General features: G+C 62.2%; 113 protein-coding genes and 1 tRNA gene (1 of these 114 running past the window's edge). 75 read left to right on the top strand and 39 right to left on the bottom strand.

Annotated features, from left to right (window positions below):
• The 5 genes from JQ574_RS22750 to JQ574_RS22730 form a co-directional block, all read left to right on the top strand.
• Positions 1-427 carry the 3' portion of a hypothetical protein gene (locus JQ574_RS22750; RefSeq protein ID WP_212383903.1) on the top strand. It extends 50 nt beyond the left edge of the window, so only the last 427 of its 477 coding nucleotides appear in the window; its start codon lies off the left edge, out of view; its stop codon occupies positions 425-427.
• Positions 424-2,013, top strand: coding sequence for a hypothetical protein (locus tag JQ574_RS22745; protein WP_212383901.1), 1,590 nt, complete (start codon positions 424-426; stop codon positions 2,011-2,013). Before JQ574_RS22750 ends, JQ574_RS22745 begins: the two co-directional genes overlap by 4 nt.
• A complete protein-coding gene (locus JQ574_RS22740) occupies positions 2,006-2,788 on the top strand; it encodes a hypothetical protein (protein ID WP_212383899.1) in 783 nt (260 codons plus the stop codon). The genes JQ574_RS22745 and JQ574_RS22740 overlap by 8 nt, the downstream gene beginning before the upstream one ends.
• A gap of 1 nt (position 2,789) precedes the next feature.
• A complete protein-coding gene (locus JQ574_RS22735) occupies positions 2,790-4,094 on the top strand; it encodes a hypothetical protein (RefSeq protein ID WP_212383897.1) in 1,305 nt (434 codons plus the stop codon).
• 222 nt (positions 4,095-4,316) lie between these two features.
• A complete protein-coding gene (locus JQ574_RS22730; RefSeq protein WP_249119522.1) occupies positions 4,317-5,441 on the top strand; it encodes a phage tail protein in 1,125 nt (374 codons plus the stop codon).
• On the opposite strand, the gene JQ574_RS22725 is transcribed toward JQ574_RS22730, so the two are convergent.
• Positions 5,425-6,138: a class I SAM-dependent methyltransferase gene (locus JQ574_RS22725; RefSeq protein WP_212383895.1), complete on the bottom strand. Its 714-nt coding sequence runs from the start codon at positions 6,136-6,138 to the stop codon at positions 5,425-5,427. The genes JQ574_RS22730 and JQ574_RS22725 overlap by 17 nt on opposite strands.
• A gap of 366 nt (positions 6,139-6,504) precedes the next feature.
• Here JQ574_RS22725 and JQ574_RS22720 point away from each other — a divergent pair, with 366 nt between their 5' ends.
• From JQ574_RS22720 to JQ574_RS22675, 10 genes are all read left to right on the top strand, one after another.
• A complete protein-coding gene (locus tag JQ574_RS22720; RefSeq protein WP_212383893.1) occupies positions 6,505-7,266 on the top strand; it encodes a TIGR02594 family protein in 762 nt (253 codons plus the stop codon).
• Between the two features lie 125 nt (positions 7,267-7,391).
• On the top strand, positions 7,392-7,679 hold the full coding sequence (locus JQ574_RS22715; RefSeq protein WP_212383891.1) for a hypothetical protein: 288 nt from the start codon (positions 7,392-7,394) through the stop codon (positions 7,677-7,679).
• On the top strand, positions 7,676-7,903 hold the full coding sequence (locus JQ574_RS22710) for a hypothetical protein (RefSeq protein WP_212383889.1): 228 nt from the start codon (positions 7,676-7,678) through the stop codon (positions 7,901-7,903). Before JQ574_RS22715 ends, JQ574_RS22710 begins: the two co-directional genes overlap by 4 nt.
• A gap of 4 nt (positions 7,904-7,907) precedes the next feature.
• Entirely contained in the window at positions 7,908-8,063 is a 156-nt protein-coding gene (locus JQ574_RS22705; protein WP_212383887.1) for a hypothetical protein, read from the top strand.
• A 114-nt stretch (positions 8,064-8,177) separates the two neighbouring features.
• A complete protein-coding gene (locus tag JQ574_RS22700; RefSeq protein WP_212383885.1) occupies positions 8,178-8,420 on the top strand; it encodes a hypothetical protein in 243 nt (80 codons plus the stop codon).
• Complete coding sequence (locus JQ574_RS22695) at positions 8,417-8,593, top strand: hypothetical protein (RefSeq protein ID WP_212383883.1); 177 nt, start codon at positions 8,417-8,419, stop codon at positions 8,591-8,593. The genes JQ574_RS22700 and JQ574_RS22695 overlap by 4 nt, the downstream gene beginning before the upstream one ends.
• 19 nt (positions 8,594-8,612) lie before the next feature.
• Positions 8,613-8,951: a septal ring lytic transglycosylase RlpA family protein gene (locus JQ574_RS22690; RefSeq protein ID WP_212383881.1), complete on the top strand. Its 339-nt coding sequence runs from the start codon at positions 8,613-8,615 to the stop codon at positions 8,949-8,951.
• Complete coding sequence (locus JQ574_RS22685; RefSeq protein WP_212383879.1) at positions 8,951-9,130, top strand: hypothetical protein; 180 nt, start codon at positions 8,951-8,953, stop codon at positions 9,128-9,130. The genes JQ574_RS22690 and JQ574_RS22685 overlap by 1 nt, the downstream gene beginning before the upstream one ends.
• Positions 9,127-9,357 (top strand): hypothetical protein, encoded by a 231-nt coding sequence (locus JQ574_RS22680; protein WP_212383877.1) that lies wholly within the window; start codon positions 9,127-9,129, stop codon positions 9,355-9,357. The genes JQ574_RS22685 and JQ574_RS22680 overlap by 4 nt, the downstream gene beginning before the upstream one ends.
• A 57-nt stretch (positions 9,358-9,414) precedes the next feature.
• Positions 9,415-9,660, top strand: a complete 246-nt coding sequence (locus JQ574_RS22675; protein WP_212383875.1) for a hypothetical protein — start codon at positions 9,415-9,417, stop codon at positions 9,658-9,660.
• Positions 9,661-9,672: 12 nt separating this feature from the next.
• Here the strand turns inward: JQ574_RS22675 and JQ574_RS22670 are convergent, their stop codons facing one another.
• The 3 genes from JQ574_RS22670 to JQ574_RS22660 all read right to left on the bottom strand — a co-directional run bounded on the left by JQ574_RS22670 (position 9,673) and on the right by JQ574_RS22660 (position 10,953).
• The gene (locus JQ574_RS22670) at positions 9,673-9,870 is read right to left on the bottom strand and encodes a hypothetical protein (RefSeq protein ID WP_212383874.1); all 198 of its coding nucleotides are present in this window, start codon (positions 9,868-9,870) and stop codon (positions 9,673-9,675) included.
• A complete protein-coding gene (locus tag JQ574_RS22665) occupies positions 9,867-10,463 on the bottom strand; it encodes a DNA ligase (protein WP_212383872.1) in 597 nt (198 codons plus the stop codon). Before JQ574_RS22665 ends, JQ574_RS22670 begins: the two co-directional genes overlap by 4 nt.
• A 145-nt stretch (positions 10,464-10,608) precedes the next feature.
• Positions 10,609-10,953 (bottom strand): hypothetical protein, encoded by a 345-nt coding sequence (locus JQ574_RS22660; RefSeq protein ID WP_212383870.1) that lies wholly within the window; start codon positions 10,951-10,953, stop codon positions 10,609-10,611.
• Between the two features lie 216 nt (positions 10,954-11,169).
• Between JQ574_RS22660 and JQ574_RS22655 the strand changes: the two genes are divergently transcribed.
• Positions 11,170-11,370: a hypothetical protein gene (locus tag JQ574_RS22655; protein ID WP_212296149.1), complete on the top strand. Its 201-nt coding sequence runs from the start codon at positions 11,170-11,172 to the stop codon at positions 11,368-11,370.
• Entirely contained in the window at positions 11,367-11,573 is a 207-nt protein-coding gene (locus tag JQ574_RS22650; RefSeq protein ID WP_249119521.1) for a hypothetical protein, read from the top strand. The genes JQ574_RS22655 and JQ574_RS22650 overlap by 4 nt, the downstream gene beginning before the upstream one ends.
• 183 nt (positions 11,574-11,756) lie before the next feature.
• Here JQ574_RS22650 and JQ574_RS22645 read toward each other — a convergent pair whose 3' ends face one another.
• Genes JQ574_RS22645 through JQ574_RS22635 form a run of 3 tightly spaced genes read right to left on the bottom strand, consistent with a single transcriptional unit; the run spans position 11,757 to position 13,146 of the window.
• The gene (locus JQ574_RS22645; protein ID WP_212383868.1) at positions 11,757-12,020 is read right to left on the bottom strand and encodes a hypothetical protein; all 264 of its coding nucleotides are present in this window, start codon (positions 12,018-12,020) and stop codon (positions 11,757-11,759) included.
• Positions 12,017-12,469, bottom strand: a complete 453-nt coding sequence (locus JQ574_RS22640) for a hypothetical protein (RefSeq protein ID WP_212383866.1) — start codon at positions 12,467-12,469, stop codon at positions 12,017-12,019. Before JQ574_RS22640 ends, JQ574_RS22645 begins: the two co-directional genes overlap by 4 nt.
• Entirely contained in the window at positions 12,466-13,146 is a 681-nt protein-coding gene (locus tag JQ574_RS22635) for a hypothetical protein (RefSeq protein ID WP_212383863.1), read from the bottom strand. The genes JQ574_RS22640 and JQ574_RS22635 overlap by 4 nt, the downstream gene beginning before the upstream one ends.
• 430 nt (positions 13,147-13,576) lie before the next feature.
• Between JQ574_RS22635 and JQ574_RS22630 the strand changes: the two genes are divergently transcribed.
• Both JQ574_RS22630 and JQ574_RS22625 read left to right on the top strand, forming a co-directional pair.
• The gene (locus tag JQ574_RS22630) at positions 13,577-13,774 is read left to right on the top strand and encodes a hypothetical protein (protein WP_212383861.1); all 198 of its coding nucleotides are present in this window, start codon (positions 13,577-13,579) and stop codon (positions 13,772-13,774) included.
• Positions 13,775-13,848: 74 nt separating this feature from the next.
• Complete coding sequence (locus tag JQ574_RS22625; protein ID WP_212383859.1) at positions 13,849-14,484, top strand: hypothetical protein; 636 nt, start codon at positions 13,849-13,851, stop codon at positions 14,482-14,484.
• A 408-nt stretch (positions 14,485-14,892) separates the two neighbouring features.
• On the opposite strand, the gene JQ574_RS22620 is transcribed toward JQ574_RS22625, so the two are convergent.
• Positions 14,893-15,093: a hypothetical protein gene (locus JQ574_RS22620; RefSeq protein ID WP_212208116.1), complete on the bottom strand. Its 201-nt coding sequence runs from the start codon at positions 15,091-15,093 to the stop codon at positions 14,893-14,895.
• Between the two features lie 834 nt (positions 15,094-15,927).
• On the opposite strand from JQ574_RS22620, the gene JQ574_RS22615 reads away from it, so the two are divergent.
• From JQ574_RS22615 to JQ574_RS22495, 25 genes are all read left to right on the top strand, one after another.
• Entirely contained in the window at positions 15,928-16,293 is a 366-nt protein-coding gene (locus JQ574_RS22615; protein ID WP_192733458.1) for an NADH-quinone oxidoreductase subunit A, read from the top strand.
• Positions 16,284-16,880 (top strand): NADH-quinone oxidoreductase subunit B family protein, encoded by a 597-nt coding sequence (locus JQ574_RS22610; RefSeq protein WP_212383857.1) that lies wholly within the window; start codon positions 16,284-16,286, stop codon positions 16,878-16,880. The genes JQ574_RS22615 and JQ574_RS22610 overlap by 10 nt, the downstream gene beginning before the upstream one ends.
• 12 nt (positions 16,881-16,892) lie before the next feature.
• Positions 16,893-17,504 carry an NADH-quinone oxidoreductase subunit C gene (locus JQ574_RS22605; protein WP_212208115.1) on the top strand — a complete coding sequence of 204 codons (612 nt, stop codon included), beginning with the start codon at positions 16,893-16,895 and terminating at the stop codon, positions 17,502-17,504.
• Between the two features lie 2 nt (positions 17,505-17,506).
• Complete coding sequence (locus tag JQ574_RS22600) at positions 17,507-18,697, top strand: NADH-quinone oxidoreductase subunit D (RefSeq protein ID WP_192733455.1); 1,191 nt, start codon at positions 17,507-17,509, stop codon at positions 18,695-18,697.
• Positions 18,697-19,665: an FkbM family methyltransferase gene (locus JQ574_RS22595; protein ID WP_212208114.1), complete on the top strand. Its 969-nt coding sequence runs from the start codon at positions 18,697-18,699 to the stop codon at positions 19,663-19,665. The genes JQ574_RS22600 and JQ574_RS22595 overlap by 1 nt, the downstream gene beginning before the upstream one ends.
• Positions 19,666-19,668: 3 nt before the next feature.
• A complete protein-coding gene (gene nuoE, locus JQ574_RS22590) occupies positions 19,669-20,280 on the top strand; it encodes an NADH-quinone oxidoreductase subunit NuoE (protein ID WP_212208113.1) in 612 nt (203 codons plus the stop codon).
• The gene (locus tag JQ574_RS22585) at positions 20,277-20,492 is read left to right on the top strand and encodes a hypothetical protein (protein ID WP_212208112.1); all 216 of its coding nucleotides are present in this window, start codon (positions 20,277-20,279) and stop codon (positions 20,490-20,492) included. Before nuoE ends, JQ574_RS22585 begins: the two co-directional genes overlap by 4 nt.
• Positions 20,493-20,510: 18 nt before the next feature.
• Positions 20,511-21,836 (top strand): NADH-quinone oxidoreductase subunit NuoF, encoded by a 1,326-nt coding sequence (gene nuoF, locus JQ574_RS22580; protein ID WP_212001216.1) that lies wholly within the window; start codon positions 20,511-20,513, stop codon positions 21,834-21,836.
• Positions 21,837-21,845: 9 nt separating this feature from the next.
• The gene (locus JQ574_RS22575) at positions 21,846-22,055 is read left to right on the top strand and encodes a hypothetical protein (RefSeq protein ID WP_212293775.1); all 210 of its coding nucleotides are present in this window, start codon (positions 21,846-21,848) and stop codon (positions 22,053-22,055) included.
• A 13-nt stretch (positions 22,056-22,068) separates the two neighbouring features.
• A complete protein-coding gene (locus tag JQ574_RS22570) occupies positions 22,069-22,557 on the top strand; it encodes a hypothetical protein (RefSeq protein WP_212208110.1) in 489 nt (162 codons plus the stop codon).
• Between the two features lie 7 nt (positions 22,558-22,564).
• Positions 22,565-24,640, top strand: a complete 2,076-nt coding sequence (gene nuoG, locus JQ574_RS22565; RefSeq protein WP_212208109.1) for an NADH-quinone oxidoreductase subunit NuoG — start codon at positions 22,565-22,567, stop codon at positions 24,638-24,640.
• A gap of 10 nt (positions 24,641-24,650) precedes the next feature.
• Complete coding sequence (gene nuoH / locus JQ574_RS22560; protein WP_212208108.1) at positions 24,651-25,691, top strand: NADH-quinone oxidoreductase subunit NuoH; 1,041 nt, start codon at positions 24,651-24,653, stop codon at positions 25,689-25,691.
• A gap of 7 nt (positions 25,692-25,698) precedes the next feature.
• Positions 25,699-26,193, top strand: coding sequence for an NADH-quinone oxidoreductase subunit NuoI (nuoI, locus tag JQ574_RS22555; protein WP_192733447.1), 495 nt, complete (start codon positions 25,699-25,701; stop codon positions 26,191-26,193).
• A gap of 9 nt (positions 26,194-26,202) precedes the next feature.
• The gene (locus tag JQ574_RS22550; RefSeq protein ID WP_192733446.1) at positions 26,203-26,841 is read left to right on the top strand and encodes an NADH-quinone oxidoreductase subunit J; all 639 of its coding nucleotides are present in this window, start codon (positions 26,203-26,205) and stop codon (positions 26,839-26,841) included.
• The gene (gene nuoK / locus JQ574_RS22545; RefSeq protein WP_028162793.1) at positions 26,838-27,146 is read left to right on the top strand and encodes an NADH-quinone oxidoreductase subunit NuoK; all 309 of its coding nucleotides are present in this window, start codon (positions 26,838-26,840) and stop codon (positions 27,144-27,146) included. Before JQ574_RS22550 ends, nuoK begins: the two co-directional genes overlap by 4 nt.
• 8 nt (positions 27,147-27,154) lie before the next feature.
• A complete protein-coding gene (nuoL, locus tag JQ574_RS22540) occupies positions 27,155-29,236 on the top strand; it encodes an NADH-quinone oxidoreductase subunit L (protein ID WP_212383855.1) in 2,082 nt (693 codons plus the stop codon).
• Positions 29,236-30,744, top strand: a complete 1,509-nt coding sequence (locus JQ574_RS22535; protein ID WP_212208106.1) for an NADH-quinone oxidoreductase subunit M — start codon at positions 29,236-29,238, stop codon at positions 30,742-30,744. Before nuoL ends, JQ574_RS22535 begins: the two co-directional genes overlap by 1 nt.
• A 10-nt stretch (positions 30,745-30,754) precedes the next feature.
• On the top strand, positions 30,755-32,194 hold the full coding sequence (gene nuoN / locus JQ574_RS22530; protein ID WP_212208105.1) for an NADH-quinone oxidoreductase subunit NuoN: 1,440 nt from the start codon (positions 30,755-30,757) through the stop codon (positions 32,192-32,194).
• Between the two features lie 61 nt (positions 32,195-32,255).
• Complete coding sequence (locus tag JQ574_RS22525; RefSeq protein ID WP_212208104.1) at positions 32,256-33,068, top strand: biotin--[acetyl-CoA-carboxylase] ligase; 813 nt, start codon at positions 32,256-32,258, stop codon at positions 33,066-33,068.
• Positions 33,068-34,738 carry a ribonuclease J gene (locus tag JQ574_RS22520; RefSeq protein WP_212208103.1) on the top strand — a complete coding sequence of 557 codons (1,671 nt, stop codon included), beginning with the start codon at positions 33,068-33,070 and terminating at the stop codon, positions 34,736-34,738. Before JQ574_RS22525 ends, JQ574_RS22520 begins: the two co-directional genes overlap by 1 nt.
• A gap of 40 nt (positions 34,739-34,778) precedes the next feature.
• Positions 34,779-35,183, top strand: coding sequence for a methylmalonyl-CoA epimerase (mce, locus tag JQ574_RS22515; protein ID WP_212208102.1), 405 nt, complete (start codon positions 34,779-34,781; stop codon positions 35,181-35,183).
• A gap of 6 nt (positions 35,184-35,189) precedes the next feature.
• Positions 35,190-35,465, top strand: coding sequence for a DUF1467 family protein (locus JQ574_RS22510; RefSeq protein ID WP_212208101.1), 276 nt, complete (start codon positions 35,190-35,192; stop codon positions 35,463-35,465).
• Positions 35,466-35,537: 72 nt separating this feature from the next.
• On the top strand, positions 35,538-35,885 hold the full coding sequence (locus JQ574_RS22505; RefSeq protein WP_212208100.1) for a hypothetical protein: 348 nt from the start codon (positions 35,538-35,540) through the stop codon (positions 35,883-35,885).
• Positions 35,886-35,924: 39 nt separating this feature from the next.
• Positions 35,925-37,235: an S-methyl-5-thioribose kinase gene (mtnK, locus tag JQ574_RS22500; RefSeq protein ID WP_212208099.1), complete on the top strand. Its 1,311-nt coding sequence runs from the start codon at positions 35,925-35,927 to the stop codon at positions 37,233-37,235.
• A 169-nt stretch (positions 37,236-37,404) separates the two neighbouring features.
• Positions 37,405-38,367 carry a dienelactone hydrolase family protein gene (locus tag JQ574_RS22495; RefSeq protein ID WP_212208098.1) on the top strand — a complete coding sequence of 321 codons (963 nt, stop codon included), beginning with the start codon at positions 37,405-37,407 and terminating at the stop codon, positions 38,365-38,367.
• 156 nt (positions 38,368-38,523) lie between these two features.
• Here the strand turns inward: JQ574_RS22495 and JQ574_RS22490 are convergent, their stop codons facing one another.
• The 4 genes from JQ574_RS22490 to JQ574_RS22475 all read right to left on the bottom strand — a co-directional run bounded on the left by JQ574_RS22490 (position 38,524) and on the right by JQ574_RS22475 (position 42,657).
• Positions 38,524-39,555: an ABC transporter permease gene (locus JQ574_RS22490; RefSeq protein ID WP_212208097.1), complete on the bottom strand. Its 1,032-nt coding sequence runs from the start codon at positions 39,553-39,555 to the stop codon at positions 38,524-38,526.
• Between the two features lie 12 nt (positions 39,556-39,567).
• A complete protein-coding gene (locus JQ574_RS22485) occupies positions 39,568-41,070 on the bottom strand; it encodes a sugar ABC transporter ATP-binding protein (protein ID WP_212208096.1) in 1,503 nt (500 codons plus the stop codon).
• A 6-nt stretch (positions 41,071-41,076) separates the two neighbouring features.
• Entirely contained in the window at positions 41,077-42,096 is a 1,020-nt protein-coding gene (locus JQ574_RS22480) for a sugar ABC transporter substrate-binding protein (RefSeq protein WP_212208095.1), read from the bottom strand.
• Between the two features lie 156 nt (positions 42,097-42,252).
• Positions 42,253-42,657 carry a globin gene (locus tag JQ574_RS22475; protein ID WP_212208094.1) on the bottom strand — a complete coding sequence of 135 codons (405 nt, stop codon included), beginning with the start codon at positions 42,655-42,657 and terminating at the stop codon, positions 42,253-42,255.
• Between the two features lie 500 nt (positions 42,658-43,157).
• On the opposite strand from JQ574_RS22475, the gene JQ574_RS22470 reads away from it, so the two are divergent.
• The 12 genes from JQ574_RS22470 (at position 43,158) to JQ574_RS22415 (ending at position 57,921) form a co-directional block, all read left to right on the top strand.
• Positions 43,158-43,532 carry a DUF2946 domain-containing protein gene (locus tag JQ574_RS22470; RefSeq protein WP_212208093.1) on the top strand — a complete coding sequence of 125 codons (375 nt, stop codon included), beginning with the start codon at positions 43,158-43,160 and terminating at the stop codon, positions 43,530-43,532.
• A gap of 93 nt (positions 43,533-43,625) precedes the next feature.
• Positions 43,626-45,821 (top strand): TonB-dependent receptor, encoded by a 2,196-nt coding sequence (locus JQ574_RS22465; protein WP_212208092.1) that lies wholly within the window; start codon positions 43,626-43,628, stop codon positions 45,819-45,821.
• 94 nt (positions 45,822-45,915) lie between these two features.
• The gene (locus tag JQ574_RS22460; RefSeq protein ID WP_212208091.1) at positions 45,916-46,419 is read left to right on the top strand and encodes a copper chaperone PCu(A)C; all 504 of its coding nucleotides are present in this window, start codon (positions 45,916-45,918) and stop codon (positions 46,417-46,419) included.
• 95 nt (positions 46,420-46,514) lie between these two features.
• Positions 46,515-47,039, top strand: coding sequence for a YcnI family protein (locus JQ574_RS22455; RefSeq protein ID WP_212208090.1), 525 nt, complete (start codon positions 46,515-46,517; stop codon positions 47,037-47,039).
• A 5-nt stretch (positions 47,040-47,044) separates the two neighbouring features.
• Positions 47,045-48,604, top strand: a complete 1,560-nt coding sequence (locus JQ574_RS22450) for a CopD family protein (RefSeq protein ID WP_212208089.1) — start codon at positions 47,045-47,047, stop codon at positions 48,602-48,604.
• Between the two features lie 798 nt (positions 48,605-49,402).
• Complete coding sequence (locus tag JQ574_RS22445; RefSeq protein ID WP_212213295.1) at positions 49,403-50,557, top strand: iron-containing alcohol dehydrogenase; 1,155 nt, start codon at positions 49,403-49,405, stop codon at positions 50,555-50,557.
• 14 nt (positions 50,558-50,571) lie between these two features.
• Positions 50,572-52,134 (top strand): AMP-binding protein, encoded by a 1,563-nt coding sequence (locus JQ574_RS22440; protein WP_212213297.1) that lies wholly within the window; start codon positions 50,572-50,574, stop codon positions 52,132-52,134.
• Positions 52,135-52,431: 297 nt separating this feature from the next.
• Positions 52,432-54,027: an ABC transporter substrate-binding protein gene (locus JQ574_RS22435; protein WP_212213299.1), complete on the top strand. Its 1,596-nt coding sequence runs from the start codon at positions 52,432-52,434 to the stop codon at positions 54,025-54,027.
• 39 nt (positions 54,028-54,066) lie between these two features.
• On the top strand, positions 54,067-55,014 hold the full coding sequence (locus JQ574_RS22430; RefSeq protein ID WP_212000847.1) for an ABC transporter permease: 948 nt from the start codon (positions 54,067-54,069) through the stop codon (positions 55,012-55,014).
• Positions 55,015-55,025: 11 nt separating this feature from the next.
• On the top strand, positions 55,026-55,919 hold the full coding sequence (locus tag JQ574_RS22425) for an ABC transporter permease (protein ID WP_212213301.1): 894 nt from the start codon (positions 55,026-55,028) through the stop codon (positions 55,917-55,919).
• Positions 55,919-56,932, top strand: a complete 1,014-nt coding sequence (locus tag JQ574_RS22420; protein WP_212213303.1) for an ABC transporter ATP-binding protein — start codon at positions 55,919-55,921, stop codon at positions 56,930-56,932. Before JQ574_RS22425 ends, JQ574_RS22420 begins: the two co-directional genes overlap by 1 nt.
• Positions 56,929-57,921 (top strand): ABC transporter ATP-binding protein, encoded by a 993-nt coding sequence (locus JQ574_RS22415; protein ID WP_212213305.1) that lies wholly within the window; start codon positions 56,929-56,931, stop codon positions 57,919-57,921. The genes JQ574_RS22420 and JQ574_RS22415 overlap by 4 nt, the downstream gene beginning before the upstream one ends.
• 177 nt (positions 57,922-58,098) lie before the next feature.
• On the opposite strand, the gene JQ574_RS22410 is transcribed toward JQ574_RS22415, so the two are convergent.
• The 9 genes from JQ574_RS22410 to JQ574_RS22370 form a co-directional block, all read right to left on the bottom strand.
• The gene (locus JQ574_RS22410; RefSeq protein WP_212213308.1) at positions 58,099-58,476 is read right to left on the bottom strand and encodes a hypothetical protein; all 378 of its coding nucleotides are present in this window, start codon (positions 58,474-58,476) and stop codon (positions 58,099-58,101) included.
• A gap of 77 nt (positions 58,477-58,553) precedes the next feature.
• Entirely contained in the window at positions 58,554-60,515 is a 1,962-nt protein-coding gene (locus tag JQ574_RS22405; RefSeq protein WP_212213310.1) for an acetyl-CoA carboxylase biotin carboxylase subunit, read from the bottom strand.
• A 5-nt stretch (positions 60,516-60,520) separates the two neighbouring features.
• The gene (locus JQ574_RS22400) at positions 60,521-62,137 is read right to left on the bottom strand and encodes an acyl-CoA carboxylase subunit beta (protein ID WP_212213313.1); all 1,617 of its coding nucleotides are present in this window, start codon (positions 62,135-62,137) and stop codon (positions 60,521-60,523) included.
• A gap of 94 nt (positions 62,138-62,231) precedes the next feature.
• Entirely contained in the window at positions 62,232-63,098 is an 867-nt protein-coding gene (locus JQ574_RS22395) for a 3-keto-5-aminohexanoate cleavage protein (protein ID WP_212213316.1), read from the bottom strand.
• Between the two features lie 121 nt (positions 63,099-63,219).
• Entirely contained in the window at positions 63,220-64,041 is an 822-nt protein-coding gene (locus JQ574_RS22390) for an AraC family transcriptional regulator (protein WP_212213319.1), read from the bottom strand.
• Between the two features lie 193 nt (positions 64,042-64,234).
• Positions 64,235-64,891, bottom strand: coding sequence for a glutathione S-transferase family protein (locus JQ574_RS22385; protein WP_212294901.1), 657 nt, complete (start codon positions 64,889-64,891; stop codon positions 64,235-64,237).
• An 80-nt stretch (positions 64,892-64,971) separates the two neighbouring features.
• Positions 64,972-66,183, bottom strand: coding sequence for an acyl-CoA dehydrogenase family protein (locus JQ574_RS22380; protein ID WP_212213325.1), 1,212 nt, complete (start codon positions 66,181-66,183; stop codon positions 64,972-64,974).
• Positions 66,184-66,217: 34 nt separating this feature from the next.
• Positions 66,218-67,372, bottom strand: coding sequence for an acyl-CoA dehydrogenase family protein (locus JQ574_RS22375; protein ID WP_212213328.1), 1,155 nt, complete (start codon positions 67,370-67,372; stop codon positions 66,218-66,220).
• 138 nt (positions 67,373-67,510) lie between these two features.
• Positions 67,511-68,665 (bottom strand): acyl-CoA dehydrogenase family protein, encoded by a 1,155-nt coding sequence (locus JQ574_RS22370; protein ID WP_212213331.1) that lies wholly within the window; start codon positions 68,663-68,665, stop codon positions 67,511-67,513.
• 173 nt (positions 68,666-68,838) lie between these two features.
• Here JQ574_RS22370 and JQ574_RS22365 point away from each other — a divergent pair, with 173 nt between their 5' ends.
• Positions 68,839-70,047 carry an ABC transporter substrate-binding protein gene (locus JQ574_RS22365; RefSeq protein ID WP_212383853.1) on the top strand — a complete coding sequence of 403 codons (1,209 nt, stop codon included), beginning with the start codon at positions 68,839-68,841 and terminating at the stop codon, positions 70,045-70,047.
• A gap of 88 nt (positions 70,048-70,135) precedes the next feature.
• Entirely contained in the window at positions 70,136-71,683 is a 1,548-nt protein-coding gene (locus JQ574_RS22360) for a long-chain fatty acid--CoA ligase (protein WP_212213337.1), read from the top strand.
• A gap of 110 nt (positions 71,684-71,793) precedes the next feature.
• Here JQ574_RS22360 and JQ574_RS22355 read toward each other — a convergent pair whose 3' ends face one another.
• Positions 71,794-72,003 carry a cold-shock protein gene (locus tag JQ574_RS22355; protein ID WP_192735591.1) on the bottom strand — a complete coding sequence of 70 codons (210 nt, stop codon included), beginning with the start codon at positions 72,001-72,003 and terminating at the stop codon, positions 71,794-71,796.
• A gap of 203 nt (positions 72,004-72,206) precedes the next feature.
• Positions 72,207-72,971, bottom strand: coding sequence for a helix-turn-helix transcriptional regulator (locus JQ574_RS22350; protein ID WP_212213340.1), 765 nt, complete (start codon positions 72,969-72,971; stop codon positions 72,207-72,209).
• A 189-nt stretch (positions 72,972-73,160) separates the two neighbouring features.
• Between JQ574_RS22350 and JQ574_RS22345 the strand changes: the two genes are divergently transcribed.
• From JQ574_RS22345 to JQ574_RS22335, 3 genes are all read left to right on the top strand, one after another.
• Positions 73,161-75,431 carry a marine proteobacterial sortase target protein gene (locus JQ574_RS22345; RefSeq protein WP_212213343.1) on the top strand — a complete coding sequence of 757 codons (2,271 nt, stop codon included), beginning with the start codon at positions 73,161-73,163 and terminating at the stop codon, positions 75,429-75,431.
• A 214-nt stretch (positions 75,432-75,645) separates the two neighbouring features.
• Complete coding sequence (locus JQ574_RS22340) at positions 75,646-76,215, top strand: class GN sortase (protein WP_212383851.1); 570 nt, start codon at positions 75,646-75,648, stop codon at positions 76,213-76,215.
• A 199-nt stretch (positions 76,216-76,414) separates the two neighbouring features.
• On the top strand, positions 76,415-78,637 hold the full coding sequence (locus JQ574_RS22335) for an acetate--CoA ligase family protein (RefSeq protein ID WP_212213349.1): 2,223 nt from the start codon (positions 76,415-76,417) through the stop codon (positions 78,635-78,637).
• Positions 78,638-78,736: 99 nt separating this feature from the next.
• Here JQ574_RS22335 and JQ574_RS22330 read toward each other — a convergent pair whose 3' ends face one another.
• Entirely contained in the window at positions 78,737-79,498 is a 762-nt protein-coding gene (locus JQ574_RS22330; RefSeq protein WP_212213352.1) for a trypsin-like serine protease, read from the bottom strand.
• 113 nt (positions 79,499-79,611) lie between these two features.
• Here JQ574_RS22330 and JQ574_RS22325 point away from each other — a divergent pair, with 113 nt between their 5' ends.
• The 9 genes from JQ574_RS22325 (at position 79,612) to recQ (ending at position 89,047) form a co-directional block, all read left to right on the top strand.
• The gene (locus JQ574_RS22325) at positions 79,612-80,244 is read left to right on the top strand and encodes an HAD-IA family hydrolase (protein WP_212213355.1); all 633 of its coding nucleotides are present in this window, start codon (positions 79,612-79,614) and stop codon (positions 80,242-80,244) included.
• Between the two features lie 125 nt (positions 80,245-80,369).
• Positions 80,370-80,831 carry a hypothetical protein gene (locus JQ574_RS22320; protein ID WP_212213358.1) on the top strand — a complete coding sequence of 154 codons (462 nt, stop codon included), beginning with the start codon at positions 80,370-80,372 and terminating at the stop codon, positions 80,829-80,831.
• A gap of 157 nt (positions 80,832-80,988) precedes the next feature.
• The gene (locus JQ574_RS22315) at positions 80,989-81,723 is read left to right on the top strand and encodes a toll/interleukin-1 receptor domain-containing protein (protein ID WP_212213361.1); all 735 of its coding nucleotides are present in this window, start codon (positions 80,989-80,991) and stop codon (positions 81,721-81,723) included.
• Positions 81,690-82,061 (top strand): hypothetical protein, encoded by a 372-nt coding sequence (locus tag JQ574_RS22310; RefSeq protein ID WP_212213364.1) that lies wholly within the window; start codon positions 81,690-81,692, stop codon positions 82,059-82,061. Before JQ574_RS22315 ends, JQ574_RS22310 begins: the two co-directional genes overlap by 34 nt.
• Before the next feature lie 70 nt (positions 82,062-82,131).
• On the top strand, positions 82,132-82,989 hold the full coding sequence (locus tag JQ574_RS22305; RefSeq protein WP_212383849.1) for a hypothetical protein: 858 nt from the start codon (positions 82,132-82,134) through the stop codon (positions 82,987-82,989).
• Positions 82,990-82,993: 4 nt separating this feature from the next.
• Positions 82,994-84,646, top strand: a complete 1,653-nt coding sequence (locus JQ574_RS22300) for a CBASS cGAMP-activated phospholipase (protein ID WP_212383847.1) — start codon at positions 82,994-82,996, stop codon at positions 84,644-84,646.
• A gap of 121 nt (positions 84,647-84,767) precedes the next feature.
• Positions 84,768-85,718, top strand: coding sequence for a MoxR family ATPase (locus tag JQ574_RS22295; protein WP_192735597.1), 951 nt, complete (start codon positions 84,768-84,770; stop codon positions 85,716-85,718).
• 5 nt (positions 85,719-85,723) lie between these two features.
• Positions 85,724-87,103 carry a VWA domain-containing protein gene (locus JQ574_RS22290; protein WP_212213373.1) on the top strand — a complete coding sequence of 460 codons (1,380 nt, stop codon included), beginning with the start codon at positions 85,724-85,726 and terminating at the stop codon, positions 87,101-87,103.
• A gap of 81 nt (positions 87,104-87,184) precedes the next feature.
• A complete protein-coding gene (gene recQ, locus JQ574_RS22285; RefSeq protein WP_212213376.1) occupies positions 87,185-89,047 on the top strand; it encodes a DNA helicase RecQ in 1,863 nt (620 codons plus the stop codon).
• A gap of 15 nt (positions 89,048-89,062) precedes the next feature.
• Here recQ and JQ574_RS22280 read toward each other — a convergent pair whose 3' ends face one another.
• Positions 89,063-90,076, bottom strand: a complete 1,014-nt coding sequence (locus JQ574_RS22280; RefSeq protein ID WP_212213379.1) for a 1-aminocyclopropane-1-carboxylate deaminase — start codon at positions 90,074-90,076, stop codon at positions 89,063-89,065.
• Between the two features lie 145 nt (positions 90,077-90,221).
• On the opposite strand from JQ574_RS22280, the gene JQ574_RS22275 reads away from it, so the two are divergent.
• A complete protein-coding gene (locus tag JQ574_RS22275) occupies positions 90,222-90,698 on the top strand; it encodes an Lrp/AsnC family transcriptional regulator (RefSeq protein ID WP_212213382.1) in 477 nt (158 codons plus the stop codon).
• Positions 90,699-90,721: 23 nt separating this feature from the next.
• On the opposite strand, the gene JQ574_RS22270 is transcribed toward JQ574_RS22275, so the two are convergent.
• The 3 genes from JQ574_RS22270 to JQ574_RS22260 form a co-directional block, all read right to left on the bottom strand.
• Complete coding sequence (locus JQ574_RS22270) at positions 90,722-91,990, bottom strand: S1C family serine protease (RefSeq protein WP_212213384.1); 1,269 nt, start codon at positions 91,988-91,990, stop codon at positions 90,722-90,724.
• Between the two features lie 191 nt (positions 91,991-92,181).
• A complete protein-coding gene (locus tag JQ574_RS22265; protein WP_212213388.1) occupies positions 92,182-93,225 on the bottom strand; it encodes a tripartite tricarboxylate transporter substrate-binding protein in 1,044 nt (347 codons plus the stop codon).
• A gap of 106 nt (positions 93,226-93,331) precedes the next feature.
• On the bottom strand, positions 93,332-94,594 hold the full coding sequence (locus JQ574_RS22260; protein ID WP_212213390.1) for an MFS transporter: 1,263 nt from the start codon (positions 94,592-94,594) through the stop codon (positions 93,332-93,334).
• A 191-nt stretch (positions 94,595-94,785) separates the two neighbouring features.
• Between JQ574_RS22260 and JQ574_RS22255 the strand changes: the two genes are divergently transcribed.
• Positions 94,786-95,808 (top strand): MBL fold metallo-hydrolase, encoded by a 1,023-nt coding sequence (locus tag JQ574_RS22255; RefSeq protein ID WP_212213394.1) that lies wholly within the window; start codon positions 94,786-94,788, stop codon positions 95,806-95,808.
• A gap of 81 nt (positions 95,809-95,889) precedes the next feature.
• Positions 95,890-97,203 (top strand): MFS transporter, encoded by a 1,314-nt coding sequence (locus tag JQ574_RS22250; protein WP_212213397.1) that lies wholly within the window; start codon positions 95,890-95,892, stop codon positions 97,201-97,203.
• Positions 97,204-97,545: 342 nt separating this feature from the next.
• Here JQ574_RS22250 and JQ574_RS22245 read toward each other — a convergent pair whose 3' ends face one another.
• From JQ574_RS22245 to psrA, 7 genes are all read right to left on the bottom strand, one after another.
• Complete coding sequence (locus JQ574_RS22245; RefSeq protein ID WP_212213400.1) at positions 97,546-99,120, bottom strand: alkaline phosphatase; 1,575 nt, start codon at positions 99,118-99,120, stop codon at positions 97,546-97,548.
• Between the two features lie 19 nt (positions 99,121-99,139).
• On the bottom strand, positions 99,140-100,591 hold the full coding sequence (gene phnY, locus JQ574_RS22240; protein ID WP_212213403.1) for a phosphonoacetaldehyde dehydrogenase: 1,452 nt from the start codon (positions 100,589-100,591) through the stop codon (positions 99,140-99,142).
• 11 nt (positions 100,592-100,602) lie between these two features.
• On the bottom strand, positions 100,603-101,847 hold the full coding sequence (gene phnA / locus JQ574_RS22235; protein ID WP_212213406.1) for a phosphonoacetate hydrolase: 1,245 nt from the start codon (positions 101,845-101,847) through the stop codon (positions 100,603-100,605).
• A gap of 117 nt (positions 101,848-101,964) precedes the next feature.
• Positions 101,965-102,762 carry a phosphonate ABC transporter, permease protein PhnE gene (gene phnE / locus JQ574_RS22230; RefSeq protein ID WP_212213409.1) on the bottom strand — a complete coding sequence of 266 codons (798 nt, stop codon included), beginning with the start codon at positions 102,760-102,762 and terminating at the stop codon, positions 101,965-101,967.
• 14 nt (positions 102,763-102,776) lie between these two features.
• Complete coding sequence (gene phnC / locus JQ574_RS22225) at positions 102,777-103,598, bottom strand: phosphonate ABC transporter ATP-binding protein (protein ID WP_212213412.1); 822 nt, start codon at positions 103,596-103,598, stop codon at positions 102,777-102,779.
• Positions 103,599-103,649: 51 nt separating this feature from the next.
• Positions 103,650-104,525, bottom strand: a complete 876-nt coding sequence (phnD, locus tag JQ574_RS22220) for a phosphonate ABC transporter substrate-binding protein (RefSeq protein ID WP_212213415.1) — start codon at positions 104,523-104,525, stop codon at positions 103,650-103,652.
• An 82-nt stretch (positions 104,526-104,607) separates the two neighbouring features.
• Complete coding sequence (gene psrA / locus JQ574_RS22215) at positions 104,608-105,699, bottom strand: iron-containing alcohol dehydrogenase PsrA (RefSeq protein ID WP_212213418.1); 1,092 nt, start codon at positions 105,697-105,699, stop codon at positions 104,608-104,610.
• A 134-nt stretch (positions 105,700-105,833) separates the two neighbouring features.
• On the opposite strand from psrA, the gene JQ574_RS22210 reads away from it, so the two are divergent.
• Positions 105,834-106,712: a LysR substrate-binding domain-containing protein gene (locus tag JQ574_RS22210; RefSeq protein WP_212213421.1), complete on the top strand. Its 879-nt coding sequence runs from the start codon at positions 105,834-105,836 to the stop codon at positions 106,710-106,712.
• 192 nt (positions 106,713-106,904) lie between these two features.
• On the opposite strand, the gene JQ574_RS22205 is transcribed toward JQ574_RS22210, so the two are convergent.
• A tRNA-Ser gene (locus JQ574_RS22205) sits at positions 106,905-106,994 on the bottom strand.
• Positions 106,995-107,188: 194 nt separating this feature from the next.
• Between JQ574_RS22205 and JQ574_RS22200 the strand changes: the two genes are divergently transcribed.
• Positions 107,189-107,533 (top strand): hypothetical protein, encoded by a 345-nt coding sequence (locus JQ574_RS22200; protein WP_212213424.1) that lies wholly within the window; start codon positions 107,189-107,191, stop codon positions 107,531-107,533.
• A 67-nt stretch (positions 107,534-107,600) separates the two neighbouring features.
• Here JQ574_RS22200 and JQ574_RS22195 read toward each other — a convergent pair whose 3' ends face one another.
• The 3 genes from JQ574_RS22195 to JQ574_RS22185 all read right to left on the bottom strand — a co-directional run bounded on the left by JQ574_RS22195 (position 107,601) and on the right by JQ574_RS22185 (position 111,610).
• Entirely contained in the window at positions 107,601-109,064 is a 1,464-nt protein-coding gene (locus tag JQ574_RS22195; protein ID WP_212213426.1) for a trehalose-6-phosphate synthase, read from the bottom strand.
• A 209-nt stretch (positions 109,065-109,273) separates the two neighbouring features.
• Complete coding sequence (otsB, locus tag JQ574_RS22190; RefSeq protein WP_212213439.1) at positions 109,274-110,110, bottom strand: trehalose-phosphatase; 837 nt, start codon at positions 110,108-110,110, stop codon at positions 109,274-109,276.
• A gap of 6 nt (positions 110,111-110,116) precedes the next feature.
• Positions 110,117-111,610 (bottom strand): MFS transporter, encoded by a 1,494-nt coding sequence (locus JQ574_RS22185; protein WP_212294998.1) that lies wholly within the window; start codon positions 111,608-111,610, stop codon positions 110,117-110,119.
• Positions 111,611-112,163 lie beyond the last annotated feature (553 nt).

Genomic DNA, 112,163 nt, shown 5'->3' with positions numbered 1-112,163 from the left:
TCGGTCGGGGGTCGGGAAGGCGCTCGGTGCCGCATCGGGTTCATCGACGGTCTCCGGCAAGGCGGCGCTCGCCACCAACGCGTCATCGACCGGCGTAGGGGTCGCCACGGGCAAGGCCGCGCGAGCAGCCAAGGCGTCATCGACGGGTCTGACGACGGTCGCGGGCAAGGCCGCGCGTGCAGCCAAGGCGTCATCGACGGGTCTGGGCACGGTCACAGGCAAGGCAGCGCGCGCCGCCAAGGCCACGGCCGCGGGGACCTCGACAGTGCTCGGCCTGCGTGCCGGTGCGGCTACGGCGCGCGCATCGGGTCTAGGTTCTGCTCAGGGTGTCGGGTCCACGGGATGGGACCGGATGCTTGAGGCCTCGCAGGTTCCGATCGCCTATTTCGCAGAAATAGAACCTTGGGTTTTGACGGATAGGTCATGATGTATTCCGCGGTTCCCGAATGTGCGGTGCCGTACTCGGCCGATGGCCGGGACGTGCGCTGTTATTTCGATCTTATCATGGATCTGGAAGCGTCCCTGACGCTGAAGATCTACGTCTCGACGGGATCTGGCTATGCCACGCTGCCGACCGACGCTTTGCCGAACCAGCCGTTCCGCGGCGTGCTGAAGAGCTTTACGTTCCAGCGGTCGATCATGCAGGGCGATATCGGCCAGTTCACTACCGGCACCGGCCGGCTGGTCATAGACAACGCCGATGCCACGTATGATTTCCTGCCGCTCTCCTATGCAATCGACGGCCGCCCGATCACGCTGAAGGTCGGCAGGCGGGATGCTTCCTATGATGAGGCTTTCACCCTGGCCCGCGTCACCGCGACAGGCTGGAACATCGATACCGACGCGATTACCATCGACCTGGTCGACTTCTCCTACAAGCTCGAGGTGCCGCTGCAGCCGAACGTCTACGGCGGTACCGGTGGCGCAGACGGTACCGCGGACCTGACCGGCAAGCGCAAGCCGCTGTGTCTGGGTAAACCGCGCAATGTCACAGCGGTTCTGGTGGTGCCCAGCCTTCTGATCTATCAGGTGCACGACGGGTCCATCCAGGCGATCGATGCCGTCTATGACAAGGGCGCGGCGGTCACCGCGGGCAGCGACTATCCGACGTACGCGGCACTGGCGGCTGCCGGCATCACGGCCGGCCAATACGGGACCTGCAAGGCGCTGGGGCTTTTCAAGCTTGGCATCGCCGCTAACGGCCAGATCACAGCGGACGTGCAGGGCGAGAATTCGGCGGGATTCATCGAAACAACTGCCGACATCGTGGAATGGGCACTGATCAATCGTACGGTGTTGACGGCAGCCGATCTCGATGCCGCGTCATTTACGGCCGTGAATTCGGCGCAGCCGGCGCCAATCGATTACTTCGTGTCCCCGGATGACAATCTCACGGTCGCAGCCTTCATCCAGAACATCATGAGCGGCATCGGCGGGTGGGGTGGTCACAAGCTGGATGGTACGTTTGAAGTCCGTATCTTCGGCGCGCCCACAGGCACGCCTGTGGCGCGATTCAACCGAGGCGATATGCTTGGTGGGGACATCAAGCGCGAACCGTTGCCTTCCGCGTACCAGCCGCCGCGCTACCGCTGGCGCGTGCCGTACCAGCGCAACTGGACGGTACAGACCTCCGACCTTGCGGGCGGTGTCACGGCCGCGCGGCGGGCGTTCCTTGCGGAGCAGGTCCGGTTGGCTGAAGCGACGTCCGCCACGATCCAGACCGACCATCCCTTCGCGCAGGACCGCGATCCCGTGCAGTCGTATTTCCGGAGCCAGAGCGATGCCGCCACGGAAGCTGCGCGGTTGATCGATCTGTTCAAGACCACACGAGCAATCTATCGGGCAACGGTGCCACGCAAGGCATTGCGGCGCGATGTCGGCGACGAGATCGAGATCACCCATCCGCGCTTCGACCTCAGCCAGGGTCGCGCCATGATCCTCGTCGAGACGGCTGTGAACGTCGTGGTCGCAGATGGCGTGATCGACAGCGTCGAGGTCGCCGCCTATGGCTAACGCGGCACTCGTAATCGACAACCAGGCTGACGGCGCGACGGTCGGGGCTTCCAGCCAGGTGCTGGTGATGCCGGCGTCGAACCTTCTGACGCCGCACCCTTCGGAACGCTGGCGCAGCCTTAATTCGGCAGCTTATTTCGTACTCGACAAGGGGGCCGTGATCTCGGCCGATACGGTCGGTGTGTTCGGCCTGACCTGCGGGACTAATGCGACGATCAGGTTGCGGCTGAACTCGATCGACGTCACGGGGGCTGCCGGTGACATCCTCGATACCGGCACGTTGTCGTCGGGCGATCCTTCGTTTGACGTCGAATATGGGTCGCTGGTCCATCGGCCGCCGGCGCCGGACGCCTGGCGCTACTGCCGCGTCGACATCGATGATCCCGATGCCGACTTCGTCGAAGCAGGATGCATCGTCGACGGCTTGAGCGAAAGCTTTGCCTACAATTTCGCGCCGGGCAGCTCAGTCCAGCACATCGACCGCTCCCGGGTGGCGCCGACATCGTCGGGCATGACGCTGATTTGGGATGACAATTATTTCCGGCGCGTCGACCTGAATTTCCAGTGGGTGAACGAGGCCCAGCGCTATGGCCTGGTCGAACGCATGGACCGCGTCTGTGGGCGCCGCCGCAACGTGCTGCTGATGACGGATACCGAGAGCACGAACCTGCCGCGCGCGTCGATCTATGGCCTGGTCACCGATATCACGCCGGTGACGTTTGGCGCGATCTTCGACCTGTTCGGCAAGCAGCTTCGCATCGACGAGAGGATCTGAGATGGCCTTCGTTCCTCCGCGCGACCGCGTGCTCGAGCATTCCACTTCGAATAGCCAGACCGTGTTCACGGTGACGGGCGCCGTCGATACATCGTTCAATGCGTTCTCGGCATTCATGAGCGTCGGGGATACGACGATCGGCGGCGTCGTCGAGCCTGGCGTCGCGTTCCGATCGGGAATCCTGACCTACAGCGCGACCAACGAGATCACGGTCACGACCACCAAGGAGAATAAAGGCACGTTCTCGTCCGGTGGCACGAAGGAAGTTTTCATGGGCCAGCCGGCGTTGTCGACGCTGCTGGTCGACGGGGCGCAGGCGCTCTCGGCGGCGCGGCGGGCGCAGGTTCGGGCCAATCTCGGCGCCGCTATAGATGAATTACAGAATGTATCATTTGCGGTCACAGCTTCGGCGGGTGCGTTAACGATCGCGCTCAAGGACGCGGACGGCAACGACCCGACGGCGACGACGCCGATCGCGCTTTCATTCCGCAATTCGTCTTTGACAGCCTCACCGAATACCCCCACGACGTTGGAAATACCGGTCGGGGTTTCTGTTGTCGTTCCTTCCACGTCGACTTGCGGCTTTATCAGTGCGACCGCGGGGCGGCTCTGGATTACGGGATGGAATGACGGCGGCACGTTCCGCCTCGGCGTTTTCAACGCCTCCACGACGACCCGCATTTTTTCGCTCAATGAGCACGGCATCGGCTCAAGTCTGCAGGCCGTCGCGGCAGGAAACAGCGCAGGACAGCACTATACCTCCGGTGCTGCCGTTACGAATAAGGCGTTCCGAATACTCGGCTACGTCGATTGGAATTCGAGCGGCGTTGCTACGGCCGGCACTTGGACAACGACAAACCTAAATAGCATCGTCACGTTCGGCCCCGGCATCAAGAAGCCCGGGGACGTGGTGCAGGCTGCTTTCGTCATCAGCAATGGCGGTGCCAGTGGCTCTACGAGCTTTGTGGATGTGCCGGGCACTTCGATTTCGTTCACGCCAACAAACGCTGCCAACATCATGAAGGTGGAGGCGGCCTTTAACGCACAGATCACCAACAGCGCTGGCAACAATATGCAGGGCACTTTCCAAATGTTGCGAAATTCCACGCCAATCCATGCCCTTGGTGTCGGGGCTTTCAATTCCACTGGTGGAACGGGTTACTTCGGCGCTGGCGCTTATCACGCTTGGGACAAGGCCAACTCAATTTCGGCTTTAACTTATAAGTCTCAACAGGCGACGAACGTGGGCGGCATCAATGTGGTAACGGCAAATTACAACGCGTCTGTTGAAGAATTGATGGGTTGAGCGGGTGGTGATCAAGCAAGCGGATGCCGGTATCCTCAATCCGATGTCTGGACCAACGCATCGTCTCCAGGGCTGCGGGGGAAGCTGCGGCGCAAAGGTTTCAATACCCGCACGGTCGGACACCGAGTTGACCGGGGAGAACAATTACGGTCGACCTGCAGGGCATTCTTGCGGGAAGCCTTTGACTTGATCGTCCACCATCACCATCAGAGATTTTGACACATGGCATTCAAACGCCCGAAGGCGCGCATCCTCGAGCGCACCATCACGGCCGGCAACGGCCCTTATGCGCTCGCGGGCGCGGTTGATGGTTCCTACAATGCATTCTCCGCCTTCATGTCGGTGGGGGACACCACGTTCATATCTGTGGTTGAGCCGGGTGTTGCGTTCTGGACCGGCATCGGGACCTACAGCGCTACCAACGAAATGACTTTGACGACGGTCGAGGAAACCAAGGGCACTTTCGGTGCCGGCACCAAGGAGATCATGTCCGGCACGCTGGCGGCGCGATCGGCAGTTCCGGACGATATTTCCGGCGCGATCGTTACCGGCGGGTCGTCGACCGCTTACACGGTGGCGAGTTACCGGGTCTATGACACCCTGGCGCGTCTGAACGGGAACATCATTGCCTTTGCGCCGCATGCGACCTCAGGCGCTGCGCCGACACTCAATGTCGACGGTCTCGGCGCCAAGCCGCTGCGCGCCGCGCCCGGCACCGACTTCCTGCCGGGCGTCCTGATCCAGGGAACGCCGTATCTTGCGCTCTACAACCATTCCGACCAGGTGTTTTACTTGCACGGCATGTTCGGCAACCCCTACAATGTGCCTCTGGCGTCTGGCATGGATTTCTGGGGACCGACAGCGCCGAACAGCGCATTCGCGTTCCCGATCGGGCAGGATCTGGATCGAACGATCTATGCAGCCTTGTTTGCCTTGATCGGCACCAACTATGGAAGCTCCAGTGGATCGACGTTCAAGCTTCCGGACAAGCGGGGGCGAACTTCTGTTGCGGCCGATGCCGGTATTGGACGTATTACTGGGGCAGTTTTCACTACCCTTGGCGCGGGCGGGACGGGCGGTTCTGAGTTAATCACGCTCTCGGCAGCTCAGATGCCGGCACACACCCATGCCAACACGCTGAATGATCCGGGCCATACGCATTCAGAGCGCTCCAACGATGGTGGGCAAGCCTTGGGCAATCTCAATCCAGGAGGCAATGCTTCGTCAACGACGACTGGTTCGTCGTTCACGGGCATCACCATCACCAATGCCAGCGCAGGAGGCGGAGCAGCCCATAATAACGTGCAGCCGAGCATCGTCTGCAACTACATCATGCGGGTTCTTTAGGTATCCACGGCTGCTTGCCGCCGTCTTTCGCTATGGCAAAGGCAAATTCGTTGCACTGGCTGGGCGCGGTTGCAGCGATTAGCCTTGAAAGAGGCTCGATCAAAAGTCCAACGGCGCGTAACCATCGATTGCCGCTCGCCGTGAACCTAGCGACAGGAATGCGGAGATCGTGAAAGAACTTTATGTTGGGAACGCGCGACGGGTCAAAGCTGACAATCGTCTTCAGCACCTCTCGTTCGGTCCATCGGTAGATGAAATTCGGAACACCAGTATCGGCCACGCCTCCTCTGCCGTCGACTGTGCTGGTGATTTCGTAGTCCATCGTTAGGCCGAGCCGGACAGCAACCCGCATGGCAAGATTATCGCGGGCCTCAAAGGCAACGGCGCACTTTCGGCACACCCGGTACATCTCAAGCAGGGCGCGGTGTGGCGAATAGCAGTGATGCAGCCCGGCGTGAACGATCACAACGTCAAACGATCCGTCCTCATAGGCAAGGTTTTCAGCGTCCTGCCGATGGTTCGCCATCCCGTTGTCAAGGTTGGTGATGGTGTAGTCCGTAAATCCGATCTTCCTCATTACCCGTTCGTCCAACGGGCCGCCGCAGACCACCAAAACACTATCGGAAACTGAGACGGTTCCGGCGGCCATCAGCCGTTCCAGAACGTCAACGTAAAACCCGGTCACAACATCTCTCATTTGCGCTTCCTACCACCACAACCCCACGGCGAAAACCCCTGAAATCGGAGAAATTGCCATGTCGTGGCGGCTTGCGCTCGCGGGGCTCCCGGAAGTCCGATCACACCCCGACGCTCACAAGAACACGAGAGCGTTCTAATCGCCTGGCGTCACGGCTACGCCGGCCAGAGGAGCAGAATCATAACCCAGCCAACCGTCCACAAGCCCACGACACCCACTAGAGCCCAATAAGACCACGGGTTTCGTTCCATCCAAGCTTCGATTTTCGAGCTTTCCTGGTCCGGAATCGGCATGCGGTTCTCCTGAAGCCGCGCTTCCTACCACCACAACCCCACAGCGAAAACCCTGAAAACGGAGAATATCCCCATGACCATTGCTGCTCTTGTAGCGGCCGGTCCGTTGCGCCTCGGCGCTATCGGGCCCGCCGTAACCGCCGTCCAGCTTGCCCTCCGCAATGACGGCCGCGATATCCAGGCTGATGGTGAGTTCGGTCCCGTCACGCAGACGGCTCTGAAGGCGTTCGAGGCGGCCCACGGCCTGAAGCCTGACGGGATTGTCGACGGCCCGACCGCCGCGGCCTTGGATAAGATCGCCCCGCCAACGTCCGTGATGAAGGTCGCGCCGTGGCTCGCCACCATGCGGGCCCTGACTGGTCTCAAGGAGGCGCCGGGCAGCAAGGACAACCCATTCATCATCGAAATGGCACATGAAATCGTGCGTCGATATCCGGACTTGAAGGGCAACGTCGGTTGGTACAATCACGACAGCATCCCGTGGTGCGGCCTGCAGCTGGCCTACGTCATGGCCGTGAACGGCATCAAGCCGAGCAAGGCGCCGTTGTCGTCGCTGGACTGGGCATCGTGGGGCCAGAAGCTTTCGGTTCCGACGCCTGGCGCGGTGCTGATCTATACCCGCACCGGCGGGGGTCACATCACGCTCTATGAAAGCGAGGATGCGAACTGGATCTATTGCCGCGGCGGAAACCAGTCCGACGGACTGAACGTCACCAAGATTCCGAAATCCCGGAAAATTCATGCCATCCGCTGGCCCGCCGGGGTCTCGCTGCCAACTGCGGGTCGCAAGTTCGGCGCCACCGGCAACGCTGTGAAGGCCGGCAGCGAGGCGTGAGCAATTTGCTTGGCCCGATCCTGGCGCTTTCTTTCGCCTGCGCGGTGATCGCTCTCACCTTCATCGCCTGAATTCCCGCCGCGCGACGGCATCGCGCAATCAAACCATCACTGGAGAACTGAAGCATGAATTGGGAACAGATCAGCAGCATCCTTCGCCACATCCTGACCTTTGGCGGGGGATTCATCGTGGCCAAGGGCTGGATCAGCGCTGATGCGCTGCCCGGCATCGTCGGCGCCATGATCACGATCGGCGGCGTCATCTGGGGTATGTTCAACAAGACCGAGAGCTCGATCGTCGCGTCGGCGGCGGCGCTGCCTGGCACGACTGTCGTCACGACCCCCGCGCTGGCGGCGGCGGTTACATCGCCGGATGCCGTGTCTTCGGCTGAAGTGAAGGTCGTCGCAAAATGATGTCCTGGATATCGCTCGCGCTCACGCTGCTCAGGATAACCAACCAGATCATGACGTGGGCGCGCGAGCGCGAGTTGATATCCGAGGGCTACGACAAGGCGATTGCGGAGGTTTCGCAATCCATCCTCATCAAGACGACCGCCGGCAAGGCGATCATGGAGAAGGTCAATGCGATGTCTGATGAAGAGGTCGATGCTGGTTTGCGCGGCCTTGAGCCTGAGTAGCTGCATGCATACCACGCCGCCGGTCGATTCCTTCTGCCAGATTTACAACCCGGTCGTGGTCCAGAAGGGCGATGGCTCGATCGCGGCAACGTCAGGCGTGAAGAAGCGCATCCTGGCGAACGAACTGACCTACCGGGATCAGTGCAAGAAAACCAAATGAAGCGGGCCGCGCCTTCGGTGCAACGTCGGCGCAGCCCTGACCCTCGACCGTTTCGTGGACGATCTCAGGCTGGGAATGATCCTGGCGTTCAAAGGTAGCTGGGAGATTAACGGTATGACCGAAGAGGTGCTGAAGCTCGGAACGGCCGGCATTATCTGCGCGGTGCTGCTCTGGGTGATCTATCGGTCGGAGCAGCGGGAAAAGCAGAAGGACGGCCGGATCCAGCTGCTGGAAAACCAGCTGACCGAAAGTTACGATGAACGGATTGCTGCGGCTGATCGCATGGCGGAAGCCATCCACAGCACGCGCGGCGCGCTTGTAGCCCTGACGAACGAACTAAGGGCCGGTCGCAAATGAATTCGATCCTCAACAACATCCGCCGCATCTTTACAGACGACGGCCGAAACGATCGGGATTTTACCGATCAGGAAAGCCGGCTGCAGACAGCCCGCGCCGCGCTTCTTGTCGAGGCGGACGAACTGAAGCGCGCGGCGGAATCTCTCGCCGATATCATCAAGGCGCGCGCCTAACCATAGAAGGTATCACCCCATGATCCGAACCGCACTTTACGCGGTGCTGGCGCTTGTCGCGCTCGCATCCGCTGCATTCTCCGAAACCTGCACCGCCAGCCAGTACGGCATCGGCGACGGCTACCACGGCCGCCGCACGGCCTCCGGCGAGCGGTTCAACACCCACGCCATGACAGCCGCGCATCGGACCCGCGCCTTCGGCTCGCTTGTGATGGTGACGAACTTGCGGAATGGCCGCAGTGTTTCGGTGCGCATCACCGATCGAGGGCCGTTCGTGAGAGGGCGCTGCATCGACCTGTCGAACGCCGCGGCGCGTGCGATCGGCATGGGCGGACTTGCCCGGGTCACCGTGCAGTGATGGAGGCGCGTAAGCTGGCGCTGACGTTGCTGGTGATGCTGGCGATCGGACTTTCGGCCTGGGCGGTCGAAACCCTGGTCGACCGCTACTGGGCGCGCATGGGCCTCGCCGGCCGTTTCCTCATCATGCTGGGGCTGGCGCTGGGTTTCGGCTTTGCTGCCATTGCCTTGGCGGCATGAAGGACGATCCGGAGCGCAAACTGCAGCGGGACGTGCTGCTGATGGTCGCCGGCGCGATGCTGTGCGGCGTCCTGTCGGTGCTGGGCTTTCTGCGCCTGTACGGCGTGATCGAGCCGAACACGATCGCCGCGACGCATCCCGCGGCACAGGCCAGAATCAGCAAAAGGACGATCTCGATCATGCCGCAGAGCCATGCGCGTTTGGCCGCGCGCAGCAAGACGGGATGACTACGGGGTTTGAAATCCGCGCCGGGCGGTTTCCCGGCAACAAAGGAGAAGACGAAAATGTCCAAAATCACCATGAGAGCCAAGATGCAGGTCAGCAAGGTCGAGCGGTTCAACGGCTCTGACAGGATCACCTGCAACGCCGTCGCGGCCAAGAGCTATCCGGAGGACGGGTCGGACGAAGACAACACCTATGCGAAGTTCAGCCCGTCAGGTGAGCTTTCCCTCACGATCGCGAACCCGGCGCTGTTGGGTGTGATCGAGGCGGGGCAGAAGTTCTACCTGGATTTCACGCCTGCCGAATAGCCGGTTGCGGCTCTACTTTTCTGGCCCGCCATCGGTCTCCGGTGGCGGGTTTTTCGCGTCTGCGGTCACAACGGGATATTCGAACGCGACACCTTCCGGATCATTATCGCGGAACCATGCATCGGCCGCGTCCGCGTTGGCGAACACCTTCAGATGGTCGGGGTCGCCAACGGCTTTATTCGTGTCGACGTAGATCCAGACTGTCTTCATCCGAACGTGTCCATCACGCGCGAAAAAGCCGGATGCTGCCGGTTCTTTACCTTTCGCCACTCACAGATCCGTGGCCGGTACTTCCGCAGGAGGTGCTTTGAGACCAGGCCTTCAAGCTTCATGCGGCACGAGGCGAGAAACAGGTGCGGCCCGATCTCACCGCGCTGGAAGGGCGCGACGAAGATGCCCTCCGGCCGGCCCTTCAGCAGTTTCCCCAGCCGGGCCTTGCGTTCAAACAGCGGCAGGTCCCTCAGGTCGTCGCCGCCTTCCGCGACCAGGTCGAACGCGTAAAGCTGCGCTTCCTCATTGTGCCGGTTGGAATGCAGCGCGTTGAAATCGGAGATGCCCTGGACGTCCAGCACGCAAATCTCGCCATCGATGGTGAAGCGTTGCTGGCGCATCTTCAGCGCCGTCTCGACGATCCATGGAAACCTCCATGTCCAGTCGAGGCCGCTCTTCGACAGCAGCTTGACGTCACGGCCGTCGCGGTCGATGCGCCCGCGGTAGCCGTCGTATTTGACTTCGTGAATCCAGTCGGGGCCGGTGGGAACTGCCTTGGCCGAAACCGGCTTGCAATACTCAAATTTACGCATGGTCGGAAGATAGGTGCTCGTTGGCCGAAAATAACATAGGAACAGGCGGGAGCGGCTGCCGTTGGAATCCAGTGTCCTGAGTGACATCGGACACATACCTACGGCGGCCCCAGTGGCGTCCCCTGCTGGGGTCGCTGCTTTGGTCCTAAACCTGAAGCGGGAGCGGCAGCTGTACGCCGATCTTGCGGCCGAGCTGGCCTTCGATGAAATCCTGCAGGCCTTCGGACACGTCTCGGCCCTCGGCGCTGATCCGGCGCTCGAGCTCGCGGGCGATGTCTTCGGAGGCGTCGCGCGACCAGCCTTCGGATGGATTGAAGGCGACCACCCGCAGCACGGTGCCATACTCGCCGGCGAGCAGGTCGCGGATCAGGGTCGAATAGTCGACGCCTTCATCAGTCTCGCGGAAGGCCGCGCCGCTACTGAAATCTTCGAGAACGATATAAAAATCCCGGTCCAAACGGTCGTTTGGAATGATCGACGGCGAACTCATACGCAACTCCACACGCCCCGATCCCAAGATAGGGCAGGTTGTTGAGATTGCGAATCGAGGACTTGGTTCCGCTTTCCGCGCCGCAGCATATCAAATGTTATGGCACCCCACCGGGGTTCGTGCGTTAATGATTTATCACAGCCCGGTTCGTGGCATTCATCTGTGATGAGAACGCCCATCACGCGCTCCCGCCCCCTCTAATGGAAGGAGCGCGCCATGGGTACACGGCGACGTGTCAAACATCTTTTATCTCTTAACGAGCGTCTTGAGCAGGAAGCCGCGCGACTGCGCGCTCAGGCTGAACAACTGCCCTATGGTCCGGTGCGCGATAAGCTCATGCGCAAGGCTCGCCAGCTGGAAACCGCAACGCACGTCGATGAATGGATTTCTTCGCCCGGCCTGCAGGCCCCACTTTGAGCGAGAAATCGCCTCCGATCCTGATCCATGTCGAGAACCCAACATTCTCAGGCAAGGGAAGCATAATCATCCTTGAGCTAGCGGATGAGGCTGCTGCTTTAAGGGTCGCGCGAAAAATCGCTGACGAAACCGGGCGCGGCGTGACAGTGCGCCATGCCGATATGGGCTTGATAGGGACCATATCCGCCGCCAAAACCCACTAGGAAGAAAAATCGCCATGACCGAAGGACAACGTTTCAAACAAGTCGATCCGCTAGATCACAGCCTTCTGAAGGAGGCTGAACGTCGCTGGAGGAAGGCTCGGAGGGTGCTGGTGGAGCGCGACACGCTTGCTAGCGAGGTGCGACTTGCAGAGGCGGCGGCGTCTAACAAGAAGGTTGCGATGTCTAAGCGAATAGATCAGAGCCGGCCTGAGTAAGCTTCACGAATGTCCCGCTCTCGTGCAGCACCAGCCAGCCCTTGTCGATCGCATATTTGAGGCAAGCGCTGTATTGCGCCGGCGTGGCCTTGTCGCCGAACAGGAAGGGGCCGTTGATCTTCTCGATATAGATGCGGTTGTCCTGGATGGGCTCGAAGGCCTGTGCGTGCTCCATCAGGCGGCGGGCTGCTTTCTCCGGGTCGGAGTAGGGGCTTTCGCTGGTGAATTTCATGGGGAGGCCTGTTCTTCTTCAGCCAAGTGAGCCGCGTAGATGTGACGGTCCATGGTGCTGATGTCGATCGTCGCGCCGCAGTAGCATGTCGATCGGCCATCGGTTGACTGTGTGGGCAGTTTGAAGCCGGTTTCCCACATTTTCTGTTTCCAGCGGTTCCAGGCGCGCTGCTGGCGGTAGCTGGCAAAATCCTCTTCGGTGCATCTAGGCTGTATGGTTTGCCACGCGCGATCGAACGCGAGCCGGGCGTGTTCAAAATCCACAGCCGTACCGGCGTCAGCAAGCCCGCGTTGGGACGCTGGATGAAAGCCGCAGTACCAGCCCCACTGGTCGACAGTGCCCGGCACGCCGGCGCGCTTGCCGATCCTGCCGACCTGGACATCGCCATAGAAGACTTGCCAGTGATCGTCGCGGCGGTCGCGATCGCGGCGGCGGGTGAGGGAAGTCATCGCCGTTTCGCCTTTGCCGGCTCCGGATCCGGCCGGGCGTAAGTGAGACCGATAATGTGCGCCCGTTGTCGGCGACTGTAATGGCGGCCTTCGCTGCATGGCAGGCAATAGAGCGCAGCCTCAAGTTTCCAGATCGGCGTTTCGGCCGGATGCGTCAGGCCGCGGAGCGGGACCAAGGAGACATGTTCGCAGCGATTGCACTTCGCTTCCAGCAGGTCGTAACCGCCATTGATGGCCTTGCCGATCGTCGGCTCGGCTTGCGGATCGCCGGGGGAGGGCATCGCCGGTCCGCCGGCCCACATGATCGCGTTCCAGGCTTCGCATTCCAGCCGGTCGGCCTCGCGGATTTTGGCTTCCGCCGCGCTGCGGATCAGGACGGACTCCCGGTACTGACTGTTGTGCAGCCCGTGCGCCTGGCGGATGCCTTTCGCCTGCGCCTTACGGTCGCCGCCGGACAGCGGAATATTGATGATGCGGGGGGACATGGCGTCATTAAACGCCGCTCGCGGCAGTGCTGCAAACGCCGCTAGCTGTTGTGGTGTATGGTTCGGTCGGCCGCTACATCGCGGTTCAAACCAGATAGACGGGGCGGCAAATCCGCTCAACTCGGACGGTAAACGACGTGGCTTTAAAATCGGGCTGAAGACGTCGCCTCGGTGCACGTGGGCAAGCTTCACAGTATTGAGGGCTGGGGATGAACCTTCCCTGCTCGGGGCGGGACTAAAGGTATGGTCACAATGCCACACCTCTCAAAAAAGAGCGATTTTGGGAACAAATCCTCCAAATTAAGCTTGATTTTAGGTGGGCTGGTCCCACAGGCGCATTGCTTAGTTCCCCCAAAAAGGAGATATTAACGTAGATTCTATTCCTTGGTTTCGGATCACAGATTCGATAAAAGTCAAGGGTATGGGTCATTGAATGGGGCAATGCGATACTATATCGTGGTGACCAGAGAGAAGCGGCCCGGATCGGGGAACCGGTCGGGTTGCATGCTCGTGTTTTAACGAATGAGTTACCGAAGTTTCATGCGGCATTCATTCGTTAGGCCACAATGTAGGTCTAACCTACCGAGAATCACTCGGTATTTGGAGCAAAGAGGAGCACGCAATGAGCAAAACGAGTTGCGATGATCTCGCTAACCGCTTCGAAAAGATGGCTGCCGACGGCCTCTTGGATGTGAAGTTCTATGTGGCTGGCCGCGAGCTTGTCACTGAGCAGGTTTGCCGTGAAGTTAATCGCCTTTATGAGGCGCTTGAACGCGGTGAATCCGCGGAACTTGACTTCAAGGATAGTCATAAGTCATAATTTCGTTATCGATCAGCGAGTCGCACACGGCCCTAGCGTCCTGCTAGGGCCGTTATTTTTTGGCAGTAATCATAATGCTCGTGTCACAGGAGAAGTTGAGATCCACCTACCGTAAGGTGAAACAGATCAAGGAGCATATGAAGGCATATAGCCTTGCTCCTGACCGCGCCAAGCTGTCCGTGGAGGACTTGCAATGGTGCATTTCAGATTTTTATGGTGTCACCATCGAAAAAATCGAGGTGGATTTTGAAGGCGATACTCTTCGTGGGTTAATCGAGCGGTACGAAAGTAGCGCGCGTATTCTCGTGCGCGCTGGCCAGGGCGAAGAGTGGATGCGGTTCACTACCGTTAAAGAGCTCTGTCACATTCTCATCGATGAGCGGGAAGATTGGTCTCCGGCCGGTCATGATACGATCGACAGCATGCTTCTCGAAGACTTCCTGGATGAGCACGAGACGGAAGAGACCGCTAAGGCGCGTAAGCTGGCAGCCGCTTCGGCCCAGTCGGAAAAACTCGCTGTAATCGCCGCCACGGAGCTCATGTACCCGCATGAGTACCGGGAAGCGGACGTTCGCTCCATTGCTGAGGGAAAGACGACTCTCAAGGCAATCGCGCTGCATTTCCATGTGCCGGTTTACGTGGTGGGAAGCGCCCATCACCCCGGCCGCATGGAATTGGCCCGAAAGGGTTGGCAGCTGGCTAACTCGTAGCCTAAATCCCCTATGCGGCTGTCCTATTAGGATAGCACCCAAATCGAGACTGTCTTGAGAGGTTGTCTAGGGGTCTTTTGCTGGCCCGCCGCCGTTCTTGGCCATCGCGGATCGGCAAAATGATGTGACACTTTCGGCGATTGTGCGCGGGGTCGCCGCGTCCCGAAGTGTCACACTCTGTTAGAGAGGCTCAGGATTTTTCGCCCTGTCACGGCGGAGGCCGCGGGTTCGAGTCCCGTCTCTCGCGCCATTTTTCATGGCTTAACGACAAATCCCCAATCGTCGGACTGGAACTCGGTTGCGCTCAAACGCGGCCCGATAGTTCCAGCGTGCGGCAGAAGTGGCTGCGCAGCCAACAAAAAAGCCGCCCGAAGGCGGCCGTCTTGCCGGTGCTGAGAACAAAATCCCTTAGCGGACCGTCGAGGTCTGCGAGCTGGTGATGACCACCGGCTTGCCCGCCTTCACGACCTGGGTCTGGGCTGTCTGGGTGTATTCCGAATTGGTGCGCGCCGAGATGCCGAAAGCTGCCACCGCGATACCAGCCACGAGCGCCACAACCACGATCTTCAGGTGGGTCGAACGGTCTGCCGAGTGAATTGAGTGGTTCATGTGATGCCTCCGAGGCGTCTATGCGCCATCTGATGGCAAGAGATGTACGCCTCGTCTGTTTCGGGACGGTTTCGTGGATTCCGTGAAATGGTTTCGTCCGGCGGGTTTTTGGGGCGGTCTTGCGCCTTTTCGGCGTCCTTAGGCGGTTCCCTGTTGGCGCGGCGAAGGCATAATCCAGCCAGGCCGAGATGAAACATAAGCAATAACAATAGGATAAGACGAGGTCGGCTGCTTACCCGTTTGTTTGATGTCCGCGCGTATCGACACCGGACGAGATGAACAGCAGCGCGCCTACACGTGACCTCGGCCGGCAGAAGCGAATAGCGCGCGGCGCCTGCGCCATGGTCGTTCTTTAGTTCGTCCGTTGATCATGCCGGACGCGAGCGGGCCGACGCCCCTGGCCAAAGCAGGTTGCGGTGAATCAGGATGATCGCGGACGCCGGCGCTCGCATGCTCGGCTTGGCGACGTGTGTGCGATCGCAAAAATCGGCCCGAGACGGAAGCCGGCGCCACGGTTTTGAAATCCTGCGTCAGCATGCACATCGCGAACACCGGAGCGGCGCGCCCGGACATCCTGTTGGTTGATCGGCACACCAATTGCGCGCCGCATGAGCAGGGTTCGCATGGATGGATTGCGCGTGGAGCACGGCGCGAAACGCAGGCCGGGGTGGCGACGGCAACGCCCTGCTTTCCTGAGTTGTCCACGGCGTGGGAGCGCCGGTTAGACCACAAAATAGCTTGTCTTGCGCCCTCTGTTGCGCTGCGCTAAGCCTCAAGAATAATTCCAATCAGCGAATCTGCGGCTGTCCGAAACCGCAGGAAAAGGTCCCGCCGATGAACGGCATCCTGCAGAATTACCTTCCACTTATAGTGTTTGTCGGGGTGGCAAGCCTGATCGGTCTGGCGCTGTTGATTGCCCCGTTCCTCGTCGCGTTCCAGCAGCCGGATCCGGAAAAGCTTTCCGCCTATGAATGCGGATTCAACGCTTTCGATGACGCCCGCATGAAGTTCGACGTCCGCTTCTATCTGGTGGCGATCCTTTTCATCATCTTCGACCTCGAGGTGGCGTTCCTGTTTCCGTGGGCGGTGGCTTTCGGCAAGCTCGGCGCCACCGGCTTCTGGTCGATGATGGTGTTCCTCGCCGTCCTCACGGTCGGCTTTGCCTACGAATGGAAGAAAGGCGCGCTCGAATGGGATTGAGCCCCACCGCCGTATCGCACAGGTCTTCGCCGGTGATCGCGCCGGCCGCGACCGGCATTATCGATCCCTCTACCGGCAAGCCGGTCGGCGCCAATGACCCGTACTTCCTCGAGGTCAATCACGAGCTTTCGGACAAGGGCTTCTTCGTCGCCGCGACCGACGATCTCATCACCTGGGCGCGCACCGGCTCGCTGATGTGGATGACGTTCGGTCTCGCCTGCTGCGCCGTCGAGATGATGCAGGTGTCGATGCCGCGTTACGACGTCGAGCGCTTCGGCTTTGCGCCGCGCGCTTCGCCGCGGCAGTCCGACGTCATGATCGTTGCGGGTACGCTGACCAACAAAATGGCGCCGGCGCTGCGCAAGGTCTACGACCAGATGCCGGAGCCCCGCTACGTGATCTCGATGGGGTCGTGCGCCAATGGCGGCGGCTATTATCACTATTCCTACTCGGTCGTGCGCGGCTGCGACCGGATCGTGCCGATCGACATCTACGTGCCCGGCTGCCCGCCGACGGCGGAAGCGTTGCTCTACGGCGTGCTGCTGCTGCAGAAGAAGATCCGGCGCATCGGCACCATCGAACGCTAAGGTTTCAGGTCAATGGATGACGGCAAGCTCGACGCCTTGGGGCAGACGATTGTTAGCGCGCTTCCGGGTGCGGTCAGCGGCCATGCGGTCGCGTACAACGAACTCACGATCACGATCGATGCGACCAAAATCGTCGAGGTCGTCAAATTCCTGCGCGACGATCCCGCCTGCCGTTTCGTCAGCATCATCGACGTCACGGCGGTGGATTATCCCGGCCGCGAAAAGCGCTTCGACGTGATCTATCACTTCCTGTCGCCTGTGCTGAACCGTCGCCTCCGCGTGCGCGCCGAGGCCGACGAGACCACGCAGGTGCCCTCGATCATCGACGTGTTTCCCGGCGCCGACTGGTTCGAGCGCGAATGCTACGATCTCTATGGCGTGATCTTCACCGGCCATCCCGACATGCGCCGCCTGCTGACCGATTACGGCTTCGACGGCCATCCGCTGCGCAAGGATTTCCCGCTCACCGGCTTCGTCGAGGTGCGCTACGACGACCAGGAGAAGCGGGTGCTGTACGAACCCGTCCGTCTCAACCAGGAATTCCGCAAGTTCGATTTCCTCTCGCCATGGGAAGGCGCCGATTATCCGCTGCCCGGCGACGAGAAGGCGGAGCCGAAGGCCTGACCATGAACGAACAGAATCTTCGCAATTTCACGATCAATTTCGGACCGCAGCATCCGGCAGCGCACGGTGTGCTGCGTTTGGTGCTGGAGCTTGATGGCGAAGTCGTCGCCCGCGTCGATCCGCACATCGGGCTCTTGCATCGCGGCACCGAAAAGCTGATCGAGCAGAAGACGTACTTGCAGGCGATCCCGTATTTCGACCGGCTCGATTACGTCGCGCCGATGAACCAGGAGCATGCGTTCTGCCTCGCAGCGGAAAAGCTGCTTGGCATCACGGTGCCGCGCCGCGGGCAATTGATCCGCGTGCTCTATAGCGAGATCGGCCGCATCCTGTCGCATCTGCTCAACGTCACCACGCAGGCGATGGACGTCGGCGCGCTGACCCCGCCGCTGTGGGGTTTTGAAGAGCGCGAAAAGCTGATGGTGTTTTACGAGCGCGCCTCCGGCTCGCGCATGCATGCGGCTTACTTCCGCCTCGGCGGCGTGCATCAGGATTTGCCACCAAAACTGATCGACGACATCGACGCCTGGTGCGATCCGTTCCTGCAGGTCGTCGCCGACCTCGAAACGCTGCTCACCGGCAACCGCATCTTCAAGCAGCGCAACGTCGATATCGGCGTGGTGCCGCTGAAGGAAGCCTGGGAGTGGGGTTTCTCCGGCGTGATGGTGCGCGGCTCCGGCGCGGCCTGGGATCTGCGCAAGGCGCAGCCTTACGAATGCTATGCCGAGATGGATTTCGACATTCCGATCGGCAAGAACGGCGACTGCTACGACCGCTACTGCATCCGCATGGAAGAGATGCGCCAGTCGGTGCGCATCATGAAGCAGTGCATCGCCAAGCTGCGGGCGCCGGACGGGCAGGGGCCTGTCGTCGTCGAGGACAACAAGATCGCGCCGCCGCGTCGTGGCGAGATGAAGCGCTCGATGGAGGCGCTGATCCATCACTTCAAGCTCTATACCGAGGGCGTTCGCGTGCCGGCCGGCGAAGTCTACGCCGCGGTCGAGGCGCCGAAGGGCGAGTTCGGCGTCTACCTGGTCGCCGACGGCAGCAACAAGCCCTACAAGTGCAAGATCCGCGCGCCGGGGTTTGCCCATCTGCAGGCGATGGACCACATCTGCAAGGGCCATCTGCTCGCCGACGTCTCGGCCATCCTCGGTTCGCTCGACATCGTGTTCGGAGAGGTCGATCGGTGATGGCGCAGCCGCCAATCCAGTTTGACCGGGCTTCGGGTGCGCTTGACGGCGCCAACCCGTGGGAGCGGCTGGCTGCGGTTGCGCTGACGCTGGGATCGAAAATATCGTCGAACTTTTCGCATCGCGGCTACAATATGTGCGCCAATCTGCTGCGCAGGACGTTGCCCGCGCGCGACATCGACGTCAGGCTGAATGCGGACGCGACGTTCGCATTCCCCTATGGCGACGGCTACTGGAGCAAACTGCTCAACCGCACGTTCGCCTATGAGGACGAACTCGAATTGCTGTTCAAGCATTCCGCCGACGTCGACTACACGCTGCTCGATTGCGGCGCCAATTACGGCTACTGGTCGGTGTTGGTCTCGAGCAAGCCGTTCGGTTCGCACAAGGCGATCGCGATCGAGCCGTCGGGGCAGAATTTTCCAAAACTTGCCAACAACGCGAGGCTCAACGGCAACCGCTTTGACGTGATGAAATGCGCGATCGGCGCGGCGCGCGGCACCGCGCGATTGAGCGGCACCAAGCATGAAGCCTTCAGCATCGCCGGCGACCAGACCGGCGGCGAGGAAGTGCCGGTCATTGCGCTCGACAATCTGCTCGACGACGGCAAGGTCACGGCCGGCGGAAAATTCCTGATCAAGCTCGACGTCGAAGGCGTCGAGATCGAGGCGATGAAGGGCGGCAAGCGGTTGCTGGAAAGCGACAGCGTGATCCTGTGCGAGGAGCACGGTAACGATCCCCAGCATACCGTCTCGCGCTACATCCTCGACCAGACCCCGCTGAAGCTGATCGTCTACGATCCGCGCAGCAATCGCCTTGAAACCGTGACCGACCTTTCCATCCTCGATCGCATCAAGGTTTCAACCCACGTCGGCTACAACGTGTTCGGCACCGCAAGCGCATTCTGGCTCGACCGGATCAACGCGCTCAATGCGAAAGCCGCAGCCCCGCGCGCAATGAGAGACTGAACGATGTCCGTCCGCCGCCTCGCACCAAAGGAACTGCAGCCCGCGAGCTTTACGTTCTCCGAGGAGAACCTCGCCTGGGCGAAAAAGCAGATCGAAAAATATCCGCCCGGACGGCAGGCGTCCGCGGTAATCGCGATCCTGTGGCGCGTGCAGGAGCAGCATGAGGGCTGGGTTTCGGAAGCCGCGATCCGCGCGGTCGCCGATCTCCTGGATATGCCCTACATCCGCGTGCTTGAGGTCGCGACGTTCTACACCATGTTCCAGCTGCAGCCGGTCGGCAAGAAAGCCCATGTCCAGGTCTGCGGCACCACGCCGTGCCGTCTGCGCGGCGCCGAAGACATCATCAAGGTGTGCCAGAGCCGCATCCATCACGACCCCTTCCATCTGTCGAAGGACGGCAATTTCAGCTGGGAAGAGGTCGAGTGCCTGGGCGCCTGCGTCAACGCGCCGATGGTGCTGATCTGGAAGGATACCTACGAGGACCTGAACAAGGAAAACTTCGGCAAGGTGCTGGACGGCTTTGCCTCCGGCAATCCGCCGAAGCCTGGACCGCAGATCGACCGTCAGTTCTCGGCGCCGGTAGGCGGTCCGACGACGCTGAAGGAAACCACATGACGCGCGGTCGCACTTTGCGAACGGGCGGGCCGGGGAGGGCCGCTGCGATGAAAACCTGGCAGTTGATGACCCTTCACGCCCTGGCCGCGGCCACGTTCATTTTTCTGCTGCAGCGCTACGCGCTGGGCGCCTCGCTTGATTCCGCTTTGTTGTGGGCGCTGACCTTCGGCGGATGCGCCGCGGGGCTCGCTTACTCTCAGTCAAAACGTTGATCCCGGAAAGTTCTGGTCATGCTCGACGACAAGGATCGCATCTTCAAGAATCTCTACGGCCTGCACGATTGGGGCCTTGAGGGTGCACGCCGCCGCGGCGCCTGGGATGGCACCAAATCGATCATCGACAAGGGCCGCGACTGGATCATCAACGAGATGAAGGCCTCCGGCCTGCGCGGGCGCGGCGGGGCGGGATTTCCGACCGGGCTGAAATGGTCGTTCATGCCCAAGGAATCCACCGACGGCCGGCCGAGCTATCTCGTCGTCAATGCCGACGAGTCCGAGCCCGGCACCTGCAAGGACCGCGAGATCATGCGGCACGATCCGCATCTCCTGGTCGAGGGCTGTTTGCTCGCAAGTTTCGCGATGAACGCGCATGCCTGCTACATCTATGTGCGCGGCGAATTCATCCGGGAGCGCGAACATCTGCAGGCCGCGATCGACCAGGCCTATGACGCCAAGCTGGTCGGTAAGGACAACCTCAATGGCTGGCCGTTCGACATCTATGTCGCGCACGGCGCCGGCGCCTATATCTGCGGCGAAGAGACCGCGCTCCTGGAAAGCCTCGAGGGCAAGAAGGGCCAGCCGCGGCTGAAGCCGCCATTCCCGGCCAATGTCGGTCTCTATGGCTGCCCGACCACCGTCAACAACGTCGAGTCGATTGCGGTCGCGCCCGATATCCTGCGCCGTGGCGCGGCATGGTTCGCCGCGATCGGCCGGCCCAATAACGTCGGCACCAAGCTGTTTTGCGTCTCCGGCCATGTCGAGCGGCCCTGCAACGTCGAAGAGGCGATGGGGATTCCGTTCCGCGAACTGATCGAGCGCCATTGCGGCGGCATTCGCGGCGGCTGGGACAATCTCAAGGCTGTGATCCCCGGCGGCTCGTCGGTGCGCATGGTGCCGGCCGAACAGATCATCGATACGCCGATGGATTTCGATAGCCTCGGCAAGCTGCGCTCCGGCCTCGGCACCGCCGCTGTGATCGTGATGGACAAGTCGACCGATTTGATCCGGGCGATCGCGCGCATCTCCTATTTCTACAAGCATGAGAGCTGCGGCCAGTGCACGCCGTGCCGCGAAGGCACGGGGTGGATGTGGCGGGTGCTGACGCGCATGGCCGACGGCCGCGCCCACAAGCGCGAAATCGATATGCTGCTGGAGGTGACCAAGCAGGTCGAAGGCCACACCATCTGCGCGCTGGGCGACGCCGCGGCGTGGCCGATCCAGGGCCTGATCGCGCATTTCCGTCACGAGATCGAAGAGCGTATCGATCAGTATTCGCACAAGGCCGACATCGACGATATCGGCGTGCGCGACCCCGTCAACATGGTCGCGGCGGAGTGAGAGGCAGCAATGGCAAAAGAACCTGACAGCATCGTCCTTGCGATTTTGCGCAAGATCGATCAACGCACGGAACGGATGGCAGAGGACCTTCAGGACATCAAGGTTCGCGTTACCTCTGTCGAGGAAGGGCTGGCGGGGGTCAACCGAAGGCTGGATCGCCTCGAAAATCGCGTCGAGCGAATTGAACAACGTCTCGAACTATCTGACGCAGCGCACTGAGATCGTGGGACCAATGTCGCAACCGAGCTTCTGGTGGCAGAGATACGGAACGCTGGCGCAGATGGCGCAGGCGACCGTGGCGCTGCTCGGCTTTGTTGCGATCCTGTTCCAGATCAACGAGATCCGCACCGGCAACCGCGCGACCAGCGCGCGGCAGGCGTTTCTGGGCTACACCGATCTGGCGTTCAAGAATCCGAAATTCGCGCAGCCGGACTACGAGAAGATCAAGGCCGGCGGCCGCGACGAGCAGGTCCAGTACGAGAGTTTTGTCACTTACTTCCTCTACGCCTGCGAGGAAGCGCTCGGCGCGTTCGCGGGAAAGCGCGAGTGGCTGGCTTCCTGCGATTACGACCTGAAACCGCATCTGCCGTTCCTGTGCGATAAGAACGCGGCGCAGCCGGCCTATCTCGCCACCTATGGCGCCGAGACCCAGCAATGGATCAAGGCGTCGCTGAAGACATCAAACGTTACACCACCCGACTGCAAGCTCGGAAAGACTTGAGAGCGCAATGACCAAACTCATCGTCGATGGCAAAGAGATCGATGTCCCCGCGGAATACACGCTGCTGCAGGCGTGTGAGGCCGCGGGCGCCGAAATTCCGCGCTTCTGCTACCACGAGCGGCTGTCGATCGCCGGCAATTGCCGGATGTGCCTCGTCGAGGTGAAGGGCGGCCCGAAGCCGGTGGCCAGCTGCGCCTGGGCCGTGCGCGATTGCCGTCCGGGTCCGAAGGGCGAGCCGCCGGAAATCTCGACGCGTTCGCCGATGGTGAAGAAGGCGCGCGAAGGCGTGATGGAATTCCTGCTGATCAACCATCCGCTGGATTGCCCGATCTGCGATCAGGGCGGCGAGTGCGATTTGCAGGACCAGGCGATGGGCTACGGCGTCGACACTTCGCGCTTTGCCGAGAACAAGCGCGCGGTTGAAGACAAATATCTCGGCGCGCTGGTCAAGACCTCGATGAACCGCTGCATCCAGTGCACGCGCTGCGTCCGCTTCTCCGCCGAAGTCTGCGGCGCGCCGGAAATGGGCGCGACCGGCCGCGGCGAAGACATGGAAATCACGACCTATCTGGAATCGGCGCTGACTTCGGAGTTGCAGGGCAACCTCGTCGACATCTGCCCGGTCGGCGCGCTGACCTCGAAGCCGTATGCCTTTGCGGCACGGCCCTGGGAGCTCGGCAAGACCCAGTCGGTCGACGTGATGGACGGCGTCGGCTCGGCGATCCGGGTCGATACCCGCGGCCGCGAGGTGATGCGGATCCTGCCGCGCATCAACGAGGCGGTGAACGAGGAATGGATTTCCGACAAGACCCGTCACATCGTCGACGGCCTGCGGACCCAGCGGCTCGACCGGCCCTATATCCGCCAGAACGGCCAGCTCCGCGCCGCATCTTGGTCGGAGGCGTTTGCGGCGATCGCCGCCAAGACCGGCCGGATTGACGGCAAGCGGATCGGTGCGATCGCCGGCGACCTTGCGGCGGTCGAAGAAATGTTCGCGCTGAAGGAGCTGCTGGCCAAGTGCGGTTCAAGCAATCTCGCGGTGCAGGGCGGCGACGCCTTCGATCCCAACGCAGGCCGCGCGTCCTATATCTTCAACCCGACCATTGCCGGGATCGAGCAGGCCGACGCGCTGCTGATCGTGGGATCGAACCCGCGCAAGGAAGCCGCCGTCCTCAACGCCCGCATCCGCAAGCGCTGGCGCACGGGCAGGCTCAAGGTCGGCGTGATCGGCGCCAAGGCCGACCTGACCTATGATTACGATTATCTCGGCGCCGGCACGGATTCGCTCGGTGATCTCGCGGCCGGCAAGCATTCATTCGCCGAGGTGCTCAAGGGCGCCAAGAACCCGATCGTGCTGGTTGGCGCCGGTTCGCTGGCGCGTCATGACGGCGCGGCGGTGCTGGCGCTCGCTGCCAAACTCGCGGTCGACGTCGGCGCACTCAAGGACGGCTGGAACGGTTTTGGCGTGCTGCAGGACACGGCGTCGCGTGCGGGCGCGCTCGATATCGGTTTTGCGGCCGGCAAGGGCAGCCTGAATCTCGCGCAAATGACCACCTTCGGCACGCTCGACGTGCTGTTCCTGCTCGGCGCCGATGACGTCAAGGTGCCGGATGGAACCTTCGTGGTCTATATCGGCACCCATGGCGACCGCGGCGCGCATCGCGCTGACGTCATTTTGCCGGGCGCGGCCTATACCGAAAAATCCGGCATCTACGTCAACACCGAGGGCAGGGCGCAGATTGCCAACCGCGCCGCGTTCCCGCCGGGCGAGGCGCGCGAGGACTGGGCGATCGTGCGTGCGCTGTCGGATGTGCTGGGCAAGAAGCTGCCCTATGACTCGCTTCAGGCGTTGCGGCAGGAGCTCTTCAAGGCCGTGCCGCATCTGATCCGGATCGAGCAGATCGAGCCCGGTAAGCCGGAAGAGGTGAAGGCGCTGGCCGGCAAGGGCGGCAGCGTCGACAAGACGCCGTTCAAGACGTCGGTCGAGGATTTCTACCTCACCAACCCGATCGCGCGCGCGTCGGCGGTGATGGCGGAATGTTCCCGCCTAGCGTCCGGGCAAATGCTGACAGCAGCGGAGTGAGCGTGACCTGATGGCTGAATTCTTCGCAAGCTCGTTCTGGACCGGTTTCCTCTGGCCGCTGATCATCATGGTCGCGCAGAGCCTGCTGCTGCTGGTCGTGCTGCTGATCGCGATCGCCTACATCCTGCTTGCCGACCGCAAGATCTGGGCGGCGGTGCAGATCCGCCGTGGTCCCAACGTCGTCGGCCCGTGGGGCCTGCTGCAATCCTTCGCCGATCTTTTGAAGTTCGTGCTGAAGGAGCCGGTTATTCCCTCCGGCTCCAACAAGGGCGTGTTCCTGCTGGCGCCGCTGGTCAGCTGCGTGCTGGCGCTGGCGGCCTGGGCCGTGATCCCGATGGATTTCGGCTGGGTGATATCAGACATCAATGTCGGCGTGCTCTACATCTTTGCGATCTCGTCGCTGTCGATCTACGGCATCATCATGGCCGGCTGGTCGTCGAACTCGAAATACCCGTTCCTCGCCGCGCTGCGTTCGGCGGCGCAGATGGTGTCCTACGAAGTCTCGATCGGCTTCGTCATCATCACGGTGCTGTTGTGCGTCGGCTCGCTGAACCTGACCGACGTGGTGCAGGCGCAGAACACCAGGTTCGGGCTGCTCGGCTGGTACTGGCTGCCGCTGTTTCCGATGTTCGTGATCTTCTACGTCTCGGCGCTGGCCGAAACCAACCGGCCGCCGTTCGACCTCGTCGAAGCCGAGTCGGAGCTGGTCGCGGGCTTCATGACCGAGTACGGCTCGACACCGTATTTGCTGTTCATGCTCGGCGAATACGTCGCGATCACCACGATGTGCGCGCTGGCGACGATCCTGTTCCTGGGCGGCTGGCTGCCGCCGGTGCCCTACGCACCGTTCACCTGGGTGCCCGGGATCATCTGGTTCGCGCTGAAAGTGTTCTTCATGTTCTTCATGTTCGCGATGGCGAAGGCGATCGTGCCGCGCTACCGCTACGATCAACTGATGCGGCTCGGCTGGAAGGTGTTCCTGCCGCTGTCGCTGGCGATGGTGGTGATCGTCGCCGGGGTCCTGCAATTCGCAGGGCTTGCGCCGAAATGAGGTCGCTATGAGTGTCAATATCAACGCAACAGCCCGCTCGCTTCTCCTGACCGAGTTCGTATCGGCGTTCTTCCTCGCCATGCGCTACTTCTTCAAGCCGAAGCCGACGCTGAACTATCCGTTCGAGAAGGGCCCGATCTCGCCGCGCTTCCGCGGCGAGCATGCGCTGCGCCGCTATCCCAACGGCGAGGAGCGCTGCATCGCCTGCAAGCTGTGCGAGGCGATCTGCCCGGCGCAGGCCATCACCATCGAGGCCGGCCCGCGCCGCAACGACGGCACCCGCCGCACCGTGCGCTACGACATCGACATGGTGAAATGCATCTATTGCGGCCTGTGCCAGGAAGCCTGCCCGGTCGATGCCATCGTCGAGGGACCGAATTTCGAATTCGCGACCGAGACCCGCGAGGAACTGTATTATGACAAGGCGAAATTGCTCGCCAATGGCGACCGTTGGGAGCGTGAGATTGCAAAATCGATCGAACTCGACGCGCCGTACCGGTGAGGTGAGGGCATGATCCTTCCCGCGCTGTTCTTTTATCTGTTTGCCGGCATCTGCGTGGCGTCGGCGGTGATGGTGATTGTCTCGCGCAATCCCGTCCACTCCGTGCTGTATCTGATCCTGGCCTTCGTCAACGCCTCGGGCCTGTTCATCCTGATGGGCGCCGAATTCCTCGGCATGATGCTGATCGTGGTCTATGTCGGCGCGGTCGCGGTGCTGTTCCTGTTCGTGATCATGATGCTCGACGTCGACTTCGTCGAACTGCGCGAAGGCTTCATGCAATATCTGCCGATCGGGCTCGTGATCGGCGGCATCTTCGTGTTCGAGCTGCTGCTTGTCGTCGGCGGCTGGGCGATCAATCCGTCCGTGACCAAGAACATCACGGCGGCGATCCCGGCCAATATCAGCAACACCGAGGCGCTCGGCCTCGTGCTCTATACGAAGTACATCCATTACTTCCAGCTCGCCGGCATGGTGCTGCTGGTCGCCATGATCGGCGCCATCGTGCTGACGCTGCGCCACAAGGTCAGCGTCAAGCGGCAGGACATCAACGTGCAGAACGCGCGGACACCGGAGCTCGCGATGAGCGTGCGCAAGGTGGCCGCGGGGCAGGGCCTGCAGGACGCGGACGCGGCGGAGTGGGTGAAATGACGATCGGGCTCGGACACTACCTCTCGGTCGGCGCCATCCTGTTCACGCTTGGGATCCTCGGCATCTTCCTCAACCGCAAGAACATCATCGTCATCCTGATGTCGATCGAGCTGATCCTGCTTTCGGTCAACATCAATTTGGTGGCGTTCTCGACCTTCCTCGGCGACATCGTCGGCCAGGTGTTTGCGCTGCTGGTGCTGACGGTCGCCGCAGCCGAGGCCGCGATCGGTCTTGCGGTGCTGGTGGTGTATTTCCGCAACCGCGGTTCGATTGCGGTTGAAGACGTTAATTTGATGAAGGGCTAGGCGCAGCTATGATTCAGGCAATCGTCTTTCTGCCGCTGCTGGGCGCCATTCTGGCCGGCCTGATCGCGCTGTGCGGGGCGCATGCGCGCAACCCGAGCGGGGATACGGTCGAGCATCATGATGACGGGCATCATGGGCACGACGCGCACGCGCATGCGTCAGCCGCCCATGACGACCATGGCCACGATGACCACGGCCATGACGACCACCACGTGGCGGAACCGCCGGCCGCCGGCTCGCGCGCGGCCGAACTGATCACGACCGGCCTGCTGATGATTTCGGCCGGCCTGTCCTGGGTCACGCTGGTCGATGTCGGCTTCATGCACCATGACGCCCGCATTGCCTTGTTCCCCTGGATCAATTCCGGCGATCTGCAGGTCGCGTGGTCGCTGCGCGTCGATACGCTGACCGCGGTCATGCTGGTCGTGGTCAACACCGTCTCGGCGCTCGTGCACCTCTATTCCATCGGCTACATGGACGAGGATCCGCACCGGCCGCGCTTCTTTGCCTATCTGTCGCTGTTCACCTTCGCGATGCTGATGCTGGTGACCTCGGACAATCTGGTGCAGATGTTCTTCGGCTGGGAAGGCGTTGGTCTCGCCAGCTATCTGCTGATCGGCTTCTGGTACCAGAAGCCGTCGGCCAATGCGGCGGCGATCAAGGCCTTCGTGGTCAACCGCGTCGGCGATTTCGGTTTTGCGCTCGGCATCTTCGCCGTGTTCATGCTGCTCAAGTCCACCGATTTCGAAACCATCTTCGCGGGCGCGCCGGGGCTCGCCGGCAAGACCATCGACGTGTTCGGCTGGCAGGCCGACGCGCTGACGCTGACGTGTCTCTTGCTGTTCATGGGCGCGATGGGCAAATCCGCCCAGTTCCTGCTGCACACCTGGTTGCCGGACGCCATGGAAGGCCCGACGCCGGTCTCGGCGCTGATCCATGCCGCGACCATGGTCACCGCCGGCGTGTTCATGGTGGCGCGCCTGTCGCCGCTGTTCGAGCTGGCGCCGAATGCGCAGGCCGTGGTGATGTTCTTCGGCGCCACCACCGCCTTCTTTGCGGCGACGATCGGCCTCGTGCAGAACGACATCAAGCGCATCGTCGCTTACTCGACCTGTTCGCAGCTCGGCTACATGTTCGTGGCGATGGGGGCAGGGGCCTACTCGGTCGGCATCTTCCATCTGTTCACGCACGCCTTCTTCAAGGCGCTGCTGTTCTTAGGCTCAGGCTCGGTGATCTACGCGATGCATCACGAGCAGGACATCCGCAACATGGGTGGGCTGAAGGACCGGATTCCCTTCACCTATATCGTGATGGTGATAGGTACGCTGGCATTGACCGGATTCCCGCTCACCGCCGGCTATTTCTCCAAGGATGCGATCATCGAATCTGCCTACGTCTCGCACAATCCGTTCGCGATGTACGGCTTCCTGATGACGGTGGTCGCAGCCGGCCTGACTTCGTTCTATTCCTGGCGTCTGATCTTCAAGACCTTCCACGGCGAGCCGCACGACCAGGCGCATTATGAGGCCGCCCACGAGGCGCCGCTGTGGATGCTGGTCCCGATCGGCGTCCTCGCCGCCGGCTCGATCCTGGCCGGCTTCCCGTTCAAGGAGTTGTTCGCGGGCCATGGCGTGGCCGAGTTCTTCCGTGAATCGCTGAAGATGCACCCCAACATCATCGAAGAAATGCACCACATCCCGGCGTGGATCGCGTACCTGCCGACCGTGATGATGGTGGTGGGCGCCTACATCTCCTACGTCTTCTATATTCGCCGGCCCTATCTGCCGGTCGAACTCGCCAGCCAGCACCCGATGCTCTACCAGTTCCTGCTCAACAAATGGTACTTCGACGAGCTCTATGACCTGATCTTCGTTCGCCCGGCCAAGTGGATCGGCCACTTCCTGTGGAAGAAGGGCGATGGCTATGTCATCGACGGCTTCGGCCCCGACGGCATTTCCGCAAGGGTGCTCGACGTCACCCGCAACGTCGTGAAGATCCAAACCGGCTACCTCTATCACTACGCGTTCGCGATGCTGATCGGGGTTGCCGGACTAATCACCTGGTTCATGTTCGGCTTGGGAGGCCAGTGATGACAACCTGGCCCATCCTCTCGGTCGTCACCTTCCTGCCGCTGTTCGGCGCGCTGGTGATCTACATCAGCCGCGGCGACGACGAGGCGGCGAGAAGCAACTCGCGCTGGATCGCGCTGTGGACCACGCTGGTCACCTTTGCAGTCTCGCTGATCCTGGTCTGGCGCTTCGATGCGACCAATCCGGACTTCCAGTTCATCGAAAAGGCGTCGTGGCTGGCGAGCGGCATCACCTACCACATGGGTGTCGACGGCATTTCACTGCCGTTCGTGATCCTGACCACCGCCTTGATGCCGCTCTGCATCATCGCGAGCTGGAAATCGGTGACGATGCGGGTGCGCGAATACATGATGGCGTTCCTGCTGCTGGAAACGCTGATGATCGGCACCTTCTCGGCGCTCGACCTCGTGCTGTTCTACCTGTTCTTCGAGGGTGGCCTGATTCCGATGTTCCTGATCATCGGCGTCTGGGGCGGCCCGCGCCGGGTCTACGCGTCCTTCAAGTTCTTCCTCTACACGCTGCTCGGCTCGGTCTTGATGCTGCTCGCCATCATGGCGCTGTACTGGAACGCCGGCACGACGGACATCCCGACGCTGATGAACACCGCGGTGCCGCGCAGTCTGCAGACGTGGGCGTGGCTGGCGTTCTTTGCATCGTTCGCGGTCAAGATGCCGATGTGGCCGGTGCACACCTGGTTGCCGGACGCGCACGTCGAGGCGCCGACCGCGGGCTCGGTGATCCTGGCTGCGATCCTGTTGAAGATGGGTGGCTACGGCTTCCTGCGCTTCTCGCTGCCGATGTTCCCGCTGGCGTCGCATGATTTCGCCTGGATCATCTTCACGCTGTCGGCGATCGCGATCATCTACACCTCACTGGTGGCCTTGATGCAGGAAGACATCAAGAAGCTGATCGCCTATTCGTCGGTGGCGCATATGGGCTTCGTCACCATGGGCATCTTCGCCGGTACCACGCAGGGCGTGGCCGGCGGCGTGTTCCAGATGATCTCGCACGGCATCGTCTCCGGCGCGCTGTTCCTGTGCGTCGGCATCGTCTACGACCGCATGCATACCCGCGAAATCGCCGCCTACGGGGGGCTGGTGAACCGGATGCCGCTCTACGCGCTGGTGTTCATGGTCTTCACCATGGCTAATGTCGGGTTGCCCGGCACCAGCGGCTTCGTAGGCGAATTCATGACGCTGCTCGGCACCTTCAAGGTCTCGATCCCGACCGCGACCTTTGCCACGCTCGGCGTGATCCTGTCGGCGGGCTACGCGCTCTGGCTCTATCGCAAGGTGGTGTTCGGCACACTCACAAAACCAGCGCTCGCGAGCATCAAGGACCTCACGTTCCGCGAAGGCCTGATGCTGTTCCCGCTGGTGTTCCTCACCATCCTGTTCGGCGTCTATCCGAAACCGGTGCTCGACATGTCGGCGGCCTCGGTTCAGCAACTCGTCAACAATTACAACACCGCCGTGACTGCCGTGAAGGCAGCCGCGTTGATCAATTAAGGCCGCCACCATGAGCTTCCAGAGTGCAGGTTATCAGTTGCTGCCGGTGTTGCCGGAGCTGGTGCTGGCCGCGGGTGCCATGGCGCTGCTGATGCTCGGCGCCTATCGTGGCGGCGAGGGGACGACCCGGCTCGTCACCACCCTTGCGATATGCCTGCTGGTGGTGACCGGCGCGCTGGAGCTGATGTTGCCGGCCGGCAAGCTCACGACCTTCGGCGGCAGCTTCATTGTCGACGACTTCGCGCGGTTCCTGAAGATTCTGGCGCTGATCGGCTCGGGCGCAACCCTGATCCTGTCGGCCGAATTCCTCTCCGACCCGTCGCGGCGGACCTTTGAATTTTCGATCCTGGTGCTGCTCTCGAGCCTCGGCATGATGGTGCTGATCTCGGCCGGCGACCTGATCATGCTCTATCTCGGGCTGGAATTGATGTCGCTGGCGCTCTACGTGGTCGCCGCCAGCAATCGCGACAACGCCAAGTCCACCGAAGCCGGCCTGAAGTATTTTGTGCTCGGCGCGCTGTCTTCGGGCATGCTGCTGTACGGCGCCTCGCTGATCTACGGCTTTACCGGCACCGTCAGCTTCGCCGGCATCGCGGCGGCTGCGAAGACCGGCAATATCGGGCTCGTGTTCGGCCTGGTGTTCCTGCTCGCTGGCCTCTGCTTCAAAGTCTCGGCCGTGCCGTTCCACATGTGGACGCCCGACGTCTACGAGGGCGCGCCGACGCCGGTAACCGCGTTCTTTGCCTCCGCGCCGAAGGTCGCGGCCTTGGCGGTGTTTACGCGGGTGGCGCTGACGGCATTCCCGGGCATCGTCTCGCAGTGGCAGCAGATCATCGTGTTCGTGGCGATCGCCTCGATGGTGCTGGGCTCGTTCGCCGCCATCGGGCAGAAGAACATCAAGCGCCTGATGGCCTATTCCTCGATCGGCCACATGGGTTTTGCGCTGGTCGGGCTCGCGTCCGGCACCGTCGAGGGCGCGCAGGGCGTGCTGGTCTATATCGCGATCTATGTCGCGATGACGCTCGGCACCTTCTCGGTCATCCTGACCATGAAGCGCAACGGCCAGCCGATGGAGCAGATCAGCGACTTTGCCGGCCTGTCGCGCACCAATCCGCTGCTCGCCTTCGTCTTTGCGATGCTGCTGTTCTCGCTGGCTGGCATTCCGCCGCTCGCGGGCTTCTTCGCCAAATGGTACGTGTTCGTTGCCGCGATCAAGGCAGGCCTGTTCACGCTCGCTGTGGTCGGCGTGCTCGCCAGCGTCGTGGGCGCGTTCTACTATCTCAGCATCATCAAGGTGATGTATTTCGACGAGCCGGAGGGCCAGCTCGATCCGATGCGCACCGAATTGCGTGCGGTGCTGGCGATCACCGGCGTCTTCACCATCTTCTTCTTCGTCTATCCGGGGCTGCTGGTCAGCGTCGCCGCGGCCGCGGCGAAGTCGCTGTTTTAGCGCGCATGATCCCGAAAAGTGGAAACCGGTTTTCGGAGAAGATCATGCGCAGAAATTTGAAATGACCTTCGCGCTCGGTCCCCGGGCTATATCGGCGGGTTACCGTCTCGCCGCCTTTGACCAGGTCGGTTCGACCAATACCGAGGCCATGGCGCACGCCCGCGAGGGCGAGCGCGGCTCGATGTGGTTTGCCACCACGGAACAGACGGCCGGAAAGGGACGGCGCCAGCGCGCCTGGATCGCGCCGCGCGGCAACCTCGCCAGCAGCGTTCTCGAAGTCATCGACGTCCCGCCCGCGACCGCCGCGACATTGGGCTTTGCCGCCGGGCTCGCGATTGCAAGCGCCCTGCAGCAGGTGAGCATCGAAGCCAATCTGCGAAGGGCCGGCTCTGACCCGTTGAAATTCCAGCTGAAATGGCCGAACGACGTGCTCGTTGAGAAGCAGAAGCTGGTCGGTATTTCACTCGAAGCCGAAGCTGTCGCCGGCAACCGGCTGGCTGTCGTGGTCGGGATCGGTACCAATGTGGTCGCAGCCCCCACGGGCACGCCGACGCCGGCCATCTCGCTGGCGGCGCTCGGTGTCCATGTCGGCGCCGAGGAGCTGTTCGCCGTGCTGTCGGACGCCTGGGTCGAGTTCCGCGGCATCTGGGACAATGGTCGCGGCTTTGCCGAAATCCGCCGGCTGTGGCTGGCGCGCGCTGCCGGCCTCGGCGAGCCGGTCGCCATCCAGACCGGAACTGCGACTATCGCAGGCACGTTCGACACGATAGATGAAAGCGGCTGCCTGATCGTCCGGACCGCAGAAGGCAAACACCTCCCGATCGCCGCGGGCGAGGTTTATTTTGGCTCGGCGGCCTCCGTGGGAGCTGCCTGATGGCTAGACCAGATGAACTGACCTTTGCGCCGCTCGGCGGCGTCGGGGAGATCGGCATGAACCTGTCGATCTACGGGCTCGGCAACCGCCACGAGCGGTCCTGGCTTGCGGTCGATCTCGGCGTCTCCTTTGGCGACGAGGAGCATCTGCCGGGCATCGACCTGATCATGCCCGACATCCGCTTCCTGGAGAAGGAACGCAAGAACCTGATGGGGCTGGTGCTGACGCACGCCCATGAGGACCATTTCGGGGCCATCATCGACCTCTGGCCGAAGCTGCAGTGCAAGATCTACGCGACCAAGTTCAGCGCGGCCCTGTTCGAGGCCAAACTGGCGGCCGAGCGTAATCCGCCGAAAATCCCGGTCACGGTGGTGCCTTCAGGGGGACGTGTCCATCTCGGCCCGTTCAACGTCGAATTCATCCCGGTTGCGCATTCGATTCCGGAATCGCACGCGCTGGCGATCCACACTTCGGTCGGCACCGTGCTGCACACCGGCGACTGGAAGATCGATCCGACGCCCATCATCGGCCTGCCGACCGACGAGCGGCGCCTGCGCGAACTGGGCGACGAGGGCGTGCTGGCGCTGGTCGGCGATTCCACCAATGCGGTGCGGGACGGGCGCTCGCCTTCGGAAACCGAGGTCGCCGCCACCATTACGAAATTGGTAAAGGCCGCCAAGGGCCGGGTCGCCGTCACCACCTTCGCCTCCAACGTCGCGCGCCTGAAGGCGGTCGCGGACGCCGCCAAGGCCGCCGACCGCGAAGTGGTCGTGGTCGGCCGCGCCATGGAACGGGTGGTGCAGGTCGCGCGTGAAACCGGTTATCTCGACGGCGTCCAGAGTTTCCGCGGCGCTGATCTCTACGGCCATTTCCCGCCGGACAAGGTGCTGGCGCTGTGCACGGGAAGCCAGGGCGAGCCGCGCGCGGCGCTGGCGCGCATCGCCAATGACGACCATCCGCAGGTGACCCTGAACAAGGGCGACTGCGTGATCTTCTCCTCGCGCACCATTCCCGGCAACGAAAAGGCGGTCGGCAGCATCATCAACGGCCTGGTCACGCAGGGCATCGAGGTCATCACCGACCGCACCGATCTGGTCCATGTCTCCGGCCATCCGCGCCGCGACGAGCTCCGAGACATGATCTCCTGGGTGCGTCCGCAGCTCTTGATCCCCGTGCATGGCGAAGCCCTGCATCTGGCGGAGCATGCCAAGCTGGCGCGCACCGCGGGCGTTCCGAAAGTGTTGATTTGCCGCAACGGCGACCTGGTCCAGCTCGGCCCCGGCGACCCCGGCATCATCGACCAACTGCCTTCGGGCCGTATTTACAAGGACGGCACCATCCTGGAGGATTCCAAGTCGCGCGCCGTGGTGGAGCGGCGGCGGATGGGATTTGCCGGCTGCGCCTTCGTGGCGATCGCGATGACCGACAAGGGCGAGCTGGCCGACGATCCCGAGGTCGATCTGGTCGGCATCCCCGAGAAGAATACGGCCGGCGAGCCCCTCGACGACATCGTGTTCGATGTGGTGGTATCGACGGTGGAAGGCCTGCCGCGGGCGCGGCGGCGCGATGCGGACGCGACAGCGGAATCGGTGCGCCGCGCGGTACGCGCCGTGCTGAACGAACATTGGGGCAAGAAGCCGATCTGCCTCGTGCATGTGCTGACGATCTAGCGCGTGTTCCGCGGAATTGGATACTAGAGGAGGAGCAACGATGCTGGGCCGGCTCAATCATGTCGCGATCGCGGTCAGGGACGCCGAGAAGGCGGCCAAAATCTATGGCGGCGCGTTCGGCGCTGAAATCTCCGGCGCGGTGCCGCTGCCGGAGCATGGCGTCATCACCGTGTTCGTGACGCTGCCCAACACCAAGATCGAGTTCATCCAGCCGCTCGGCGACGCCTCACCGATCGCCAAATTCGTCGAGCGCAACGCCGACGGTGGCATCCATCACATCTGCTACGACGTGCCCGATATCATTGCGGCGCGCGACAAGCTGATCAGCGAGGGGGCGCGCGTGCTCGGTGACGGCGTGCCGAAGATCGGCGCCCATGGCAAGCCGGTGCTGTTTTTCCATCCGAAGGATTTTTCCGGCGCGCTCGTCGAAATCGAACAGGCCTGAACCCTCATGGTCTACAACATCTCGACGATGTTCGCGATCTACTTCGTATTGTGGTGGATCGTGCTGTTCGTGACGCTGCCATTCGGCGTGCGCAGCCAGCACGAGGACGGCGAGGGCGCCCCCGGCACCGACCCCGGCGCGCCGGTTTTGGCGCGGATGGGCCGCAAGCTGATCTGGACCACGATCATATCGGCGGTCATTTTTGCGATCGCGATGTGGGCCTATTATCAGGGATTCCTTAATATCGAGCGGCTGGCCAAGCTGATGGGGACGCCGTTCTAGGGGCAATTTGAGTACCTCAATGCATACAGGCGGCGCGGCGAAGCCAAGCGTTAGCGTGCCGGGAGAACATGAATGAGTTTCCAACGCATCATGATCGCGCTGGTGATCCTGCTCGCCGCCGGCCTTGGCGGGTCGTTCTACATGAACTGGAAGACGCTGAACCAGCTTCGAACGGTGAAAGCCTTCGTCGAGCAGGCGGTCTTTCCCGACGCCGTCGTGGCCTGCGAGAAAGCACAGAGCTCGACGCCGTTCAAATGGACCGGCGGCAAACAGACCGCGGCGATCGGCCTGAATGCGGTCAAGCTCAACAAGGACACGATCATCGCGAGCTACACGCTCGTCGCCGACAGCGTCTACTGCGACTACGATCCGATCAAGAAAAAGGCTGACATCGGTTCCAACTTCCTCGAGCGGGACTGAAGCCGAACTTCACGCGCCAGCAACCGGAGGCGACGACCGATGACCGCACAAGGGCGAGTGTTGGATATCCCCCGGCCGGACCAATACCGAATTCTGCGGGAAGCCGATCTGCGCGACTACCTTGCGCAGCTTCCCACGATCGCAAGCCAGCTTGGCGGTGTGCCGGCAGCGTGGTCGATCAGCGAGGTCGGCGACGGCAACCTCAACCTCGTCTTCATCGTGCGCGGCGGGGCTGGCAGCATCGCCGTCAAGCAGGCGCTGCCCTATGTGCGGCTGGTCGGCGAGAGCTGGCCGCTGCCGCTGTCGCGCTCGCACTACGAACATCTGGCGCTCACCCATCAGGCCCGGCTGGCGCCCGCCCTGGTGCCGGCGGTGCTCCACCACGATGCGGCGCTTGCCCTGATCGCGATGGAGTTTCTCGAGCCGCATATCATCATGCGCAAGGGGCTGGTGGCCGGAACCAGTTATCCGCGGTTCGTCGAAGACATCACGAATTTTCTGGCGCGAACGCTGTTCTTCAGCTCCGATCTTGCGGTCCCCGCCGCGGAGAAGAAGGAGGGCATTGCCGCCTTTGCCGGCAATCATGCGCTGTGCAAGATCACCGAGGATCTGATCTTCACCGATCCCTACCGCGTCGCCGAACAGAACCGCTGGACACAGCCCTGGCTGGATGCGACCGCGGCGCGCTTTCGCGGCGACCTCGATCTTCATGTCGCGATCTCCAGGCTCAAGCTGAAGTTCATGGCCTCGCCGGAAGCGCTGATTCACGGCGACCTCCATACCGGCTCGATCATGGTGACCGAGCGCGAGACGAAGGTGATCGATCCCGAATTCGCGTTCTATGGGCCGATGGGATTCGATATCGGCGCCGTCATCGCAAATCTCCTCATGGGCTATCTGGCCTCCAGCGGCCACGAAACCTCGCCCGGCGATCGGCGCGCCTTCGAAGCGTGGCTGCTGCAGACGGTCGAGGGCGTATGGGCGGAATTTGCGCGAAAATTCGTCGGGTTGTGGCGCACCGAAGCGAAGGGCGATGCCTATCCGGCATCGCTGTTTGCCGGCGCGGATGGTGCTGTTCGCCTCGAGGCCGAACGGCAGGCCTACATGGCGCGATTGTTCGGCGACACCGTCGGGTTTGCCGCGGCAAAGATCATCCGCCGCATCCTCGGTCTCGCGCACAATATCGATTTCGAGCTGATCGAGGAGCCGAAGCTTCGCGCCGTCTGCGAAGCGCGAAGCCTGCGCCTGGCGCGGGCGATGATGGTGGATGCTGCGAAATATCCCACCATCGGGTCGATAACAAAGACAGCACAGCTGCTGCGCGACTGGCAGCCCGATTTCGGTGGGTGAGGGCAAGCGGCCGGCTAGGGCGTGATCTACTACCGCTTTCGGCGGATTGCGGACTTGGCCGGACTTGCTGCTGGCTCGACCCGGTCGCGAATGATCCAAAGCGGACATCCTCTCCTGCCTGAAGCGGGTTCATATCAAAGATGTGCACATTGACTAAGGAGAAGACGGAATGTTGGCCTCAAGACATTGGATGTTAGTAATTTGCATAACAATGTTGAATATTGCTTTGACATATCCTGCATTTGCCAAATCAGCGATCTTAGAGCAGTTGAAGTTCGACACTAATCCTGCGCCGGATGTTGCGCCGGTAAAGATCACAGCAACCTTGTATCTGCCGCAATCCGATAAGTCGGTAGCGGCAATGGTGATCATAAATAGTTCCGGTGGCGTTCTTGACCAGATCGAAGGTCACTATGCGCGCAGCATTTCGCAAAACGGCATTGCCGCGCTGGTCGTCGACAGCTTCAGGCCGCGCAAGGTTTTGAACACCAACGAGAACCAAGAGCTCGTTAATTCGTGGGTGATGGAAAATGATGCCTTTGCGGCACTGGCTGAGTTAAAGAAAGATAAGCGCATCGATCCAACTCGGATCGGCATCATGGGCGTATCGAAAGGAGGGTTGGTGGCACAAAATTCTGCCATGATGGTTCGTCGGGAATTGCGTCGGACTGGCAGCTTAGCGTTCGCGCTGCACGTTCCGATTGTTCCTGATTGTGTAGGTCAATTTCGGAACGCCGCGACGACGGGGCGACCGATCTTTTACATGGTTGCTGAGCTTGACGATCTAACTCCTGCAAAACCTTGCGTCGAGTACGCAGATCGAATGAAGGCTGCAGGAAACTCAAGAGTGTCGATAAAAATTTATCCCGGCCAACATCATGCTTGGGAACTCAGTGGTCCGGTCATTCACATGAAAAAGAGCGAGAACTATTCAGCTTGCGCAGCGATGATCGAAGACAACGGTGATCGGACGATGAAGGCGAATAACAAATCTATCGGCGGATGGAACGTTGGGAAATGGATGAAGCAGAATTGCATCACGCGCGGTGCTCACGTGGGCGGGGGCACCGAGAAGCAGAAGAAACAAGCGACCGATGATCTGATAGCGTTTCTCAAACAGAACGGCTTCTGAGAGGTGATCAAGTAGCGGTAGCGATGTTCAATCCACTTGGCACTTAGCGGACATGACGGTCCGCGCAGACGATGTCGACCCATCGACGCCATACGGACTTCAGCAACAAGTCCGCCGTCGGCAGATTTATGGGTTCACGGCCCGGAAACGCCGCCGTCATTCAACCGACCGTTCCCGCAGCTTCTGCGCATACACATTGATCACCAGCGCCGCGAGCAGGATCAGGCCGCGGATCAGGATCTTCAGAAAACTGTCGATGTTGACGTGGTCGAGGCCGTTGTTGAGGACGCCGAGCACGAACAGGCCGACGACGGTGTTGCCGATGCCGCCGCGGCCGCCGAACAGGCTGGTGCCGCCGACCACGACGGCGGCGATCGAATCGAGCAGGTAGGTGTCGAACTCGTTCTGCTGCGCGCTGCCGAAATGGGCGACGCCGAGCATGCCGCCGATGCCCGAGCAGACCGCCGCGATCACCATCACGCTGCCGAGGATGAGCTTGACGTTGAGCCCGGAATATTCCGCCGCCTCGCGGTTGCCGCCGACCATGTAGACGTAGCGGCCGAAGCGCGTGTAGGTCAGCACCAGATGGCCGCCGAGCAGCATCAGCGCGGCCACGATCACGATCCATGGGATGCCGCCGATCGACCCCGATCCGAGCGTCGTGATCACGTCGGGCACCTTGTAGGCGATCTGGCCGCGCACCAGCAGCGCGGAAATGCCCGCGGCGATCTGCATCATCGCCAGCGTCATGATGAAGGAGGGAATGCCGATCACGGTGAGCCCGAACGCATTGACGACACCGAGCAGGGCACAGAGCGCGAGCGCCAGCATCACCGCCGCCCAACCGGGCATCGGGACGTTGGCGATGTTCACGTAGGATTCCTGCAGGGTGAAATAGGCGACCGCGATGCCGGTGACGTTGGCGATACTGGCGATCGACAGGTCGATCTCGGCGCACAGGATCACGAAGGTAAGGCCGACGGCGATGATGCCGGTCACCGAAACCTGGGTCAGGATATTGCCGAAATTGTCGAGCGTCGCAAACGATGGACTGGCGGCGGCAAAAAAGCCGGTCAGGCAGATCAGCGTCAGGAACGGCGCGATGTTGCGCATCTGCGAGCGCAGGAACCTGCCGACGCTGTGCGGCCGCTTGCGATCCGCCGGGACTGTCGCGCCTTCACTTGCCATTCAAGTTTCTCCTCAAGCCGCTTGCAGCAGGCGGTCCTTGCTGACCATCTCATGAGCGAATTCGCGCACCACCGCGCCGCGCTTGAGGACGATGATGCGGTCGGCCAGCGACAGCACCGTCTCCGGTTCGGTCGAAAGCACGATCACGGCCAGTCCCTTGGCGCGCAGTTCCCTGATGATGTTGATGACGTCGTTCTTGGCGCCGACGTCCATGCCCCGCGTCGGCTCGCACAGCACGAGCAGGCGCGGTGGATAGCTCAGCCATTTCGCCAGCGCCACCTTCTGCTGGTTGCCGCCGGACAGCATGCCGAGTTCGAGGTCGACGGCCGCGGGCCTGATCTGCAATTGCTCGACCTGCCGCGCGGCGATCGACCGCTCGCGTGCCGGCTTGAGCAGCAGCGCGGAAATCCGGCCCAGCACGCTGATCGAGATGTTCTTGTAGACCGGCTCCTGGTGGAACAGCATGGCGCGGCGGCTTTCGGGGACGAAGGCGACGCCGGCGCGCCGCGCCGCCGCCGTGCTGGCGAAGGTCTTGGGTTCGCCGCCTACGATCAACGTGCCGCGGTCGGGCTTGATCTTGCCGAACAGGATCCGCGCCAGCTCGAGCTGCCCGCAGCCCATGAAGCCGTAGATGCCCAAAACTTCACCGCCGCGGGCCTCGAACGAGACGTCCTGCAGGCTGCGGGCGAGCGTGAGTTCGTCCGCCTTCAGCACCGCCGGACGATCGGTCGGCGGCGGCAGCATGATGTCGTCGGTATAGGTCTCGCCCAGCGCCTCGCTGCCCTTGCCGATCATGGCCTCGATCAGCGCGGCCTTGCTGGTCGCGGCGGATTCCGTCTCGGCGACTTTCCGTCCGTTGCGGAACACCGTCACGGTGTCAGAGACGCGCAAAATGTCCTCGATGAAATGAGAGATGAAGACGATGGCGCAACCCTCGTCGCGCAGCCGCCGCAGCGTCGCAAACAGCCGCTCGACCTCGGGCGGCGAGAGGGCGGAGGTCGGCTCGTCGAGAATGACGATGCGGGCGCCCGAGAACAGGACGCGGGCGATCTCGATCAACTGCTGCATGCCGATCGGCAGATCGCCGAGCCGCGACATTGGATCGACGTCGATGCCGAATTTGGCGAGTTGCTCGCCGGCCTCGCGCGCCATGCGCCGCCACTGCACGAGGCCGAAGCGGTTGGTCGGCTGGGTGCCGAGAAAAACATTTTCGGCCACCGACAGATCGGGGGCGACGCTCAGCTCCTGATGGACCATGGCGATGCCGGCGGCATGCGCGTCGCGGGTCGAGCGGAAACGGGTGTCCTTCCCATCCAGTGCAAAGCGGCCGGAGAACTCCGCATGCACGCCGGCGATGATCTTCATCAGCGTGCTTTTTCCCGCGCCGTTTTCGCCGACGAGACCGTGGATCTCGCCGGCGAACAACGCAAAATCAACACCCCGAAGCGCCTCGACGCCGCCGAAGGCTTTGGTGATGCCTCGCAGTTCGAGGAGGGGTGAGCGTTGCGGCGTCATCAGACTTCAGATCAGGAAATGATTCTCCATCCACTGCATGCCCGCCGCGTTGGCCTTGGTCACGACCGGGCCGTCCGTTATCACGTGCTTGGGAATACCCTGACCGCTCTTCTCGCCCCCGGTCACCGCGGCGACGCCGGCGACGATGGCGCCGCCATGGATACGGCACGAGGGATTGCGGACGGTTGCGAACATCCGGCCTTCGCTGACCGCCTGGATCGCCGGCGGCATGGCGTCGACGCCGCCAATCAGGATGTTGGTGCGGTTGCGCGCCTTCATGATGTTGTAGGCGGCGAGCGCCATGTCGTCATTGTGGAAGAAGGCGGCGTCGATCTGCGGGTATTTTGTCAGGTAGGTCTCCCATAGGCGCGCCGTCTTTGACACGTCCCAATCCGCCGGCTGGGTGTCGAGCACCTCGATATTCGGGAATTGCTTCACGACGGAGGTAAAACCCTTGGCGCGGCCTTGCGCGCCGGTGTGGCCGAGGGCGCCCTGGGTCATGATGATCTTGCCCTTGCCGCCCATGGCGTTGCAGAGCGCCTGCGTCACCGAAGCGCCCATGAATTCATTGTCGGGGGCGAGGAAGGAGTGGACGCTGATCTGGTCGAGCGGCGCGATCAGCGTGTCCATGTCGATGACCGGGGTGCCGGCGCTGATCATCTTCTGCACCGGCTGGGTCAGGGTGCCGATGCCGAACGCCTGGATGGCGACGAAATCCCATTTCTGCGACGCCATGTTGTCGATCGCGGCGCGCTGCTTGACGGCGTCGAGCTGGCCGTCGAACCAGGTGACCTCGACGTTGAACAGCTTGCCCCACCATTCCGCGGCCTGCTTGCCCTGCGCGCACCAGGTGGCCTGCAGGCCGGCGTTGGAGAACGCGGCCTTCAGCGGTTTTTCGGAACGTGCGGCCTGCGCGAGCGCCGGGCTTAACCCCAAACCGCCGAACAGCGCGCTCGCTGCGCCGGCGAACGCCGCCGACTGAAGAAGGTCACGCCTGGTCGTAGAGGATTTGTCCGTCCCTGACATTGCTTGCTCCCTCGCTTTCATTTTTATGACCGAGGGCGTTACACGCACCGCGGATGCCCACAGTGTCTCACACTCGCCGCGCACGCGCCACCCGTTCGCTGATCACGTCATTGCTGAGGGTGCGGAATCGATCAAGCAAGTTGAACGGAAGCGGTCCTAGCTTGTGCGCTGCAAGACCAACTGCTCGATCTCGTCGAGCAATTTCCGCCATGCAGCATCGATCTCAGGCGACCAGTCCTGATCGAGGATTTCGCGCAGGGTCTCGGCGATCACACCGAAGAATGCGATGAACAGGTCGCGCGGCGTGCCGTAGGCGTCGTGCGAGGAAATCTCGCACTCGATCATGCGGAAATGGCCGGTGCGGGGACCTGCGAAATCCAGGATCGCATCGATCGTCAGCGCCAGCATCGAGCCCTTGACGAGTTCGCTGCCCTCGGTCCGGAACATCGTGTGTGTTTCGGGATGTTCGCTGTGCAGGCGCGCATACACCAATGGCGTCAGGTCCGCGCAGCGGCTGGCTGCGATCTCAAAGCTTCGCAGAATCGGATTGGGCGCGATCATGAGGGCGTACGCGGTTCGGAGATTCTTCGAACGACTTTAAAGAGGGCGATCATCGAAAAAAAAGAGCAGGGCACGGAGCCCTGCTCAAAAATTGTGTCGACCCTTTTACCTCGAAAATTTGGGTTTGATCTTGATTGACGAGGCGACGCTGCTTGTGCGCGTCAGGGCTCCTCCCGAGACTTGGACCACCAGACTTCAACCTTTCGGCCAGCCTGAGCCAGCACGTGTAGACTATCTTTTTCCCCTTGTCACCATTTTCAGCAACGATTGTTCAAAATTCTATCAATCTGCGAAATGATTGGAATTTCACCACTATTCCTTGTGGCGGAGGGGCAGTACCCGCGGCGGGTCACGGGCGCGGAGGGCCGGAATCGCCGCCTCAATCGGCTGGAACGCATCGGAAACGCCGGTATTTGCGCAACACAAGCGGATAAACCGCAAAACCCGATCTCGACTTCGAACGCTCCCGGTGATTAGTTCTCGTTCCGGATGGGTTTGCGATGCGCGCGCGGCTGAAAAATTTCCTACCCATAGTCCTGATCGCCCTGATGGTGCAGATTTTCGCACCGATCGGCGCGTGCTGGGCGGCCAGCATCGCGGCCTCCGACCCGCTTGCCGCGGCCGTGATCTGTCATGGCAATGCAGACGTCCCCACCGGACAGAGCGACCAGACCGGGCATCGCGCGCACGATGGCTGCTGTTCGGTCTGCAGCGTGCTTCACACCGGTGCGCCGGTCGACGCGCCGCAAACCACCAACGCCATCGTCATCGAACGCCAGCACGCGCGCGTGGTCTGGGTCGAATTCACAACGGACCGCTTCGGTTCCCGCGCCGGCTCGCACGCGCAAGCGCGCGCGCCACCTTCTATTTCCTGACCTTTCGAACATCCGAACGATCGGTGCGGCTTCGGCTGCGCTGATCGCTGCAGTTCATTAACCGGCCGCTAGAGCCGGCGTCAGGAATACCACATGTTTCGCTATCATTTGCCCGCGCGCGCGCTTGCTTGCGCCGCCGTCTTTGCATCCGTTCCGGCGGGTGCTCAAACCAATACGCAAAGTTCGCTTCCGCCCGTCACCGTGGATGCCCCAACGCCGCAGCGGACAGTTTCAGCCCGTGCTCCGCAGCGCAGTGCGGCGCGCACGGCGCGTGCGTCTCGCGTCCGACATCCGTCCCCGGTTGCGCCGCCGGTTGCAAGCGAACCGGCGAGGGGACCGGCGCTGACGGTCCTTACGGTGCAACAGGCGATCCGCGATATTCAGCAGACCCCGGGCGGCGTGGCGCTCGTTCCGGCCGAGGCCTACCGGAATTCGACCGTCGCCAATACGATCAAGGATGTTCTCGATTACGTCCCCGGCGTCTTCGCGCAGCCCAAATGGGGTGACGATACCAGGCTCTCGATTCGCGGTTCCGGCCTGTCGCGCAACTTCCATCTGCGCGGCGTCCAGCTCTACATGGACGGGATCCCGATCAACACCGCTGACGGCTATGGCGATTTTCAGGAAATCGATCCGACCGCCTACAAATATGTCGAAGTCTTCAAAGGCGGCAACGCGTTGCGGTTTGGCGCGAACTCGCTGGGCGGGGCCATCAATTTCGTCACGCCCACCGGGCGCGACCCGTTCGTGAACGGCGTCAGTGTCGATGGCGGTGCTTTCGGGTTTCGCCGGCTGCAGGCCAACGCGGGCGGCGCCAACGGGCCCTGGGACGGTTTCGTGACTGCATCGACCCAGGCGGCGGACGGCTTTCGCGATCACAGCAACGGCAGTGCCACGCGCGTCAGCGGCAATGTGGGCTACCAGTTCTCACCCGATTTCGAGACACGGTTCTATGTGAACGCCAATCAGGTCCGGCAGCGCATCCCCGGCACCGTTACCAAGGCATCGGCACTCACGTCACCCGAGACGGCGGCACCCAACAACATCCTGATGGACCAGCAGCGCAACATCGATACGGTGCGGCTGGCGAACAAGACCACCATCCGGTTCGAGGACACGATCGTTGATTTCGGCGTGTTCGGCGTCGACCGCCATTTGATGCATCCGATCTTCCAATGGCTGGACTATCGCTACAAGGATTACGGCGGCTTTGCCCGCGTCACCGACGATCGCAACATCGGCGGCTACCGCAACGTTCTCGTGGCCGGCGTCAATGTCATCAACGGCAGCATCGACAACCAGCAATTTGCCAATATCGCCGGACAGAAGGGAGCGCTGCTGTCCTCGTCGGTCGACAAATCCCAGAACACCTCGGTCTATATCCAGGACTCGTTTTACTTCCTGCCGAACGTCGCGGCCGTCGCCGGTACGCAGTTCCTGTACGCCACGCGCGATCGTCGCGACCGTTTCTTAAACGATGGAGATCAGTCGGGCCGGACGGAATTCAATCTGTGGAGCCCCAAAGCCGGCCTGCTGTGGGACATCGATCCGACCTGGCAGGCCTACGCCAACATCTCGCGCAGCGCCGAAGTGCCGAGCTTCGGCGAAAGCGCGAATGTACCGGGCGTCGCGGTCATCCCATTCACCAGCATCCGGCCGCAACGCGCGACCACCTATGAAATCGGCACCCGCGGGCGGCGCCCAGATTTGACCTGGGAACTGACCGGCTATCGCGCCGACATCAAGGACGAACTGCTGTGCCTCTACAGCGCGTTTGGCAATTGTAACGTGACCAACGCCAATCGGACCTACCATCAGGGAATTGAAGCCGGCTTGGGCGCAGCTGTCGTCAAGGGGCTGTTCGTCCCGGGTAGCGCGCCAGACAAGGTCTGGGTGAACCTTGCCTACACTTTCAACGATTTCCGCTTCGACAACGATCCCGTCTTCGGAAACAACCAGTTGCCCGGCGCGCCGCGTCATTACCTGCGGGCCGAACTGCTCTACAAGCATCCGACGGGAATCTATGTCGGCCCCAACGTCGAGTGGGTACCGGAATCCTACTACGTGGACAGCGCCAATACGCTAAAGACGTCGGCCTATGCGATCGTCGGGTTGAAGGCGGGCGTCGACAATGGCGGCACCTATTCGATGTATATCGAGGCGCGGAACATCGCCAACAAGGCCTACATCAGTTCGGCCAGCATCACCGACCGGGCCAATCCGAACCTGCCGTTATTCGAGCCCGGCACTGGCCGTGCCGTGTACGCGGGCGTAAAAGCGCGGTGGTGATTGATTGCGACTCCCGGCGCGCGCACCTTGCGCCGGGGGAATTCGAGACGCCGTTTGCGGGCGCGAGCCGCAAAAGAAAACCAAGGAAAATCCGATGAATTCTTTCTCTCGTACCGTTGCCTGCGTCGCTTTCGTGGCCGCGCTTTTCACCGCTCCCTTGCACGCCCAAGAGGCCAAGGTTGGCGATCTCGTGATCACGCAAGCCTGGAGCCGCGCCACACCGGGCGGTGCCAAGATCGCGGGTGGATACCTCACCATCGAGAACAAGGGGCAGGCGCCTGATCGGCTGATCAAGGGCGCGGCCGATATCTCCGGCAAGATCGAGGTCCACGAGATGGCGATGAACAACGGCGTGATGACGATGCGCTCGCTCGACAAGGGGCTCGCCATCGAACCCGGCAAGACCGTAAAACTCGCGCCGGGCGGCTATCATCTGATGCTGATGGATCTCAAGGGCCCGCTCAAGCAGGGCGACAAGGTGCCGGTAACGCTCGAGTTCGAAAAGGCGGGCAAGGTGACGCTATCGCTCGACGTGCAGGGCGTCGGCGCCCAGGCGCCAGCGCATGATCATTCGGGTCATTCCGGCATGAAGAAGTAATGGCGATGGAAAGCGTTCGCCGTTCAGAGCCAGGCTGCTCGCGCCTGATGCGGCGGGCGTCCGATTCAATTTAGCATGAATATTTGAGGCCAAAAATGTCGAAGCCAGGTCTACTAGTCGCCGTCGCAGCCCTCTGCGCCGCGTCTTCCGCCAACGCGCACGTGACGTTGGAGAAGCGCGAGGCGGCCGTCGGCAGTTATTACAAGGCGGTATTCGCCGTGCCACATGGTTGCGCGGGATCGGCCACCGTCAAAATCCGGGTGCAAATCCCCGAAGGCGTGATCAGCGTCAAGCCGATGCCGAAGACTGGCTGGACTCTCGAGACGACAAAGGGAAAATACGCCGCCGAATACGAATATCACGGCAGCAAATTCTCCGAAGGCGTCAAGGAAGTGTCCTGGAGCGGGGGCAAACTTGCCGACGACAATTACGACGAATTCGTCATGGCAACCTTCCTCACCGGCGGCCTGAAGCCGAACACGACGCTGTATTTTCCGGTGGTGCAGGAATGCGAGAAGGGGGTTAGCCGCTGGATCGATATTCCGAAGGCCGGGGCCGGGTCGCATAGTCATGACGGCTCGTCACCGGCACCGGGCCTCAAGCTGATTTCGAGGCCGTAAATTCGATGTTACGCGCCATCGCAGCCGTCGCGGCACTGCTGGTGGCGCTCTGTCTTGCAACGGAAGCGTTTGCGCATGCGTCGCTGGTGGCTGCCGAACCTGCCGATGGCAGCGTCGTGGCCGAGGCGCCAAAGACCGTGCAATTGCAGTTCAACGAAAGCGTCACACCCGCTGTCGTCAACCTGATCGATGCTGGGGGCAAGACGCGCGCCGTCACGGTTCGCGCGGTCGACCAATCCGTCGTGATCGTGTTGCCTGATGATCTGCCGCGCGGGACGCAGGTCGTCAGCTATCGCGTGGTTTCCCAGGACGGGCATCCCGTCGCGGGATCGCTGGTGTTTTCGATCGGCGTCGTGACGGCCAGCGCTGCCAGGTCGAATGGCGGCCCGGTTACGATCCTGATCTGGCTGGCCCGCATCGGGGTTTATGTCGGCTTGTTCGCAGGCGTCGGCGGCGCGTTCTTTGCCGTATGGATCGGGCAGGGCGGTGCGCGGGTGATCACGGGCGCGCTTGCCGTCGGTGTCGCGAGCGCCGTCGCCTCGCTTGGCCTGCAGGGTCTCGACTTGCTCGATCGTCCGCTCGGCGGGCTGGCGACAGCAGCGCCATGGACCAGCGCGCTCGGAACCAGCCTCGGGCCGTCGCTGCTGATTGCGATCGCGTCGATGGTCATCGCCTGGTTTGCGTGGCGCAGCCCGACCGGGATGACCGCCCGGGTATTGACTGTTCTTGCGCTGGCAGGCGCCGGGCTGTCGCTGGCAACGAGCGGGCACGCCGCAACGGCGTCTCCGAAATCGCTGACGGCGCCGGCGATGTTCATCCATGGCGTTGCCATCGCCTTTTGGGTCGGCGCACTCGCGCCCCTTGCGGTGCTGGCGCGCCAATCAACGGCCGCGATGGTGCCGGTGCTGCAACGGTTCTCGCGCCTGGCCGTGCCGGTCGTCGGTTTTCTGGTGTTGAGCGGACTGGGTCTGGCAATCGTCCAGCTTGAGAGTTTTCGTGCGCTGATCGACACCCGCTACGGCATTATCCTGCTGGTCAAATTGATACTGGTCACGGTCCTGCTTGGGCTAGCCGCGCTGAACCGGTACCGCCTGACACCAGCCGTGGCGGCCGATCCGCAGAAAGGGCGGTCATTGATCGGCTCGATCCTGATCGAATGCGTCGTGGTGGTGGGTATTCTCGCCGTCGTCGCTGGCTGGCGTTTCACGCCGCCGCCGCGTGTGCTGGCGGCCGCCGCGCAGGCGCCGCTGGCGATCCATATCCACACCGAGACGGCGATGGCTCAGGTGTCGATTTCGCCGGGCAAAGTGGGTTCGGATGATTTTGTCCTGCAATTGCTGACCGGCGACTTCGCCGCGCTATCGGCCAAGGAGGCGACGCTGACGCTGAGCCTGCCGGAGCGCGGTATCGAACCATTCGGGCGTGAGGCGACGCGCGGGCCGGATGGGTCCTGGCACGTGCGCGGCGTGCCGTTGCCGCTCGCCGGCCGCTGGCACATGCGGATCGACGCGCTGGTAACCGATTTCGAGAAAATCACGCTGGAAGGCGACTTCGACGTGCGGTGACGGAGTATGCTGCGTCGCCTCGCCCGCAAGTGCAATCTCGCCGCCAGCATGCGACAAAACAACCCGACGGGCAAATCAGTTCCGGTTTTCGGAAATCATGTCAAGTCCAAAAATTCCGAAAATCAAAAATATTTCTCTTTCCTTCGACCCCAAATCACCGGTTCATTCTTGGCCATCCCGTCCCACTCAGAGGGGCGTCGGCCGTCGTCACGACGAGGGGCGGGTTGCGGTGGACGCAACAGTTGCGATTGACGGTCGCGGCTGATGCGCACGGCGAAAGCGTGTGGTCCTGGCGCCCGTAACGGCGTCAAGTCTTTCGGGAGCCAACGCTTCCGAGGGGCGACAGTGGCAATAGAGGCCGTCTCACCGGGGAGAGCGCGTCATAAGCCGTAAAGCCACTGCGCAGGGAATGTCGGATGTTCTCCGCTGCCCTGTATGCTCGTGTGCAGCATTCTTAGCACAATCGCACACGAGACCGCGGGTGCAGCGCGCATCCGGCATTCCCTGCGCCCTCTGAATTTCGGGGGCGAAAGTAACCTGCAAACCTCGGGCGCAATGCGTCGCGAGAATGCGAAAGCGTGTTTTGAATGATGGTGCAACAACAGTACCGCCGTCGTCCCGGGCTTTGGAGATCTGCGGCAACAACAACCGCCGCGGCGTATGGGTCCCGGCTCAAGGCCGGGACGACGATGCGAGACAGCACCACCTCCCCACCCGCATCATCTTCGGGCATGACGTCCGGAATTTCCTCCGCTAACCTCCCTGCCAACAAAACCAAAATGTCCGGGGAGGACAAGCGTGCATAGAGGGCGTGTGGTATTCGGCGCCATGGATGAGGTCGTGTTCGGACGGCCGGCATCCGAGGTGATCGTCGAGCAGATGGCCCGGCTCGGTGCGGTCAGGGCGTTCCTGATGGTCAGCGGCACGCTCAACCGCGAGACCGACGTGATCAGGAACATTCGCGACATGCTGGGGCCGCGCTGCGTCGGGACGTTCGACGCGATGCCCGCCCATACGCCGCGGGCGGCCGTGATAGCGGCCACCGAACAGGCTCGTGTCGCCAAGGCCGACCTCATCGTCACCATCGGCGGCGGCTCGATCACCGACGGCGCCAAGGCGGTGCAGCTCTGCCTCGCCAATGACATTACGACCGTCGAAGGCATCGACAAAATAAGGGCCGTTGCCGGAGCGCCGCCGCCGATGAACCCGCCGGCGGTGCGGCAGATCAGCGTGCCGACGACGATCGCCGGCGGCGAATTCACCGCCAACGCCGGCGTTACCAACGAGCGGACCAAGGTCAAGGAAGCGCTGCGCCATCGGCTGGTGATGCCGCGCGCCGTGATCCTCGATCCCGCGATCGGCCTGCACACGCCGGAATGGCTGTGGCTGTCGACCGGGATTCGCGCCGTCGACCACTGCGTCGAGGGCATTTGCGCGCGCGAAGCGCATCCCTATGCCGACGCGCAGGCGCTGAAGGGGCTTGCGCTGCTGGCGCAGGCGCTGCCGCGGGTGAAGGCCAATGGCCGCGATCTCGACGCGCGGATGGATTGCCAGATCGGCACCTGGCTCTCGACCGGCCCGCTGGCCGCGGGCGTGCCGATGGGCGCCAGCCACGGCATCGGCTATGTGCTCGGCGCCGAATTCGGCGTGCCGCACGGCCATACGTCGTGCGTGATGCTGCCGAGCGTGATGCGCTGGAACATATCTGTGAATGCCGAGCGCCAGGCGCTGGTATCAGCCGCGATGGGGTATCCGGGCAAGGACGCCAGCGAAGTGCTCGATAATTTCATTCGCGGGCTCGGAATGCCGCGCAGCCTGCGCGAGGTCAAAGTCGGACCCGAGCATTTCGACCGCATCGCACAGCAGGCGATGGCGACACCCTGGGTGCCCCGCAATCCGCGCAAGATCGAAGGGCCGGCACAGGTCCGCGAAATTCTCGAACTGGCAGCCTAGGAGAACGAGACGGAATGTACACCGGCAAGCATGTAAAACTTCGCCCCCTGCAGCCCGCCTTCATCATGGCCGGCACCGGCGAGACCGTCACCTATCGCGAACTCGACGCGCGCTCCAACCGGCTGGCGCATCTGTTCCGGCAGCGTGGCCTGAAGCGGCTCGACCACTATTCGATCTTCATGGAGAACAACAGCCGCTATCTCGAAGCCTGCGGCGCCGGCGAACGCTCGGGCCTCTATTACACCTGCGTGAACTCCTACCTCACCGCGAGCGAGCTTGCCTACATCCTGACCAACAGCCAGTCGCGCATCCTGATCACCTCTCGGGAAAAACTCGATGTCGCGCGCGAGGCGTTGCAGGAATGCCCGCAGGTGGAGCTTTGTATCGTCGCCGATGGCCAAGGAGAAAATTGGCACGAAAGCGACCGCATCGTCGGCCTGCAGCAAGTGACGGCTGGATTGCCGCACACGCCGATCGCGGATGAATGCGTCGGCACCGCAATGCTCTATTCCTCCGGCACCACCGGCCGGCCAAAGGGAATTCTGCGCCCGCTGCCGGAACTGCCGGCCGATCAGAATTTGCCGCTGTTCGATTTCCTGGTGAAGATCTGGCAATACCGCGAGGGCATGATCTATCTGTCGCCGGCGCCGCTCTACCACTCGGCGCCGCAGGCCGCCGTCAACCTGACGATCAAGATGGGCGGCACCGCCATCATCATGGAACGGTTCGATCCCGAACATTATCTCTCGCTGGTCCCGAAATGGGGCATCACGCACACCCAGCTGGTGCCGACGATGTTCTCGCGCATGCTCAAGCTGCCCGAGGAGGCGCGCAACCGATACGATCTGTCGTCGCTCGAGATCGCGATCCATGCCGCAGCGCCCTGTCCGGCGGCGGTCAAGGACGACATCATCAAATGGTGGGGGCCGATCATCCACGAATATTACGGCGCCACCGAAGGGCTCGGCTTTACCTCCTGCAACAGCGAGGAGTGGCTGGCCCATCGCGGCACCGTGGGTAAGGTGCTGCTCGGCGATCTGCATATTCTCGACGAGAACATGCAGGCCGTTCCCGTCGGCACGCCGGGCACGGTGTGGTTCAAGACCGCCACCCCGTTCGAATATTTTTGCGATCCGGCCAAGACAAAGGAAGCTCGCTCGGCGGACGGCAGCATGAGCACGGTGGGCGATGTCGGCTACGTCGACAATGACGGCTTCCTCTATCTCACCGACCGCGCGACGTTCATGATCATCTCCGGCGGCGTCAACATCTACCCGCAGGAATGCGAGAATTTGCTGATCACTCATCCCAAGATCGCGGACGCCGCGGTGTTCGGCGTGCCCAATCCGGATCTGGGCGAGGAAGTAAAGGCGGTGGTGCAGCCGATGCCCGGCGTTTCGCCGGGGCCGGATCTCGCGGAGGAACTGATCGCGTTCTGCAGCCAGTCGCTGTCGCGCCAAAAAGTGCCGCGCTCGATCGATTTCGAGAAAGAGCTGCCGCGGCTGCCCACCGGCAAACTCTACAAGCGCCTGCTGCGCGACCGCTACTGGGGCAACAAGACCTCGCGGATCGTGTGAGCGGCGCTGATCGGCAAACGCGGGGCCGCGTTGATGCGAAATATGAGGGAATGTGACGGCACGAATGCTCGGGTGAGGCATTATGGCGCGATTATCTTGTGTGCGTCGCAACGACGGCGGCAATTGCTGACCCATTTCCGTGCAAATCGCCGCAAAAATCGGGTCAGTTCCACCACACGGACTATTAGTTCGAATTGCCAACATCCGCCCGGACTTGGCCGGTTGCCCGGCAGGATGGTCATGCTATCGTCGGTGGTAATCGGCCATTGAGACCGAACATTCCCGGGAGGGGACACCATGCGGAGCGTGCGAACGCTTGCCGTCGCGGCGTTGTTATTGCTGCCGGCCTACCATGTTGCATCGGCAGGCGAGCCCAAGCAGGGCGGCATTCTCAAGGTCTATCACCGCGACAGCCCGGCCAGCGCCTCGATCCACGAGGAAGCGACCTATTCGGTCAACATTCCCTTCATGCCGGTTTTCAACAACCTCGTGATCTACAAGCAGGACGTCCCGCAGAACTCCATGGAATCGATCGTCCCGGATCTTGCGGAAAGCTGGGCCTGGAGCGGCGACAAGAAGAAGCTCACCTTCAAGCTGCGGCAGGGCGTCAAGTGGCACGACGGCAAGCCGTTCACCGCCGCGGACGTCAAATGCACCTTCGACATGCTGATGGGCAAGTCGCAGCAGAAGTTCCGCAAGAACCCGCGAAAATCCTGGTACGACGAGGTCGTTGACGTCACCACGTCAGGCGATTTCGAGGCGTCGTTCAACCTGAAACGGCCGCAGCCGGCGCTGCTGGCGCTGCTCGCCTCCGGCTATACACCGGTCTATCCCTGCCACGTCTCGGCCGGCGACATGCGTACCAAGCCGACCGGCACCGGTCCGTTCAAGTTCGTCGAGTTCAAGGCCAACGAATCGATCAAGCTGACGCGCAACCCGGATTACTGGAAGAAGGGCCTGCCGTATCTCGACGGCATGGAATTCACCATCATCACCAACCGGTCGACCGCCATTCTCGGCTTTATTTCCGGCCAGTTCGACATGACGTTCCCGACCGAAGTGTCGATCCCGCTGCTCAAGGACGTCAAGAAGCAGTCGCCGAACGCCGTGTGCGTCGTCGAGCCGATCAACGTCTCGACCAACATCATCGTCAACTCGTCCTCGCCGCCGTTTGACAGCCTGGATATCCGCCGCGCGATGGCGCTGGCGATCGACCGCAAGGCGTTCATCTCGATCCTGTTCGAGGGACAGGCGGATATCGGCGGCACCATGCTTCCCGCCCCGGGCGGGTTGTGGGCAATGCCGAAAGAGATGCTGGAGACGATCCCGGGCTACGGCCCCGACATCAACGCCAACCGGGAAGAAGCGCGCAAGCTGATGCAGAAGGCGGGCTTTGGGCCGGACAAGCGGCTCGCGGTCAAGGTCGCAACGCGCAATATTCCGATCTATCGCGACCCCGCCATCATCCTGATCGATCAGCTCAAGAGCATCTATATCGACGGCGAGCTTGACGTGGTCGAGACGGCGAACTGGTTCTCGAAAGTCGCGCGCAAGGATTATGCGCTCGGCCTCAATCTGACCGGCAATGCGGTCGACGATCCCGACCAGTCGTTCTACGAGAACTATTCCTGCGGCTCGGAGCGCAACTACACCAACTACTGCAACAAGGACATCGAAAAGCTGTTCGGCGAGCAATCCCAGGAAACCGACGTCGCCAAGCGCAAGAAAATCGTCTGGGAGATCGACAAGAAGCTGCAGGAAGACGTCGCCCGCCCGATCATCTACCACGGCCGCTCGGGTTCGTGCTGGCAGCCCTACGTCAAGGGCATCACCATCATGGTGAACAGCTCCTATAACGGCTATCGTTACGAGGATGTATGGATGGACAAGTAGCGTCCGCCATAACGTCGGCCGGCCAGGGAGAATAGCCAGGTGTTTGCTTATATCGTGCGACGCCTCGCGTTGATGTTCGTGACCCTGATCGGGATCTCGATCATCATCTTCGTGCTGCTGCGCGTCGTTCCCGGCAATATCGTCGACATCCTGTTCGACGCAGCCGGCTTTGTCGATCCCGCCGACAAGGCCAATCTGGAAAAGGAACTCGGTCTCAGCGACCCGATCGTGGTGCAGTATTTCCGCTGGATCGGCGGGTTGCTGCACGGCGATCTCGGCTATTCCTATGTGTCGGAAAAACCGGCGCTGCAGGAGATCCTGCCGCGAATTCCGATCACGGCGCGGCTGGCGGGCCTGGCACTGCTGTTCTCCGCAGCGATCGGCATTCCCCTCGGCGTCATCAGCGCCGTTCACCAGGGCACAAGGCTTGATTATGCCTTGCGTATCGTCAGCCTGAGCGGGCTGTCGCTGCCCTCGTTCTGGCTCGGGCTGCTGATCCTGATGGCGTCGGTTTCGATGTTCGGAACCATGCCGATCTTCAACCCCAATCCGAAAACCTGGACCGAAGCGATCGCCATCTACGCCGTGCCGGCGATGGCGGTCGGCTTTCGCAGCGCCGCGCTGACGATGCGTATCACGCGCTCCTCGATGCTGGAAATCCTGCGCCAGGATTTCATCCGCACCGCGCGCGCCAAGGGCGCCTCGGAGAATTCGGTCAATTACCGCCATGCGCTGAAGAACGCCATCCTGCCCGTCATCACCGTGATCGGCATCGAGGCCGCTTTCCTGATCGGCGGGCTGATCGTCACCGAAACCGTGTTCAATATCCCGGGCATCGCCCGCTTCCTGGTCGAGGCGCTGCGCTGGCGCGACTACCCGATCGTGCAGAACCTCGTGATGCTGATCGCGGTCGTCGTGGTGTTCGCCAACTTCACCGTCGACTTGCTGTATGCCGCGATCGATCCGCGCATCCGCTACGGAGATTAGGAGATTCAGGTTTGGCTGTAGTCAATTACGATAGCGAACTGAAACGCGCCGGCGCCCATTCGACGCATGGCTGGCGCCGGCTGACGTTTCTCGCGCAACGCTACATGCTCGGCACCATCGGCCTCTTCATCATGATAATGTTCGTCTGGGTGGCGATATCGGCCGACTTGATCTGCCGCTTCAGTCCGCTCAGCGTCGATTCCACGCACCGGCTGGCGGCGCCCGATGCCGTGCATTGGCTGGGCACCGATTCATTCGGCCGCGATGTCTGGAGCCGGATCGTCCATGGCGCCCGGATTTCGCTCGCCGTCGGCATCGGCGCCACGCTGCTGGGCTCGACGCTCGGCGTCATCGTCGGCCTCGTCTCCGGCTATCTCTCGGGCTGGGTCGATTTGCTGTTCCAACGCGTGACCGACATATTGCAGGCCCTGCCGCTGCTGGTGCTGGCGCTGGTCATGACAGCGGCTCTGGGGCCGTCGCTGCCGAACGTCATCATCGCGATCGCGATCCCGCTGATTCCGACGGTGGCCCGCGTCATCCGCGCCAACACGCTGGCCTTGCGCGAACTGCCGTTCGTCGAGGCCGCCAAGTCGATCGGCATGAGCGAAACGCGCATCGCTATCCGCCACGTGCTGCCCAACACGCTGGCGCCGCTGATCGTGCTGGCGACCGCGCAGCTCGGTTCCACCATTCTCACCGAAGCCTCGCTGTCGTTTCTCGGCCTCGGCATTCCCGAGCCCTATCCGTCATGGGGCCGCATGCTGTCGGAATCGGCGGCGGAATATGTCCGCACCGCGCCGTGGCTGGTGATCTTCCCCGGCGTCGCGATCAGCCTTGCGGTGTTCGGCACCAATCTGTTCGGCGACGCACTGCGCGATATCCTCGACCCGAGGCAGCGCGGCTGATGACGCTGGCACGAGCGGATGAGACGGTTCTCGATGTGAAGAACCTGCAGACGGTGTTCTTCACCAATTCGGGCCTGTTCCGGGCGGTCGATGACGTCTCTTTCCACGTCCGCCGCGGCGAGACGCTGGCGATCGTCGGCGAATCCGGCTGCGGCAAGAGCGTCAGCGCGCTGTCGATCATGCGGCTGGTGCCGGACCCGCCGGGCCGGATCGTCGGCGGCTCGGTGACGCTCGAAGGCACTGACCTGCTCGGCATCGACGAAGCGGACATGCGCAAGATCCGCGGCAACCGGATGTCGATGATCTTCCAGGAGCCGATGACCTCGCTCAATCCAGTGATGCGGATCGGCGACCAGATCACCGAGGTGGTGCGCCTGCACCAGGACATGACGGCGAAGGAAGCATGGGCGAAAGCGGTCGAGATGCTGCGCCTCGTCCGCATTCCCGAGCCGGAGCGGCGAGCGCAGGAATATCCGCACCAGCTTTCCGGCGGCATGCGCCAGCGCGCGATGATCGCGATGGCGCTGGCGTGCCGGCCGGCGCTGCTGATCGCGGACGAGCCGACCACCGCGCTCGACGTCACGATCCAGGCGCAAATCCTCGCGCTGATCGTCGATCTGCAAAAGACGCTCGGCACCGGACTGATCCTGATCACCCACGATCTCGGCGTGGTCGCCCAGACCGCGCAGCGCGTGATCGTGATGTATGCCGGCAAGAAGGTCGAGGAGGCCACTGTCGAGGCGCTGTTCGAGAATCCACGGCATCCCTACACCCGCGGCCTGATGGCCTCGATGCCGGCGGTGATTTCGCTTGGCGCGAAAGAGGATGTCAGGTTGAACGAAATTCCCGGCATGGTGCCGTCGCTGACCAATTTGCCGCCGGGCTGCGCCTTTGCGCCGCGCTGTCCGTTCGCAATCGACCGCTGCCGCGCAGAATATCCGCCGCTCAAGGATTTCGGCGATAATCATTTTTCGGCGTGCTGGCGCGCGGCGGAAATGGTGGCCGCGATATGACCGACAGAGCGCCCCTCTTGGAGGTTACCGACCTCGTCAAACATTACCCGGTGCGCGGCGGCATCCTGCGCCGGCGCATCGGCACCGTGCATTCGGTCGACGGCGTCAGCTTCTCGGTCGGCAAGGGCGAGACGCTGGGGCTGGTCGGCGAGTCCGGCTGCGGCAAGTCGACGGTGGCGCGCAGCGTGTTGCGGCTGGTGGAACCGACCAGCGGCGCCATCAAGCTTAATGGCACTGATATCACCAACCTCAGCAAGACAGATCTGCGCCCGCATCGGCGCTCGATGCAGATCGTATTCCAGGATCCGTTCGCTTCGCTCAATCCGCGCATGACTGCCGGCGACATCGTCGGCGAGCCGCTCGGCGTCCACGGCCTCGCCACCGGCGCCAAGCAGCAGGAACGCGTCGCCGAACTGTTCGCCCAGGTCGGCCTGCGCGCGGACCAGATGAAGAACTATCCGCATCAGTTCTCCGGCGGCCAGCGGCAGCGCATCTGCATCGCGCGAGCGTTATCATTGGGGCCGAGCCTGATCGTCTGCGACGAGCCGGTGTCCGCGCTCGACGTCTCGATCCAGGCGCAGGTGATCAATCTGTTGATCGACCTGCAGCGCAAGAACAATTTTTCCTATTTGTTCATCGCTCATGACCTCGCCGTGGTCGCCCATATCAGCCACCGCGTCGCCGTGATGTATCTCGGGCGCATCGTCGAGATCGCCGACAAGACCGAGTTGTTCGCCAACCCGCGCCATCCCTATACGCAGGCGCTGCTGGCCTCGGTGCCGGTCGCCAATCCCAAGGCGAAGAAGCTCGCGCCCATGATCGACGGCGACGTGCCAAGCCCGATCAACCCGCCGTCGGGCTGCGCCTTCCACACCCGCTGTCGCTACGTCATGGACCGCTGCAAGGTCGAACGGCCGTCGCTGCTTGATGCCGGCGCGCGGCATGAGGTGGCGTGCTGGCTCAATGAGGGCACGGGGCGGGCGGAGTAGAATCTATCGTCGTCCGTACGAAGGCCCCTCTGCCGTCATTGCGAGCGAAGCGAAGCAATCCACGTCTCCGCTCGGAAACGATGGATTGCTTCGTAGCTTTCGCTCCCTTGCACAAGCGCTTCGCGTTTGTTGCAGGCAATGACGCGGCTAGAGAGTTACGTGGCCGCCACATCTCAGCTAATTCAACTTGCTCGATTGCGTTTCAGGGCGGGCGTTGAGCTGCGCCTGCAGCTGAGTAATCAGCTTCTGCGTGTCCTCCTTCGAGAACATGTAGTGGAGCCAGCCGAATCGGGGATCCCGGATATGAAGAACGGTATTGCCCTGCATCAGCTCGGGCTCGGTGCGCCAAGCCGGATACGGCACAGCCTCGCACTTCTGGCCGGTCTGGTAAGTCGAGGGAGTTTCCGGCTTCATCCGGGCTCGAAACTCTCCAAGGTCCTGCATCATCCGGCCGGCACCGTCGGCATCCATTTTTATTGCAACTGGCGGGGTGGAAGGGAACGTGATCGTTACCGTCTTGAAGTCGTCGTCCAGTTTCCAGCTTACGCCGCTCATTAGCGTCTCCAATGCGTGACGATTTTGGGCAGCTTACGCTTGAAGCGCGGAAAATGCTCCACTATTGGAAGGTAAAATCAGGCCACCGCCTCGATCTCCACCACGATCTTCCCCGTCGTCACCTGCTCGCCCTCGGCGACATCGATGGCCGCGACTGTGCCCGCAACACCTGCCGTATGCACATGCTCCATCTTCATCGCTTCCAGCGTCATGACAGGCTGGCCGGCCGTGACCTGCTCGCCCGGCTTGACCAGCACGGCGACAACGCGGCCGTTCATCGCCGCCCTCACCTTGCCGTCGCCGCCGCTGGCCGCGGCTGACACCGGCGCGGCCAGCGTCAAATCGCGGACCGCAATCGTGGCGCCGCGGTGCAGGAAATAGAGCCGATCCCGGTCACGCAGGAATTTGACGGACTCCGCAAGACCGTCGCGGCTGAAGCGGATGGTGTCGCCGTCGACGGCGTGAACTTCGATTCGATAGAGCGTGTTGTTGAGCCCGCGATAGCTGCCGTCACGCTCGCGCACGATCTCGATCTCATGGACCGCGCCGCCGATCTCGACACGAACGGGAACCGGGAACGCCGCCGCCAGCGAACGTCCGGGCTTCCACTTCGGCGCCGAGGGATCGGTGACATACAACAGCAACGCCGCAAGCTCGGCATCCGAAGCTGCATCCTTGCGCGGCGCCAGCAATTCATCGCGGTGGCTGCCGATGAACGCCGTGGTCGCCTCGCCCGCGGCAAAACCGGGATGGCGCAGGCATGAAATCAGAAAGCCCTGATTGGTGGTGACGCCGAATGCAGCCACCTGCTCCAGACCGACGATCAGCTTGCCCCGGGCTTCATCGCGGGTGGCGCCATGGCTGATGATCTTCGTGATCATCGAATCGTAGAACGGCGGAATCTCGGAACCGGATTGCAGCGCATGTTCGACCCGGATACCGTCCGGCATCTGCCACAACGCCATCGTGCCGGATTGCGGCATGAAATCGTGGCCGGCATCTTCCGAACACAGCCGCACCTCGATGGCATGGCCGGAGAATTTGATGTCTTCCTGCACCAGCCCGAGCGGCTCGCCGCTGGCGACGCGCAGTTGCAGTTCGACCAGATCGAGGCCCGTGATCGCTTCGGTGACGGGATGCTCGACCTGCAGCCGCGTGTTCATTTCCATGAAATAGAACTCGCCGCTGCCATCGAGCAGGAATTCCAGTGTGCCGGCGCCCTCATAGCCGATCGCCTTGACGGCTGACACTGCAACCGCGCCCATCCGCGCCCGCAGCTTCGGCGACACCGCCGGCGACGGCGCCTCCTCGATCAGCTTCTGGTGCCGCCGCTGCACCGAGCAATCGCGCTCGCCGAGATGGACGGCATTGCGGTAACGATCGCCGAACACCTGGATTTCGATATGGCGGGGATTGACGATGGCGCGTTCCAAAATGACCGTGGGATCGCCGAACGCGCCCTGCGCCTCCGACCGTGCGCTGCGCAGTGCATCCGGAAATGCCGCGGCGTCGGCCACGAGCCGCATGCCGCGCCCGCCGCCGCCCGCCACCGCCTTGATCATCACGGGAAAGCCGATCTTATTGGCTTCCGCCAGCATCACGGCGTCGCTCTGATCGGCGCCCTGATAGCCGGGCACGCAGGGCACGCCGGCCTTTTCCATGATCTCCTTGGCGCCGGCCTTGTTGCCCATCGCCCGGATCGCTTCCGGCGATGGCCCAATGAACACCAGCCCAGCGTCGCGGCAGGCTTGCACAAAATCTTCGTTTTCGGCGAGGAAGCCGTAGCCAGGATGCACCGCCGTGGCGCCGCTGGCTTTGGCCGCCGCAATGATCGCCTCAATGCGCAAATAGGATTGCGCCGGCAGCGCCTCACCGATCCGCACGGCTTGATCCGCTTCGCGGACATGCAGCGCGTCGCGGTCGGCATCCGAATAGACCGCAACCACGCCATAGCCGAGGCGGCGCGCGGTGCGCATGATGCGCAGCGCGATCTCGCCGCGGTTGGCGATCAGGATTTTGAAGAAAGGCGTCGGCTTCATGACAGTCATGGCCGCGCGACCGAGAATTGCATGCGCTGGGGTTGCCGCGCCTCCGCCTCGCGACAGATCGCCAGCACCTCGGACAAGATGCTGCGGGTATCGCGCGGATCGATCACGCCGTCATCGAGCACTCGTGCCGAGGTCGAGAACACGTCCATCTGGCCGTCGAACACGCCTGTTATCTGCGCCTTCATCGCCTCCAGCTTTTCCTTCTCGATCGGCTTGCCACGCCGCGCAGCCGCCGCTTCGGTGACGATCGCCATCGTCTCCGCCGCCTGCTCGCCGCCCATCACGGCGGTCTTGGCGTTGGGCCAGGAGAAGCAGAAGCGCGGATGGAAGCCGCGCCCGCACATGCCGTAATTGCCGGCGCCGAACGAGGCGCCGCAATAGATGGTGATCTGCGGCACGGTGGCCGAGGTCACCGCCTGGATCATCTTGGAGCCGTGCTTGATCATGCCGGCTTCTTCGTAAGCCTTGCCTACCATGTAGCCGGTGGTGTTGTTCATATACAAAAGCGGCGTGCGCGACTGGCAGCAGGCCTGGATGAAATGCGTCGCCTTGTTGGCGCCGGGCACGTCGAGGGGACCGTTATTGGTGATGATGCCGATCGCCTGCCCCTCGATGCGGGCGTGGCCGCAGATGGTGGCGGGGCCGTAACTGCTGCCGAATTCGGTGAAATCGGAATCGTCGATGAAGCGCGCGATCGCCTGACGCATGTCGACCGGACGCTTGTGGTCCATCGGCATGATGCCAAGCAATTCCTCCGCGTCATAGCGGGGCGGCCGATACGAGGTTTCAGCCGGTTTTGGCCGGTCCCACTGCATGTTGGTCATGATGTCGCGCGCGATGCGCAGCGCGTCGCGGTCGTCCTCGGCGAGATAATCGCCGAGGCCGGAAATCGAGGTGTGCATCTCGGCACCGCCAAGCTCTTCCTCGGTCGCGATCTCGCCCGTCGCGGCCTTGAGCAGCGGCGGTCCGGCGAGGAAGGCGCGGGTGCGGCCGCGCACCATCACGATGTAGTCGGAGAGCCCGGTCTGATAAGCACCGCCCGCGGTAGACGAACCATGCGTCACCGTGACGACCGGCAAGCCCGCCGCCGACAGCCTGGCCAGGTTGCGAAAGATATTGCCGCCACGGATAAAATCCTCAACGCGGTAGCGCAGTAGATTGGCGCCGGCGCTTTCGACCAGTTGCACGTAGGGCAGCTTGTTCTCCAGCGCCAGTTCCTGCACGCGCAAGGTCTTGTCGAGGCCGTAAGGCTGCAACGCGCCGGCGTCGATGCCGGAATCATTGGCGCTGACCATGCAGCGGATGCCGGCGACGAACCCGATGCCGGCGATCGCCCCGCCGCCCGGGATGCTCTTGTCGGCATCCGGCACGTCGAACATGTAGCCCGCCAGCGTCATCAGTTCGATGAAGGGCGAGCCGGGATCGAGCACCAGCGCGACGCGCTCGCGCGGCAGCAATTGCCCGCGCTTGTGAAAGCGATCCTTGGCGGCGGCGGAGGCGGCGCGCGTCCGCTCCTCAAGCCCGCGCATGCGTGCGATCAGCGCCAGCATGCCGTCGCGGTTGGCCTTGTAGGCGGCGCTGCTCGGGGCGATGGTCGATTCGATGATGGCCATGAATGTTCCTGGTCGTCATTCCGGGGCGTCCGAAGGACGAACCCGGAATCTCGAGGTTCCGGGTTCGATGCTTCGCATCGCCCCGGAACGACAATTAATGCCTCGTCCCAAATATCTGCCGTGTCTCAGCGGGGCTGGCGATCTCTCTGCCAGCGCGGCGGGCGCAGGCGGCGATAGCTTCGATCAATTGGCCGTTGGAGGTCACCTTGGTGCCGTCGGCGAGATAGAACATGTCCTCCAGCCCGGTGCGCAGGTGACCGCCGAGATCGGCGCAGCGCTGGTGCAGCGGCCAGATTTCGGCGCGGCCGATCGCGGTGACCTGCCAGTGTGCTTCCGGCAATTTGAGCTTGAGCAGGATCGGCAGCAGATCCGGATCGGCCGGCATGCCGGACGCGACGCCCATCACGAAATTATACTCCAGCGGCCCTGAATACATGCCGGTCTGCCGGTACATGCCGACACAACGCACGATGCCGACATCGAAGCATTCGAACTCCGGAATCGTGCCCGCGACCTTCATCACGTCGAGATAGTCCTGCACCTTCTCGACCGCGTTATCGAACATCATCGGCGGCCAGGCCCAGGTGTTGTCGGATTTCACCTTGAGGTAGTTCAGCGAACCGGCGTTGCAGGCCGCGATCTCCGGCTTGGTCTCGCGCACGCAATCGAGCGCGCCGCCATAGTTCGGACCCGAGGTGCCGGTGGTGTGGTTGATGATGACACCGGGACAGGCCTCGCGCACCGCCTGCTGAATCTCTTTGCTAACGCTGACGTCCCATGACGGCAGATGGCCCTTGCCCGGCTCCTGCTGACGCAGATGGATGTGCATGATGCTGGCGCCGGCGTTGAAGGCAGCCTTGGCCTCGCGCGCCATCTGTTCGGGCGTCACAGGCACGTTGTGCTGTTTCGGGTCGGTCAGCACGCCGTTCAGCGCACAGGTAATGACAGCCTTGTCGCTCATGAATCAGCCTTTGGATCAGCCTTCGGAAATGGGCGAAAATCGCCCTTGTTTTGCGCATGATCTTTTCGGAAAACCGCTTCACACTTTTCCGGATCATGCGCTGGCGATCATGCGGCCCGCGTCAGCCCGCTTCTTGCGTCCACCCGCTATTGGCGCCGCCGGTGCGATTGCTGCGGTAGATCGTCAGGTCGCGCGAGCCGGAAAAGATCGCGCGCGGCTTCAAGCCGTAGAAGCGGCGGATCGAGTGGCTGAAATGCGTGGAGTCGGGATAGCCGATATCCTGCGCGAGATGCGCGAGGTTGATGTCCTGGTTGGCGAAGTGCAGCAAATGCCGCGCCCGCTTCCAGGCGCGGAACGAGCGGAACGAGATTCCGGTCTCTTCCTTGAACAGATGCAGGAAGCGCGACGGCGAGAGGCCTGCCTCCGCGGCGCAGCTTGCGGCCGTCACCGGTTCGCCGCAGAATTTTCCGATCTGCACAATCGCGCGGGCCACGCGTGGATCGAGCACGCGTTGCGGCAAGGCTTCGCCAAGGCACAGAAAGTCGAACTCGGCGCTGGAGAAATCGTCGCCCGCATGATGCTCGCGCAAGGCGAGATAGGCGGCGCGAATGCGGTCGGCAAAGGCTTTGCCTTCAGGCCCCGACAGCCGCGCGGCAAGGTCTTCGAGCACGCCGGGACAAACGCTTTCCGGCTCGATCACGACGCTCAGCACCGAACGATAGTCGCTGGCGATGGTATGCCCTGTGTTCGGCAGCACCGCGACCATGTCGGCATGGCTCTCACGGCCATCTGATGTGGTGAGCCACAACCCGCCTTCGATCGCGACATAGATGTTGAACGCACCCGAGCAGCGTTCCCGCGGCCGGCCGAGCAGGCCCGCGTAAAACACGCGCTCCGGAGTGATCAGCATCAGATGGCCCGATTTGCGGCCGATGTCGTCCATGGTGCATCCTCCTCGCGCGGCTCTTGGGCCGCTGCGATGGGGCAACCATAGCGGAAATTGGGGGGCTGTCACGGACACAAACGACGTCATTCCGGGGCGCGAAGCGAACCTCAGATGCGCAATTGCGCATCGGGGAATCTCGAGATTCCGGGTCTGGTGCTCGCGCACCATCCCGGAATGACTGCGTTTCTAATCAGCCCCGAACCCGCGGCGCCACATTCTGCTCGACGCCAGCCTTCTGTTCCGCGGCCACCGCCCGCTTATAACCGTCACGGGCCTGCAACCGCGCCCAATAGGCTGCGACATTGGGCCCGAAATCCTTGGCCAGCCCGATATTTCCGGCCAACCGCAACGCATAACCGTTGGCGATATCGGCGGCGGTAAAGCGGTCCGCGCAGAGCGTTTCTGACTTGCCGGTGGCGGCTTCCACGGCCCGCAGCCGCCCGAGGAACCATTTTGCATAATCCCCCGCCACCTGCGGATTGCGGCGCTCCTCCGGCTCGAGCTGGCTGTATCTCAGCACCAGCGTTTGCGGAAAGGTCAGCGTGGCGTCAGAAAAATACATCCAGTTCAGGAATGCGCCATAGGCCGGCTCGTCGGGCCCGACGATCAGCGGCGTCGGGCCATATCTGGTGCCGATGTAGTGGCAGATGCCGGACGATTCCGTCATTTTCGTATCGCCATCGACCATGAAGGGAATGGTGCCGAGCGGATTGATCGCTAGATATTCCTTGGCGAACACCCGCGGCGGAAACGGCAGCATCTTGAGCTCATAGGGCAGCCCGAGCTCTTCCAGCATCCAGAGCGGGCGGAACGAGCGCGCTCCGTCGCAGTGATAAAGCGTGATCATCAGGCGTTTCCCCTCAATTTCGATTCAGGCCAGTTTGGGGCGCCGAAGCGGCGCCCGCAATATCATCTTGGCGCCGCGCCTCAGGCATTGCTGTGCTTGCGCAGTTCGAGGCGGGCAATCTGGTTGCGATGAACCTCGTCCGGACCGTCGGCGAGGCGGAGCAGGCGCGCCGTAGCATAGGCCGCAGCCAGGCCGAAATCGTTGCTGGTGCCGCCGCCGCCATGGGCCTGAATGGCCCAATCGATCACCTGGCACGCCATGTTGGGCACCGCGACCTTGATCATCGCGATTTCCGCCTTGGCCGCCCGGTTGCCGACAGTGTCCATCATATGCGCCGCGTTGAGCGTAAGGAGCCGCGACTGCTCGATCATGATGCGCGATTCCGCGATTCGCTCCTGCGTGACGGTCTGCTCCGAAACCGGCTTGCCGAACGCAACCCGGCTTCTGGTCCGCACGCACATCTTTTCCAGCGTCCGTTCGGCGAGCCCGATCAACCGCATGCAGTGGTGGATACGGCCAGGACCGAGACGACCCTGCGCGATTTCGAAGCCGCGGCCCTCACCAAGCAGCATGTTGGTGGCGGGCACGCGGACATTCTCGAACACCACTTCCGAGGCCCTGTCAGGCACGCCATAGAACCCGAACACCGGGATCGACCGCAGCACCTTGACGCCTGGCGTGTCCATCGGCACCAGGATCATCGACTGCTGGCGATGGCGATCCGGATTATCGCGATCGGTCTTGCCCATGAAGATGCAGATCTTGCAGCGCGGGTCGGTCGCGTTGGTGGTGTACCATTTGCGGCCGTTGATGACGTAATCATCGCCGTCGCGCCGGATGGAGCTCTCGATATTGGTGGCGTCGCTGGAGGCGACCGCAGGTTCGGTCATGGCAAAGCAGGAGCGGATTTCGCCAGCCAGCAGCGGCTTGAGCCAGCGCTCCTGATGCTCGCGCGTGCCGTAGCGCGCCAGCACTTCCATGTTGCCGGTGTCGGGCGCCGAACAGTTGAAGACTTCGGGCGCGAGATGCGAGCGCCCCATGACTTCGCACAGCGGCGCGTATTCGAGGTTGGTCAGACCGGCGCCGTGTTCGCTCTCGGGCAGGAACAGGTTCCAGAGACCGGCCTCCCGCGCCTTCGGCTTCAACTCCTCGACAACCGGGAAAACCTTCCAGGCTCCCAGCTCTTCCGCCTCTTTGTAGAAGCGCTCTTCATTCGGATAGACGTGGCGATCCATGAAGGACTGAAGGCGGTGCTTCAGCTCGGTGACCTTCTGGCTCTCCTGATAGAGCATTTCGATATCCGTTCATGGTTCGGTAAGTTGAATTCTACTTCGCTCCCGGCAGCGTGCCCATCATCTTGCACAAGACCGTCAGCATCACTTCATCGGCGCCGCCGCCGATCGAGGTCAAGCGGCTGTCGCGATAGGCGCGGCTGACGTGTGTTTCGTTCATAAAGCCCATGCCGCCCCAGAATTGCAAACAGGCATCGGTGAGTTCGCGTCCCAGCCGTCCGGCCTTGAGCTTTGCCATGGTCGCAAGACGCGTGACGTCCTCGCCCGCGATCAGCGCCTCGGCAGCGCGGTAGATCAGCGCCCGCAACAGCTCGACCTCGGTCTGCATTTCCGCAAGCTTGAAATGAACCACCTGGTTGTCGAGGAGGGTCTTGCCGAACGCTTTTCGGTTGCGGGTATATTCGATCGTCTCGGCGATAATGTACTCATGCGCCTTCAGGCACGCCGCGGCGCCCCACAGCCGCTCTTCCTGGAACTGCACCATCTGGTAGGTAAAGCCCTTACCCTCCTCACCGATCCGGTTGCGCTTCGGCACCCGCACATTATCGAAGAAAATCTGCGCGGTGTCGGACGAGCGCATGCCCATTTTGTCGAGTTTTCGCGCGACCTCGACACCCTTGGTTTTCATGGGCACGCAGATCAGCGACTTGTTGCGATGCACCTGCCCATCGCTGGTATTGGCGAGCAGGCAAATCCAGTCCGCCTTTACGCCATTGGTGATCCACATCTTGCCGCCATTGATGACGTAATCGTCGCCATCCGACCGGGCATTGGTCTTGATCGAAGCGACATCGGAGCCGGCGCCCGGCTCGGACACGCCGATGCAGGCCACCGCATCGCCCGCGATCGCGGGCGCCAAAAATTCACGACGCACTTCATCGGAACCGAACCGAGCCAGCGCCGGGGTGGCCATGTCAGTCTGGACCCCGATCGCCATCGGCACGCCGCCGCAATGGATGGCGCCGAGCTCTTCGGCCATCATCAGCGCGTAGCTGTAATCGAGCCCCTGCCCGCCAAACTCCACGGGCTTGTTGAGCCCGAGAAAGCCGAGATTGCCGAGCTTCTTGAACAACTCATGTGAGGGAAATTGTCCGGCCTCCTCCCATTCGTCGACGAAGGGATTGATCTCGGCGGCGATGAATTTTTGCAGGATACGGCGGGGTTCGTCGTGGTCGGCGGTGAAGAGCATTTTGTCAGTCTATCCCTCGTCATTCCGGGATGCGCCACTTGGCGCAGGCCCGGAATCCATACTCACGATCGTGGTTATGGATTCCGGGCTCGCTCGCTTCGCGCCCGCCCCGGAATGACGGAAGTGCGAGCGTATCTCTCACAATCCCATCTGCCTCGACGCCAGATCCTTCATGATCTCCTCCGTGCCGCCGCCGATGGCATTGACCTTCACCTCGCGATAGATGCGCTCGACCTTGATGCCGCGCATGAAGCCGGCGCCGCCGAAGATCTGCACGGCTTCAGAGGCGCAGAACGCCATGGTCTGGGTCGCCTGGTTCTTCATCATGCAGATCTCGGCGACCGGGCTTTCGCCCTGTCCGAGCCGCCATGCCAGCATCTCCAGCATCGCTTGCGAGGCCGCGACTTTTTGCGCCATGTCGACCAGCTTGTGGCGGATCACCTGGTGCTGCGCGATCGGTTTGCCAAAGGTGTGGCGCTCCCTGGCGTAGGCAATTGCCTCCTCGACGCAGACGCGCGCATAGGCCGTACAGCTCGCCGCCATGCCCATCCGTTCGCTGTTAAAATTATGCATGATCAGCCTGAAGCCCTGACCTTCCTCGCCGAGCAGGTTTTCGACCGGCACACGGCATTCGTCGAAATGCAGCGTCGCTGTATCCGACGCCCACCAGCCCATCTTCTTGAGCTTGGTGCGCGACAGCCCCGGCGTATCGCCCTCGATCAGCAGCAGGCTGACGCCGCCCGCGCCCTCACCGCCGGTGCGCACGGCGACCGTGAGATAATCGGCCCGCATGCCGGAGGTGATAAACGTCTTCTCGCCGCTGACGACGTAATGATCGCCGTCGCGGCGCGCCTTGGTGCGCAGATTGGCGACGTCGGAGCCGCCGCTCGGTTCGGTGATCGCAAGCGCCGATATCTTCTTGCCGGACAGCACCTCCGGCAGCACCCGCGCCTTGATTTCGGCGCGGGCGGCACGCGCGATCGGCGGCGCGCCGATGGTGTGGCTCATCAGGCTGGAGGAGACACCGCCCGCGCCGGCACGCGCGAGTTCCTGCGAGGCCACGATTTTCAGGAACTGGTCGGCGGCGACGCCGCCATATTCCTCGGGAAAGCCCAGGCCCAGCAAGCCGATCTCGGCGGCCTTGGCGTACAGCTCACGCGGAAACTCGCCGGCTTCGTCCCATTCATGGGCATAGGGCTCGATCTCACGCGTCACAAAGCGTCGCATCACGTCGCGAAACGCGTCGTGATCCGCGTTGTAAAACGGGCTGTTCGCCTTTGTCCGCTCCAGCATGCTGTCCTCCCGACGGAATCACGATGCCCTGAATCGGCCTGCGTAAACTTGCGTTGAGCGGCTGGCGGGCGCCAGCGCCAGCAACTCAACGCAAGACCGGTTCCCCGGCCATGCCCTAGCCTTCTGCAAAAAAGCAATAACACAAAATCGGCAAAACGCCGGGGAGATGAAGCATGATCCGATGGAGCCAATCTGTCCCGGCCATTTTCCTGGCGCTGTCCCTCGCCGCATCGTCAGCTGCCTTCGCGCAACAGCCCGGCATCACCGCTACCGAAATCAAGTTCGGCAACATCATGCCGTATAGCGGCCCGGCCTCGGCGCTCAGCGTCGTCGGCAAGGCCTTTGCCGGCTATTTCGACATGGTCAACGAGAAGGGGGGCGTCAACGGGCGCAAGCTCAACATGGTCTCGCTTGACGACGGCTTCTCGCCGCCGAAGACGGTCGAGGCGACGCGGCGGCTGGTCGAAAGCGACAACGTCGCCTTCATGTTCGGCACCATGGGCACCGCGCCGAGTTCGGCGACCGCAAAGTACCTCAACAGCGCCAAGGTGCCGCACCTGTTCCTGATCTCATCCGCGTCGAAATGGAACGATCCGGTCAACCAGCCCTGGCTGATGGCGCTGCCCTGGGCACCGAATTACGTCGAGGAAGCCGGCATCGACGTGCGCTATGCGCGCGCCAAAAATCCCAATGCACGCTTTGCGATCCTTTACCAGAACGACGACGCCGGGAAGGATTATTTGCGCGGCGTGAAAGAGGCGCTTGGGGCCGACGCCGACAAGGCGATCGCGCTGGCATCGAGCTTCGAAGTCGCCGATCCCAGCGTGGATTCGCAGATCCTCACCCTTGCCAATACCAAGGCCGACGTTTTCCTGATCTACAGCGTGACGCCGCGCGCCTGCGCGCAGGCGATCCGCAAAGCCTATGAGACCGGCTGGCGTCCGATGCGCTTCATCTCCTCGGGCTGCGCCAACAAGGAAACCGTGATGGTGCCGGCGGGCTTGGAGGCCGCGAGCGGCATCATGTCGGTCGGATCGCTAAAGCCCTATGCGGCCGACTCCAAAGATCCTGACCTGATCGCCTACCGCGAATTCATGAAGGCGCGGGTGCCGAAAGTCGATCCGGCGAATTTCGCCGCCGGATATGGCTACATGGTCGCCCAAGCGCTGGTGGTGGTGCTGGAGCAGTGCAAGAACGATCTGAGCCGCGAGAACATCATGGCGCAGGCCGCCAACCTCAGGGATGTGCAACTGCCGCTCTTGATGCCGGGCGTCAAGCTCAACACCTCACCGAAAGACTATCGCCCCATCAAGGACGGCTACATGGTCGAATTTCGCGACAACCAGTTCAACGTGATCAGCGAATTGCTGCGGGGTTCGTGAAGTGGCTCGCTCCCTCGCCCTCAGAGTCTGACTCAATCGCACACGAGACCGCGGGTGCAACGCGCACGCGCGACGTCAGGAGGAAGCCTTGTCCGTCCGCTATTACGACTGGATCGCCCATTTCGGCCGCCGCACGCCGGATAAGATCGCGGCGATCGACCTCACCAGCCAGCGCCGGCTTTCCTATGCGGAGTTTGATACGCGGATCTCGCTGCTCGCCACCCATCTGCGCGACAAACTCAAGATCGCGCGCGGCGACCGGGTCGCGGTGCTGGCGCTGAACACATCAGATACGCTGGAGGTGCAGTTCGCCTGCTTCCGGATCGGCGCCGTGTTCCTGCCGCTCAACACCCGCCTCACCGTTCCCGAGCTGCAGTTCATTGTCGGCGACGCCTCGCCAAAGGTCATGATCCACGACACCGATCTTGCCGAGGTCGCGCTATCGGTCGCCAAACTCTGCAACGTTTCATCGGCATTGCTGCTTGGTCCGGGTGGCTCCTATGAAGCGGCGATCGCCGCGTCAAAGCCGCTCGATCGCGCGGAGATGGTCACGCTCGATGACATCTCGACCATCATGTACACCTCGGGCACTACGGGCCAGCCGAAGGGCGCGATCATCACCCACGGCATGACGTTCTGGAATTGCGTCAATCTCGGCGGTCCCGCGTACATCTCGCCGTCGTCGGTGCTGCTCACGGTGCTGCCGCTGTTCCACACCGGCGGGCTGAATTGCTACACCAATCCCGTGCTCCACGCCGGCGGCACCGTGCTGATCATGCGCGCGTTCGATCCTGGGCTTGCGCTGCAATTGATCAGCGATCCCTCCCAAGGCATCAACCAGTTCTTCGGCGTGCCCGCGATCTACCAGTTCATGTCGCAGCATCCGTCGTTTGCTGCAGCCGATTTCAGCCGGCTCGTGATCGGCGGTGTCGGTGGCGCGCCGATGCCGGTGCCGCTGCTGAAAATATGGGAAGCCCGCGGCGTCGCCTTGCAGCAGGGGTACGGCATGACCGAGACCAGCCCCGCGGTGCTGACGCTCGACAAGGAGGACGCCGCGCGCAAGGCCGGCTCCTCCGGCAAGCCGGTGCTGCATACGGAAGTGCGGATCGTTCGCCCTGATGGGACGGACGCCGATGTCGGCGAGCTCGGTGAACTCTGGGTCAAGGGACCGAACGTCACGCCCGGCTACTGGAACAGGCCGGATGCCAATCAATCATCCTTCACCGACGGCTGGCTGCACACCGGTGATGCCACGCGCGTCGATGAAGAGGGCTTCTACTACATCGTCGATCGCTGGAAGGACATGTACATTTCCGGCGGCGAGAACGTCTATCCGGCCGAGGTCGAGAGCGTGCTGCATCAATTGACGGCCATCGCCGAAGCCGCCGTGATCGGCATCCCGAACGAGCAATGGGGCGAAGTCGGCATGGCGATCGTGGCCGTGAAGCCCGGCCATACGCTTTCGGCCGACGACATCCACGCGCACTGCCAGGCCAATCTGGCGCGGTTCAAATGCCCGCGGCTGATCGAGTTCGTCGACGCCCTGCCGCGCAACGCGACGGGAAAGATTCACAAGCCGACGCTGCGAAAGAATTTCAGCGTTTCGAAGCCGACCGACAAAGCCATTGCCTCGTGATGATGTGCTGGCAACAAAAAGCCCGCCGATTTGCACCGGCGGGCTTCTGTATCAGAGGCTAATTAGAGGATCCCAGTACATCCGTGGTAATCCGTAATCAGCAACCTTTGTTAGTCGACGCGAAGGTTCTCAGCGCTGGTCTTGCCGCGCATCGGGTCCTTCTTCGCTTCGAACGAGATCTTCTGACCTTCGTTGAGCGAGCTCAGGCCTGCGCGTTCGACAGCCGAGATGTGAACGAACACGTCCGTTCCACCATCGTCGGGCTGAATGAAGCCAAAACCCTTGGTCGCGTTAAACCACTTAACTGTTCCGGTAGCCATGTAACTATCTCCAAGATGCGCAAATGCGCTTTGCTCACACGACCTCCGCGTGAGCTTGATCCGATTTCAACGATGTCTTGGGGATGGGCCGGTGTCGGCGTAGTCAACAAGGCAAACGACAATTCGAATAAGCGGGATATAGGCCCTTTGCGCGGGAATTACAAGGGACGATAGCGCGTCAAGAAACGCGTCAAAAACAGGCTCTAACCGGGCAGAAACATGGCAAACGGCTCATCGATCGTCCGCCGCAGACGTTCGCGATACAGCGCATAATTGGCATTATCGGACGATATGCGCCCAAAACTCGGGTTTGCGACCATCTTGATCGGCACATACGCGATCGGAGCCGCAATCGGCGTCAGCATGGAGCCGCGCCCCGCCAGCAGCGTGGTGATGATGCCGTACATTTCACCGGAAATCGCCACGCGCGCCACCGTGATCAGACGATGCTGACCGTTCCGGTTGGTGACGAGATAGATGTGGCCGGACTGGTTCGGCACCGCGACTTCGCCGAACTGGGTGTACAAGGCATCCTGCCGCTCGCCTTCGTGGAACACGAGCGACGAGGCCGCATCACTCCAGACAATCTCGGTGAGGTAGGCGAAGATCGCGTCCTTGTCGCCGAACGACGGCCGTATCGTGACATAAGCGCCTTCGATCCACGCCACCGCGCGGCGCGAATAGGCGCCCAATCCATCTGGCGCGATGTCGCCATTGACCGGCGCGGCCGGCGCCGGCGCATCCACCGTCTTGCGCAGGGATACGCCGAGCGCCTGTTCGAGCCGGACCGTGGTCGCGAGTGTGAATGGACGGCGGCCGCCGAGCACCTTTTCCAGCGTCGAAAGACTGAGTTTTGCGAGTTCGGCCAACGATTGCCGGGAGATGCGGCGGCGGGCGATCTCTTCCCGAATGGTATCGGCGATCTGCCGGCGTTGTTCGGCGGAAAGCTGCTTGTCCGGCGTCGGCATCGTCACCCCTGTTCGGCCTGTTTGGGCAGTCTACCAGACGCACAATCCATCACAAACCCGCACAAAGCCGCCCCTGCCGTGGCGCACTGCGCTGGCGTCAGGCTGAACAATGCCGATCATTCCGCTCGCGCCCGTCAGCGCGTTACCGGAGATTTCCTGCACGACGAACACGTCGCACGGGAGAAGGAAATGACGATCTGCGGTGAAATCCAGCCTGACAGGCGTACGCGTCTGTCGCGCAAAATGCGCGTAATACTGTTCTTCGCTTTTGAAGGCGCCGCCGCACTCCTGATCGGATTTGCGGCCTTATTTTTGAGCTTTGAACCGGCCTGGTCGGCGGAGCGCGCGCAGACCACTTTCCTCAAGCCGGGCGATGTCCGTTCCGGTTCGCTTCTGCTGAAGACCGAGGACGGCTACACCGACGCCTCGCGGCTCGGCATCGATGTCGATATCACCGTGTCCGGCCCCACGGTCCGCGCCCGCGTCACGCAGATTTTTCGCAACCCGACGCAACACTGGGTCGAGGCGGTTTACGTCTATCCGCTGCCCTCCGGCGGCGCCGTCGATACGCTGAAGATGGTGGTCGGCGACCGCGTCATCGTCGGCGACATCAAGGAGCGGCAACAGGCCCGCATCATCTATGAGCAAGCGGCACGTAACGGACAGAAGGCGGCGCTGACCGAACAGGAACGGCCGAATATCTTCACCAATTCGGTCGCCAATATCGGTCCCGGCGAAACCGTGCTGGTGCAGATCGAGTATCAGGAGCAGGTAGCACAGAGCGGCAATGAATTCTCGCTGCGGCTGCCGATGGTGATCGGGCCGCGCTACAATCCCGCACCCGTGGTGCAGAGCGTCGACTTCCGCCCCGGCGGCGGCTGGGGCGCCAGCAAATCCGATCCGGTGCCGGACCGCGACCGCATCTCTCCGCAGGTGCTCGATCCCGCGACCAACGCGCCGGTCAATCCGACAAGTATCACGGTTCGCCTGCAGGCCGGATTCCCGATCGGCGAGATCAAGAGCCATCATCACACCATCAAGACCGAAAGCCCCGACGGCAGCACGTTCATCATCAAGCTCGCCGAAGGCGTGGTGCCGGCGGATCGCGACTTTGAACTCACCTGGAAGCCTGCCGCGGAGAAGGCGCCGTCGGTCGGCCTGTTTCGCGAACATGTCGGCGGCAGCGATTATCTGCTTGCCTTCGTGACGCCGCCTTCGGTCGAACAGAACGACAGGAAGCCACTGCCGCGCGAGGTGATCTTCGTGATCGACAATTCCGGCTCGATGGGCGGCGTCTCGATCATCCAGGCCAAGGCCAGCCTCACTTACGCGCTCGGCCGCCTGCAGCCTGCCGACCGCTTCAACGTGATCCGCTTCGATCACACCATGGAGATGCTGTTCCCGGCCTCGGTGCCGGCCGACCGCGAGCGTGTCGGTCAAGCGACCTCGTTCGTCGGCGCGCTGCAGGCCAATGGGGGCACCGAAATGGTGCCGGCGATGCGCGCCGCGCTCAGCGACAGCGTTGGCGATTCCAATTATGTCCGCCAGGTCGTGTTCCTGACCGACGGCGCGATCGGCAATGAGCAGCAATTGTTCGAGACCATCAACGCGCTGCGTGGCCGCTCGCGCATCTTCATGGTCGGCATCGGCTCGGCCCCGAACACCCATCTGATGACGCGTGCCGCCGAACTCGGCCGCGGCGCCTTCACCCATATCGGCTCGGTGGAACAGGTCGAGGAGCGCATGCGTGGGCTGTTCTCGAAACTGGAGAATCCGGCGGTGAACAACCTCACCGCCAAATTCTCCGACGCCACCGCCGACATCACCCCATCGCCGATCCCGGACCTCTACCGCGATGAGCCGCTGATTCTTGCCGCCAAACTCGACAAGCTCGCCGGCTCGGTCGAGATCAAGGGCCGGATCGGTGACCGTCCGTGGGTGGTGACGCTTCCGCTGGCGAGCGCGGCCGAGGGCAAGGGCCTGTCGAAACTATGGGCGCGGCGCAAGATTGCCGATGCCGAAGTTGCGCGCACCACACGGCAGGAGAGCCCGGAGGATGCCGACAAGACCATCCTCGCGCTCGCACTCGATCATCAACTGGTGACGCGGCTGACCAGCCTCGTCGCGGTCGACAAGACGCCGAGCCGTCCCGAAGGCGAACCGCTGAAAGTTTCGGAACTGCCGATCAACCTGCCGGCCGGGTGGGATTTCGCCAAAGTGTTCGGTGAACGCCCGCGACTGCCGGTCACGCCGATGGAACGTCGCGCCGAGGCCGGCGAGGCCAGGGTTCAGGTCGCGGCGTTGAAACGCGCGGCCCCTGCGGTCACGGCAGCGCCGAACACGGTCCAGCTCCCGAAGACCGCGACCGATGCCGAACTGAGAATGATCCTGGGTGTGATCTTCCTCATATTCAGTCTTGTCCTGTTCGCGTTCAATCGGCGCCAGGCGTTGATCCCCTGACGCCCCCTTGACGGAGGAGGCCCCCCGAGCTCCTCCCGAATGCGCGCGCGGCCCTCCGTCCCCCAGGGTCGCGCGCGCGACTTTTTTTCGAACCGTCATTGCGAGCGCAGCGAAGCAATCCACCGCGCGGCAAAGAAAGTATGGATTGCTTCGCGGAGCCTGTCATCGGGCGCATCCGCGCGACCCGGTGGCTCGCAATGACGGGAGGTTCCAAATGTGTCGCTTCATCCTCCCTCTCCTCCTCGCCGTCGCCGGCCTCATCCTGCTCGGCCAAGGAGGCTACATCTACGCCAAGGCGACGCTCGCGCAGATCCTACTGGAGCGCGCGTTCACCGAATCCATCGCCACCGGCCGCGAGACAAGGCCGTGGTCATGGGCGGATACCTGGCCGGTGGCCCGCATCGAAATAAAGCGGATCCATGCCAGCACCATCGTGCTGGCCGGGAGCAGCGGCCAGGCGCTCGCGTTCGGCCCGGGCCATGTCGAGAACACACCCGATGCGGGCGAGCGCGGCGTCGCCGTCTACTCCGCGCACCGAGATACGCATTTCCGCTTCCTGCAAAATGTCGCCATCGGCGACGAGATCGACGTCACGCGCCGCGACGGCAAGAAATTCCGATATCGCGCGGATTCGACCTCGATCGTGCGTTTCGATGCTTCGGGCATCGATCCGCTGCGCGACGGATATGGACTGGTGCTGTCGACCTGCTGGCCGTTCGAAGCGCTGACGCCAGGGCCGGATCGCTATCTCCTGCACGCCACCTTGATCGGGCCTGTTCCCTGAGTTCATCCGCCCGTCAATCCCGGGGCGACGATGAATACTCCGCCTGCCGGGATATCGTGCGCTGCGCAAAGGGCGCTATCGGGCCAACGCGTGTTGCCACCCTCCTCAAGTCTCAATAAAAAGAATGAAAACGCATGGCCGAAGCGATCGCACGAGATCGCCGTCTGCCAAAGGAAACAACAAGGTAAGGGCACGCTCCATGGAAGCTCGGGTAGTCAACGCGTCGCATTCGGCTGAAAACTGGTCGCCCTCGTCCGACGCCAGCGACATCGTCAAAAGTATCCATGCCATGCTCCACCCACGCAACATCGTGTTGGTCGGTGCGACCGACAAACCCGGGAACTATGCCGAGCGCATCTGGAACAATCTGGTCAAGTACCAATACAAGGGCAAGCTGTTCCCTGTTAACGCCAAGCGCGAAACGATCTGGGGCGTCCCCTGTTACAAGGATTTCGCCAGCCTGCCGGAGAAACCCGACCACGTGCTGGTGCTGGTACCGGCGCGTTTCGCGGTGCAGGTGATCCGCGACGCCGCGGCCGCCGGTGCGCGTTCCGCCACCATCGTCACCTCGGGTTTCAGCGAGTTGCAGGACGCCGACAGCCAGCGGCTTGCGGTCGAACTGAAAGAGGCGGTGCGTGAAACCGGCCTTGCCGTCACCGGCCCGAATTGCCTCGGCAATCTGAGCGCGGGCGAAAACCTGTTCACCAATATCGATGACCGCATCGTGACGATGGAAGCAGGTCCCGTCGCAATCGCCGGGCAATCCGGCGCGATCGTGATGGCGATCCGGCAGGCGCTGGAAGATCGCGGCGTCGGTGTCGGCTACATGGTCACGACCGGCAACGAGACCGGGCTCGAGACTCCGGACCTGATGGCCTATTTCGCGGCCGATCCAAGTATCCGCGTGATCGTGGTCTATCTCGAAGGCGTGCGGAACACCAAAGTGTTTCGGGAGGCCTGCAAAGCCGCGCGTGCCGCCGGCAAACCTGTCATCGCGCTCAAGCTCGGTGCCTCCGAGGGCGGCCGTGCGGCGGCGATGGCGCATACCGGCGCGCTCGCCGGCTCCATCCAAACCTTCGATGCGATCTCGACGCGCGAGGGTGTGATCCGCGTTCGCGGCCTCGACGAACTGATCGAGACCACCGAATGTTTCGTGCATGCGGAACCGCCGAAGAGCAATCGTCTCGCCGGCGTGTCGCTGTCGGGCGGCAAGCGCGGCCTCTTGATCGACGCGTTCGATTCCGCCGGGCTCAACTTCGCACCGCTGAGCGCGGACGCCACCGAGAAACTCGCAAAGATGCTCGGACCGGGCAGCATCGTCGGCAATCCGCTCGATGCCGGATTTGCCGCGGTAGTCGACCCCTCCGTCTACATGCAGTCGATCAAGATCATGATCGACGATCCCGACACCGATATCGTGATCATCGACGCCGAACTGCCGAAGGCGCCGCACGAACTGCGCGAGCGCAATTTGCGTATCGTCAACGACATGGCGGGCGCCGCCAGCAAGCCCGTGGTCTACATCAGCGCGATGTCGATCGGCTTTACCGAATTCACCAAGGGCCTGCGCAAGTCGCTGCCGAACATCGCGGTCATGCAGGGCCTCGACCGCGCGGTGGGTGCGATCAAGTCGTTGATCGAATATGCCTCGCTGCGCAAAGTCGTGCCGGAGATCGCGTCGAGCTCGAAGGCTTCCGCCCGTGCCGTGCTGGAGAAGACGCTAAGAAGCGCCAATGGCGCCGCGGCGCTCGACGAAGTCGCCTCGAAAAAGCTGCTGAAGGCCTACGGCATTCCCGTCTCAAAGGAAGAGATCGCGCAGACCGCCGCGGATGCGGTGAAGATCGCCAAAAAAATCGGCTTCCCCGTCGTCGCCAAGGTGGTCAGCGCCGAGATCCTGCACAAATCGGACATTGGCGGTGTGGTGCTGAACATCAACAGTTCCGCCGAGGTGAAGAAGGCGTTCAACGACATCACCGCGCGGGTCAAGAAGCTGAAGAACAAGCCGAAGCTCGAAGGCATTTTGATCGCGCAGCAGGTCAAGTCCGACCTCGAACTCGTGGTCGGCGCCTCGCTCGATGCCGAGATGGGCCCCGTGGTGCTGTTCGGCACCGGCGGCGTCGATATCGAACTGATGAAGGACGTGGCGCTTGCCGGCGCGCCGCTCGATGCCGACGAGGCGAAACAGCTGATCGGCAAGACCAAGGCCGGCGTCAAGATGAAGGGCTATCGCGGCAAGCCCGCGCTGCACGAGGCTTCCGCGGTGAAGGCGCTGGTCGGGCTATCCAATCTGATGGCGGACGCGGGAACCCGCATTGCGTCGATCGACGTCAATCCGTTCCTGATCAACAGCAAAGTCGGCGTCGCCGTCGACGGCCTGATCGTGCTCAACAACGCGGCGGCGAACAAGGCGGCGGGGCACTAGGCTCCCTTGTCATGCGCGGGCTTGACCCGCGCATCCATCAAAAATGAATCGCTTGAAGGGGATGGATTGCCAGGTCAAGCCCGGCAATGACAGTTGGGCTCACAACCCCGCGCCCCATTGCCGCGCGGTCTGCACCAGCCAGTCGCGATAGAGCGTCAGCGGCGTGACGCCGGTGAGTCCGCCGCAACCGGCCGAGCTATTGGGTCCGGTCGACCAGCTGACGACGCCGACGATGGCCGGACCTGATTGCTTGTCCTCGAATACCGGCCCGCCAGAGTCTCCCGTGCAGGCGCCGAGCCCGTCGCGCGTCCCCTGATTGACCGGATCGACCAGCCGGATCTGCAGCGTCCCCGGCTTGCCGGTGGCAATCAATCCGGCAGCGCGAATGGTGCCGCCGCTCTTGCCATCGCCGCGCGCCGTGACGCCGATGCCGGCGATCGTAAAGCGGCTGCCGACGAGAATCGGAATGTTGGGCATGCCGAGCGTCGACGGCGTCTTGCCTTTGACAGGAGAACCCAGTTGCAGCAGCGCCACATCGGCCGTCGCCCGGTGCGCCTGCATCGCCTGCATCTTGAAGCCGGGATGAATAGCGACGCTCTTGACGTCCTGCAAGGACGGCTGCTTGTCCGCACCATATTCGACGATCTTGTAATCGGCACCGGGCTGCACGCAGTGTGCCGCGGTCAGCACGATTTTGGGCGCGATCACCGCGCCGGTGCAGAAATTGCCGCGGGAACCGACAATGGTGACGACCGAACGACCGACGCCGTCGGCGGATGGCGCGCCACCGCCCACGATGGCGTGAGCGGGCGCGACCACCAGCAGCGCAAGACTGGCAATTACTCGAGCGAGGACTTTCATGGCCGCAGCAATACCCCGCGCAACCGACATCGCCAAGCCGCGGATCGGACTGGCTCCGAAGGGCATTCCGTGTTAGCCGCTCCCCCGTCGCGTATAGATATGGCGGGGAAACAATGGTCGAGGCGGTGATCTGGGATTTCGGCGGGGTGCTGACCACTTCGCCGTTCGAGGCCTTTACGCGGTTCGAGACCGAACGCGGGCTGCCCGCCGACATCATCCGGCGCACCAACGCGGCCAATCATCTGGAAAACGCCTGGGCGAAATTCGAGCGCGCGGAAGTCGATATCGAAGCCTTCGATGCGCTGTTCGCGACGGAATCGAAGGCGCTGGGCGCCGAGGTCCGCGGCAGCGATGTGTTGCCTCTGCTCTCGGGCGATCTACGCCCCGAAATGGTCGAGGCGCTCAAACGCGTGAAGGCCAAATTCAAGACCGGCTGCATCACCAACAATCTTCCGGCCAACGCGATCGGCAGCCGCAGCGGCCGTTCGCTCTATGTCGCCGAGGTCATGGTGCTGTTCGATCACGTCATCGAGTCCGCCAAGATCGGCCTGCGCAAGCCCGACCCGCGCATCTACCAGATGATGGTCGAGACGTTGCAGGTCGATCCCAAAAACTGCGTCTATCTCGACGATCTCGGCGTCAACCTGAAGCCGGCGCGCGAAATGGGCATGACCACGATCAAGGTGCTCAATGCGGCGCAGGCGATCACGGAGCTGGAGGCGGCGACCGGATTGTCGCTGCGATAGGGCTCAACGCCTGGCCTGCGCCTTGGCTCTTTCATACGACAACCAACGGCTGTACAATCGAGGTCGCATCTCCTTTAAAGTCTGGATCAGTCCAGAACCCCGGACCGACCAAAGAGGCTGTGATCATGGCACTTCCTCCAGAGGAAAAACCCCCTTCGGCTTTCTATCCGGCCGATAACGCTGCGGTCATCGCGCATCTGAACTATTTGCAGGCAATCATCACCCGGCTTGCCGGCAACAGCGCGCAGTGCAAGACGTGGTGTCTGGCCATCGTCAGCGCCCTCTTCAGCTTTGCCGGCGCCTTGAAGAACGACAATATCGTCGCATACGCGATCATCCCGATCGTCATCTTCTGTATGGTCGACGCCGCCTATCTCGGCCGCGAAAAATCCTATCGCCAGCTCTACAATTCCGTGGTCACCAAGATTCGCGCGGGGACCTATACCCGCGGCGATTGCTTCGATCTAACGCCGCCTGCCGGCACTGGACACTACTCCAAGGCGCTCTGCTCCTGGTCGATCTGGCCGATCTATCTCGGCCTGATCGCCGGCTATGCCCTGGTCCGGATGTCCGGCCTGTTGATGTAACGGCAGCAACAAGCGAAGTTGGGCGCCCGACACCAGATTAGCCCAGCCGAAGCCATAAGGTGCGCAGATAATTATCTCGATGAAACGAGCGGTAGTTGTCGCTATTATCTCCAGAGATTGCATACTGTATTAGATCAATCAAAAGAGGTTATTTCTTATGACCGATTTTTTTGCGATCATTATCGGCGCGAAAGAGGATTCCCGGCGCGCCCGGCTCATCAAGGAATTGCGTAGCCGGACGCGCAACCTGCGTGAATCCGGAGAACGGCTTGATATCGTCGGTCAGCGCCGCATCAACTCTGTGCCAGTCGATGCGCGTGCTGTGGCCATCGTCCTTTGCCGCAGAGGCATGGGCACCAGCGAGACCGACGCAATTGCCGCAGCGAAGAAGCGCTCTGTTCCGATCATTCCTGTCGTCGCCGATCTGCGCACCTTCACGACGGTCGCTCCCCAAGGGGTCACGGAGTTCAACGGCTTCGAGTTGAGTGATCCGGCCGACATCGGCGAGCTTGCCGGACTCGTACTCGAATCGCTCGGGCTGCAGCGCTCGAAGCGGAAGATTTTCATCAGTTATGCCCGGATGGACTCGAGCGCGGTAGCGCATCAATTACGTGAAGCCTTCACGGCGCGTTGGTATTCCGTCTTCATGGACACAATCTCGATTCGCCCGGGGGCGGTATTCCAGGAGGAACTGTTGCAGGAACTGGCGGACAGTGACGCCGTTGTGTTGCTGAACAGCCCTAACGTCAAGCATCGCCCCTATGTGCAGCAGGAGATCGCATTCGCGGATCAGGCCGGCGTCAGCGGCATCCAGGTGGTCTGGCCCAAAGTGCAGCGGATGAGGGAAGGCGCATTCTTATGCCGCTTATGCTCAACGCGAAAAACGCGATAGCCCAGAATGGTGTCGTCACGGCATTGACCCCGGCAGGTATCAAGCAAGTCCTGCGTCGGGTCGCCGACATGCGCACCGCGATGCAGCGGCGCCGGGAAAAGGAGATGCTGAGTCCTGTCAGGGCCTATGCCCAGACCAAAGGATGGAAAGTGGTTCCATATCTCGGTCGCCATATCGAGCTGCATGATGACGTTACGCGCATCCGTATCGATATGGCCCTTGGCGTGCCCACCAGCCGCGATCTCGAACGGGCATTTCAGGCAGCGAGCGCGGGAATACCAGGCGGCAGTTGTTGTATGATCCGCTTGGCGTCACCAACAGCCAGGCCGATCACCTGAACTTCCTCGGCTCACACCTTCGCTTGCAGTATCTTGATCCGAAGACTGCGCTGCAATGGACGGTCATCCCATGATCATCCCACCCGTTTTCCTCTCCGCCAGCGAGCCCGATCCGGACCGAAAGGAGGAGTACTGGCAGAGCCAGAACCTGCTCAACGTTCGCGAAGCGGTGCGGGCCTTTTGCGCCCATGCCCTGGCGCATTATCCGGTCGTCTACGGCGGCCATCCGGCGATTACGCCTCTGGTCCGGCAGGTGGCATCGAGAATCGAGCATGACGCCGCCACCGGGACAAAGCCGGGAAAATCAGTCAAAAATCCGATAACCCTGATGTTTCAGTCGGGCCTTCACGTCAAGCCATCATCGGCCGACCAGAGCGTCATCGTTACACCCGCGCACGAATCCGACGGGACGATTGCGACGCCCGAAGGAGGCACGCGCAACGCAAGCCTGCTACGGATGCGCTACGAGATGATCGGCAGGCCAGGAAAGTACCCCGTTCATCTGCTGGAGGGCCATGCGAACGAATTCGGCGCGCAACGCCTCGCACGTCTAAAGACATATGAGTTTACCGCTGCGGTTTTCATTGGCGGCATGGAAGGCGTCGAACGGGAGTTTCGAATCTTCCGCAGCTTCCACCCAGAAACACCGGCGTATCCGATCGGCAGTACAGGCTCCGCCTGCGCAAAGCTGCTCAAACAGGTCAGACCCTATCTCAGTCCGGAAACATTCGACGCGCTGCGCGGCGAGACCGCATACAGTCTTTTGATGCAGCAGCTTCTCCCGGTGCCGGACTCAAGCGTCGGAGGCTCGCTCGGCGCCGGAAACTGGCGCGAAGATCCCCGCGCAGGCGATCCGCGTTCCCACATCGATCCGAAAGAAATCGATCGCGCGAGAGTCAATCTACCGCAACGAAGTGGAAGGACTTGACCATATGGCCGACTCTTCTGCTGCCCCACTCAAGGGTGCCCGAATCTGGCTGTCTGGATCCATTCCCGACGGCGCCGATCCGGACAGCATCCGATCGTTCGTCGCACGACTGAGCGCGAGTATCTTCCGCGATGGCGGATCCATCATCCATGGCAGCCATCCGACGATATGGCCGATCCTGCAGCAGCAAGCGGCGGAGTTTCAGCAGGCCGGAGGTGCACGCGATTGCCTGACGATGGCGATTTCCCGGCACTTTTCCAGCGAGCCGGACAAGTACGGCGTCGACACGAAGGCGTGGCGATCATGCAGTCTCGTATATGAGGTGCCGGCCGAAGGCGGCGACGACAAGAAAGCGCAGAACCTGGAACGGTTGCGCAACTGGATCGCAGAACGATGTGACGCGGTCGTCGTCGTCGGGGGCAAGGGTTGGGATAAAAATCCGGGCGGCGCCGGAATTCCCGCCGAGTTCGAACTGGCACGCGAACGAGGTTTGCCGTGCTTCTTGGCAGCGAGCATGGGAGGCGCGGCGGAAGGCTATTTGCGCGATCGCCCTGAAATTCTGCGCAACCTCAGAAATGGCCTCGATCCAGATGAAAATCTCGCGCTCGCCACCGCACTGAAGGGAGACGTCCTCGCCGACCGCATCGTCGAACAGCTGCGCCGGCTTCCATTGGTTCGCGGCGAGCCGCGGAGTGGCAGCACGTTTCGAATATTGTCGCTGGACGGTGGCGGCATCAAGGGCACCTTCACCGCCGCGGTGCTGGCCGAGTGGGAACGGATCACGAAGTGCAAGCTGACCGACCATTTTGATCTGATTGCGGGAACCTCGACCGGCGGCATACTGGCGCTCGGACTCGGCATGGGCCTCTCGGCGCAGACGATGCTGGAGTTTTATGAACAGCGGGGACCCACCGTCTTTCCGATGACGAGTCTTGGGCAGAGATTGCTGGCGACCCTGCGTTCGCTCATCAAACCAAAATTTGCCCAGGAGATCCTGCAATCCGAATTGGCGACGGCTTTCGACAGCGCCCCCTGGAAAATGCTTCGCGACGCACGGTGCCGGCTCGTCATTCCCTCCTGTCACGCCAGAACCGGCGGCGTTCATGTTTTCCGGACCAATCACCATCCGGCCCTGACGGCAGCCGCAGATTATCTGGCAACCGACATTGCTTTGGCGACCGCCGCCGCGCCGACCTATTTCCGTGCAGCGGAAGTCGATGATCGCGCCTATCTCGATGGCGGGGTATGGGCCAACAACCCCAGCATGGCAGCGCTGGTCGAAGCGCTCTCCCGGCTCCGGGTGCCGCTAAACCATATCGATATTCTCAGTGTCGGCACGACATCCGCACCCTTTGCCGGGCGCAGCACCCTCAAGGCGGGCTTCGCTGGCTGGCTTTGGAAGGGCCGCATCGCCGAACTTCTAATGCATGCACAGGCGCAAGGCGTGCTCGAACTGTCCAACGACCTCGCGGGCCACGCCCGCATGTTGCGCGTCGACCTATCCCTCGTTCCCGGCGAAGTAAGCCTCGACAACGTCAATCGCATTGCCGACCTCAAGGATTATGGCAAGCAAGTCGCGGCCAAGCCGGATACGGTTGCCGACGTCAAGGCGCGTTTTCTCAATGGTGTTCCGGTTGAAGACTGGACCCGGTTCTAGCCGGTTCGGTCCGCGCGCATGCCAGAACTGCATGCGCTCGAAATACCGCAAACGAGGCTTGTTCTTTGCCGGGAACGCAGGCAGAACACTCTGAAATCCAGTGAATTCGGAGTTGAAACCCGTGGCTGACAAAGGGCCGACCGCCTCGATCGAGGCAGTGGAAAGCGGCCTTGCCGCGCAGGGCTATATTGCGAGCCGCCAGATCGCGACCGCGGTCTATCTGTCGCAGCAGATCGACAAGCCCATCCTGGTCGAAGGTCCCGCCGGCGTCGGCAAGACCGAGCTTGCGAAGGCGATCGCGGCGTGGCGCGGGCTGAAGATGATCCGCCTGCAATGCTACGAGGGCCTCGACGAAGCCAAGGCGCTCTACGAGTGGAAATACGCCAAGCAGCTGCTGTACACGCAGATCCTGAAGGACAAGCTCGGCGAAGTGCTCGGCGGCGCCGAGACGCTGCACGACGCGCTGGCGCAATTGCACGATTTCGGCGACGTGTTCTTCTCCAAGGAATTCGTCGAACCGCGGCCGCTGCTGCAGGCGCTGGAACAGCCGGCCGGCTGCGTGCTCCTGATCGACGAGATCGACAAATCGGATGCCGAGTTCGAATCGCTGCTGCTGGAAATCCTCAGCGATTTCCAGGTCACGATTCCGGAACTTGGCACCGTTACCGCGGTCGCCGCGCCGACCGTGATCCTCACCTCGAACAGCGAGCGCGATCTCGGCGACGCGCTGAAGCGGCGCTGCCTCCATTTGCACATCGGCTTCCCCGAGCAGAAGCTGGAAGAGCGCATCGTCGAAAGCCGCGTGCCAGGAATTTCGCAGACGCTGCGCAAGCAGATGGTCGGCTTCATCCATGAGGTTCGCTCACTCGACCTGAAGAAGCTGCCGTCGGTGAGCGAGACGATCGATTGGGCGCGGGTGCTGGTGCTGTTGCAGGCGCCCGAACTCGGCAGCGAGATCGTCAAGGATACGCTCAACGTGCTGCTGAAGTACGAGGCGGATATCGAGGCCACACTGCCCCAGGTATCCACCTTCATCGCCAAGACATCGCGGCAGAGCGTCGTCTTCGGATAAAACGGATGAGAGAGAACCTGCATCGCTTCTTTCGTGCGGCGCGGGGCGCAGGCGTCAGGCTCTCGCCGGCCGAAAGCATCGATGCGATGCGCGCGGTCTCCAAGGTCGGCTTCAGCGACCGCACCGTGCTGCGCGACACGTTCCTGCTGACGCTCGCGAAAACCCAGGACGAGAAGAAGGCGCTCGGCGACTGTTTTGATCTGTTCTTCGATCAGCCCGAACCGTCGCAGCCACCACCCGAAGACAGCGAGACGGACAGGTCGGACACGCCGGAGTCGGGTGCGGCATCTGATACGCCAGGCGACGCCGATGGCGGCGACGACCAGGCCCAGGATCTCGGCCAACTCGCGCAGATGCTGCTGTCGCAGGACCGCAATGCGATGGCCGCCGCGATCGCTAACGCTTCGAATGCGGCGTCGCTGTCCGACATCCGCTACTTCACGCAGCGCGGCATCTTCTCGGGCCGCATCCTCGACCAGATGGGCATCCAGCGCTTGCGCGACGATCTCGACGCGCTGACGGCGAACAATCCCGCGCTCGCAGAACGGCTGCAGGCAGCACTCGACGGCTTGCGCGACACCGTGCGCGAAACCGTCTCGCAGGCCTTGATGCTGTACGGCCGCGAGGAAGCCGAGAACCTGCGCAACGAGATTTTGCGCAACGCGCCGCTGTCCCGGATCGAGCCGCGTCAGGTCGAGCAGATGCGGCTTCTGATCCGCCAGATCGCGCGTCGCCTGCGCGAGCGTTACAGCAAGCCGCGCAAGCGCCAACGCCGCGGCCATCTTGACGTGCGCCGAACCATCCGGCGCAACGCCGCCTGGGGCGGCGTGCCGTTCCTCACCGCATGGAAGCGACGCCACCGCGACAAGCCAAAAATCATCGCACTCTGCGACGTGTCGGGTTCGGTGGCGCGGGTATCCGATTTCTTCCTGCTGCTGATCCACAGCCTGCATGAAGTGGTCTCGGATGTCCGCTCGTTCGCCTTCTCGGGGCACCTGATCGAGGTCAGCGACATCCTGGAATCCAAATCGCCGGAAGAGGCGATGGCCGAGATCATGTCCAAGGCCGGCTTCGGCTCGTCGGATTACGGCAACTCCTTTGCCGATTTCGAGCATGAATGGATGAACGCAATCACGCCGCAGACCACGGTGATCATCCTCGGCGACGCCCGCAGCAACAATCTCGATCCTCGCGCGGATATCCTGCGCCGCATCGGCGAGCGCTCGAAGCGGCTGGTGTGGCTCAATCCCGAGGGACGGATGGCCTGGGGCTGGGGCGATTCGGAAATGCCGCGCTATTCGACCTTCTGCACCGTCGTGCGGCAATGCGCGACCGCGCAGCAGCTGGAACGCGCAGTGTCGGATATCGTGGCGAGCTATCAGTAGTTCCACCCTAAGCCGCCGGAATCCTGTATTGTTGATCTCGCGCACCCGATTCCCGCCTGTTGACCCCGTTTTGAAGCCGATATGGAAGCAGCCCTTAACCGCAAGCCGGACAAAGCCCCTGACGCGCTGTCCGTGCTGAACTCCGTGTTCGGCCTGCCGGCCTTTCGGGGCGAGCAGGAAAAGATCGTCCGTCACGTCACTGATGGGGGCAATTGCCTGGTGCTGATGCCGACCGGCGGCGGCAAGTCGCTGTGCTATCAGCTGCCGTCATTGTTGCGCGAAGGCTGCGGCATTGTGGTGTCGCCGCTGATCGCATTGATGCGCGACCAGGTCGCCGGCCTGCTCGAAGCCGGCGTCAAGGCAGCGGTGCTGAATTCGACGCTGTCGTATGAGGAAGCCAACGCCGTCGAACAGCGGCTGCTGGCCGGCGACCTCGACGTGCTTTACGTCGCGCCCGAGCGGCTGCTGACGCCGCGCTGCCTCGGCCTGCTTGCACGCGCCAGGATCGCGCTGTTTGCGATCGACGAGGCGCATTGCGTGTCGCAATGGGGGCACGACTTCCGCCCCGAATATATTGGTCTTTCCGTCATCGCCGAGCGGTTCCCCGATGTGCCGCGGATCGCGCTGACCGCCACCGCCGATGACCTCACGCGCCAGGAGATCGCCGAGCGGATCAAGCTTACCGATGCGCCGCGCTTTGTCGCCAGTTTCGACCGGCCCAATATCCGCTATGAGATCGTCGACAAGCAGAACGCGCCCGCCCAGCTGAAGGCCTTCATCAGCGAACGGCATGCCGGCGACGCCGGCATTGTCTATTGCCTGTCGCGCGCCAAGGTCGAGGACACCGCCGCGGCATTGAACAAGGCCGGCGTGCCGGCGCTGCCGTATCACGCCGGCCTCGACGCCGGTCTGCGTTCCCGCAACCAGGATCGCTTCATCAACGAGGACGGTGTCGTGATCGTCGCCACCATCGCGTTCGGCATGGGCATCGACAAGCCCGACGTGCGCTTCGTGGCGCATCTCGATCTGCCGAAGAGCATCGAGGCCTATTACCAGGAGACCGGGCGTGCGGGCCGCGACGGCAAGCCCTCCAGCGCCTGGATGGCCTATGGCCTGTCCGATATCGTGCAACAGCGCCGCATGATCGACGAATCCACCGGCTCGGACGCGTTCAAGCGCGTGTCGGTCGGCAAGCTCGATGCGCTGGTCGGCCTCGCGGAGACCGCGGGCTGCCGGCGCAGCCGCCTGCTCGGCTATTTCGGCGAAGCGGTCAGCGCCGGCAATTGCGGCAACTGCGACAATTGTCTTTCACCGCCACAACTTCTCGACGGAAAGGTGATCGCGCAGAAAATATTGTCCTGCGCCTATCGCACCGGGCAGCGCTTCGGCGCCATGCACCTGATCGATGTGCTGGTGGGCCGCATGACCGAGCGCGTCACGCAATTCGGCCACGACAAGATATCCGTGTTCGGCATCGGCGCCGAACTCAACGAGAAGCAATGGCGCGCCGCGATCCGGCAAGTCGTCGCCATGGGTCATCTGCACGCCGACAGCGAGGCCTTTGGCGCGCTGAAGCTGACCGAGAGCGCGCGCGGCGTCTTGAAGGGCGAGACCGCGGTGATGCTGCGCGAGGCGCCCGCCGGCACCCGCGTTCGCGCCAGCCGAGCCAAATCAAGGCGCGGCGATCTGGCGCCACGGTTTACCGGAGAAGGTGCGCCCGCCGATGCCGGCCTACAGGCGTCGCTGCGGGCCTGGCGCTCCGAGATCGCGCGCAAGCGCGGCGTGCCGGCCTATGTCGTGCTGCACGATTCGACCATCGACGGCATCGCCGCCTCCCGCCCCGCGACGCTCAACCAACTGCGCAACATCCCCGGCATCGGCGACAAGAAGCTCGAGCACTATGGCGACGAGCTGATCGCGCTGGTGAAGGACGCGGAGCGCTAAGCACTCACCGCCGCGCTAGCCATTGCGGAACGTGTAGGCATACCCGTTGATCGCGGGCGCGCCGCCGAGATGGGCGTACAGCACCTTCGATCCCTTGGGGAAATAGCCCTTGTTCACAAGGTCGATCATGCCTTGCATGGATTTTCCCTCGTAAACCGGGTCGGTGATCATGCCTTCGAGCCGCGCGCAAAGCCGGATTGCTTCCTTGGTCTCTTCCGAAGGAACGCCATAGGCCGGGTAGGCATAGTCTTCGATCAGGACGACGTCGTCTGCGACGACCTCCTTGCCCAACTCGACCAAGGCAGCGGTGTTGCGGGCGATATCAAGCACCTGGGCCTTGGTCTGCGCAGCGGTGAACGAGGCATCGATGCCGATCACCTTCCGCGCGCGGCCGTCCTTGGCAAACCCGACCAGCATGCCGGCATGGGTGGAGCCGGTGACGGTGCAGACCACGATGTAATCAAAGGCGAAGCCGAGTTCCTTTTCCTGGGCGCGGACCTCTTCGGCGAAGCCGACATAGCCGAGCCCGCCATATTTGTGCACGGACGCGCCGGCCGGGATCGCATACGGCTTGCCGCCCTTGGCTTTCACGTCCGCGATCGCTTCTTCCCAGCTTTGCCGAATGCCGATGTCAAAACCTTCATCCACCAGCTGGACGTCGGCGCCCATCACGCGGCTGAGCAGGATGTTGCCGACGCGGTCGTAGACGGCGTCTTCATGCGGCACCCAGCTTTCCTGCACCAGACGGCATTTCATGCCGATCTTGGCCGCGACCGCGGCGACCATGCGGGTGTGATTGGATTGCACGCCGCCGATCGAAACCAGCGTATCGGCGTTGGAAGCGATCGCGTCGGGCACGATATATTCGAGCTTGCGCAGCTTGTTGCCACCGAAGGCGAGGCCCGAATTGCAGTCCTCGCGCTTGGCGTAGAGTTCGACCTTGCCGCCGAGATGCTGCGTCAGCCGCTCCAGCTTCTCGATATGGGTCGGCCCGAATGTCAGCGGATAGCGTTCGAATTTTTCCAGCATGCGTCATCCCCGTTGATGTCTGATCTTGCGGGAACGCCGATCATCAGACGACGGAAAGGTGCTCTCTAAGTTACCATCGGATTTTGATGGATTGGTTGCTGGATTGATCATTGGTGGTAGTTTTCGTTCATCTGCTGACCACCTTATGAGAGATTCTTCCGTGACCCGACTGGACCGCGTCGACCTCAAGATGTTGCGTTTGCTGCAGAATAACGGCCGGCTCAGCAATGCCGAGCTGGCCGAAGCGGTCGGGGTCAGCCCGGCGACCTGTCACCGCCGCACCCAGCGCCTGCTCGACGACGGGTTTGTCAGCACGGTCCGCGCCATGGTGGCGCCGCGCAAGGTCGGCAAGGGCGCGCTGGTCATGGTCGGCGTCGTGCTCGACCGCTCCACGCCCGAAAGTTTTGCCTCGTTCGAGCGCGCGATCGCGAAACTGAAGTTCGTCCTCGACTGCCATCTAGTGGCCGGCGATTTCGATTATTTCCTCAAGATCCGCGTCGGCGACATGGAAGATTTCAACCGCATCCATGGCGAGCAGCTGATCGCGCTGCCCGGCGTGCGCCAGACGCGAACCTTCTTCGTCATGAAGGAAGTCGTCGACAACGCGCCGCTGGATTTTTGAGAAGGCGTTTTGGCGAGAGCGGATCACTCGCTCGATTTTTTCGCACTCGCGCTCTGTTCGGTCGCCGTGCAGGAAATCAGCAGCGTGAACGCCCTTGCGTTGCGCGCAATGTCGGACGTCTTCAGCTCGGCCTTTGCCTCGACGGCGGTCTGGTAGGGCACGACGCTGTTGTCCAGGAAGTCCCGCAATGCGCCGGTCTTGATCGCGAAATTGATATTCTCGGGGATGTTGCCGGTCGCCCTGGCAACTTTCAACGCATTGAGTTTTGCTGCCACCATTCCGGCGATCGTGCCGCTGGTGTCCAGCAGCGGCCCGCCGCTGTTGCCGGGCTGAACCGCAGCACTGATTTGCAGGAAGCGGGTATCGTTCATGAGGCCGCTCAGGGAACTTACAATCCCGGTGGTGACCGTGAAATCGGAGGACAACAGGCCGTGGAACGGATAGCCGATTGCGACGACGCTATCGCCCGAATGGATCGCCTTGCCCCGAATCGTCGCCACTTCCTTGAAGGCGCTCGGCGCCTGCAGCAAGGCGAGATCGTTGGTTTCATCGCTTGAAACGAGCCGCAGCTTGACCGGGGCCTCGCCGGTCAAGTTTCCGAGGATGTCGCCACTGCAGCCATCAACCACGTGTTGATTGGTGACCACGTGTCCGCTACTGCTGACGACGAAGCCCGTACCGGTTTTGTTGACCGATCTGGTGGCCTTTGGCTGTGCGGAATTCGGTTGCGCCGGCCCGGCCGCCGCCACCTGCTTCGGAGCGACCGCGAACTCGCCGGCGCCCGCGAGCCCATTCTTCTTGATGCTGGCAACGCAATTGGCCAGCGCGGGCAACAATTGCGCGGTCTGATCGAGCTTGAACTGGAAAAGCTGCCCTTGCGTGAAGGCGGTCATCGTCTTGGCCTTGCGGAATTGCGTGATGAGCGCCGAGTTGGGCGGCATCGGCACACGGACCAGTTTGTCGCCGATCGGGATGCCGTGAACGTTGAATGGCGTCTGACCATCAAACGTCAGGACAATCGGAAATGCCTGTCCGGTGGTAAGCGTCCAGTTCTCGTGGGCGAATCCCAGACCCCATGCCGCCTTGTCGTCTATCGTGACGACAAAGTGGATGCCGCTCCCATAGGTGGCACCCGCGGCGCAGTGCGTGAACGCGCCGCTCTGGTCGTTGGTATAGGCCCCGCCCTTCCAGTTGCCGACGTTGATCGTGCCGTAAGGGCCGCGGGCATCCGAGGTTGAAAGCGTCGCAATCAGGCAAAACGCTGCAACGATCGCTCCGATTGCAAACTTCATTTCGACCTACTCAAATGAGCGCTCATCTTAAGAGGCGTTGAAATCAAACCGCAAGCGCCACGCGAATCTTCAGCGTCACGCCACCGCGACAGGCGCGCGAAGTGCGGCCCGAGCCCAACCCGCAAGTTCTTACTTTGTTCTTTCAACTCCCGCGTGTCAATCCGGAAACTGAACTGCAAGGCGGCAGCGCCCTACTTCGCCTCGCTCGCCTTGACGCCCGAGCTTTCAACGAGCTTTGCCACGCGTGGCAGATCGGCGGCGAACAGGCGCGCATGCGCCTCGGGCGTCAACTCGTTCTCAGGAAATGGCAGGGTGCCGAGTTGCGTCAGCTTCTCCAGCAGCACCGGGTCAGCCAGCGCCTTGCGGAGCGCCGAATTCAGCGCGCCGACGGTTTCCCTGGGCGTGCCCTTGGCCACGTAGAGGCCATGCCACATCGTGTAGCTGACCTCGGGCATGCCGAGCTCGGCGGTGGTCGGCACGTCCTTCAACTGTTCAAGCCGTTTTGGCGACGTAATGGCGATGCCGTGCAGCGTTCCGGCCTGAATCTGCGGCAACGCATTGGTCACCTGGTCCCACAGCAGATCGATCTGCCCGGCGAGCAGATCGCCGATCGCCGGCGCCGATCCGCGATACGCCACGACGGTCGGTTTGAAGCCGAGCACATTGCCCATCATCACGGCGCACAAATGACTGTTGGTGCCGATACCACCATGCGCGAAGTTCGCCTTGTCGCCCTGCGCCTTGATCCAGGCCACATAATCCTTCGGTCCCGCGCCGGGAATCGACTTGCGGCCGATCAGCACCATCGGTGCGTTGTTGACGAGGCCGACCGGCTCGAAGGCGGTTGCCGTGTCGTAGCGCAGATTGATGAACAGGCTGGGCGCCGCCAGCAGCGCGACGTGATTGATCAGGATGGTGGAGCCGTCAGGTGCCGATCGGGCAACACGGTCATTGGCCAGCGTGCTGCCGCCTCCGACCACGTTCTCGATGATGACGGTCTGGCCGAGCGTGCCCGACATCCGCTCGCCGATGAGACGCGCCACGGTGTCCGTGCCGCCACCCGCCGCATAGGGCACGACAAGCGTTATGGTCTTGGGAGACGATTGCGCTTGGGCCTGCGTCACAAGCGCAGCAAGCAAGAGGCCAAGGCCGATAAGCGCGCTGCTAAAAAGCCGGTTGATCACGACGGCGTCCTTCCCATGGTTTTTCTTGTCATGCCGCATGTTTGCGGTCATGCACGCGTTCGCGAAATCGCACTGCAGCAAAGCGGGCGGTATCGCGTGAGTTCAGATCATGCTGATTGTGCGTCTGCAAATCAAATACAATGCGACGCGGGCATTCCTAGCGTGCCGGGCTCAATGTCGGGCGCTGGTAGCGAAGCCATAGGACGGCGGCGGCGGCGGCCAGCATCAGCAGCACCGAAAACCAGTTGAGCGGATGCCAGCCCCAGCGATCCTGCAGAAACCCCGCCATGAAGCTCGACGTCGCGGTCGTGCTGAAAACCAGGAGATCGTTGAGCGCCTGGGTCTTGCCACGCTCGCTCGGGCGGTAGCATGTCGTCACGACAGTGGTGGCGGCGACGAACAGGAAATTCCAGCCGACGCCGTTGACGGTGAGCGCGATCCGGAAATTCCATTCGCTCAGCCCGGCGAGCGCGGCAGCAACGCCGGCCAGCATCAGCGCGACACCCCAGGCCATGACCGTCGTGGCGCCGAACCGGTTGATCAGATTGCCGGTGAAGAACGACGGCACGAACATGCCAAGCACATGCATGAAGATGACCCAGTGGGCTTCCGCGTGCGGAAACCCGCAGCCGACGATGGCCAGCGGCGAAGCGCTCATGATGAAGGACATCGTGCCGAACGCCAGCATGCCGGCGATGACTGAGGCGATGAAGCGCGGCTGGCTGGCAATCACCCAGAGCGGACGCGGCGGCGCTGAAGAGACGGCAGCCCCCTCGGCAGCCGTCGAAGCCGCGACCGAGGGGAAGGTGATGAAGGACATCACCGCAAAGACGATCACATGCAGGCCCAGAATGGCGGCGTAGGTCGCAAGATACAGCGGCATCACCAGATCGTGCGTCACGCGCACGAGGCTGGGGCCGATCACCGCAGCGGCGACGCCGCCGGCCGTAACCCACGAAATCGCCTTGGCGCGGTAATGGATCGGCACCAATTCCGCCGCGGCAAACCGGTACATCTGCAGACAGGCGACGGCGTAGCCGAGGATGAGACCGCCGGCGCACATCACCATGAAGTTGGCGGTGTATAGTCCGGTACACATGATGATGGCGCCGGCCATGCCGAACAGCGAGCCGACGCGAAAGCCGATGCTGCGGCCGACCCGCTGCATCAGCAGCGCGGCCGGGAATACCCAGATCATCACGCCGAGGTGCTGCATCGTGACCGGCAGGTTGGCGAACTCGGGATGGTGATAGAAGGTGATGACGGACAGCCCCGTCGCCGCAAACATCATGGTGTTGCAGGACTGGCCGACCGCCTGGCAACAAGCCAGCAGCAGCAGATTGCGGCGTGCCCGCCGATCGAGGTCCGGCGCGGGATCAGCTTCCGGCTTGAGCCCTGATAGGGGGTTCAGCGCATCCATTTTGGTTTTTTGCCTAACTGACCTCGGAGCGCCGATTGCGCGACGGTTCGTCACCTTCTCTAGGAGAAACGTTCCCCATTCAAGGCCTGGGTGGAAGATTTTGCTGCGCATAGCCGCATGGGAGGCATGAAAATCCCTTTGGCGTTGATGGTCCGATGAAATCGCGTAAGCTGACGGTCCGGGGGAAACGAATGTCCGACGATCTGAAACTCACGGTCCAGCGCCCGCCGGCCTATGGCGAATTGACCGACGTGCTGCCCGGATTGTTCTGGGTGCGGCTGCCGATGCCCACGATTCCCAATCACGTCAATTGCTGGCTGCTCGACAACGGTCCGGGATGGACGCTGGTCGATTGCGGGCTGAACACCGACGACACGTTTGAAATCTGGGACAAGCTCTGGCGCGGGCTGTTGCGCGCCCGCCCGTTGCAGAACCTCACCTTCACGCACGCCCATCTCGATCATTTCGGCCTCGCCGGATATCTGGTGAAGGAAATGAAATGCACGGTGCGCATGCCGCTTGCCGAATGGCTCAGCGGCTGGAAGATGTGGCATGAGCGCGAAGACGGTCCGGACGAGCATTTTGCCGGCTTCATGAAGCGGAGCGGCGCCTCCGACGAGGACGCCACCGGGATCATCCAGGCGCAGCGCCCATCCAAATATCTTGGCCTGCGACCGCCGCGCGAATTCATTCGCATCCGGGACGGCGATGTGATCGCCATGGGGCAGCGCGAGTGGCGGACGATCACGGCGGGCGGACATTCGCCCGAACATGCGATGTTCTATTGCGAGAGCGACAAGATCCTGATCGCCGGCGACCAGATCCTGTCGCACATGGCGCCGTCGGTGATCGTGCCGTCGGCGCAGCCGGAAGCCAACCCGATGAAGGAGTATCTGGAGGCGCTGACGCGGCTCGAGGCGCTGGCGCCGGATACCCTGGTGCTGCCGTCGCACGGCCTGCCGTTTCGCGGACTGCATGCCCGGCTCGCCCAGCTGCGCGAGCATCATCGGGCGCGGCTCGACGACGTGGCATCCGTCGTGTCAGGCAAGACGACTGCGTTCGCGATCGCGCAGGAAGTGTTTCCGCGGGTGCTGTACGCCAATCCGCGCCAGGCTTTTGGCGAGTCGCTTGCGCATCTGAACATGTTGGCTTCGATCGACAGATTGACGCGCGATGTCGATGCTAATGGTGCGATCAGCTTCGCACCGGCGTAACACAACGTGCCTTCAGCAACCGAACCGAATCCTCCCAAAGCATCTGTCGGCCTTCTCCACTCCAAGGCGTGGCAGATTGCGATGATCGGGCTGGGCACGGCGACGGCGCAGCTCGACACGTCAGTCAATATCGCCTTCCCTGCCATCACCCGCGGCTTCGAACTTTCGATCGGCGACATCCAGTGGGTGGTGATCTGCTACGTCTTGACCTACGCCAGCCTGCTGTTGGCGCTCGGACGCATCGGCGACACCATCGGTCACGCGGTCGTCTACCGGGCCGGCCTGATCTGCAGTGCGGTGGCGTTGCTACTGGTCAGCTGTGCGCCCAGCTACGGCGCGATGCTGGTGTTTCGCTGCCTGCAGGGGATCGGCGCGGCACTGGTGATGAGCTGCGGCGTAGCGCTGGTGACATCACTCTACGGCGAAGAGCGACGCAGCCGGGCGCTCGGCACCTATACAATGATGATGGCATTGGGCTGGATGCTCGGTCCGCTGCTCGGGGGCGCTTTGACGGCGATCTGGGATTGGCCGGCGGTGTTCTGGTTCCGAATTCCCGTCGCGATCGCGGCACTGCTGCTGCTCCGCGGCCTGCCAGCGGCCCCGCCACGCCTGACAAGCGAACGCTTTGACATTCCAAGCGGCATCGCATTGGCGCTGGGCCTGGTGACCATGCTGATGGCGATCAATCGAATCCGCGAGCTCTCCGCCGTCTGGCTCGGATTGCTGTCCGTCGTGGCGTTTGCAGGCTTTGCCTTCCGCCAATCCCGCACGGCGCGACCGATCATCGCAATGGACGTTCTCAAACGGCCGGGCTTTGCGCTGCTCAACTTTGTCAGCGTGCTGGCCAATCTCGCAGCCTTTTCGGTTTGGCTGCTGGTGCCCTATTATCTGGCGCGAATGCCCGGCTACACGCTGACAGAGGGCGGCGCCATCCTGGCCGCCGGCGCGGCCGGCGCGGCGCTGGCAGCGCCGATCGCCGGTCGCCTCACCGGACGGCTGATCTCATCGGAGCGGCTGGCCATCGCAGGTGCCGCCATCATTGGCGCCGGGCTTCTGCTGCTGGGCGCGTGGACCGAGCAGACCCCGACAGCGCTGCGGGTGACAGGGCTGATCGTGCAGGGTATCGGCCTCGGCCTGTTCCAGCTCGCCTATTCGGACATCGTGACTGCAACACTTCCGCTGACGGAGCGCGGCGTCGCGGGCAGCCTTGCGCTGCTCACGAGAACGCTGGGCACGGTGACCGCGGCATCGGTTTTCTTTCTGGTGTTCGAAATCCTGCAAGCGGCGCATGGCTTCTTTGAAGCCTTCCAGCAGACGTTTCAGCTGGCAGCGGTACTGGCATTTGTCGCGGCGGGGCTGTTGATGCTTGCACCGCGCAAGATCGGCAAGGCGTAGATGCGCTCAATCCGGCGACACCAGCAGCCAAGCCAAATAGCCGTAATAGCCGGTCGCGCCCAGCGCGATGGCGAGCGCAAGGCCGGCGATGATGTCGGTCGTGGCAGATTTCGATGCCTTCATCCACCAATAAGGCAAATGCTCCGGTGTTGGTTCCCCGGCATTACCGATGCATCGAGGAAGCTCTAACCAGCCCGCCGTCGCTTGCGCTCATCGCGGGCATGCCGCGCCGAAGCGCAAGCGAAGGCGGGTGACGGAGATCACCGTCCAGTCGCGGGAACTGACGGTGGCTCATCCGGGTTCCGGCCCGACCCTGGGCGAACTCGGGCAAGTGGGCCTCTCTCAAATGCGCCGCAAACCGGCTACGCCCCATTTGGTCTCGAAGGTGGCCAACGTGTCGAGACCAGACATTGGGTCGCGCACGTCATCGACAGCACGAAACTCGAACAAGGCTTGGTCTCGCGTAAAGGTACAACGCGTGTAACCGTGACGTTTAGCATCGACGAACTGGATATGCGGATTGTCCGGAAGCGACGCCATATAGCCACTGTGATCGCCCAGGCGGGAGCTGATGGCGCCGCAGACGATGTGGGCTGCGACAGTATCCGAGCGAATATCCTGTCGCCGGGATGGAACATTCGAGGCGACGAATCCGTGAATATCGCCTCCGAGAACGATGGTGTCGCGGCGCGGACGTGCGGCGATCAGATCGATGACGCGCTGATGGGCTGCCGCGTAGCCATCCCAGCCGTCGGTGGAGAAGCCGGTGCCGGATTTCAGCTTTCGCTCGAATGGCGAGAACATGAGTTGCTGTCCGAGAAGCAGCCAACGTCCGCGAGCCGGCTCGGCAAGGCAGCTCGCAAGCCAGCTCTCCTGATTCAGTCCGAGCATCGTTCGCTCGGGGTTGAATGCGTCTGCGCATTCCGAAGCAGAAACCAGGCGGCTGCGATCAAGCGCCGGTGCTGGTGGTGGGCAAGGGAGCGGCGAGCGATACTGGCGTTCGTCCAGCATGATGAGGTCGATCAAGTCGCCGAACGCCAAGCGCCGATAGAGGATTGCGTCCGGTCCCAACGGGCGCTGTGCGTCCCTCAGTGGCATGTGCTCCCAATAGGCCTGGTAGGCCGCAGCCCGCTGCCGCAGGAACGCCGCCGTCGACGGCCGACCGGGAGCGTGGCTTCCCGCATAGTCGTTCTCGACGTCGTGATCATCCCAGATGGCAATCCAGGGAAAGGCAGCGTGCGCCATTTGGATCGCCGGATCGGTCTTGTACCATGAATGCATCCGCCGATAGTCGGCCAGCGTCTTTGGAACGTCGAAGGGAACGTCGCGGACCTTCTGCTTGACGGCGGCAGGGCTAGATGACGGAGCCTCGTAGATGTAGTCTCCGAGGTGCAACACGAAGTCGAGGTCTTCATCGGCCATCGGTTGATAGGCGGCCCAGTTCCCGTACATCCAATGCTGGCATGCGGCCGCAGCGAACCGCAGACGCGACACCTGCTGTCCCGGCGCAGGCGCGGTGCGAGTTCTACCGATTGGACTCTCGGTCTTCTCGGCCCGAAAGCGGTACCAATAGGAGCGCCCGGGCTCGAGGCCGCCGACCTCGATATGCACCGAATGCGCGACTTCCGGCATCGCCAGGGTGACGCCGGCCCGCACGACATCCTGCAAACGTTCGTCGCGCGCCACTTCCCAGGTAACCTCGACGGGAGCATCACCCATACCTCCGTCGGGAGCCAGAACGTCACGAACCAGCCGCGTCCACAGCACGACGCCATCGGGCCATGGATCTCCAGATGCGATCCCCAGTTTGAAGATGCTGCTGCCTGAGGACGCGTGAACCGGACCGGCTGCAAGGGAGGTCGACAAGGCAATGCCGATGGCTCCGGCAAGCGCATCGCGGCGCGTATACGACGTCATGGTCGGCTCCGATTGATCGTCAGCCCTGCCAGGGCATCGAATACGTCCGCACGTTGGTGAAGCCTTTCATGGCTTCCACAACTCCCTCCTTGTAGCCCTGCCCAGAGTCTTTGATGCCGCCAAACGGCGACATCTCGGTGCGATAGCCCGGCACCTCCCAAACGTTCACCGTGCCGACCTCGAGCTCATTGATGAAGCGCGTAATGTAATCGAAGCGGTTGGTGCAAACGCCGGAGGACAGCCCGTAGGCGGTCGAATTGGAAATGCGGATCACCTCTGCGATGTCGTTCGGACAACGGATGATCGGAATCACCGGACCGAACGTCTCCTCGTGCACCAGTTCGCAATCGTACGGCACGCGGTCGACGACAGTCGGGGAATAGAGCGCACCCTGGCGATCATTGCCGTGAAGCAGCTCGGCACCTTTCGTCACCGCGTCGTTGACACGGCTTTCGAACAGCACTGCGGATCGCTCATTGATGACCGTGCCGACGTCGGTTTCCGGATCGGCCGGGTTGCCGCATTTCAGCTTCCTGGCCTTTTCGAGCACGCATTTCGAGAATTCATCGGCAACCTTCTCGACGACGAGAATGCGCTTCACCGCCGTGCATCGCTGGCCCGAATTCTTCGTCGCACCCTGCACGGCGAGTTCGGCCGCCTTGTCGAGGTCAGCGTCTTCCATGACGATCAGCGGATCATTGCCGCCGAGTTCGAGCACTATACGCTTGTAGCCTGCTGTGCGGGCGATGTGCTTGCCGACGCGTACGGAGCCGGTGAAGGTAACCAGGTCTGCGTCCGGATCAGTGATCATCGCATCACCCATCGTGGATGGATTGCCCGTGACCACAGAGAGCATTTCGGGCGGCAGTCCCGCCTCATAGAGCACGTCCGCGAGTGCAAGCGCGGTCAGCGGAGTCAGCTCGGTCGGCTTGAGAACGATCCGGTTGTTGGTTGCGATCGCAGGCGCTAGCTTGTGGCTCACCATGTTGAGCGGATGATTGAATGGTGTGATCGCCGAGATGACGCCCAGCAACGGCGTTCGCAGCGTATGGATGCGGCGCGCCTTGCCGTTCGGCGAGATGTCGCAGGCATAGGACTCGCCATCGTCCTTGACGGCGAGTTGCGCGGCGAACGACCAGACGTCGTAGGCGCGCGTCGACTCATAAATCGCGTCCTTCCAGCACAGGCCGGACTCCGCGGAGATGATACGCGCGAAGGATGCGCGCCGCCCCCGCAGCAGTTCAGCGGTTTTCTGCAGAATCTGCTGACGCTCGAAACGCGATAGTTTCGGTTTGAATGCTTTCGCCCTGGCAAACGCTTCGCGCACGTGTTCGGGGCGCGCTGCCGGCACGGTACCGACAAGCGACCCGTCGTAGGGATTACGGACCTCAACGACGTCATCGGTCGTGATGTGTTTGCCGGCAATGCGCATAGCCTCCCGCTTTGCCGCATAACTAAAAGGCACGTTCATGGGACCGGTCCTCAGGACACGAGATTCAAGGCGACGTCGAAAACGTCGAAGTTGCGCAGCGTCCGCCCGGCGGGAATCTTGATCTTTCGATTGGCGATCATCGGCACGGTCTGCTCCGTGAGACCGCCATGCGAACGCAGCGGTTCCGTGAGTCCCGACAGATCGTGCTTGGCGGCGGAGGTGCCGAGCACCTTGTGTTTCGACGAAAGCACGACGACGTCGCCAATGCGGTCGGCCGGAAGCTCGAACCGCTTGCAAGCCTCCTCCGCCGGGATCGCAACTTCGACGCCCGCGATCGTCTTGATGTGATCGAGCACGGCTTGCCGCTTGTCAGCATCGACGTAGACAGTCGCGAATGAGCCGAGCGCGCCATGATGCGCGACATATGGGTCCGTGATCGGGAGAATCACCCGGGTCATCCCGGAACCGAATTTCTCATCAAGGATCTCCTGCAGGTAGATAACGTCCGGCTGGCCGTTTGGCAGATGCTTGTCGTTCATGCCGTGATCGGCGGTCATCACCAGCACACAGCCCAGCGCATCGAGCTCTCCGACGTAGCGGTCGAACATCTTGTAGAAGCTGTCGGCGATCGCCGAACCTGGCGCCGCCTTGTGCTGCACGTAGTCCGTGGTCGAAAGATACATCACGTCCGGCCGGAAGGTTTTGAGCAGTTTGACGCCGGCCGCGAAGACGAATTCCGACAGATCGGCCGAGTAAACTTCCGGCAGTTTCATGCCAACGAATTCGAGCACGTTGTCGATGCCGTTTTCGGCCATGTCGGCCTTGTCGGCCTTCTCCGATGAGAACGCGATAGCGGTACCCTTTTGAAAGTCGAGACCCTTGCCCAGCAGCGTGCGCAACTTGTCCTTCGCGGTCACCATAGCGACCTTGCTCCCGGCCTTCTGGAAGTCGGCGAGGATCGTGGGTGCGCGCAGGAAGCGGGCGTCGTTCATCATCACTTCCTGCTTTGCCTCGCGATCGTAGAAGAAGTTGCCTGCGATGCCGTGCACGGCCGGCGGCCGGCCGGTGATGATCGACAGGTTGTTCGGGTTGGTGAAACTCGGGATCACCGACAGCGCCTGCGTGTTCGTGCCGGTCTTAAGTATCCGGTCGAGATTGGGACAAAGCCCCTTCTCGATAGCGCGCTCGATATAGCCTGGCTCGGAGCCGTCGATGCAAATGACGACGGTCGGGGTATTGGGGAGGCGATAGCTGCGGCCATTCGTCGTCACGGAAGCGGGAGTACGTGTGAGCATGGCTCATCCTTTCCAGTGTTGCGCCACGCGGTGGAGCGCTGAGGGGTTACCGTTTTCTCGGCAATGCCGGGAACGTTCATAAAGTGGGCCGGGCAATGTTCGGACGGCCGAGTCGCGTCATCGGATCATCGAGCGGACGCGGGAGGAAAGGAGGTCGGTGACCAACACCATCGCAAGGATGACCAGGATGCAGGTCGCCGTGTCCTGGTACTGGAACAGCTTCATCGAGGACACGAGTTCGAAGCCGATGCCGCCCGCGCCGACCATGCCGAGTACGGTGGATTGCCGCACATTGGTCTCGAGACGGTAAAAGATGGTGCCGAGCCAGGCCGGCAGCACTTGCGGCAGCACGCCGAAGAAAAAGGTCTTGAACGGGCCGGCGCCAGCCGAGCGGAATGCCTCGAGCGGTCCTTCGTCGATGTCTTCCATGGCTTCGGCAAAGAACTTGCCGAGCATGCCGGCGCCGTGGATGGCGAGGGCGAGCACGCCGGCGAACGGGCCGAGGCCGATGGCGGCGACGAAGATCAGCGCCAGGATGATCTCGTTGATGCCGCGCATACAGTTCAGCACCTGGCGGGTGAAGTGATAAATCGCCGGATGCGGCGAGAGGTTGCGGGCCGCGAAAAAGCTGATCGGCAGCGAGATCGCGACGCCGAGCAACGTGCCCCAGATCGCAACCTGCAAGCTTTCGAGCGCCGGTCGCCAGAGCTTCTCAATGAAGCCCGGGTTTGGCGGCATCATGCGGACCATAAAGTCCCACATATAAGGGATGCCGTTCCACAGATTTGTCGCGTTGATCTGCGATCCGACCGCCGCCCAGTAGAGGAATCCAAGGATCACCAGACCGAGGACGCCGGTGCCCCACCAGCCGAAGCGGCCCTGAGGCGGACGAAGGACGAGTTGATAGCTGGACATGGTCATTCTCCTGCTCAGGCGGATGCCGCGAGGGCGACGGGATCGAGCGAATTCGACACCAGGCGTGGGCCTGCGTTCGGCCGCAACACGCGGGCGACCCCCGGATCTTCGAGCCCTGGATAGATCTGGTGCACGACGTCGACGGTGAGGTGGTCCGGCGTATCGTCGAAAACCACCTTGCCGCCGGAGAGACCGACGATGCGCTCGCCAAATTCGACCGCGTAGTCGACCTGGTGCAGATTGCAGATGACGGCGATGCCTTCCTCCTTGCAGATCGCCTTGAGATAGCCGAGCACGACACGCGAGGTTTTCGGGTCGAGGCTCGCCACCGGCTCGTCGCACAGAATGACGGCCGGGCGTTGTGCCAGTGCACGGGCAATGCCGATGCGCTGCTGCTCTCCGCCGGAGAGCTGATCGGCACGCGACATCGCCTTGTGGGTCAGCTCGACGCGCTGAAGACATTCCATCGCGATCTCGACGTCCTTCGTCGGGAAGATTTGAAGTGCAGAGAGGATCGACGACATCCCGGCCATCCGGCCGACCAGAATGTTCTTGAGCACGGTGAGTCGCTTCACCAGGTTGTGGTTCTGGAAGATCATCGCGACCGGGCGCAACCGTCCGCCGGCCGCACGTTTGGAGTCGAAGATCGCGCCGTCGATGACGATCTTGCCGGCGTCCGGCGGCGTGAGGCCGTTGATGCAACGGAGCATCGTTGATTTTCCGGCGCCGCTCGGACCCAAGACCACGAGGAATTCGCCGGACTTTACTTCGAGATCGATGCCCTGGAGCACCGGCCTCCCGCCGTATGATTTCTTCAAACCTTCGATCTTGATCATCTGAGCAGTCCTATGCCGGAGGGTTGGTTACGGCGTGTTAGCGCAGTGGGCTCATTTCATCTTCTTCAGATCGAGATTGAGCGCTTTTGCGGTATCCCGAATTACATCGTAGGCCGCGTCGTTGGTTTCGACGAAGCGGTTGAGCTTGCCCTGGTCGGCCCAGGTGATGTCCCTGATGTCCAGGAACGCGGTTTTGATCTTCGCCTTGAGCTCCGGCGTCAGATTCTTGCGCCACACCGTCGGTGATTCCGGGATCGGGCCGGAACTCCAGACGACGTGGATGTCCTCGCGCTTGACGAGATTCTTCTGCACGGCGGCATCCAAGATTCGGTCGGCGATGGTGGCCGCGTCAACGCGCTTGTTGGCTACCGCCAGCGCGTTGGCATCATGCGAACCGGTGAAGAGAACGCGGCCGAAGAATTTATCCGGGTCGATACCGAGCTTGAGCAGGCCGGCCTTGGGGAAAAGGTGACCCGATGTCGAAGACGGATCGACGAACGCGAAGGTTTTGCCCTTCAGATCGTTGATATCCTTGATACCGCTATCCTTCCGCGTGATGATCTGGCTGTGATAGAAGGTTCGTCCGGACTTCGAGGTCTCGGCAGTCGCGAAAGCTTCGATGTTCGCAACGCTTGTGCCGAGCACGTAGGAGAACGGCCCAAGGTAGGCCACTTCGACGTGGTTCGAGCGCATCGCCTCGATGACACCGTTGTAGTCGGCGGCGACAAAGCCCTGCACTTTCATGCCGAGATTCTTTTCGAGCGCATCGAGCAATTGCTGGCTCGACGCCAGCATCGCGCGGGAATCTTCCGACGGAATGAGGCCGACGCGAATCACACCCTGTGCACGCAATACATTCGGCATGGAGACTAAAGCGCCGGCAGCCGCAACGGACCCGACGAGCATTTTTCGACGCGTGATGGTCATGTCTTTCTCCCTTTACGCCGCCGGTCTTTGTGACCTTGTCGGTGATCTAATGATTGGTGCATTCGCCTCTAGCTTTGTTTCACTACGCTGCCTTGACGGTCTGCCTTCCTATGAAATTCCTGCCGCGCTCGCCTTCCAGCGCCTTCTCGACCAGGCGTGTCCACTCGGCGGGCGAGACCCCATACGCGGCTGGATCAGTCTTGACGCCCATGCCCTCGAGGAAAGACCGCAGCTTTCGGATGCCTTCGCTGAGGTCCGGGCCAAAAATCCGGCGCAGTGCAGCATCGCAGTCGGAGCTGTTGCCTATTGCCCACCCCATTACGATCGGAAGCGAGAACGAACAGGCGATGCCGTGGATCAATCCGGTCTTCAGCGTAATGTCGTAGGAGATGTTGTGCGCCAAAGCCGTCTTGGTCTGCGAGAACGCGAAGCCGGCGAGCAGACTGCCGCGCACCTGACGGGTGCGCAGATCGATATCGCCGAGATTGTCGAGCAGGCGCGGCAGCGTTTCGATGATCTCGCGCGCAGCCTCGACCGCGAAGCTCGCCGAGACCGGGTTGGCATTGACGTTCCAGATGCTCTCGAGCGCATGTGACAGGGAATCGAGGCCGGTCGCCAGAGTCAGCCCGCGCGGCGCCCCGAGAATGAGTTGCGGGTCCAACACGGCGGCTTCCGGATAGAGCAGTGGATGTGCGAGCGAATATTTGCTGCCGTTGGCCGAATCCCACACGGTTGCCCAATGGGTGACTTCGCTGCCGGTTCCGGAAGTGGTCGGTACCGCAATGATCGGCACGATCGCCGAGGTGTCGAGCGGCTCCTTGCCGGTAAGATGGCGGCGGACATTCTCGAAGTCGCCCTTGCTGGCGGCCAGCACCTTGGCAGCATCCATCATCGAGCCACCACCGAGGGCAACGATGACTTCGGGCGCTTGCGTTGCAGCGCCGAAGACTCGGCAGGAATTCACCAGATCGGCGCAATCCGGGTTGGTCTCGATATTGTCGATGACGGCGACCGGCTCACCCGCGACTTTTGCAAGGCGGGCCGCTAAGTCATTGAAGATTGGCTGGTTATAGGTGACGAGGGCATAGCGTCGCTTGCCGATCAAGCCCTCAACTTCATCGAACGTGCCGGCGCCGAAGCGAACTTTTACGGGATTCCAGTAGGCCCACCGCATGACGTTCCACCCTTGATCGCGCCTGGAGCGCTGCCACTTCCGCGCTTCTCAGGAGCGCTCGTTATGCCGAACCATCGCTGGAAGCTGATACATCGACAAATTGATTTTTTTGGAGAAATAGATAGGTTTATTCTATGCGTTACAGCCAGCTCCGCTCCTTCCATGCAGTGGCAACCGCCGGTGGCTTCAACGCCGCATCGGATGCCGTCCACATCACCCAGCCGACGCTGACAGCGCAGGTCGGCGCGCTGGAGGAGGAGTACGGTGTCGAACTCTTCATCAAGAAAGGGCGACGGCGCGAGTTGACCGATACGGGGCGGCAACTATTGGCGATTACGTCACGCCTGTTTGCCGAAGAGGAAGAGGCGGCGGCATTCCTCGAGCAGTCGCGCGAGCTCAAGACCGGTCGGCTTTCCGTCGGCGCGGTCGGTCCATATCATGTCACCGAGATGCTTGCGGCCTTCAATCGCGCCTATCCGGGGATCGAGCTTGCCGTGAAGCTCGGCAACTCGCACGACGTGCTCGCCGATCTCCTGGACTACAGGAGCGATATCGCGGTGCTCGCACACATCGACGAGGATGATCGTCTTCTCACCATTCCATATCGGCGTCATCCGGTTGGCGTCTTTGTGCGCACAGATCATCCGCTGGCAAAGCGGAAGAACGTAAAGATCGCCGCACTCGAAGGTGAGCCGCTAATCATCCGTGAGACCGGCTCTACGACGCGACGCGCGTTCGAACAGGCACTCGCCAAGGCGAAGATCAAACCGCGCATTGTCATGGAGATCGGAAGCCGCGAGGCGATCCGCGAAGCCGTCATTCGCGGGTTGGGCATAAGCTATGTCTCTGAACCCGAGTTCGTTCCGGACCGTTCTCTTCGTCTCATTCCAATCGGCGATACGGAAATCTTCACTTATGCGCATGTCGTGATTCTGCAGAAGCGCGAAAACAGCCGGATCATTCGCGCATTTCTCGAAGTCGTGCGCAAGACAAAACTCTCCAGTGCAAGGTAGGTCATTCACGGCAATCGGGTTGATCGGGACGACTGGAGAATCGGCAGATCTCGTGGAACGAGATCACATGCGCATCTTCAACCGCGTCGGTATCGCCGGCCATTGCGGCGTGACATTGTCGGGTAGCCGGCAGTATTCGGAACGCGGCGGCGTTTCCGTCTATCGCCCTTTACAGGCAATCCTGAAGGCGGATGGCGGAGAGAGTGGGATTCGAACCCACGGTACGGTTTCCCGCACACACGCTTTCCAAGCGTGCGCCTTAAGCCACTCGGCCATCTCTCCGGAGGCCCTCTCTTGAAGGGGCAGGACACATTTTGCAAGGGACCGCGGGGACGCGCGCTTAAATTTCCCCAATTGTCTGAATTTATTGGATAATTTGTCCCTGATGTCAGCCGGGGCAACCGCGTGGCGCTGGGCCTTGAACCGGAATCAGGTTATCGCCGACGACCATGGGGCAACCATGGGCGGAGAACGGCATGATGATCACGCGGGCGCTTTCATTCGCCACCCTGATAGCGGCGCTGGTCGCGGGCGCTGCGGCCCCCGCCATGGCGCAATCCTGCACCCGTCAGGGCGTCGATGTGAGTTGCGACGACGGAAGGCGCGGCATCCTTTCGGGAGAAGCGATCATCTGGGCCGACGGCACGCGATCGAACCTGGCCTCGCCGCATCCGAGTGTGATCATCGGCAACAAATCGTCCGTCATCGTCGGAAAAGGCGTGTTCGTCGGCAAGGGCAACGGCGTGGTGCCGATGGAGAATCCGAGCGATCCGCGCCGGGCACGCTGCCCGGTGCTGGATGGCGTTTCCTACTGCTATTGAGAGCAGGCTTTGGATTTTTGACGCGGTTTCTTGACGCGAACCGGCGGCCACTTCGCTTGAAAACGCTTTAATGATGATACCGCGCGCCGTTGTTGATGGAGCGTAGCGGCCAGCGGGTCGGCGCATCAGCCAAGACGGGTCCCAAAGGGCCTCTATCGAGCTGGCTTTCCTGCAGCGCGTCGATGAAATCGGCAAACCATTGCTGGATCGTGCCGCCGCGCAGCTTCTCCATCATCGCCTCCCAGCGCATCCGCCGCTCGGTCACCGGCATCGAGAGCGCCGTTGAGATGGTGCGGGCCATGCCGTCGATATCGTGCGGGTTCACCAGCAAGGCGGTGTCGAGTTGGTTGGCGGCGCCGGCGAATTTCGACAGCACCAGCACGCCGGGGTCGGCGGGATTCTGGGCGGCGACATATTCCTTGGCGACCAGATTCATGCCGTCCTGCAGCGGCGTCACCACGCCGACCTGCGCGGTGCGGTAAAGCCCCGCGAGCACAGCCTGGCCGAAGCCCTTGTTGAGATAGCGGATCGGCGTCCAGTCGACTTCGCCGTGGACGCCGTTGACGTCGCTGACGAGCTTGGCGACATCGCTCTGCAGATTGCCATAGGCTTCGATCGCGCCGCGCGACGGGGTGGCGATCTGCAGCAGCGAAACGGTGCGCAACAGCTGAGGATGCAGCGTCCACATCCGGTCGAACGCCTTGATGCGGTTGATCAGCCCCTTGGAATAATCCAGCCGGTCGACGCCGATCGCGAGCTTCTCGCCATTCAGGCTGCGCCGCAGCCGCGACACGTCGGGATGCGTCATCGCCTTGGCGGCCTGCTGGGCGAATTTCTGCGGATCGATGCCGATCGGAAATACCGCGGCGCGCATCCGGCCATAGCGCGAGACGACAACGCCGTCACGCACGGCGAGCCCGAGATCTGACTGCGCGTAAGCCAGGAAATTCTCGCAATCCTCCTCGGTCTGGAAGCCGATCAGATCATAGGCCAGCATCGCCTCGATCAGATCGCGATGATGCGGCACGCCTGAGATCACCGAGCGCGTCGGCCACGGCGTATGCAGGAAGAATCCGATCGGCTGTGTCACGCCGAGATCACGCAGCTCGGCGCCGAGCGCGAGAAAATGATAGTCCTGAACCCAGAATGCGGAGTCCGGCTTTTTGAAGCGCAGCAACGCGCGCGCCATGAAGGCGTTCACTTCGCGATAGCTGACGTAATCCTCCTGGGAGGCGCGAATCAGATCGGCGCGGGAATGCAGCGCCGGCCACAGCGCCGAATTCGCAAAGCCTTCGTAATAGCCCCCGTAATGCGCCGCCGGCAGATCGAGCATGGCAAGCGCGCCCGCGCCCAATGCTTCAATTTCGGCGAAAGGTTCCTTCTGGTTCCCGTCACGGACGCGACCGCTGGAACCTACCCAAATCGCCCCGGATTTCTCGACAACGGGCAATAAAGCCGCCGCGAGGCCTCCGGTCATGGGTTCATTGGGTTTTCCGCGCGCAACGCGGTTCGAGACGACGACGAGGTTCACAGGTCCCCTCCTGTTGCTGCACCCGCGAATTAACAACCATTCATCAATATGGTTCCTGGCCAACGTTTCAACGAATTGAAACCAAATTCGGGCTGGCTCGGACGGAACTCACCTGAACTCACGAAAAAGAAAATTTTCCGCGAGATGGTGGTGATGCGTCAGGGAACTGTGTTCTAAAACCGGCGCGATTTGTAAAAATCGTGCGCCGATCATGGCCGCGCCGCGTCTCTTTCGTCATCGAGCAGATGCGCAAGAAACTCCCTCACATCACTCGGCGAATCGAAATGTCCCTGCACGCCTTTCGCGCGGCGGCCGACCGAGAATGCGAGACCATCGTAATCAGGCATAATGCCAAACACGGTTTCGTCGGTGACGTCGTCGCCGATGAAGAGCGGACGTCGGCCCTTGAACGGTTCACGCGTCATCAGCTCGCGCACGCCGGTCGCCTTGGTGAAACCGGAATGCTTGATCTCGCAGACGCATTTGCCCGGCAGCACTTCGATCGGCGCGTTCGGCAAATCGGCCCTGATCAGCGACACCGCGGCATAGATCGCCTTCTCCGCATGCGGCGCCAGGCGATAATGCAGCGCCAGTGAATAACCCTTGTCCTCGAGCAAGATTCCCGGGCTGAGCTTGGCGATCGCCGCAAGCCGGCGCTTCAATTCCCTGTCCAACGGCGGCGCATGGGCGTCGACCGATTCGTTGTCGGGATCGATGCGCATTTCCGCGCCATGGCCGCCGACGGCCGGGAATTGCTCCGGCGCGAAGATCAGGTCGATATCGTTGAGCGAGCGGCCGCTGACGAGCGCCAGCGCGCCGTTGGTGCGGGCCAGCAGCCGGTTAAGCGTCTTCGACAGCCCCGGCGGGACCCAGACCTCGCGCGGCGTCGGCATCAACTCGAGCAGCGTGCCGTCGATGTCGAGCAGGATAGCGGTTTCGCTTAAGTGCGGCACCAGCGAGCGCGGCACCGGAACGGTTTCCGGCGCACCTTCCTCCTCGCCAACGATCTCATCTTCCAATGGCATTTCCAACAGATCCTCGTTCATCTCATCTTACTCCACAAAGGCTAGCGGTCGTGCGACAGTTTCGAGCGACTTGCGCTCGGCGGCGACGGCGTAGCGCCACGCCACGGCTGCCGCAACGATCATCAGCGCCGACCCCAAAAGGTAGCCGGCGAAAACACTGGTGCGCGACCCCGTATCGATCAACACACCAAACAAAGCGGGCCCAATTACGCCGCCAATTCCGGTGCCGATCGCATAAAACAGCGCGATCGCCAGCGCGCGCACCTCCAGCGGGAACGTCTCGCTGACGGTGAGATACGCCGCACTCGCCGCGGGCGAGGCAAAGAAGAAGATCACCATCCAGGCGATCGTCTGCGTCTGCGCGGTCAGGGCTCCGATCGAGAACAGATAGCCCGACAGCGCCAGCAGTACGCCCGACACGCCATAGGTCAGCGTGATCATCTTGCGGCGGCCCACCGTGTCGAACAGCCGGCCCAGCAGCAGCGGGCCGAGAAAGTTACCCGCCGCGAACGGGAGAATGTACCAGCCAACGTGATTGGCCGGGATGTTGAAGAAGTCGGTCAGGATCAGCGCGAAGGTGAAGAAGATCGCGTTGTAGAAGAACGCCTGCGCCGCCATCAGCACGAGACCAACCAGCGAACGCTGGCGATAGACCGTCAGCAGCGTGTGCGCGACTTCGCGCAGCGGCGTGTGGCTGCGCATCCGCAATCTGACCTTCGGCAGGACGCCCTTCGTCTCATCCCGCACGTGCCCCGCCGACTTCTCGATTGCGTCCACGATCGCGTGTGCCTCATCGGGACGGCCATGGATCATCAGCCAGCGCGGGCTTTCCGGAATCCACATCCGCATCACGAACACGACGAGGCCAAGGACAGCGCCGGTCATATAGGCGAGCCGCCAACCCATATCAGGGCCGAACCACGCCGGATCGAGCAGCACGATCGCGCAGACCGCGCCGAGCGCCGCCCCGAGCCAGAAGCTGCCGTTGATGACGAGATCGGTCCAGCCGCGATAGCGCGCCGGCACCAGTTCCTGGATCGTCGAGTTGATTGCGGTGTACTCGCCGCCGATACCCGCACCGGTCAGGAATCTAAAGAGCGCATAACTTCCCACGCTCCATGAGAACGCGGTTGCCGCGGTCGCCGTGAGATAGACCGCGAGCGTGATGAAGAACAGTTTCTTGCGGCCGATCCGGTCAGTCAGCCAGCCGAAACCAAGCGCACCGAGTACGGCGCCGGCGAGATAGGCGCTATTGGCCAATCCGACATCGAAATTCGAGAACCGAAGCGTCGGGCTTTCCTTCAACGCACCGGACAAGGCGCCGGCGAGCGTGACTTCCAGCCCATCCAGAATCCAGGTGATCCCGAGCGCCAGCACGACGCGGGTATGAAATCCGCTCCAGCGCAAATCATCGAGCCGCGCCGGAATCGAAGTTTCGATGACGCGATCATTGTCCTGCCGCACGGCTGCGGAGGCGGAATCATTCGCTGCCGAACGTTTCCCTGTCAGCTGCACACCCATGGGAATTGAACCAATGAAAAAAACACCCGGAACGCCCCAGCCCCAAGCTTCTTTGGCCCGAATTAAGGCAGACATGATGTCCGCCATGGGACCACAACGTCCGCGCGGTATCATGGTTCCCGCATTGCGGCATAGGAACCGTGCGGATTTGGGCACCGCGTTTCCTTCGCGTCATTGCGAGCCAACGGGTCGGACGGAGGATAGTGCGCCTCCACTCGATCCTGTCGTCGTCATGCGCGGGCAGCCACCACCATATTGCGCATCTGAGCTCAAGGCCGGGACCACGGCGGTGTTTGTGGGTTGCACCTTCATCCAAACGCAGTTTCGCGATCTCGCGACGCATTGCGCCCGAGCTTTGCCAGAAATCCTTGCCCTCGAAATATGAGGGCGCAGGGAAGACCGGGTGCGCGCTGCACCCGCGGTCTCGCGTGCGGTTTGCACAAAACAAAATGCACACGAGCATACAGGGCAGCGGTGAACACCCGGCCTTCCCTGCGCAATGGCTTTACGGCTTATGCCGTGATCTCCCCGGAGACGAGTTCTTGGTTGACTC

Origin of the sequence: Bradyrhizobium sp. AUGA SZCCT0158 (assembly GCF_018130065.1) — a bacterium.
GTDB lineage: Bacteria > Pseudomonadota > Alphaproteobacteria > Rhizobiales > Xanthobacteraceae > Bradyrhizobium.
The sequence above is the reverse complement of the archived record's forward strand: the minus strand, read 5'-3'. Positions and strand labels throughout refer to the sequence as shown.

Excerpts from the sequence above, each read along its gene's own strand:
- JQ574_RS22745 (WP_212383901.1), top strand. The coding sequence starts at position 424 with ATGATGTATTCCGCGGTTCCCGAATGTGCGGTGCCGTACTCGGCCGAT.
- JQ574_RS22740 (WP_212383899.1), top strand. The coding sequence starts at position 2,006 with ATGGCTAACGCGGCACTCGTAATCGACAACCAGGCTGACGGCGCGACG.
- JQ574_RS22735 (WP_212383897.1), top strand. The coding sequence starts at position 2,790 with ATGGCCTTCGTTCCTCCGCGCGACCGCGTGCTCGAGCATTCCACTTCG.
- JQ574_RS22730 (WP_249119522.1), top strand. The coding sequence starts at position 4,317 with ATGGCATTCAAACGCCCGAAGGCGCGCATCCTCGAGCGCACCATCACG.
- JQ574_RS22725 (WP_212383895.1), bottom strand. The coding sequence starts at position 6,138 with ATGAGAGATGTTGTGACCGGGTTTTACGTTGACGTTCTGGAACGGCTG.
- JQ574_RS22720 (WP_212383893.1), top strand. The coding sequence starts at position 6,505 with ATGACCATTGCTGCTCTTGTAGCGGCCGGTCCGTTGCGCCTCGGCGCT.
- JQ574_RS22715 (WP_212383891.1), top strand. The coding sequence starts at position 7,392 with ATGAATTGGGAACAGATCAGCAGCATCCTTCGCCACATCCTGACCTTT.
- JQ574_RS22710 (WP_212383889.1), top strand. The coding sequence starts at position 7,676 with ATGATGTCCTGGATATCGCTCGCGCTCACGCTGCTCAGGATAACCAAC.
- JQ574_RS22705 (WP_212383887.1), top strand. The coding sequence starts at position 7,908 with ATGCATACCACGCCGCCGGTCGATTCCTTCTGCCAGATTTACAACCCG.
- JQ574_RS22700 (WP_212383885.1), top strand. The coding sequence starts at position 8,178 with ATGACCGAAGAGGTGCTGAAGCTCGGAACGGCCGGCATTATCTGCGCG.
- JQ574_RS22695 (WP_212383883.1), top strand. The coding sequence starts at position 8,417 with ATGAATTCGATCCTCAACAACATCCGCCGCATCTTTACAGACGACGGC.
- JQ574_RS22690 (WP_212383881.1), top strand. The coding sequence starts at position 8,613 with ATGATCCGAACCGCACTTTACGCGGTGCTGGCGCTTGTCGCGCTCGCA.
- JQ574_RS22685 (WP_212383879.1), top strand. The coding sequence starts at position 8,951 with ATGGAGGCGCGTAAGCTGGCGCTGACGTTGCTGGTGATGCTGGCGATC.
- JQ574_RS22680 (WP_212383877.1), top strand. The coding sequence starts at position 9,127 with ATGAAGGACGATCCGGAGCGCAAACTGCAGCGGGACGTGCTGCTGATG.
- JQ574_RS22675 (WP_212383875.1), top strand. The coding sequence starts at position 9,415 with ATGTCCAAAATCACCATGAGAGCCAAGATGCAGGTCAGCAAGGTCGAG.
- JQ574_RS22670 (WP_212383874.1), bottom strand. The coding sequence starts at position 9,870 with ATGAAGACAGTCTGGATCTACGTCGACACGAATAAAGCCGTTGGCGAC.
- JQ574_RS22665 (WP_212383872.1), bottom strand. The coding sequence starts at position 10,463 with ATGCGTAAATTTGAGTATTGCAAGCCGGTTTCGGCCAAGGCAGTTCCC.
- JQ574_RS22660 (WP_212383870.1), bottom strand. The coding sequence starts at position 10,953 with ATGAGTTCGCCGTCGATCATTCCAAACGACCGTTTGGACCGGGATTTT.
- JQ574_RS22655 (WP_212296149.1), top strand. The coding sequence starts at position 11,170 with ATGGGTACACGGCGACGTGTCAAACATCTTTTATCTCTTAACGAGCGT.
- JQ574_RS22645 (WP_212383868.1), bottom strand. The coding sequence starts at position 12,020 with ATGAAATTCACCAGCGAAAGCCCCTACTCCGACCCGGAGAAAGCAGCC.
- JQ574_RS22640 (WP_212383866.1), bottom strand. The coding sequence starts at position 12,469 with ATGACTTCCCTCACCCGCCGCCGCGATCGCGACCGCCGCGACGATCAC.
- JQ574_RS22630 (WP_212383861.1), top strand. The coding sequence starts at position 13,577 with ATGAGCAAAACGAGTTGCGATGATCTCGCTAACCGCTTCGAAAAGATG.
- JQ574_RS22625 (WP_212383859.1), top strand. The coding sequence starts at position 13,849 with ATGCTCGTGTCACAGGAGAAGTTGAGATCCACCTACCGTAAGGTGAAA.
- JQ574_RS22620 (WP_212208116.1), bottom strand. The coding sequence starts at position 15,093 with ATGAACCACTCAATTCACTCGGCAGACCGTTCGACCCACCTGAAGATC.
- JQ574_RS22615 (WP_192733458.1), top strand. The coding sequence starts at position 15,928 with ATGAACGGCATCCTGCAGAATTACCTTCCACTTATAGTGTTTGTCGGG.
- JQ574_RS22610 (WP_212383857.1), top strand. The coding sequence starts at position 16,284 with ATGGGATTGAGCCCCACCGCCGTATCGCACAGGTCTTCGCCGGTGATC.
- JQ574_RS22605 (WP_212208115.1), top strand. The coding sequence starts at position 16,893 with ATGGATGACGGCAAGCTCGACGCCTTGGGGCAGACGATTGTTAGCGCG.
- JQ574_RS22600 (WP_192733455.1), top strand. The coding sequence starts at position 17,507 with ATGAACGAACAGAATCTTCGCAATTTCACGATCAATTTCGGACCGCAG.
- JQ574_RS22595 (WP_212208114.1), top strand. The coding sequence starts at position 18,697 with ATGGCGCAGCCGCCAATCCAGTTTGACCGGGCTTCGGGTGCGCTTGAC.
- nuoE (WP_212208113.1), top strand. The coding sequence starts at position 19,669 with ATGTCCGTCCGCCGCCTCGCACCAAAGGAACTGCAGCCCGCGAGCTTT.
- JQ574_RS22585 (WP_212208112.1), top strand. The coding sequence starts at position 20,277 with ATGACGCGCGGTCGCACTTTGCGAACGGGCGGGCCGGGGAGGGCCGCT.
- nuoF (WP_212001216.1), top strand. The coding sequence starts at position 20,511 with ATGCTCGACGACAAGGATCGCATCTTCAAGAATCTCTACGGCCTGCAC.
- JQ574_RS22575 (WP_212293775.1), top strand. The coding sequence starts at position 21,846 with ATGGCAAAAGAACCTGACAGCATCGTCCTTGCGATTTTGCGCAAGATC.
- JQ574_RS22570 (WP_212208110.1), top strand. The coding sequence starts at position 22,069 with ATGTCGCAACCGAGCTTCTGGTGGCAGAGATACGGAACGCTGGCGCAG.
- nuoG (WP_212208109.1), top strand. The coding sequence starts at position 22,565 with ATGACCAAACTCATCGTCGATGGCAAAGAGATCGATGTCCCCGCGGAA.
- nuoH (WP_212208108.1), top strand. The coding sequence starts at position 24,651 with ATGGCTGAATTCTTCGCAAGCTCGTTCTGGACCGGTTTCCTCTGGCCG.
- nuoI (WP_192733447.1), top strand. The coding sequence starts at position 25,699 with ATGAGTGTCAATATCAACGCAACAGCCCGCTCGCTTCTCCTGACCGAG.
- JQ574_RS22550 (WP_192733446.1), top strand. The coding sequence starts at position 26,203 with ATGATCCTTCCCGCGCTGTTCTTTTATCTGTTTGCCGGCATCTGCGTG.
- nuoK (WP_028162793.1), top strand. The coding sequence starts at position 26,838 with ATGACGATCGGGCTCGGACACTACCTCTCGGTCGGCGCCATCCTGTTC.
- nuoL (WP_212383855.1), top strand. The coding sequence starts at position 27,155 with ATGATTCAGGCAATCGTCTTTCTGCCGCTGCTGGGCGCCATTCTGGCC.
- JQ574_RS22535 (WP_212208106.1), top strand. The coding sequence starts at position 29,236 with ATGACAACCTGGCCCATCCTCTCGGTCGTCACCTTCCTGCCGCTGTTC.
- nuoN (WP_212208105.1), top strand. The coding sequence starts at position 30,755 with ATGAGCTTCCAGAGTGCAGGTTATCAGTTGCTGCCGGTGTTGCCGGAG.
- JQ574_RS22525 (WP_212208104.1), top strand. The coding sequence starts at position 32,256 with ATGACCTTCGCGCTCGGTCCCCGGGCTATATCGGCGGGTTACCGTCTC.
- JQ574_RS22520 (WP_212208103.1), top strand. The coding sequence starts at position 33,068 with ATGGCTAGACCAGATGAACTGACCTTTGCGCCGCTCGGCGGCGTCGGG.
- mce (WP_212208102.1), top strand. The coding sequence starts at position 34,779 with ATGCTGGGCCGGCTCAATCATGTCGCGATCGCGGTCAGGGACGCCGAG.
- JQ574_RS22510 (WP_212208101.1), top strand. The coding sequence starts at position 35,190 with ATGGTCTACAACATCTCGACGATGTTCGCGATCTACTTCGTATTGTGG.
- JQ574_RS22505 (WP_212208100.1), top strand. The coding sequence starts at position 35,538 with ATGAGTTTCCAACGCATCATGATCGCGCTGGTGATCCTGCTCGCCGCC.
- mtnK (WP_212208099.1), top strand. The coding sequence starts at position 35,925 with ATGACCGCACAAGGGCGAGTGTTGGATATCCCCCGGCCGGACCAATAC.
- JQ574_RS22495 (WP_212208098.1), top strand. The coding sequence starts at position 37,405 with ATGTTGGCCTCAAGACATTGGATGTTAGTAATTTGCATAACAATGTTG.
- JQ574_RS22490 (WP_212208097.1), bottom strand. The coding sequence starts at position 39,555 with ATGGCAAGTGAAGGCGCGACAGTCCCGGCGGATCGCAAGCGGCCGCAC.
- JQ574_RS22485 (WP_212208096.1), bottom strand. The coding sequence starts at position 41,070 with ATGACGCCGCAACGCTCACCCCTCCTCGAACTGCGAGGCATCACCAAA.
- JQ574_RS22480 (WP_212208095.1), bottom strand. The coding sequence starts at position 42,096 with ATGTCAGGGACGGACAAATCCTCTACGACCAGGCGTGACCTTCTTCAG.
- JQ574_RS22475 (WP_212208094.1), bottom strand. The coding sequence starts at position 42,657 with ATGATCGCGCCCAATCCGATTCTGCGAAGCTTTGAGATCGCAGCCAGC.
- JQ574_RS22470 (WP_212208093.1), top strand. The coding sequence starts at position 43,158 with ATGCGCGCGCGGCTGAAAAATTTCCTACCCATAGTCCTGATCGCCCTG.
- JQ574_RS22465 (WP_212208092.1), top strand. The coding sequence starts at position 43,626 with ATGTTTCGCTATCATTTGCCCGCGCGCGCGCTTGCTTGCGCCGCCGTC.
- JQ574_RS22460 (WP_212208091.1), top strand. The coding sequence starts at position 45,916 with ATGAATTCTTTCTCTCGTACCGTTGCCTGCGTCGCTTTCGTGGCCGCG.
- JQ574_RS22455 (WP_212208090.1), top strand. The coding sequence starts at position 46,515 with ATGTCGAAGCCAGGTCTACTAGTCGCCGTCGCAGCCCTCTGCGCCGCG.
- JQ574_RS22450 (WP_212208089.1), top strand. The coding sequence starts at position 47,045 with ATGTTACGCGCCATCGCAGCCGTCGCGGCACTGCTGGTGGCGCTCTGT.
- JQ574_RS22440 (WP_212213297.1), top strand. The coding sequence starts at position 50,572 with ATGTACACCGGCAAGCATGTAAAACTTCGCCCCCTGCAGCCCGCCTTC.
- JQ574_RS22435 (WP_212213299.1), top strand. The coding sequence starts at position 52,432 with ATGCGGAGCGTGCGAACGCTTGCCGTCGCGGCGTTGTTATTGCTGCCG.
- JQ574_RS22420 (WP_212213303.1), top strand. The coding sequence starts at position 55,919 with ATGACGCTGGCACGAGCGGATGAGACGGTTCTCGATGTGAAGAACCTG.
- JQ574_RS22415 (WP_212213305.1), top strand. The coding sequence starts at position 56,929 with ATGACCGACAGAGCGCCCCTCTTGGAGGTTACCGACCTCGTCAAACAT.
- JQ574_RS22410 (WP_212213308.1), bottom strand. The coding sequence starts at position 58,476 with ATGAGCGGCGTAAGCTGGAAACTGGACGACGACTTCAAGACGGTAACG.
- JQ574_RS22405 (WP_212213310.1), bottom strand. The coding sequence starts at position 60,515 with ATGAAGCCGACGCCTTTCTTCAAAATCCTGATCGCCAACCGCGGCGAG.
- JQ574_RS22400 (WP_212213313.1), bottom strand. The coding sequence starts at position 62,137 with ATGGCCATCATCGAATCGACCATCGCCCCGAGCAGCGCCGCCTACAAG.
- JQ574_RS22395 (WP_212213316.1), bottom strand. The coding sequence starts at position 63,098 with ATGAGCGACAAGGCTGTCATTACCTGTGCGCTGAACGGCGTGCTGACC.
- JQ574_RS22390 (WP_212213319.1), bottom strand. The coding sequence starts at position 64,041 with ATGGACGACATCGGCCGCAAATCGGGCCATCTGATGCTGATCACTCCG.
- JQ574_RS22385 (WP_212294901.1), bottom strand. The coding sequence starts at position 64,891 with ATGATCACGCTTTATCACTGCGACGGAGCGCGCTCGTTCCGCCCGCTC.
- JQ574_RS22380 (WP_212213325.1), bottom strand. The coding sequence starts at position 66,183 with ATGCTCTATCAGGAGAGCCAGAAGGTCACCGAGCTGAAGCACCGCCTT.
- JQ574_RS22375 (WP_212213328.1), bottom strand. The coding sequence starts at position 67,372 with ATGCTCTTCACCGCCGACCACGACGAACCCCGCCGTATCCTGCAAAAA.
- JQ574_RS22370 (WP_212213331.1), bottom strand. The coding sequence starts at position 68,665 with ATGCTGGAGCGGACAAAGGCGAACAGCCCGTTTTACAACGCGGATCAC.
- JQ574_RS22365 (WP_212383853.1), top strand. The coding sequence starts at position 68,839 with ATGATCCGATGGAGCCAATCTGTCCCGGCCATTTTCCTGGCGCTGTCC.
- JQ574_RS22355 (WP_192735591.1), bottom strand. The coding sequence starts at position 72,003 with ATGGCTACCGGAACAGTTAAGTGGTTTAACGCGACCAAGGGTTTTGGC.
- JQ574_RS22350 (WP_212213340.1), bottom strand. The coding sequence starts at position 72,971 with ATGCCGACGCCGGACAAGCAGCTTTCCGCCGAACAACGCCGGCAGATC.
- JQ574_RS22345 (WP_212213343.1), top strand. The coding sequence starts at position 73,161 with ATGACGATCTGCGGTGAAATCCAGCCTGACAGGCGTACGCGTCTGTCG.
- JQ574_RS22340 (WP_212383851.1), top strand. The coding sequence starts at position 75,646 with ATGTGTCGCTTCATCCTCCCTCTCCTCCTCGCCGTCGCCGGCCTCATC.
- JQ574_RS22335 (WP_212213349.1), top strand. The coding sequence starts at position 76,415 with ATGGAAGCTCGGGTAGTCAACGCGTCGCATTCGGCTGAAAACTGGTCG.
- JQ574_RS22330 (WP_212213352.1), bottom strand. The coding sequence starts at position 79,498 with ATGAAAGTCCTCGCTCGAGTAATTGCCAGTCTTGCGCTGCTGGTGGTC.
- JQ574_RS22325 (WP_212213355.1), top strand. The coding sequence starts at position 79,612 with ATGGTCGAGGCGGTGATCTGGGATTTCGGCGGGGTGCTGACCACTTCG.
- JQ574_RS22320 (WP_212213358.1), top strand. The coding sequence starts at position 80,370 with ATGGCACTTCCTCCAGAGGAAAAACCCCCTTCGGCTTTCTATCCGGCC.
- JQ574_RS22315 (WP_212213361.1), top strand. The coding sequence starts at position 80,989 with ATGACCGATTTTTTTGCGATCATTATCGGCGCGAAAGAGGATTCCCGG.
- JQ574_RS22310 (WP_212213364.1), top strand. The coding sequence starts at position 81,690 with ATGCCGCTTATGCTCAACGCGAAAAACGCGATAGCCCAGAATGGTGTC.
- JQ574_RS22305 (WP_212383849.1), top strand. The coding sequence starts at position 82,132 with ATGATCATCCCACCCGTTTTCCTCTCCGCCAGCGAGCCCGATCCGGAC.
- JQ574_RS22300 (WP_212383847.1), top strand. The coding sequence starts at position 82,994 with ATGGCCGACTCTTCTGCTGCCCCACTCAAGGGTGCCCGAATCTGGCTG.
- JQ574_RS22290 (WP_212213373.1), top strand. The coding sequence starts at position 85,724 with ATGAGAGAGAACCTGCATCGCTTCTTTCGTGCGGCGCGGGGCGCAGGC.
- recQ (WP_212213376.1), top strand. The coding sequence starts at position 87,185 with ATGGAAGCAGCCCTTAACCGCAAGCCGGACAAAGCCCCTGACGCGCTG.
- JQ574_RS22280 (WP_212213379.1), bottom strand. The coding sequence starts at position 90,076 with ATGCTGGAAAAATTCGAACGCTATCCGCTGACATTCGGGCCGACCCAT.
- JQ574_RS22275 (WP_212213382.1), top strand. The coding sequence starts at position 90,222 with ATGAGAGATTCTTCCGTGACCCGACTGGACCGCGTCGACCTCAAGATG.
- JQ574_RS22270 (WP_212213384.1), bottom strand. The coding sequence starts at position 91,990 with ATGAAGTTTGCAATCGGAGCGATCGTTGCAGCGTTTTGCCTGATTGCG.
- JQ574_RS22265 (WP_212213388.1), bottom strand. The coding sequence starts at position 93,225 with ATGACCGCAAACATGCGGCATGACAAGAAAAACCATGGGAAGGACGCC.
- JQ574_RS22260 (WP_212213390.1), bottom strand. The coding sequence starts at position 94,594 with ATGGATGCGCTGAACCCCCTATCAGGGCTCAAGCCGGAAGCTGATCCC.
- JQ574_RS22255 (WP_212213394.1), top strand. The coding sequence starts at position 94,786 with ATGTCCGACGATCTGAAACTCACGGTCCAGCGCCCGCCGGCCTATGGC.
- JQ574_RS22250 (WP_212213397.1), top strand. The coding sequence starts at position 95,890 with ATGATCGGGCTGGGCACGGCGACGGCGCAGCTCGACACGTCAGTCAAT.
- JQ574_RS22245 (WP_212213400.1), bottom strand. The coding sequence starts at position 99,120 with ATGACGTCGTATACGCGCCGCGATGCGCTTGCCGGAGCCATCGGCATT.
- phnY (WP_212213403.1), bottom strand. The coding sequence starts at position 100,591 with ATGAACGTGCCTTTTAGTTATGCGGCAAAGCGGGAGGCTATGCGCATT.
- phnA (WP_212213406.1), bottom strand. The coding sequence starts at position 101,847 with ATGCTCACACGTACTCCCGCTTCCGTGACGACGAATGGCCGCAGCTAT.
- phnE (WP_212213409.1), bottom strand. The coding sequence starts at position 102,762 with ATGTCCAGCTATCAACTCGTCCTTCGTCCGCCTCAGGGCCGCTTCGGC.
- phnC (WP_212213412.1), bottom strand. The coding sequence starts at position 103,598 with ATGATCAAGATCGAAGGTTTGAAGAAATCATACGGCGGGAGGCCGGTG.
- phnD (WP_212213415.1), bottom strand. The coding sequence starts at position 104,525 with ATGACCATCACGCGTCGAAAAATGCTCGTCGGGTCCGTTGCGGCTGCC.
- psrA (WP_212213418.1), bottom strand. The coding sequence starts at position 105,699 with ATGCGGTGGGCCTACTGGAATCCCGTAAAAGTTCGCTTCGGCGCCGGC.
- JQ574_RS22210 (WP_212213421.1), top strand. The coding sequence starts at position 105,834 with ATGCGTTACAGCCAGCTCCGCTCCTTCCATGCAGTGGCAACCGCCGGT.
- JQ574_RS22200 (WP_212213424.1), top strand. The coding sequence starts at position 107,189 with ATGATGATCACGCGGGCGCTTTCATTCGCCACCCTGATAGCGGCGCTG.
- otsB (WP_212213439.1), bottom strand. The coding sequence starts at position 110,110 with ATGAACGAGGATCTGTTGGAAATGCCATTGGAAGATGAGATCGTTGGC.
- JQ574_RS22185 (WP_212294998.1), bottom strand. The coding sequence starts at position 111,610 with ATGGGTGTGCAGCTGACAGGGAAACGTTCGGCAGCGAATGATTCCGCC.